Origin of the sequence: Proteus sp. CD3, assembly GCF_008808075.1 — a bacterium.
In the GTDB taxonomy this organism is placed as follows: Bacteria; Pseudomonadota; Gammaproteobacteria; order Enterobacterales; family Enterobacteriaceae; genus Proteus; species Proteus appendicitidis.
In genome coordinates, this window is the sequence record NZ_CP019686.1 from 519,043 (window position 1) to 634,385 (window position 115,343).

95 protein-coding genes, 1 other RNA gene and 1 pseudogene (2 of these 97 only partly in view) are annotated in these 115,343 nt (G+C 37.7%); 45 read left to right on the forward strand and 52 right to left on the reverse strand.

Annotation, left to right across the window (positions count from 1 at the left end):
• The 4 genes from BTA34_RS02295 to amtB form a co-directional block, all read left to right on the forward strand.
• Positions 1-1,009: the 3' portion of a SmdA family multidrug ABC transporter permease/ATP-binding protein gene (locus BTA34_RS02295; protein ID WP_151434328.1), read on the forward strand. Its footprint begins 737 nt before the window's first position; 1,009 of the gene's 1,746 nt are visible here — the last part of the coding sequence; the start codon falls outside the window, past its left edge; its stop codon occupies positions 1,007-1,009.
• Positions 996-2,783, forward strand: a complete 1,788-nt coding sequence (locus BTA34_RS02300; RefSeq protein ID WP_151434329.1) for a SmdB family multidrug efflux ABC transporter permease/ATP-binding protein — start codon at positions 996-998, stop codon at positions 2,781-2,783. Before BTA34_RS02295 ends, BTA34_RS02300 begins: the two co-directional genes overlap by 14 nt.
• Positions 2,784-3,026: 243 nt before the next feature.
• Positions 3,027-3,365 (forward strand): P-II family nitrogen regulator, encoded by a 339-nt coding sequence (gene glnK, locus BTA34_RS02305; protein WP_151434330.1) that lies wholly within the window; start codon positions 3,027-3,029, stop codon positions 3,363-3,365.
• A gap of 12 nt (positions 3,366-3,377) precedes the next feature.
• Entirely contained in the window at positions 3,378-4,670 is a 1,293-nt protein-coding gene (gene amtB, locus BTA34_RS02310; RefSeq protein ID WP_151434331.1) for an ammonium transporter AmtB, read from the forward strand.
• 42 nt (positions 4,671-4,712) lie between these two features.
• Here the strand turns inward: amtB and tesB are convergent, their stop codons facing one another.
• Positions 4,713-5,588: an acyl-CoA thioesterase II gene (gene tesB / locus BTA34_RS02315; protein ID WP_151434332.1), complete on the reverse strand. Its 876-nt coding sequence runs from the start codon at positions 5,586-5,588 to the stop codon at positions 4,713-4,715.
• 323 nt (positions 5,589-5,911) lie between these two features.
• Between tesB and ffs the strand changes: the two genes are divergently transcribed.
• Positions 5,912-6,008, forward strand: an RNA gene (gene ffs, locus BTA34_RS02320) — signal recognition particle sRNA small type.
• 407 nt (positions 6,009-6,415) lie between these two features.
• On the opposite strand, the gene BTA34_RS02325 is transcribed toward ffs, so the two are convergent.
• From BTA34_RS02325 to BTA34_RS02340, 4 genes are all read right to left on the reverse strand, one after another.
• Entirely contained in the window at positions 6,416-6,619 is a 204-nt protein-coding gene (locus tag BTA34_RS02325) for an HHA domain-containing protein (RefSeq protein ID WP_006535062.1), read from the reverse strand.
• Between the two features lie 45 nt (positions 6,620-6,664).
• On the reverse strand, positions 6,665-7,027 hold the full coding sequence (gene tomB / locus BTA34_RS02330) for an Hha toxicity modulator TomB (protein WP_151434333.1): 363 nt from the start codon (positions 7,025-7,027) through the stop codon (positions 6,665-6,667).
• Between the two features lie 641 nt (positions 7,028-7,668).
• A complete protein-coding gene (locus BTA34_RS02335) occupies positions 7,669-10,818 on the reverse strand; it encodes an efflux RND transporter permease subunit (RefSeq protein ID WP_151434334.1) in 3,150 nt (1,049 codons plus the stop codon).
• Positions 10,819-10,832: 14 nt separating this feature from the next.
• Positions 10,833-12,026: an efflux RND transporter periplasmic adaptor subunit gene (locus tag BTA34_RS02340; protein ID WP_151434335.1), complete on the reverse strand. Its 1,194-nt coding sequence runs from the start codon at positions 12,024-12,026 to the stop codon at positions 10,833-10,835.
• Between the two features lie 124 nt (positions 12,027-12,150).
• Here BTA34_RS02340 and acrR point away from each other — a divergent pair, with 124 nt between their 5' ends.
• The 3 genes from acrR (at position 12,151) to mscK (ending at position 16,726) form a co-directional block, all read left to right on the forward strand.
• Positions 12,151-12,795 (forward strand): multidrug efflux transporter transcriptional repressor AcrR, encoded by a 645-nt coding sequence (gene acrR, locus BTA34_RS02345; protein ID WP_151434336.1) that lies wholly within the window; start codon positions 12,151-12,153, stop codon positions 12,793-12,795.
• Positions 12,796-12,823: 28 nt separating this feature from the next.
• Positions 12,824-13,177 (forward strand): DsrE/DsrF/TusD sulfur relay family protein, encoded by a 354-nt coding sequence (locus BTA34_RS02350; RefSeq protein ID WP_023580846.1) that lies wholly within the window; start codon positions 12,824-12,826, stop codon positions 13,175-13,177.
• Between the two features lie 126 nt (positions 13,178-13,303).
• Entirely contained in the window at positions 13,304-16,726 is a 3,423-nt protein-coding gene (gene mscK, locus BTA34_RS02355; protein WP_151434337.1) for a mechanosensitive channel MscK, read from the forward strand.
• Here mscK and rsmS read toward each other — a convergent pair whose 3' ends face one another.
• Together rsmS and priC are read right to left on the reverse strand one after the other, a co-directional pair.
• Positions 16,727-16,891 carry a pleiotropic regulatory protein RsmS gene (gene rsmS, locus BTA34_RS02360; protein ID WP_102949409.1) on the reverse strand — a complete coding sequence of 55 codons (165 nt, stop codon included), beginning with the start codon at positions 16,889-16,891 and terminating at the stop codon, positions 16,727-16,729. It lies immediately after the preceding gene.
• An 11-nt stretch (positions 16,892-16,902) separates the two neighbouring features.
• Complete coding sequence (gene priC, locus BTA34_RS02365; RefSeq protein WP_151434338.1) at positions 16,903-17,445, reverse strand: primosomal replication protein PriC; 543 nt, start codon at positions 17,443-17,445, stop codon at positions 16,903-16,905.
• Positions 17,446-17,582: 137 nt separating this feature from the next.
• On the opposite strand from priC, the gene apt reads away from it, so the two are divergent.
• The 11 genes from apt to yjiA all read left to right on the forward strand — a co-directional run bounded on the left by apt (position 17,583) and on the right by yjiA (position 30,786).
• Complete coding sequence (apt, locus tag BTA34_RS02370) at positions 17,583-18,134, forward strand: adenine phosphoribosyltransferase (protein WP_036932856.1); 552 nt, start codon at positions 17,583-17,585, stop codon at positions 18,132-18,134.
• Positions 18,135-18,391: 257 nt separating this feature from the next.
• Positions 18,392-20,365 (forward strand): DNA polymerase III subunit gamma/tau, encoded by a 1,974-nt coding sequence (dnaX, locus tag BTA34_RS02375; protein WP_151434339.1) that lies wholly within the window; start codon positions 18,392-18,394, stop codon positions 20,363-20,365.
• Between the two features lie 54 nt (positions 20,366-20,419).
• A complete protein-coding gene (locus BTA34_RS02380) occupies positions 20,420-20,749 on the forward strand; it encodes a YbaB/EbfC family nucleoid-associated protein (protein WP_023580840.1) in 330 nt (109 codons plus the stop codon).
• Positions 20,749-21,354, forward strand: a complete 606-nt coding sequence (recR, locus tag BTA34_RS02385) for a recombination mediator RecR (RefSeq protein ID WP_109371667.1) — start codon at positions 20,749-20,751, stop codon at positions 21,352-21,354. The genes BTA34_RS02380 and recR overlap by 1 nt, the downstream gene beginning before the upstream one ends.
• 245 nt (positions 21,355-21,599) lie before the next feature.
• Positions 21,600-22,268, forward strand: coding sequence for a vWA domain-containing protein (locus BTA34_RS02390; protein ID WP_265576159.1), 669 nt, complete (start codon positions 21,600-21,602; stop codon positions 22,266-22,268).
• Positions 22,268-23,023 (forward strand): PP2C family serine/threonine-protein phosphatase, encoded by a 756-nt coding sequence (locus BTA34_RS02395; protein ID WP_151434341.1) that lies wholly within the window; start codon positions 22,268-22,270, stop codon positions 23,021-23,023. The genes BTA34_RS02390 and BTA34_RS02395 overlap by 1 nt, the downstream gene beginning before the upstream one ends.
• Positions 23,017-24,507, forward strand: a complete 1,491-nt coding sequence (locus tag BTA34_RS02400) for a DNA-binding protein (protein ID WP_151434342.1) — start codon at positions 23,017-23,019, stop codon at positions 24,505-24,507. Before BTA34_RS02395 ends, BTA34_RS02400 begins: the two co-directional genes overlap by 7 nt.
• A 14-nt stretch (positions 24,508-24,521) precedes the next feature.
• Positions 24,522-27,029, forward strand: coding sequence for an energy transducer TonB family protein (locus tag BTA34_RS02405; protein WP_151434343.1), 2,508 nt, complete (start codon positions 24,522-24,524; stop codon positions 27,027-27,029).
• A gap of 336 nt (positions 27,030-27,365) precedes the next feature.
• Positions 27,366-29,516 carry a carbon starvation CstA family protein gene (locus BTA34_RS02410; RefSeq protein WP_151434344.1) on the forward strand — a complete coding sequence of 717 codons (2,151 nt, stop codon included), beginning with the start codon at positions 27,366-27,368 and terminating at the stop codon, positions 29,514-29,516.
• Between the two features lie 60 nt (positions 29,517-29,576).
• Entirely contained in the window at positions 29,577-29,783 is a 207-nt protein-coding gene (locus BTA34_RS02415) for a YbdD/YjiX family protein (RefSeq protein WP_004245057.1), read from the forward strand.
• A 22-nt stretch (positions 29,784-29,805) separates the two neighbouring features.
• Positions 29,806-30,786, forward strand: coding sequence for a GTPase (yjiA, locus tag BTA34_RS02420; protein WP_151434345.1), 981 nt, complete (start codon positions 29,806-29,808; stop codon positions 30,784-30,786).
• A gap of 245 nt (positions 30,787-31,031) precedes the next feature.
• Here yjiA and BTA34_RS02425 read toward each other — a convergent pair whose 3' ends face one another.
• The 3 genes from BTA34_RS02425 to pepT form a co-directional block, all read right to left on the reverse strand.
• Complete coding sequence (locus tag BTA34_RS02425) at positions 31,032-32,354, reverse strand: serine dehydratase subunit alpha family protein (RefSeq protein WP_151434346.1); 1,323 nt, start codon at positions 32,352-32,354, stop codon at positions 31,032-31,034.
• 676 nt (positions 32,355-33,030) lie between these two features.
• Positions 33,031-34,398 carry a C4-dicarboxylate transporter DcuC gene (gene dcuC / locus BTA34_RS02430; RefSeq protein ID WP_151434347.1) on the reverse strand — a complete coding sequence of 456 codons (1,368 nt, stop codon included), beginning with the start codon at positions 34,396-34,398 and terminating at the stop codon, positions 33,031-33,033.
• Positions 34,395-35,648, reverse strand: a complete 1,254-nt coding sequence (gene pepT / locus BTA34_RS02435) for a peptidase T (RefSeq protein WP_151434348.1) — start codon at positions 35,646-35,648, stop codon at positions 34,395-34,397. Before pepT ends, dcuC begins: the two co-directional genes overlap by 4 nt.
• A 463-nt stretch (positions 35,649-36,111) precedes the next feature.
• Between pepT and BTA34_RS02440 the strand changes: the two genes are divergently transcribed.
• Complete coding sequence (locus BTA34_RS02440) at positions 36,112-36,723, forward strand: hypothetical protein (protein ID WP_151434349.1); 612 nt, start codon at positions 36,112-36,114, stop codon at positions 36,721-36,723.
• Between the two features lie 106 nt (positions 36,724-36,829).
• The gene (locus BTA34_RS02445) at positions 36,830-37,648 is read left to right on the forward strand and encodes a hypothetical protein (protein WP_265576160.1); all 819 of its coding nucleotides are present in this window, start codon (positions 36,830-36,832) and stop codon (positions 37,646-37,648) included.
• 47 nt (positions 37,649-37,695) lie between these two features.
• On the opposite strand, the gene BTA34_RS02450 is transcribed toward BTA34_RS02445, so the two are convergent.
• Positions 37,696-39,036: an MATE family efflux transporter gene (locus BTA34_RS02450; RefSeq protein WP_151434351.1), complete on the reverse strand. Its 1,341-nt coding sequence runs from the start codon at positions 39,034-39,036 to the stop codon at positions 37,696-37,698.
• A 200-nt stretch (positions 39,037-39,236) separates the two neighbouring features.
• Between BTA34_RS02450 and BTA34_RS02455 the strand changes: the two genes are divergently transcribed.
• Complete coding sequence (locus tag BTA34_RS02455; RefSeq protein WP_151434352.1) at positions 39,237-40,136, forward strand: diaminopimelate dehydrogenase; 900 nt, start codon at positions 39,237-39,239, stop codon at positions 40,134-40,136.
• Between the two features lie 85 nt (positions 40,137-40,221).
• Here the strand turns inward: BTA34_RS02455 and BTA34_RS02460 are convergent, their stop codons facing one another.
• Positions 40,222-41,049, reverse strand: a complete 828-nt coding sequence (locus BTA34_RS02460) for a phosphoenolpyruvate hydrolase family protein (RefSeq protein WP_088493647.1) — start codon at positions 41,047-41,049, stop codon at positions 40,222-40,224.
• 15 nt (positions 41,050-41,064) lie between these two features.
• On the reverse strand, positions 41,065-42,276 hold the full coding sequence (locus tag BTA34_RS02465) for a Tm-1-like ATP-binding domain-containing protein (protein WP_151434353.1): 1,212 nt from the start codon (positions 42,274-42,276) through the stop codon (positions 41,065-41,067).
• Between the two features lie 230 nt (positions 42,277-42,506).
• Here BTA34_RS02465 and BTA34_RS02470 point away from each other — a divergent pair, with 230 nt between their 5' ends.
• From BTA34_RS02470 to BTA34_RS02485, 4 genes are all read left to right on the forward strand, one after another.
• Positions 42,507-43,139: a TetR/AcrR family transcriptional regulator gene (locus BTA34_RS02470; RefSeq protein ID WP_151434354.1), complete on the forward strand. Its 633-nt coding sequence runs from the start codon at positions 42,507-42,509 to the stop codon at positions 43,137-43,139.
• 64 nt (positions 43,140-43,203) lie between these two features.
• Entirely contained in the window at positions 43,204-43,836 is a 633-nt protein-coding gene (locus tag BTA34_RS02475) for a helix-turn-helix transcriptional regulator (protein WP_006535016.1), read from the forward strand.
• A gap of 220 nt (positions 43,837-44,056) precedes the next feature.
• Positions 44,057-45,691 carry a hypothetical protein gene (locus BTA34_RS02480; RefSeq protein ID WP_151434355.1) on the forward strand — a complete coding sequence of 545 codons (1,635 nt, stop codon included), beginning with the start codon at positions 44,057-44,059 and terminating at the stop codon, positions 45,689-45,691.
• A gap of 68 nt (positions 45,692-45,759) precedes the next feature.
• The gene (locus BTA34_RS02485) at positions 45,760-48,489 is read left to right on the forward strand and encodes a hypothetical protein (protein ID WP_151434356.1); all 2,730 of its coding nucleotides are present in this window, start codon (positions 45,760-45,762) and stop codon (positions 48,487-48,489) included.
• On the opposite strand, the gene BTA34_RS02490 is transcribed toward BTA34_RS02485, so the two are convergent.
• The gene (locus BTA34_RS02490; protein ID WP_151434357.1) at positions 48,490-48,900 is read right to left on the reverse strand and encodes a GNAT family N-acetyltransferase; all 411 of its coding nucleotides are present in this window, start codon (positions 48,898-48,900) and stop codon (positions 48,490-48,492) included.
• Positions 48,901-49,013: 113 nt separating this feature from the next.
• Between BTA34_RS02490 and BTA34_RS02495 the strand changes: the two genes are divergently transcribed.
• Positions 49,014-50,051, forward strand: a complete 1,038-nt coding sequence (locus BTA34_RS02495) for an AbrB family transcriptional regulator (RefSeq protein WP_151434358.1) — start codon at positions 49,014-49,016, stop codon at positions 50,049-50,051.
• Between the two features lie 114 nt (positions 50,052-50,165).
• Here the strand turns inward: BTA34_RS02495 and BTA34_RS02500 are convergent, their stop codons facing one another.
• Positions 50,166-50,516: a YacC family pilotin-like protein gene (locus BTA34_RS02500; protein WP_151434359.1), complete on the reverse strand. Its 351-nt coding sequence runs from the start codon at positions 50,514-50,516 to the stop codon at positions 50,166-50,168.
• A 212-nt stretch (positions 50,517-50,728) separates the two neighbouring features.
• Between BTA34_RS02500 and cueO the strand changes: the two genes are divergently transcribed.
• A complete protein-coding gene (cueO, locus tag BTA34_RS02505; protein WP_151434360.1) occupies positions 50,729-52,309 on the forward strand; it encodes a multicopper oxidase CueO in 1,581 nt (526 codons plus the stop codon).
• A gap of 159 nt (positions 52,310-52,468) precedes the next feature.
• Positions 52,469-53,011, forward strand: a complete 543-nt coding sequence (hpt, locus tag BTA34_RS02510) for a hypoxanthine phosphoribosyltransferase (protein WP_151434361.1) — start codon at positions 52,469-52,471, stop codon at positions 53,009-53,011.
• Between the two features lie 69 nt (positions 53,012-53,080).
• On the opposite strand, the gene can is transcribed toward hpt, so the two are convergent.
• Positions 53,081-53,734, reverse strand: a complete 654-nt coding sequence (gene can / locus BTA34_RS02515) for a carbonate dehydratase (RefSeq protein ID WP_036932822.1) — start codon at positions 53,732-53,734, stop codon at positions 53,081-53,083.
• Between the two features lie 848 nt (positions 53,735-54,582).
• On the opposite strand from can, the gene BTA34_RS02520 reads away from it, so the two are divergent.
• From BTA34_RS02520 to BTA34_RS02535, 4 genes are all read left to right on the forward strand, one after another.
• Entirely contained in the window at positions 54,583-55,518 is a 936-nt protein-coding gene (locus BTA34_RS02520; protein ID WP_109371621.1) for an ABC transporter ATP-binding protein, read from the forward strand.
• On the forward strand, positions 55,515-56,285 hold the full coding sequence (locus BTA34_RS02525) for an ABC transporter permease (protein ID WP_151434362.1): 771 nt from the start codon (positions 55,515-55,517) through the stop codon (positions 56,283-56,285). The genes BTA34_RS02520 and BTA34_RS02525 overlap by 4 nt, the downstream gene beginning before the upstream one ends.
• 185 nt (positions 56,286-56,470) lie before the next feature.
• Entirely contained in the window at positions 56,471-57,703 is a 1,233-nt protein-coding gene (locus BTA34_RS02530; RefSeq protein ID WP_151434363.1) for an MFS transporter, read from the forward strand.
• Between the two features lie 87 nt (positions 57,704-57,790).
• The gene (locus tag BTA34_RS02535; RefSeq protein ID WP_151434364.1) at positions 57,791-57,973 is read left to right on the forward strand and encodes a DUF2526 family protein; all 183 of its coding nucleotides are present in this window, start codon (positions 57,791-57,793) and stop codon (positions 57,971-57,973) included.
• A 117-nt stretch (positions 57,974-58,090) separates the two neighbouring features.
• Here the strand turns inward: BTA34_RS02535 and htpX are convergent, their stop codons facing one another.
• The 5 genes from htpX to BTA34_RS02560 all read right to left on the reverse strand — a co-directional run bounded on the left by htpX (position 58,091) and on the right by BTA34_RS02560 (position 63,691).
• On the reverse strand, positions 58,091-59,056 hold the full coding sequence (gene htpX, locus BTA34_RS02540; protein WP_151434365.1) for a zinc metalloprotease HtpX: 966 nt from the start codon (positions 59,054-59,056) through the stop codon (positions 58,091-58,093).
• A 76-nt stretch (positions 59,057-59,132) separates the two neighbouring features.
• Positions 59,133-59,693: a LemA family protein gene (locus BTA34_RS02545; RefSeq protein WP_151434366.1), complete on the reverse strand. Its 561-nt coding sequence runs from the start codon at positions 59,691-59,693 to the stop codon at positions 59,133-59,135.
• A 286-nt stretch (positions 59,694-59,979) separates the two neighbouring features.
• Positions 59,980-60,798, reverse strand: coding sequence for a dimethyl sulfoxide reductase anchor subunit family protein (locus tag BTA34_RS02550; RefSeq protein ID WP_151434367.1), 819 nt, complete (start codon positions 60,796-60,798; stop codon positions 59,980-59,982).
• A 2-nt stretch (positions 60,799-60,800) separates the two neighbouring features.
• Positions 60,801-61,352 (reverse strand): 4Fe-4S dicluster domain-containing protein, encoded by a 552-nt coding sequence (locus BTA34_RS02555; RefSeq protein ID WP_151434368.1) that lies wholly within the window; start codon positions 61,350-61,352, stop codon positions 60,801-60,803.
• Between the two features lie 2 nt (positions 61,353-61,354).
• A complete protein-coding gene (locus tag BTA34_RS02560; protein WP_151434369.1) occupies positions 61,355-63,691 on the reverse strand; it encodes a molybdopterin-containing oxidoreductase family protein in 2,337 nt (778 codons plus the stop codon).
• Positions 63,692-63,922: 231 nt separating this feature from the next.
• Here BTA34_RS02560 and BTA34_RS02565 point away from each other — a divergent pair, with 231 nt between their 5' ends.
• Complete coding sequence (locus BTA34_RS02565) at positions 63,923-64,612, forward strand: IclR family transcriptional regulator (protein ID WP_151434370.1); 690 nt, start codon at positions 63,923-63,925, stop codon at positions 64,610-64,612.
• A gap of 64 nt (positions 64,613-64,676) precedes the next feature.
• On the opposite strand, the gene efeB is transcribed toward BTA34_RS02565, so the two are convergent.
• The 6 genes from efeB to BTA34_RS02595 form a co-directional block, all read right to left on the reverse strand.
• Positions 64,677-65,942: an iron uptake transporter deferrochelatase/peroxidase subunit gene (gene efeB / locus BTA34_RS02570; protein WP_151434371.1), complete on the reverse strand. Its 1,266-nt coding sequence runs from the start codon at positions 65,940-65,942 to the stop codon at positions 64,677-64,679.
• Positions 65,932-66,855: an EfeM/EfeO family lipoprotein gene (locus tag BTA34_RS02575; protein WP_151434372.1), complete on the reverse strand. Its 924-nt coding sequence runs from the start codon at positions 66,853-66,855 to the stop codon at positions 65,932-65,934. Before BTA34_RS02575 ends, efeB begins: the two co-directional genes overlap by 11 nt.
• Positions 66,845-67,681 carry an FTR1 family iron permease gene (locus BTA34_RS02580; RefSeq protein ID WP_151434373.1) on the reverse strand — a complete coding sequence of 279 codons (837 nt, stop codon included), beginning with the start codon at positions 67,679-67,681 and terminating at the stop codon, positions 66,845-66,847. Before BTA34_RS02580 ends, BTA34_RS02575 begins: the two co-directional genes overlap by 11 nt.
• A gap of 2 nt (positions 67,682-67,683) precedes the next feature.
• A complete protein-coding gene (locus BTA34_RS02585; protein ID WP_088493623.1) occupies positions 67,684-68,031 on the reverse strand; it encodes a cupredoxin domain-containing protein in 348 nt (115 codons plus the stop codon).
• Between the two features lie 68 nt (positions 68,032-68,099).
• The gene (locus tag BTA34_RS02590; protein ID WP_151434374.1) at positions 68,100-68,657 is read right to left on the reverse strand and encodes an iron transporter; all 558 of its coding nucleotides are present in this window, start codon (positions 68,655-68,657) and stop codon (positions 68,100-68,102) included.
• Positions 68,658-68,960: 303 nt separating this feature from the next.
• Entirely contained in the window at positions 68,961-69,248 is a 288-nt protein-coding gene (locus BTA34_RS02595) for a helix-turn-helix domain-containing protein (RefSeq protein WP_151434375.1), read from the reverse strand.
• 601 nt (positions 69,249-69,849) lie between these two features.
• On the opposite strand from BTA34_RS02595, the gene gss reads away from it, so the two are divergent.
• Positions 69,850-71,727, forward strand: coding sequence for a bifunctional glutathionylspermidine amidase/synthase (gene gss, locus BTA34_RS02600; RefSeq protein WP_151434376.1), 1,878 nt, complete (start codon positions 69,850-69,852; stop codon positions 71,725-71,727).
• Between the two features lie 94 nt (positions 71,728-71,821).
• Complete coding sequence (locus BTA34_RS02605; protein ID WP_151434377.1) at positions 71,822-72,175, forward strand: hypothetical protein; 354 nt, start codon at positions 71,822-71,824, stop codon at positions 72,173-72,175.
• Here BTA34_RS02605 and BTA34_RS02610 read toward each other — a convergent pair.
• From BTA34_RS02610 to dsdC, 3 genes are all read right to left on the reverse strand, one after another.
• The gene (locus BTA34_RS02610) at positions 72,172-73,173 is read right to left on the reverse strand and encodes a nucleotidyl transferase AbiEii/AbiGii toxin family protein (RefSeq protein WP_265576161.1); all 1,002 of its coding nucleotides are present in this window, start codon (positions 73,171-73,173) and stop codon (positions 72,172-72,174) included. The genes BTA34_RS02605 and BTA34_RS02610 overlap by 4 nt on opposite strands.
• Positions 73,170-73,937 (reverse strand): hypothetical protein, encoded by a 768-nt coding sequence (locus BTA34_RS02615; RefSeq protein ID WP_265576162.1) that lies wholly within the window; start codon positions 73,935-73,937, stop codon positions 73,170-73,172. The genes BTA34_RS02610 and BTA34_RS02615 overlap by 4 nt, the downstream gene beginning before the upstream one ends.
• A gap of 205 nt (positions 73,938-74,142) precedes the next feature.
• Positions 74,143-75,087 (reverse strand): DNA-binding transcriptional regulator DsdC, encoded by a 945-nt coding sequence (gene dsdC / locus BTA34_RS02620; RefSeq protein ID WP_151434379.1) that lies wholly within the window; start codon positions 75,085-75,087, stop codon positions 74,143-74,145.
• A 223-nt stretch (positions 75,088-75,310) separates the two neighbouring features.
• Here dsdC and dsdX point away from each other — a divergent pair, with 223 nt between their 5' ends.
• Both dsdX and BTA34_RS02630 read left to right on the forward strand, forming a co-directional pair.
• Complete coding sequence (dsdX, locus tag BTA34_RS02625; protein ID WP_151434380.1) at positions 75,311-76,648, forward strand: D-serine transporter DsdX; 1,338 nt, start codon at positions 75,311-75,313, stop codon at positions 76,646-76,648.
• A gap of 12 nt (positions 76,649-76,660) precedes the next feature.
• Positions 76,661-77,989, forward strand: coding sequence for a D-serine ammonia-lyase (locus BTA34_RS02630; protein WP_151434381.1), 1,329 nt, complete (start codon positions 76,661-76,663; stop codon positions 77,987-77,989).
• 245 nt (positions 77,990-78,234) lie between these two features.
• Here BTA34_RS02630 and BTA34_RS02635 read toward each other — a convergent pair whose 3' ends face one another.
• From BTA34_RS02635 to sfsA, 16 genes are all read right to left on the reverse strand, one after another.
• Positions 78,235-80,604: a TonB-dependent receptor gene (locus BTA34_RS02635; RefSeq protein WP_151434382.1), complete on the reverse strand. Its 2,370-nt coding sequence runs from the start codon at positions 80,602-80,604 to the stop codon at positions 78,235-78,237.
• A gap of 16 nt (positions 80,605-80,620) precedes the next feature.
• Positions 80,621-82,696, reverse strand: coding sequence for a TonB-dependent receptor domain-containing protein (locus tag BTA34_RS02640; protein WP_151434383.1), 2,076 nt, complete (start codon positions 82,694-82,696; stop codon positions 80,621-80,623).
• A 207-nt stretch (positions 82,697-82,903) separates the two neighbouring features.
• Complete coding sequence (fbpC, locus tag BTA34_RS02645; RefSeq protein WP_151434384.1) at positions 82,904-83,944, reverse strand: ferric ABC transporter ATP-binding protein; 1,041 nt, start codon at positions 83,942-83,944, stop codon at positions 82,904-82,906.
• A 15-nt stretch (positions 83,945-83,959) separates the two neighbouring features.
• Positions 83,960-86,038 (reverse strand): ABC transporter permease, encoded by a 2,079-nt coding sequence (locus BTA34_RS02650; protein ID WP_151434385.1) that lies wholly within the window; start codon positions 86,036-86,038, stop codon positions 83,960-83,962.
• 74 nt (positions 86,039-86,112) lie between these two features.
• Entirely contained in the window at positions 86,113-87,144 is a 1,032-nt protein-coding gene (locus BTA34_RS02655; protein WP_069368510.1) for an ABC transporter substrate-binding protein, read from the reverse strand.
• 2 nt (positions 87,145-87,146) lie between these two features.
• The gene (uhpC, locus tag BTA34_RS02660; protein ID WP_416202676.1) at positions 87,147-88,499 is read right to left on the reverse strand and encodes an MFS transporter family glucose-6-phosphate receptor UhpC; all 1,353 of its coding nucleotides are present in this window, start codon (positions 88,497-88,499) and stop codon (positions 87,147-87,149) included.
• 67 nt (positions 88,500-88,566) lie between these two features.
• Positions 88,567-90,123 (reverse strand): MASE1 domain-containing protein, encoded by a 1,557-nt coding sequence (locus tag BTA34_RS02665; RefSeq protein WP_151434387.1) that lies wholly within the window; start codon positions 90,121-90,123, stop codon positions 88,567-88,569.
• A gap of 1 nt (position 90,124) precedes the next feature.
• Positions 90,125-90,757 carry a response regulator transcription factor gene (locus BTA34_RS02670; protein WP_151434388.1) on the reverse strand — a complete coding sequence of 211 codons (633 nt, stop codon included), beginning with the start codon at positions 90,755-90,757 and terminating at the stop codon, positions 90,125-90,127.
• Between the two features lie 233 nt (positions 90,758-90,990).
• A complete protein-coding gene (gene panD, locus BTA34_RS02675; protein WP_064719124.1) occupies positions 90,991-91,371 on the reverse strand; it encodes an aspartate 1-decarboxylase in 381 nt (126 codons plus the stop codon).
• A gap of 32 nt (positions 91,372-91,403) precedes the next feature.
• The gene (gene panC, locus BTA34_RS02680; RefSeq protein ID WP_151434389.1) at positions 91,404-92,255 is read right to left on the reverse strand and encodes a pantoate--beta-alanine ligase; all 852 of its coding nucleotides are present in this window, start codon (positions 92,253-92,255) and stop codon (positions 91,404-91,406) included.
• Between the two features lie 42 nt (positions 92,256-92,297).
• Positions 92,298-93,089 (reverse strand): 3-methyl-2-oxobutanoate hydroxymethyltransferase, encoded by a 792-nt coding sequence (panB, locus tag BTA34_RS02685; RefSeq protein WP_151434390.1) that lies wholly within the window; start codon positions 93,087-93,089, stop codon positions 92,298-92,300.
• Positions 93,090-93,447: 358 nt separating this feature from the next.
• Entirely contained in the window at positions 93,448-93,942 is a 495-nt protein-coding gene (folK, locus tag BTA34_RS02690; RefSeq protein WP_151434391.1) for a 2-amino-4-hydroxy-6-hydroxymethyldihydropteridine diphosphokinase, read from the reverse strand.
• A complete protein-coding gene (pcnB, locus tag BTA34_RS02695; RefSeq protein WP_416202677.1) occupies positions 93,935-95,488 on the reverse strand; it encodes a polynucleotide adenylyltransferase PcnB in 1,554 nt (517 codons plus the stop codon). Before pcnB ends, folK begins: the two co-directional genes overlap by 8 nt.
• A gap of 90 nt (positions 95,489-95,578) precedes the next feature.
• Complete coding sequence (gene gluQRS, locus BTA34_RS02700; protein WP_151434393.1) at positions 95,579-96,490, reverse strand: tRNA glutamyl-Q(34) synthetase GluQRS; 912 nt, start codon at positions 96,488-96,490, stop codon at positions 95,579-95,581.
• A gap of 53 nt (positions 96,491-96,543) precedes the next feature.
• Positions 96,544-96,999, reverse strand: coding sequence for an RNA polymerase-binding protein DksA (gene dksA / locus BTA34_RS02705; RefSeq protein WP_023580786.1), 456 nt, complete (start codon positions 96,997-96,999; stop codon positions 96,544-96,546).
• A gap of 207 nt (positions 97,000-97,206) precedes the next feature.
• The gene (gene sfsA, locus BTA34_RS02710; RefSeq protein ID WP_151434394.1) at positions 97,207-97,917 is read right to left on the reverse strand and encodes a DNA/RNA nuclease SfsA; all 711 of its coding nucleotides are present in this window, start codon (positions 97,915-97,917) and stop codon (positions 97,207-97,209) included.
• A gap of 85 nt (positions 97,918-98,002) precedes the next feature.
• Here sfsA and hrpB point away from each other — a divergent pair, with 85 nt between their 5' ends.
• Positions 98,003-100,435, forward strand: a complete 2,433-nt coding sequence (gene hrpB / locus BTA34_RS02715) for an ATP-dependent helicase HrpB (protein WP_151434395.1) — start codon at positions 98,003-98,005, stop codon at positions 100,433-100,435.
• A gap of 133 nt (positions 100,436-100,568) precedes the next feature.
• Positions 100,569-102,881: pseudogene (gene mrcB / locus BTA34_RS02720) on the forward strand (bifunctional glycosyl transferase/transpeptidase); the annotation flags it as partial.
• A 60-nt stretch (positions 102,882-102,941) separates the two neighbouring features.
• On the opposite strand, the gene BTA34_RS02725 reads toward mrcB, so the two are convergent.
• The 4 genes from BTA34_RS02725 to hemL form a co-directional block, all read right to left on the reverse strand.
• Entirely contained in the window at positions 102,942-103,964 is a 1,023-nt protein-coding gene (locus BTA34_RS02725) for a type II toxin-antitoxin system HipA family toxin (protein WP_151434397.1), read from the reverse strand.
• Entirely contained in the window at positions 103,961-104,272 is a 312-nt protein-coding gene (locus tag BTA34_RS02730) for a HipA N-terminal domain-containing protein (RefSeq protein WP_151434398.1), read from the reverse strand. The genes BTA34_RS02725 and BTA34_RS02730 overlap by 4 nt, the downstream gene beginning before the upstream one ends.
• The gene (locus tag BTA34_RS02735) at positions 104,257-104,607 is read right to left on the reverse strand and encodes an XRE family transcriptional regulator (RefSeq protein ID WP_151434399.1); all 351 of its coding nucleotides are present in this window, start codon (positions 104,605-104,607) and stop codon (positions 104,257-104,259) included. The genes BTA34_RS02730 and BTA34_RS02735 overlap by 16 nt, the downstream gene beginning before the upstream one ends.
• Before the next feature lie 310 nt (positions 104,608-104,917).
• Entirely contained in the window at positions 104,918-106,204 is a 1,287-nt protein-coding gene (gene hemL / locus BTA34_RS02740; protein WP_151434400.1) for a glutamate-1-semialdehyde 2,1-aminomutase, read from the reverse strand.
• 275 nt (positions 106,205-106,479) lie between these two features.
• Between hemL and erpA the strand changes: the two genes are divergently transcribed.
• Positions 106,480-106,824, forward strand: a complete 345-nt coding sequence (gene erpA, locus BTA34_RS02745) for an iron-sulfur cluster insertion protein ErpA (RefSeq protein WP_006534944.1) — start codon at positions 106,480-106,482, stop codon at positions 106,822-106,824.
• Positions 106,825-107,542: 718 nt separating this feature from the next.
• The gene (locus BTA34_RS02750; RefSeq protein WP_151434401.1) at positions 107,543-108,061 is read left to right on the forward strand and encodes an Hcp family type VI secretion system effector; all 519 of its coding nucleotides are present in this window, start codon (positions 107,543-107,545) and stop codon (positions 108,059-108,061) included.
• A gap of 289 nt (positions 108,062-108,350) precedes the next feature.
• Here the strand turns inward: BTA34_RS02750 and btuF are convergent, their stop codons facing one another.
• Both btuF and mtnN read right to left on the reverse strand, forming a co-directional pair.
• Entirely contained in the window at positions 108,351-109,178 is an 828-nt protein-coding gene (gene btuF, locus BTA34_RS02755; protein ID WP_151434402.1) for a vitamin B12 ABC transporter substrate-binding protein BtuF, read from the reverse strand.
• 104 nt (positions 109,179-109,282) lie between these two features.
• A complete protein-coding gene (gene mtnN / locus BTA34_RS02760) occupies positions 109,283-109,978 on the reverse strand; it encodes a 5'-methylthioadenosine/S-adenosylhomocysteine nucleosidase (protein ID WP_151434403.1) in 696 nt (231 codons plus the stop codon).
• 127 nt (positions 109,979-110,105) lie between these two features.
• Here mtnN and dgt point away from each other — a divergent pair, with 127 nt between their 5' ends.
• The 3 genes from dgt to relA all read left to right on the forward strand — a co-directional run.
• On the forward strand, positions 110,106-111,614 hold the full coding sequence (gene dgt / locus BTA34_RS02765) for a dGTPase (protein WP_151434404.1): 1,509 nt from the start codon (positions 110,106-110,108) through the stop codon (positions 111,612-111,614).
• A 389-nt stretch (positions 111,615-112,003) separates the two neighbouring features.
• The gene (rlmD, locus tag BTA34_RS02770; protein WP_151434405.1) at positions 112,004-113,329 is read left to right on the forward strand and encodes a 23S rRNA (uracil(1939)-C(5))-methyltransferase RlmD; all 1,326 of its coding nucleotides are present in this window, start codon (positions 112,004-112,006) and stop codon (positions 113,327-113,329) included.
• An 86-nt stretch (positions 113,330-113,415) separates the two neighbouring features.
• Positions 113,416-115,343: the 5' portion of a GTP diphosphokinase gene (gene relA, locus BTA34_RS02775; RefSeq protein WP_151434406.1), read on the forward strand. Its footprint extends 310 nt past the window's final position; the window shows 1,928 of its 2,238 coding nt (coding positions 1-1,928); it begins with the start codon at positions 113,416-113,418; its stop codon lies beyond the right edge, outside the window.

Consider the following 115,343-nt stretch of genomic DNA (forward strand, 5'->3'; position numbering starts at 1 on the left):
TACTATTTTTATGGCTATTGGTTTTGCTAATTTACTCGCTGTTGCTGGTGGCAGCTATTTTGTAATTAATGGCAGAATGACATTGGGTGAATTAACCAGTTTTGTGATGTATTTGGGGCAAATGATCTGGCCAATGCTGGCTTTAGCATGGATGTTTAATATTGTTGAGCGTGGCAGTGCTGCTTATAGTCGCATTAATAGTTTATTGGATGAAAAACTCGATATGGTTGATGGTGAGTTATCACCAAAGCCAGGTCGAGGAGTATTATCCGTTGATATCAAACATTTCCAATATCCCGAACAAACGACACAAACACTGAAAAACGTTCATTTCACATTATCACCCGGTGAAATGCTAGGTATTTGTGGTGTGACTGGCAGTGGTAAAAGTACATTACTTAGTGCTATTCAACGACTTTACGATATCACCGAAGGTGAAATTTGTTTTCAATCAGTTCCTATTTATCAATTGAAACTTGATGAATGGCGAGCGCGATTGGCTGTTGTTAACCAAACTCCCTTCCTATTTTCCGATACCATCGCGGGAAATATTGCTTTAGGTCGTCCTGATGCGACAAAAGAAGAAATAGAGTCTGTTGCGAAACTGGCAAATATTCACGAGGATATTTTGCGCTTACCGCAAGGGTATCAAACACAGGTAGGTGAAAAAGGTGTGATGTTATCTGGTGGACAAAAACAGCGTATTTCTATTGCCCGAGCGCTATTACTGGATGCCGAAATTCTATTATTAGATGACGCATTATCTGCAGTTGATGGACAAACAGAATATCAAATCCTGCAAAACTTGTCACAATGGCGAAAAGATAGAACCTTAATTATCAGCGCTCATCGCTTATCTGCATTGGTTGGTGCTACGAATATCTTAGTTTTGAAACAAGGTGAGATTATAGAGCAAGGTACACATCAGCAGTTAATTTCAATACCAGGTTGGTATCAAGATATGTACCATTATCAGCAATTAGAGGCCGCGCTGGATGACGATGAATAAAAATAAATCCGTTAAAGCGCTATTACCTGCATTAAAGCGCCTTTTGACTTATGGTAAAACCTATCGCAAACCCATGACATGGGGTGTCATTATGTTGTGGGTTGCTGCCGTTGCAGAAGTGGGGGGACCATTAATTGTTGGCTATTTTATTGATGCAAAAGTTGCCACGAATAATGTGGAATTAATGTCATCCTTAGGTCTCGCGTTGGCTTTTATTCTTTTGCAGGTGATTGCCGCGACACTTCACTATTATCAGGCAATTGTGTTTAATCATGCTGCTGTTGGGGTTGTACAACAATTACGTACTGATGTAATGAGTGCGGCTCTAAAACAGCCATTAAGTGCTTTTGATAATCAGCCCGTGGGACAGTTAATTTCTCGTGTAACAAATGATACCGAGACGATTAAAGATTTGTTCGTGAACGTGTTACCGACACTATTTCGAGCAATTGCTTTAGTGGTTGTTATGCTGATAGCGATGTTCTTATTGGAATGGCAAATGGCGCTTGTTGCAATGATGATATTTCCTGCGGTGATAGGTGTGATGATGCTTTATCAGCGATTGAGCACACCGATTGTACGTAATGTACGTCATTTTCTTGCCAATATTAATGATGGTTTCCACGAAGTTATCAATGGCATGTCAGTTATTCAGCAATTTAGGCAACAAGCTCGATTTGGTGAAAGAATATCAGATGACAGTTGGCAACATTACCAAGCACGTATGAAAGCGTTAAAACTGGATGGTCTATTATTACGTCCTTTATTAAGTATGCTCTCTGCGTTGGTTCTGTGTGGCTTATTAATGCTATTTGGGTATCAAGGCAGTGCAGTTATTGGTGTTGGGGTTATTTATGCGTTTATTAGTTATCTAGGTCGATTAAATGAACCCTTGATCACATTGACATCACAGCAATCAATTTTGCAACAGGCGGTTGTCTCTGGTGAGCGTGTTTTTGAACTGATGGATGCACCTTTACAACACTACGGTTCATCATCACATTCCATCACTCAAGGTAATATCGATGTTAACTCTCTTTGGTTTGCGTATCGCGATGAGCAATGGGTATTAAAAGATATCAATTTAACTATTCCTGCTCGTCATTTTATCGCATTTGTTGGGCACACAGGAAGTGGCAAGAGTACTTTAGCCAGCTTATTAATGGGGAATTATCCTTGGCAAAAAGGAAGTATCTCTTTAGATAAGCAACCATTAGGATCGTATTCTCATACAGCACTACGCAGTGGTATTGCGATGGTGCAGCAAGATCCCGTTTTATTATCGGGTTCACTGTATGACAATATTACGTTAGGGCGTAAATGTGATGAATCACATTTATGGCAGGTATTAGAAACGGTGCAACTTGATCAATGGGTTAAAGCCTTACCTGAAGGGCTACAAACAGAACTCGGTGAGCAAGGTAGTCGCTTATCCGCAGGGCAAAAACAGCTACTTGCATTGGCGCGTGTATTATTAATACCTCCTCGTATTCTTATTTTGGACGAGGCAACAGCAAATATTGACTCAGGAACAGAACAAGCCATACAGAAGGCGCTAAAAGTAGTTAGGGAAAAAACAACACTGATTGTTATTGCTCATCGACTTTCTACTATTATTGAGGCCAATGAAATTGTGGTGCTTCATCGTGGTGCAATTGTCGAACAGGGTGATCATGCTAAGTTACTTTCACAAAAAGGTCGATATTATAATATGTATCAATTACAGCAAGTCAGAGAATCTTTACAAGAACAAGTCCCTGTTGAAGTAGAATAATCACCTTAAATAAAAAAATATAATTCTAGAGGGCGCATCATCTTTATGTATGCGCCTTTTTTACTTCCCTATTATCTCGCTTTTATCAAAATAGCCATCGTATTTTTGCACCAACTCGGTGAGCCTTTTCATTTTTACTATTTCAATAATTTTATTTTTATTTAAATATCAATGCATTAAATAATGGCATGCCTTTTGCTTTTCTATATGGGCTTGGTTCTTTTAAATATCGACGAGGTTTATATGAAATATATCATCGCCATTATTAAGCCATTTAAATTAGAAGAAGTACGAGAGTCGCTTTCTGAGTTAGGTATAAAGGGAATGACAATCAGTGAAGTAAAGGGATATGGGCGACAAAAAGGTCATGCGGAGTTGTATAGAGGCGCAGAATACGAGGTTAATTTTCTCCCCAAAGTAAAAATAGAGCTAGCTATTTGCGATGATCAACTGGAGCCAGTTATGCAAGTGATTATGCAAGCGACTGATACAGGGAAGGTAGGAGATGGAAAAATTTTTGTTTTTGAATTATTGCAGGCTGTCCGTATTCGTACCGGTGAGTCTGGTGATGAAGCACTTTAAAGGAGATATTCGATGAAACGCTTACTTTCTTTGCTATTAATGTTAGTGCTTACACACTTTTCTTCATCCGTATTTGCGACTGAAACAGTGACGGTTGATAAAGCTGACAACGGTTTTATGTTGATATGTACTGCTTTGGTCTTTTTTATGACGATACCCGGTATCGCCCTGTTTTATGGCGGGTTATTGAGAGGAAAAAACGTACTTTCTTTGATCACGCAAGTGATGATGATTTTCAGTGTGGTTGTTATTCTTTGGGTTACATTTGGCTATAGTTTGGCATTTACCGCGGGTAATAAAATGTGGGGTGGGTGGTCACTTACTTTTTTGAATAACGTATCACTAGATTCACTCTCTGGTTCAATTAATCAATATATACATATTGCTTTTCAAGGCTCTTTTGCAGTGATAACCGTTGCATTAATTGTTGGTGCATTAGGTGAGCGAGTTCGTTTTTCTGCATTGCTTATTTTCACCGTTATTTGGTTCACATTTTCTTATATCCCGATTGCGCATATGGTATGGGGAGAAGGTGGTTGGTTAATCGATGATGGTGCATTAGATTTTGCTGGGGGAACCGTCGTACATATTAATGCAGCTATTGCAGCTCTTGTTGGTGCTTACTTACTTGGTAAGCGACGTGATAGTCAACATACCGCGCTTAAACCTCATAATTTGCCGATGGTCTTTACAGGTACAGCAGTGCTCTATATTGGTTGGTTTGGCTTTAATGCAGGCTCTGCTGGCAGTGCAAATGCGATCGCAGCTTTAGCATTTCTAAATACAGTAATTGCAACTGCAGGAGCGGTGCTTTCTTGGACTGCATCAGAATGGCTCACCAGAGGAAAACCTTCCATGCTAGGCAGTTGTTCAGGTTGTATTGCAGGATTAGTGGCAATTACACCTGCTGCTGGCACAGTCGGAGTGATGGGTGCTTTATTTATCGGTGTAGTAGGAGGGATCATCGGGCTTTGGGGCGTTGTTGTTTTAAAACGTTGGTTAAAAGCGGATGATGTTTGTGATGTTTTCGGCATTCACGGTACTTGTGGTATCGCAGGTTGCTTATTAACAGGGGTATTTACGGCTTCATTTTTAGGAGGCGTGGGATACAGCGATGGTATGACACTTAGTAAACAAGTTTTAATTCAATTAATAAGTGTTGTGATCACAGTGATTTGGTCTGGTGTTGTCGCTTATATAAGCTTTAAAATCGCAGATAAACTGGTTGGTTTACGTGTTTCAGAAGAGGAAGAGCATGATGGATTAGATTTAACCACGCATGGTGAAAGAGCTTATCAACAATAATTGTCTATTCCCCCTCGTTTGAGGGGGGAATATGCCAAAATATTATTTTGAATGTTTAGTCCGTTTTTGGCGAATAACCCCTTCTTGAACAGAAGATGCGACTAGTTGGCCATTTGTATTAAAGAATTTACCTCTAACAAATCCTCTACCGCCTGACGCTGAAGGGCTTTCAATCACATAAAGTAACCAATCATCCACACGGAATGGACGATGAAACCACATAGAATGGTCAATCGTAGCGACCTGCAAACTTGTATCCATAAAGCCTAAGCCATAAGGTTGGAGAGCGGTTGGTAAAAAATCAAAATCAGAAACATAACCAAGCAAGTATTGATGCAAGAAAGGATCTGATGGCATTTCACCACGACTACGATACCAAACATAGCGTTCAGCGGGCGCTTTAGAGTAGCCAAAAGGGCTAAAATATTGCACTGGACGTGCTTCAAAAGGTGTTTCTCGTAGTGCTAAAGATCTAATCGGTTCGGGTAATTTAGGTGCTAATTTCTTTAAAATTTCATGCTGTGGGATAAGTTCATTTGGAAAAGGAACATCAGGCATTATATCTTGATGTTCAAAGCCCTCTTCAAATTCTTGAAAAGAAACGGTCATATAAAAAATAGGTTTACCATGCTGAATAGCACTGACTCTACGAGTACTAAATGAACCGCCATCACGGATAAATTCCACATCATAAACGATAGGCTTGCGGCTATCGCCAGGACGTAAAAAGTAGCTATGAAATGAGTTGATGTAGCGGTTATCAGCAATTGTCTGTTTTGCAGCGTATAGTGCTTGTCCGACAACTTGCCCACCAAAAACTTGAGGTAATCCTATATCTTCGCTTTGACCTCTAAATAGACCTTCTTCTATTTTTTCAAGTGCCATCAAATTGATGAGATCTTTCAATGCTTGACTCATAGTGTACCTGTATCATTAGATCTGGTTATTTTTTATAACGCTGATTATATACAATCCTCAGAAGATAAAAAAATAATCTCCCTTTTTATCTTAGATAGCAATCTAATGATAAATAAACAGCGTTGATGAGATTATGATTTATCCACTTATTGAATACTTTCTGGTGAATTTATGAGGGACAAAAAGAGCGTTAAAGGCAATTGAATAATCAGCGAGAGAAAAATTGGGTAATTAATCATCACTTAGGCTCGCTTTCCTTGCTATTTGGGTCAGTTTAAAACATAATGCGTGACGTCTTAGCAATAAGACAATCTATGGGGTCTTGTTGGTTCTCCCGCAACGCTAACTTGTTAACTCGGTCAGGTCCGGAAGGAAGCAGCCATGACAGGTGTCGCGTGTGCCGGGATGTCGCTGGCAAGGCCCCACCCAATTTTTAGCCTTTCGTAATATCTAATCTCTCATAATGATTATCTTCTAGGATTTTTGTTTCCCCTTATGTTTTACTCTACACGCGTGTTTTTTTGAGCGCTGTTTTCTTTGAGTTTAAGAATCAATCGTATCGAATAGAAAATCGTATTGAATAAAAAATAGTATGCTTAATGTATCAATTTATTATTGGAACATTTACGGTCATATTTATAAATGAAAGAATATTTGAGCAAAGCAGTGCAGTCATGCCGTAATAAGTCAACGGCATGATGGTGTGTAATCATTCTACTGATAAGAAAACGCGAATAAAACGATATCTAAATTAAGAACTAATAACCCTAATACTATAAAAAATAAAAATAGCAAAAATAAAACTAAGGTAATTAAATAGAACTAGATTATCTTACAAATTTCCAAACAGACGCTGGAATTTTATCATATAGCTTATTCATTGTGAGTTCTGCTAAACGGTGGTCGGCTGCTGAATAAAACAGCTCCAGTTCATCATCAGAAAGCTCATATTTGTTTTTTTCAATCACACGTTCTAATGTTTCGATTGAAGTACATTTTCTTAAACGCATTAGATAGTCTGTCTTAGTCATGTTGTCTTTTCTCTATTATTAAAATAAAACTAAAGATAATTAAAATTATTTAATATAATTTGTTGGGTTTTTGGCAATGAGAGTTAAAAGTGACTGGTTTAACTCTTTCCAATTATTGATATCTGAGTAAGAAATTGATGTATTACCAAATAAACGATAAGTCTCTTCAAGGTACTCTTCTATAAGCGTATTAATTACATGTTTATCTGGGTGCTTAATCTTAAATTTCCAACTAAAGTCCATAATGTGTTCAATTAGAACATTAAGGTCAACGCTTTTTGTGCTACTCAGATCGTTGTGCCAAACTGTGCTTCCTTTATCTAAGGAGCCTAAAGCTTGCTGTAATAGCTCTTCGCACAAAAACGACAATTCGGCTAAATCTACTTTTTCTGGTGAATATTCGTCCATAACATATCGTAATTGAATTAATAGAAAATATTCATTAATAATGATAAATACTTAAAGTTGAGCTTATTAACGAGATACATCACATAATTCATTAATGGATTAATAAAAAACATAAACTGGAAAATGAGCGTTTATATTTACTCGCATGCTAAAAGAGTTTAATAATTATATTTATTATTTCTAACAAAGTAATAGCATATCGAAAGACAATACTAAACATTCAATTGCACATGAATGAGTTTAAAATTTATACATTAAGTATTTCTTTGCTTAATATAGCACTATTATTGCATAAGTCACTATCTGAACAACAGAATTTTGTCTATTTTCGTAAAAATTAATAAATCCCGATTAAAGTGATTTTATCTTAACATAATGATTTTATTTGTTTTTATTATATTTCAAATGTTTAAGCGTGTAAATGAGGCATAATTATCGTTGTTATTTATAAATAACAGAACAGCTTAATTTTGACAAAAAGTCACATATAAGAAAAAAAATAAAATGAATTTATTGATTAAAGAGATATTTCCTAAAAATAATATAATGAGATAAGTTTTCATTTAAAACAGTGCATCAATAGATAAAGAAAAAGGTCGCTTTCGCGACCTTTTTGGCATTATCACTCAAATTCATTCAAACTAGTGAGAATGATTTGGATGCTCTAAATCTTCATTTTTCTTCGCAAATCGTCTACGGATCACAACGAAGAAAATAGGAACAAAGTAGATAGCAAGGGAGGTTGCGGCAATCATACCACCGAATACACCTGTACCTACTGAGTTCTGAGCGCCAGAACCCGCACCATTACTTAATACTAGAGGAATAACCCCTAACATAAAGGCTAGTGAAGTCATTAGAATTGGACGTAGACGCATTCTAACAGAGTCTAACGTTGCTTCTATGAGTCCTTTACCTTCTTTCTCCATCAAGTCTTTGGCGAATTCAACAATCAAGATTGCGTTTTTCGCCGATAACCCAATGGTTGTTAGTAGCCCAACCTTAAAGTAAACGTCGTTTTCAAGCCCTCTTATTGATGTTAATGCAAGCGCACCAATAACACCCAGTGGAACGACTAACATAACGGAGAATGGTACTGACCAGCTTTCATAAAGAGCAGCAAGACAAAGGAATACCACTATCAAGGAAATGGTATACAGCGCAGGCGCTTGGTTACCCGATAAACGTTCTTGATATGACATTCCTGTCCATTCATAACCGATACCGCTTGGTAGTTTACTCGCGAGATCTTCCATCATAAGCATTGCATCACCACTACTTTGACCCGGTGTTGCACTACCTTGAATTTGAACTGCTGGTAAACCGTTATAGCGTTCTAAACGAGGAGAGCCGTATAACCAAGGATCTTTACTTGTATCAATGAACGATGAGAATGGAACCATCTGACCGACATTGTTACGAACATAAAGATTACCAATATCTTGTGGCAACATACGGAATTGTGATTCAGCTTGAACGTAAACTTTCTTAACACGACCACGGTCGATAAAGTCGTTTACATAGCTACCACCAAACATCGTACCCAATGTTGAATAGATATCACTAATTGCAACACCTTGAGCTTGTGCTTTTTCTAGGTCGATAAACAGACGATACTGTGACGTATCTTCCTGACCATTAGGACGCACACCCATTAACATTTGAGGTTGTTGCGCTGCCATTCCGAGTAATTGATTTCGAGCTTCCATGAGTTTATCGTGACCGAGGTTAGCTTTATCCACTAACTCGAATTCGAAACCACCCGCAGAGCCTAACTCAACAATTGCTGGAATGTTAAATGAGTAAACAAAGGCTTCCTTAATTTGGGATAATGCCACGTTGGCACGTCCTACAATAGCAGGCACTTTGTCTTCTTCTGCTTTACGTTCATCCCAATCATTCAATACAACGAAAACCAGACCCATATTTTGTCCTTGACCACCGAAGCCGAAGCCACTTACGGTAAAGACAGATTTAACGAGTTCTTTCTCATCGGTATTGAAGTAGTCGTTTACTCTTTCTAATACGTCTTGTGTTTGTTCTTGTGTAGAGCCAGCAGGCAACTGAACCATTGTCAGTAATACCCCTTGGTCTTCTTCAGGTAAGAACGATGCGGGTAAGCGAATAAACATTAACGCCATACCTGCGACTAATAAAACGTAAATCAGTAAGTAACGACCAGTACCACGAAGAGTACGGGATACGCTGTCAGTATAGTGGTGGCTGCTTTTTTCAAAGGTACGGTTAAACCAACCAAAGAAACCTGTTTGCACACCATGGCTGCCTTTCGGTATAGGTTTTAACATCGTTGCACAAAGTGCGGGTGTTAAAATCAATGCAACGAAAACAGACAGAACCATTGCTGATACGATGGTGATAGAGAACTGGCGATAAATTGCACCTGTTGAACCACCAAAGAATGCCATTGGAATAAATACCGCAGAAAGCACTAAGGCGATACCGACCAGCGCACTTTGGATTTGTCCCATGGATTTACGTGTTGCTTCTTTAGGCGATAAACCTTCTTCTTGCATTACACGTTCGACGTTTTCTACCACAACGATGGCATCATCCACCAGAAGCCCGATAGCAAGTACCATCGCGAACATCGTCAAGGTATTTATCGAATAACCAAACGCCGAGAGTATGGCGAAGGTTCCTAACAATACAACAGGCACTGCAATTGTTGGAATTAACGTAGCACGGAAGTTCTGTAAGAACAGATACATAACTACGAATACCAGCATGATTGCTTCAACCAGCGTTTTTACCACTTCGAAAATAGAGATCTTAACGAATGGCGTTGTATCGTAAGGATAAACAACCTCTAATCCCGCAGGGAAGAACGGCTCCATTTCAGCCAATGCAGCACGTACAGCGGTTGCTGTATCTAATGCGTTAGCACCTGTTGCTAATTTAATACCGATACCAGAAGCGGGTAAGCCATTAAAGCGAGCAATAGTACTGTAGCTTTCAGCCCCCATTTCAACTACACCGAGATCTTTTAACTTAACCTGTGAACCGTCAGTATTGACCTTCATCAGAATATCGCCAAATTGTTCTGCGGTATTGAGTCGAGTTTGAGCAATGATTGATACGTTTAAACGCTGACCAGGAATAGGCGGTGTTCCCCCTAATTGACCTGCTGCCACTTGGTTATTTTGTGCTTTAATCGCACCAATAACATCAAGTGTTGTCATGTTGTATTTCACCAGTTTATCGGGATCTAACCAAATACGCATCGCATATTGAGTACCAAATAACTGGGTTTCACCCACACCGGTAACACGGCTTAATGGGTCTTTAATCGTTGCACCTACATAGTCTGCGATATCATCTTGCGACATTGAACCGTCATTTGAGATGAAACCTGCAACCATCAAGAATGAACTTGAGGATTTATCAACACTAATCCCTTGTTGTTGCACTTCCTGAGGTAATAACGGCATGGCAAGTTGCAGTTTGTTCTGCACCTGTACTTGCGCGATATCAGGGTCAGTACCTGCTTCAAAGGTCAGAGTGATATTCATCATACCCGCTGAGTCACTGGTCGCAGACATATACACCATGTTATCGATACCATTCATATTCTGTTCGATAACTTGGGTAACGGTGTTCTGCACAGTGGTGGCGTCAGCACCAGGATAAACCGCAGAGATAGAAATCGCTGGCGGTGCAATCGTTGGATACTGGGCGACAGGCAGTTTGATGAGTGCCAGAAGACCTGCGAGCATGGTAATTATCGCAATTACCCACGCAAATATCGGTCTATCTATAAAAAACTTAGGCATGGATCACCGACTCCTTATTGAGGATTCTTAGCTGGCTCAGTTTGTTCAGGTGATGGCTTCGCATCTAAATTCTCTTCTTGAGCTGTTACTGTCATTTTTGGTTTTGCTTTTTGCAATCCAGAAACGATAACGCGCTCACCAGCCTGAACACCACTATTAACGAGCCATTTATTACCAACAGCTTGTGACACTTCAATGGTACGAACTTCAACAACATTATCTTTATTAACAACCATTGTTGTTGCATCACCACGAGCTGTACGAATAACGGCTTGTTGTGGGATCAAAACTGCATTTTGACGAATACCATTTTCTAACTTGGTGCGAACAAACATACCGGGTAATAATTCCCCATTTGGGTTAGGTACGATTGCACGCATCGTAATAGAGCCTGTTGTTTCATCAACAGTCACATCAGAAAACTCTAAATGACCTTTCTGCGCGTAAGCTTGCCCATTAGTCAATGTTAAATGAACAACAGGTTTACCTTGCTCTTGACGAATAACGCCACTTTCAATTTCATTTTTAAGTTTCAGGTAGTCTTCACTCGATTGCGTCACGTTGACGTAAATCGGATCAATTTGCTGAACAGTGGTAAGTGCCACTTGCTGACCTGGAGCAACTAGCGCGCCTTCAGTCACAGTAGATTTACCTGAACGACCTGAAATAGGTGCTGTTACTTTTGTATATTCAAGATTAATTTTTGCAGTCGTTACAGCAGCTTCACCTGCTTTAACAGCGGCAACCGCTTGTGCGTACTGAGACGTTGCAGTATCAAAATCTTGCTTACTGACATAGTTTGTACCAAGTAGAGGTTTATAACGCTCCACGGTGAGACGAGCTATTTCAGCATTCGCTTTAGCTTTCGCTAATTCAGCTTGCGCACTATTTAAAGTTGCTTCAAAAATAGCTGGGTCGATTTGGTACAAAGATGTACCCGCTTCTACATAGCTACCTTCTGTATAATTACGTTTTAAAATAATGCCGCCAACTTGAGGGCGAACTTCAGCAATACGGAAGGCTGATGTACGACCTGGTAAATCAGTGGTGATTGTCAGAGCTTCAGCTCCTAAAGTCACAACACCGACAGCTGGTGCAGGAGGTGGACCTCCAGCAGACTGTTTAGCTTTGTCGTCACATCCAGCAAGAACCAAGCTGCCTGATAGCACTAACAGAGCCAGAGGCAAAACCCCTCTGTTTTTTCGCATAAGAAAACCTCTATTCAAACGTTGTTTCCCGGGATAAAAATAATTAAGTTGATGATTGATTGCGATGTATAGTACAAACATACATGAATGTATGTAAATTAACTTCAGTCAAAATCGAGGATTAATGGCACGAAAAACTAAACGACAGGCACAAGAAACAAAACAGCAGATTATTGATGCTGCACTTAGGCTGTTTACTGTGCAAGGCGTTTCTGCCACATCACTTTCAGATATTGCAACAGCGGCAGGCGTGACCCGTGGCGCAATATATTGGCACTTTAAAAATAAAGTGGATTTATTTACTGAAGCGTGCGAACTCACCGACTTAAAAATAGAATCTTTAGAAATAGAGTATCAATCAAAATACCCAGATGATCCACTATTTGTATTAAGAGAATTACTTATTTACATATTGACATCAATTGTCGAAGATCCCAAACATAATGCACTTTTAGAAATATATTTCCATAAATGCGAATTTGTCGGTGAAATGACACCAATTGTTGAAATTCGCAGAGAATTGTGTGCAGCGGATCACTCTAGAATAGAACAGTCTTTATCTCGTTGTATTGAAAAAAAACAGCTTCCTGCCGATCTTAATTTAAGAAGGGCCGCTATTATGTTAAGAGCCATGATGACGGGTCTTGCCGAGAATTGGTTATTTTCACCAGAAAGTTTTTCTATCAAAGATGAAAGTCAATATTTGGTTGATAGCTTTATTGATATGATAAAGCATAGCGCAAATATGAGAATATCAGCGCCATCTTAATTTATTATTAAACTTGAGGAAGATGTTTATGAGTAAGGTATTAGTTATTGCTAATGGTGCAGCTTATGGCAATGAATCATTATTTAACGCACTGCGTTTATCGATTACATTAAAAGAACAGCATCCAGAAACCGAATTAAATATTTTTTTAATGTCTGATGCTGTAACTGGGGCTTTAGCTCGTCAACAACCTAAAGAAGGTTATAACTTACAGCAAATGCTGGAAATTCTCACGGCGCAAAATGTGCCTGTTAAACTCTGTAAAACATGTACAGATACGCGTGGTATCAGTGATTTACCACTTGTTGATGGTGCAGAATTAGGTACATTAGTCGATTTAGCGCAGTGGACGCTCGATGCGGATAAAATCCTGACTTTCTGATCACTATTTCGTTTTCTCAGGCGAGAAACAAACCAAGCAACTTGCTCTGTTTACACTGCCAATTTAAAGCAATTGGATTATACTAATAAACAGTTTTTCAATATTAATTGAACAAGTTGCTTAACCATGTGTACACAAACTCTTTTTTCTCAATTTAATAGTCAAATAAAGACGGTTATTACAGCCACGATTATTGTCTTTATTCTTTGGGGTATCTCCATTACCGCCGTTTTAGCCGCGGTACCGAGTAATTTACCGACTCAAGAAAGCATTCAAAACCAGCTTAATTTATTAAATAAGCGCAGTGAATTAAGTGCAGAAGATAAATTAACTATCACAGATCTCGAACAATCGCTTTTATTGCTTGATGATATTCAACAATTAGAGAAAAAATCGACAAGCTACAATAAAACAGTCGATCAATTACCGGAAAAATTACGTAGTACACAATATCAACTTGAACAATTAAAACAAAAAATCGCTAATAAAGAAGCCGACGATTATAAAAAATCATTAGAGGCTTTACCGCTTACAACATTAGAATCTCAACTTGAAACGGTTTTACAGTCATTACAAAAGTCTCAAGATGATTTAGCTAACTACAGTAATGAGCTTATTGTATTACAAACACAACCTGAAAGGGCGCAATCTGTTTTATTCGGCAATTCAGAAAGACTGCAACAAATAAGAACCTTGTTGAATAAAAGCAGTGCTGATAAAGCACAAATGCGCACTTCAGCAGTGCAATTGTTGCAATTAGAACAATATTATCTTCAACAACAAAATAATTTTCAAAAGCGAACTCTCCAATCAAATGTACAACTGCAAAGCTTATTGCAACTACAGCGAGATTATAGTTCTGCTTATATCGACCTTTCACAAGAGCATGCTCAACTACTTCAAGATGCTATCAATGATAAACGCTTAGATAGCTCGGAAGAAACTGCCAAAGAAGCCCAAAGTACAGGGCTTGAGAATCAGATCATTAATAACGATCCATTTTATTTGGTACAAACAGAAATCAATAAACAGCTTAGTGATAAGTTGATTGTTACCACACAAAACAACAACGATTTAAATCGCCATAGCTTACTCGTAAAGAATCGTTTAGATAGAGCCATTCAATCTGAACGCAATTTAAAAGAACAAATTGATGTGCTTAAAGGCAGTTTATTACTGTCACGTATTCTGTTTGAAGAACAAGTTGATTTACCCGATGGTATATTTATTAATAACTTGCCGGATAAAATTGCTGATTTACGATTAGAACAATTTGAAATAAACAAGCAACGTGATCAAATCATTCAACCTAATGTTTATATTGATCAGTTGATGAAAGAGTATCAATCAACACATCCTGAAACTACAGATGCCAATGCGCAAAAAGAGTTACGCAATGCTTTAGAACTCTTAATTGATGCCCGTAGAGAATTGCTCGATAAACTGAATAACCAATTAGGTAATCAAATATCGGGTTCGATTAATCTCCAAATGGATCAGCAACAATTACGCAGTGTGGTCAGTTCACTGGAAAACACATTGGCTCAGCAAATTTTCTGGGTAAGCAGTAATAAGCCGATTAATCTTAATTGGTTTGCAGTATTTCCGACTCAAGCGGTTGCCGAATTTCAAGGTTTTAAACTTAACTGGTCAAATGAAAATCTGTTGATCGGGGCTAAGAAATCACTTCCTGTACTTATTGCACTTATTTCGTTCAGTTTGTTGATTATTTGGCAACGTAAAAAGCTAGATATGCAATTTGAAAAACTGAATGCGGATATTAATAAGCTTAATAAAGATTCACAGCTGCATACACCATTAGCATTAGGGATTGTATTTATAAAAACATTACCCCTTTCTTGTATTGTATTAGCAATAGGGTATTGGCTAATTAATAGCTTTAATGTGCAGCAAGAATTTATTTGGTCTTTTGCATGGCAATTTGCGGTATTTTGGCTGATGTTTGAATGGTCTTATCGCTTAATGTCTGACAATGGTGTTGCCGTAAAACATTTTAAAATTCCTCTCGAACGTGTTCAGCAAAATCGTAAACGTTTATTACGCTTATCACTGCCAATGTTGCCAATTATTCTGCTTTCAGCTTATGGCATTAATAATCCATTGCTGTTAGTGGGGGATGTTATTGGGCAATTAGTTGCGATTATTTCATTATTTGGTATTAGCCTGTGTGCGCTGCCATTTTGCCGTGAAATATGGCAAGAAAAGGGTAATCATGTTGTTAGAACGGTCGTCATTACCTTATTAACGTTTTCGCCGCTTATTTTAATGGGATTAGTTATTTTTGGTTATTACTACACAGCATTGCGTTTAGCAAATCGCTGGATTGACAGCTTATATCTGCTCATGCTGTGGTTTATTGCTTATCATGCAAGCTTACGTGGCTTAACTGTTGCGGCTCGACGTCTCGCCTATCGTCGCGCTCTTGAACGTAGACAAGCTATGTTAAAAGAGAAAAAAGAGGGCGAAGATAACAGCCTAGAGCCTATTCAAGAACCACCAATGGATATGGATCAAATCAATCAGCAATCATTAAGACTGACAACGATGATTTTATTTATCATCTTTGCGTCTAGTTTCTATGGTATTTGGTCTGATTTTATTACGGTCTTTACCTATTTAGATGGAATAACGCTCTGGAGTTACACTTTGCCGACAGAGCTTGGTAATGTCGTTAAAGCGGTTACTGTTGCCGACCTATTATTGTCTGTTTCTATTATGGCAATTTCTTGGTTTATGACCCGAAATTTACCGGGTTTATTAGAGGTATTAATTTTATCTCGTATAAAACTGCAACAAGGGGCTTCTTACGCGATCACAACCATTTTAACCTACATTATTATTGCTATCGGAACCATCGTATCACTGGGAATATTAGGTGTCGCCTGGGAAAAACTGCAATGGTTAGCGGCCGCTTTAACGGTTGGTTTAGGGTTTGGTTTACAAGAAATATTCGCAAACTTTGTGTCTGGTCTAATTATTTTGTTCGAAAGACCCGTCAGAATTGGCGATACGGTTACTATTGGTACTTATTCCGGTACGGTTAGCCGAATTCGTATTCGGGCGACGACAGTGACTGATTTTGATCGTAAAGAAGTGATTATTCCAAATAAAGCGTTTGTGACCGAACGACTTATTAACTGGACATTATCTGATACGGTGACACGTATTATTATTCAAGTTGGTGTCGCTTATGGCTCTGATCTCGATAAGGTCAAAGAGATTTTAATGAAGGCGGCTAAAGATAATGTCAGAGTGATGACGGAGCCAGAACCGGTGGTATTATTTACTGAGTTTGGGGCAAGTACGCTGAATCATGACTTGCGTTTTTATGTCAGAACATTAGGTGATAGAAGTATTGCAATAGATGAAGTTAACCGTGCTATTGATAAGTTATGTAATGAAAATAATATCAATATTGCGTTTAACCAACTTGATGTCTATTTACATAATAAACAAGGTGATGAAGTACAAGAGATAAAACGTCCTCTTGATGGTTCAACACCTGAAGCCAATACACCTTTTGCTTAATTAAAGGGATGAATGAGTAGATTGTGCTGCTAATTTTTTTTCATAATCTTGGCGCACAATCTCAAGGGCTTCTAGTGCAGTTTTAGGATCAATATGGTGGCTTTCAAGTAAATAGATAAGATCGACTGCCAATTGAACAGACTCTGGTGCTTCTTTTAAACTCATTATCACCTCCTTTAAAATTTATCTTCTTGTTTCTCAATGCTCTTTTCGATAGAGAACAGGGCGTTTTTGCAGCGAGCAAGGCGATTTTCAAGAGCGGCAATCTCTTTTTGCAACTCTTGTTGCTTCATAAAGCTTTGTGCTTGCGTTAATGAAAGTTCTCTATCTTGGATCATGGCTTGTAATCGACGCTCATAATCCTGATGTTGGGCAAGCTTTTGGTATAAATCGACACTTTTTTTTCGTTGAGTAAGCTGGTTCTCTTGCTTTCTTAGTGTTTGTGTCGATAATTCACGAGTTAATGCTTCAATTTGTTGTAGGATTTGTGTGGCCAGAAATTTAACCTGCTGGCTTCGTTGTGCCTCAACACAAGCGATTAACTGGATAAAATTATCGCGGATCTGTTGCATATAGCCACCAAGGGAATCACTTCGGCGGTGGAATAGTGCTGTGTCGAAGCAAGGTGCTGCAATTTTTTTGTTTGCAATAGGCGCCACTGTTTCGGCTAGATTGTCTATCTGTTTTTTAAACAAGCTTAAAGGATCGGGTTTATTCATCTGGTTCTTGTCCCTGTTTTGATAAAAACATGAATTGACTTAAAGCAACAAAAAAGAGTTGTTAATTGGCTTTCTGTTGCATTTTAACGGCATATTGCATAGATTCTATCGTTTCGTTTTTTATTATGGCACTGATTATGACTGCTAACGCGCAACAACTGCAATTTATTAAAGACAGTATTGAAACCATTCCTGATTATCCAAAAGAAGGGATATTATTCCGTGATATCACTACATTATTAGATAATCCTGCTGCATATCAGGCAACCATTGATTTATTGGTAGAACACTATCAAGGTCAGGGTATCACTAAAGTCGTGGGTACCGAAGCGCGTGGCTTCCTATTTGGTGCTCCTGTCGCTTTACGCCTAGGTGTTGGTTTTGTTCCTGTTCGTAAAAAAGGTAAATTGCCTCGCGAAACGCTCAGTGAAACTTATGATCTGGAATACGGCACAGATACTTTAGAGATCCACAAAGATAGCATTACGGATAAAGATAAAGTATTAATGGTTGATGACTTACTGGCAACAGGTGGCACCATTGAAGCAACTGCTCGTCTGATCCGCCGTTTAGGTGGTACTGTGACAGAAGCTGCATTTATTATCTGCTTACCTGATTTAGGCGGTATCGAACGCTTAGAAAAACAAGGTGTTCACAGCTTTACACTGGTTGATTTCCCAGGACATTAATATCTTCACTGTTTAGAGAAGAACGCATTAAGTTCTTATCGTAAACACAAGTAAGAGTGCGGGTGTTTATATCTCATTTATAAATATTTCTATTTTTATAAATATATATTGTTGCCCGCACAATTGTTACCTCTTACTTTATCTTAAATTTCTGCTGGTTCTTTCATCAATATCTCATTTGTTTCTTACAGATCTCGCTCAATAGGTCGCCCCTGTGTTAGCATAGAGATAAATCTCGTTCAAATTTAGCGGAATCAATGAGCTATCAGGTACTTGCCCGTAAGTGGCGCCCACAAACTTTTAACGATGTTGTTGGTCAACGTCATGTGTTGACTGCTTTAGCTAATGGTCTAGATCATCAGCGACTTCATCACGCCTATCTTTTTTCTGGCACAAGAGGTGTCGGAAAAACCACTATTGCCCGATTATTTGCCAAAGGGTTGAATTGTGAAACAGGTATTACGAGTAAACCTTGTGGCCAATGTGCAAATTGCCTTGAAATAGAACAAGGGCGTTTTGTCGATTTAATTGAAATCGATGCGGCATCTCGTACTAAGGTAGAAGATACTCGTGAACTGCTGGATAATGTGCAGTACGCGCCAGCAAGAGGACGCTTTAAGGTCTACTTGATTGATGAAGTTCACATGCTTTCTCGTCACAGTTTTAATGCGCTACTAAAAACATTAGAAGAACCACCAGAGCACGTTAAATTCTTATTAGCGACGACTGATCCACAAAAACTACCGGTGACGATTTTATCGCGTTGTTTGCAATTTCATCTGCGAGCATTAGATATTGACCAAATTGCGACACAGCTCGAAAAAGTGCTATCAGCAGAGCATATTGAAAATGATGTAAGAGCGCGTCAACTTATTGCACGCGCTGCCGATGGCAGTATGCGAGATGCATTAAGCTTAACAGACCAAGCTATCGCAAGTGGCGAAGGTGTTGTCAGTGCGGAAGTGGTTAGCCAAATGCTTGGCACGATTGATGACGCTCAGCCTTTAGCATTGATTGAAGCGCTAGTAAAAGCGGATGGCCAACAGGTCATGTCGCTTGTTAATGAAGTCGCTTCAAGAGGTACTGACTGGGAAAATTTCTTGGTGGAAACACTCTCATTACTGCATCAAATTGCGATGTTGCAGTTATTGCCTAGTGAAGAAAATCCTCAAGAGCAATTTACTCAAGAACGCCTACGCTTATTGGCTAAATCTGTTTCTCCACAAGATTTACAGCTCTATTATCAAACCTTATTAGTAGGACGAAAAGAACTGGCTTATGCGCCAGACAGACGCATGGGCGTTGAAATGACGCTGTTACGTGCGCTGGCTTTTCATCCTAAAACAGTGATTGATGAAATACCTTCTGCGCCATTAGCACAGACGTTACCTTCAGCATCATTGCCTACAAATAGAAAGTCTGAACATTATGCTCCACAAACGGCGCAGACTCATTCGCCTCAAATGGCTCATTCATCTTCTTCACCAATAGAAAATAGTGCTTCGCTCAGCAATAGCCCCGCAGCACAACTTCTAAGGGCAAGGCAGGCAATAAAGGGGACGGAACAACTAACCCCGCCAAAAAAGTCTGAACCGGCGACGCCTAATCGGGCTAAGCCGGCTGCTAGTGCATTAGAGCGGCTAGCAGCCGTGAGTGAAAAACGCCAGCAAGCAGCGAAGCGTCAGACTAATGCGCCTGAAAAAAAGAAAAAAGAAGAGTATCAGTGGCGTCCGCAAAACCCAGAGCTAATGTCAACGCAAGAGGTTGTTTCTTCACCAAAAGAGATCAAAGAAGTTCTCGAATATGAAAAAACGCCTGAATTAGCAGCAAAAATTGCGAAAGAGTCACAAGAAAGAGATGCGTGGGCTGCTGAAATTGACAAAATGCCGCTCCCTAAATTGGTACAACAACTGGCATTAAATGCGTATAAAGAGACGGTAAGCGAAGAAAACGTTATTTTGCATTTACGAACTAAACAGAAACATTTAAATTCAGCAAATACGTTACGCACGCTTACTAATGCGTTAAGTGAATTGCATGGAAAAGCAATTTCACTCACAATTATAGAAGATGATGATCCAGCGGTAAAAACACCGTTGGAGTGGCGACAAGCCATTTATGATGAAAAATTGGCGTTATCGCGTCAATCGATTATTACGGATAAAACGATTCAAACATTACAGCAATATTTTGATGCTGAATTGGATGAAGAGAGTATCCGACCTGTTTAATCGCAACATGTTGTATGACTTCATACTGTGTGGCTTTTACAAAGAGAGACAATTATGTTCGGAAAAGGTGGTTTGGGTAATCTGATGAAGCAAGCCCAACAAATGCAAGAAAAAATGCAACAAATGCAAGAAGAGATCGCTAACTTAGAAGTGACAGGTGAATCTGGCGCTGGCTTAGTTAAGATCACTATCAATGGTGCTCATAATTGCCGTCGTGTTGAAATCGATCCTAGCCTGCTAGAAGATGACAAAGAGATGCTGGAAGATCTGATTGCTGCTGCCTTTAATGATGCTGCGCGTCGTATTGATGAAACACAAAAAGAAAGAATGGCCTCTGTTTCTAACGGTATGCAATTGCCACCAGGCTTTAAGATGCCATTCTAATGCAAACCAGCCCACTTCTTGAATCATTAATGGAAGCGTTGCGTTGTTTACCCGGTGTCGGGCCTAAGTCAGCGCAACGAATGGCTTTCCAACTACTTCAACGCGATAGAAGCGGTGGTATGCGACTTGCACAAGCACTCACGCGTGCAATGTCTGAAATTGGTCATTGCTGTGATTGCCGAACTTTTACTGAAGAAGAGCGTTGCACCATCTGTGCGAATGTTCGCCGTCAGCAAAATGGGCAAATTTGTGTTGTTGAAAGTCCTGCGGATATTCATGCTATCGAGCAGACAGGGCAGTTTGCGGGTCGATACTTTGTTTTAATGGGGCATTTATCCCCTTTAGATGGTATTGGACCTATGGATATTGGTTTAGATAGACTTGAAGAGCGCTTAAGCCAAGAGACTATTTCAGAAGTGATCTTGGCGACAAACCCGACCGTTGAAGGTGAGGCAACAGCCAATTATATTGCTGAAATTTGTGCTCAGTATGATATTTCGGCTAGCCGAATTGCCCATGGGGTTCCTGTGGGAGGTGAACTTGAAATGGTCGATGGTACAACGCTTTCGCACTCTATTGCTGGACGCCAAAAAATCCACTATTAACATCATAAATAGTTTATTAAAAAGCACCTTTTACAAGATGTAATAAGGTGTTTTTTTTTCATCTGAAATCATGAAAACACTCTCAAATTTAATTTAAAACATCGAGTTTTAAACCTTAAAGCTTATTTTTTATCAGAAATATCTTTATCTTCACTTTATTGCTTTTTTCTTTCTGATGAATTTTGCGTCTTTATGTTACATTAATTACTATCATGAAAAATAATAACTGAATGATGGAGCATCTTATGATCCCAGACGTAGCCTTGGTTGATAATAGTGAACAAAGAACCCCTCTGATCTTAGTACTAGATAGCTCTGGCAGTATGTATGGTCAACCTATTCAACAACTAAATGAAGGGCTTAAATTACTCGAACAAGAGCTTAAAAACGATGTAATTGCGGCTAAACGTGTACGTATTCTGGTTATTGAATATGGCGGATATGACCAATGTACGGTTCATGGTGATTGGAAAGATGCGATGGACTTTACAGCGCCTGTTTTAGAAGCTAATGGCACAACGCCGATGGGGCAAGCCATTACGCTCGCACTTGAAGAAATAGAAGCTGAAAAACAGCGGTTTAAACAGGCGGGTGTTGCTTATACTCGTCCTTGGCTATTTTTAATGTCTGATGGTGTTCCGACAGACCAATGGGAACAGGCTGCACAGCTTTGTCGTCAAGCAGAAGAAAACCAAAAAACAGCGGTATTTCCTATTATGGTTGATGGTGCATCAGCAGAAGTCATGGGAAGCTTTAGCCGTAATGGTGTTAATGGTGTGAAAATGCTTAAAGGGCTGCAATTTAAAGAACTGTTCTTGTGGCTAAGCGCCAGTATGCAGGTGGTTTCTCAATCAACACCGGGTGGCACAGCACAATTACCTTCAACTGATTCTTGGGCGAGTGTACCTGTTTGATGAATGATTGGTTAGCTTATGGGGCATCTGTGACAGGTATTGCCCATCAAGAACGTAAAATTCCCTGTCAGGATGCTTATTTTATTCGTCGTAAAGGTGAATATCTTATCGCTGCTGTTTGTGATGGCGCTGGCTCTTCTCGTTATAGTGAACAAGGCGCTCAGCTCGTTGCCCGGTTATTTACGCTACGTATTACAGAGTGGCCAAACATTGATTTGTTAACCGAAAAACAGATAACCCAAGGGGCTAAACAACTTATTGAAGATATTCGCCTCCAACTGGCTGAATATGCAGAAATAAAGCAGTGTGCGCTTAATGAATATGCATCAACACTGGTTGCATGTTGGGTTGGTGATGATAGTGGCTATTTATTCCATTTAGGCGATGGTATTGCCGTGGTGGAGTATTGCGATGGTACAAGTTATGTATCACAGCCTGAAAATGGAGAATATGCGAATCAAACTTGGTTTGTGACGTCAGAAAATTGGGAAGCGCACTTACGCGTTATTCCCCTAAATAAACCGGTAAAACAGGTTATTTTGATGTCTGATGGTGTACAGCCTTTTGCGATGAATAAAGCGTGTGATGCCCTTTATGAACCGTTTATTACTCCTGTGATCCGTTATTTAAAAACAGTATCAGAAGATAGCGGAAGTGAGGCATTAGCAGGGACTTTAGCTGATCCTCGAACACATTCAATCACCGGCGATGATAAAACCTTAGTTATTTGTATCAGGGATGAAGAGTTGTGGTAAAGGCAAAGAAACAGAAACCAAGCAAACCTATATCGACACAACTACTATCGACACAGCTACAAGATGAAAATGGTAAGATTTATCAAATAGGTACTTTGATAAAAAGCGGTGGTGCGGGCAGCGTTAGCCATATTAATAATGCACCTTTCCAAGTCTCAAAAGTTTACCATGATAAAATTGATAAAGCTTATTATCTGAAAAAGATCACGGCAATGCAGAAGTTAGAACCTGCATTAAAGCCCGTTTCTGTTAACGATACGCCTATTATCCAACTCGCATGGCCTCAAGCTCGTTTATACAATAGCCAAAAACAATTTGTTGGCTTTGTGATGCCTGAACTTGATGTCAAAAATACGATTGAGTTGGAGTATATTCTTCAAGAGCGCCAAGCCAAAGCTCATGGTTTACCCACGGGAATGGGTGCGAAAGTGAGTCTTGCATATAACCTTTGCTCGTTGATTGATGCTTTGCATCAGCAAGGGCACCGTATTATTGATATGAAACCGCTGAATTTGCGGTTTTATAAATCAAGTCTGTATATGTCTCTTCTCGATTGTGATGGATTTAGTATCCAAGGTGAGAATGCACGCTTTCCTGCTGGGCAATTTACCGTTGAATATCTTGCCCCTGAGTTTCAAGCAAAACAAACGGTTCCAGAATCTCAAGAAGAGTGGCAAGACCGATTTGCCTTAGCCGTTATTATTTTCCAGTTGCTTAATTTTGGTATTCATCCTTTTAGTGGTCGTCCTAAAAATGACACTGTACCTACAGATATTCCAAGGCGTATAGCAGGGCGTTTTTATGGTTATGGCGTAAAAGCGCATAATTTGATCACCCCTAATGTCGCCAGTGGACATAAACAATTACCCGATAAACTCAGAACACTCTTTGATAAAGCCTTTTCAGGCACACCTTCGCAAAGACCAAGTGCAAAAACATGGACGACAGCACTTTATGAATATGCACAGCCTGAAAAGCAACAATTAGTTATTTGTCAAAAAGATAAAAACCACCAGCATTTTGCAGGTAAAGCTTGCGCAGCTTGTGCAAGAGGGGCGAAGTTACAGCAAGTTGCAATTACTCAAAAACAAAACCAAACGCAACGCGAGCAAATTCGTCAAAAACGAGTACAAAATGCGAATATTCGACAAGCGCCAGCACAAGCTACGCCAGCGAAACCTATTCAGCCTCCAGCGATATTTATTGCAGTTAAAAATGCAATAAATAAAGTACCCAAAGTCGTATTACATACCGCTATTGCCATGATAGTCCCTGTGTTGTTGGGATTATTGCTGATGAATTTTATTCCACAAGGCGCCAGCGGTAGTTTAGGCTCTAGCTGGGTTACTGATTTAATTAAAGCTGATTATATTGAACAAATATTAATAACGATGCTGAGTGTGATGTTTTTAATGATTTCAGCCATTATTTTGTTAGTTATTTTTGTTTTTCCTTCCATGCATATTTTGAAAAGAAAGCCATAGGTTAGGGAAATAACATGAAAAAAAGAATAAAGCTGATCCTGATTATTATTGGCGTTATAACATTACTGTTTCCTTTTTGGTTGCCAGCTTTTTTAGTTTCAACCTTTAGTTTGATTGATAGTTTTAATAGCAAAATTCTCCCCTCATCTGTGCGCTTTGATGAGCGTAATTTCTTGCTGGGAGTATGGCTAGGCTCTCTTATTATGACGATTGTTATGTTATTGCAATCGTGGCGAGCTAAAAATATTTACTATTTATGTGGTGGTGGACTCGTGCTTTTAATGGCACTGGGTGTGTCATTATCGGTGATCCCAACAAATGAATTAGAAGATCGCCGTCGTTTTGTTTTACAAAATATCGAACAATCAGAATGGCAAAATTATCATTATCTTGTTGTTAATAGCGAAAATGAGATCCGTAACGTTATTCGGTCTAATCAACCGAAAGCGCTGGCATCGATTAGCGCTATTGAGAAAGCGCGAATTACTTTACCAGGATTGGATTATTTTAGCGATGATGTGACTGAAGCGATAAAAGCGAAAGAGGCTTATTTAGCTCATACCAAAGGAACGTCAGAACGTGCGGAAGCTGTAAAAACACTTAATTTTTATGGTGGCTGGCTATTAAATCAACCTGATATTATGGTTGCTCAGGCATTAGCTTCCCTTTCAACTAGTAATGATGCTCAATTAACGCAATCAGGTATTAATGTTATTGCTGTTGCGCCGTTATCGCCTGAGGCATGGCAAGTTTTAGCACTGACTTATATTGCTCATCGTTCTGTGGATGCACAAATTGAAAAAGCGATGTTAGCGTTAATGGTGGCAGATACGCTCAAACTGGCTAAGCAAGCTCATGATGATATTTCAGCGCAACAATTATTGAAAAAAGCAATTTCAGAGCTTACTGAAAATCAGCGTCAGATTTATCAGATATTACAAGCGCGTGTTATTGAAGATCGTTTTTATCGACAAAATAGCCTTCCGCCAGACGATGTTACAACGTTGGCAAATCAACGATTACCAGTGAGTAACGCAATTTATAATGATTCAACCACTTATATTGAAATGCAATCAATGATGGGAAAAGAGTATCCCGGAGAAGTTTTCGTTGAATCACCTAATGAAGTGAAAAACTTAACTGAGATCCGTTATCCAACAATCAGAAAATATATTCCTCATGCAGATGTTATTTTATCCGTTGATGTTGATCCTCAAGGGCGCATTTCAGGGCTTTGGGTACAAAACAGTAGTGGTGTTGATGCGTTCGATAATAAAGCAGTGAGCGCCGCTCGCCATTGGCGTTTTATGCCAAATAAAGACGGATATCGTCAACGTGTAACCGTTCGTTTTGAAAGTACCCGTCTTGGTTGGAAAGAGTATGCCGTTAAGCAACAATCAACATTAATAAAATTGGTTAAAGCTTACGCAAGACAAGATGCTAAAGAGATAACACTTACCGAAAATGTTTATTCAGAATTGAAAAAACAAGCGCCAGAATTAGAAAATGAAAGAGAAGCAACTCGTTCTAGCTATGATCCTTATGCTTCTTATTACCCTAGATTATCTCAACGACAGCAAGAAAAGCGTGCTGCGTTACAAGCCATCTTAAAAGAGTTACAGGCATTGCCTAATGGTAAAAATAACCATGAAAGCTGGGATAACAGTATTCGCTTTTTAAATGAAAAACTCGCTCTTCATCAAGATAATGTTGATATCGTGAGAACAGTGGCACGTTTTGAATTGCAATATTACAACGTAGGAACCAACAACTTAGCCAGTTCTCCTAAAATTTATCCGCAAGATAAAGAGTATTGGCAAACCTTATTATTGAAGGCGCGTACTCATTTTGAACAGGCTATTGCATTAGAGCCTGATCGTGAAGATGTCTGGTTAGGCTGGGGCATTACATGGCTTGATGAAGATCCCGAAATTGCAGCTGGTGCATTTGCTAAAGCATCACAGCAAAAATCAAAAGAAAGTGTTGGTGTGCTGATGCAAATGTTAGAAATGCGTATGGTAATGAATACACTTGAGGGCGCTCGCTTAGAACGCTATCAAACCTTACGTGCAAGAATGGATATGCGTTATTTACCTGAAGGTATTGAAGTTAAGCCTTCAGATGATTATCTCAGTGATGATTTAACTCAAATTCAATTGGCTCAGCGTGTAATACCCGCGTCAGATCCGAATAGTAAAGTGATACGTAAGCCGTTAAACAACAAAGTTGTTGAGCAATCAAACCGAGCATTTAGTATTGATTTTTCATCGGCGAATATTAACGTCAGTGATCAGGCATTACCGAAAGTGAATGCCCCTGATACAGCAGCTAAAACAGGGGAGATGATCTTACAACTTGATGTGGACCCTCAAGGCGTTCCTACTGTGGTGTTATTGAAATCTGGCAGTGGTGACATGAGCATAGATAATGCCGTTATTGATGCTGCATACCAATGGCGTTTTAATGGTTCACCTACCCGAAAAGGTAATGTGCTTTTAATATCAGTTCAATTTAGCCAATAATTACCATTCAATTAAATAATGTTATAAAAACCCTCCTTTTTTGTTAGTGAAAAGGAGGTTTTCTTCTATTTTGTGAGTTTCTAACTTATTGAAAGAAATAAAATTGTTACCTAGATCACAAAAAAATAGCCTTTTCAAAAAGACAGAACCACTCAACTCAGAAAACAGACCGCTTAATTCGTTATACAACCGCTAAGCGATTTTGTCACACTGTTCATATCTCATTCTTCTTATTATGTAGTAGCGGGCAGTTGTCTCTCATATTCGCTCAAATCATTCTCAGCTGTCCCGCATTACTCTTTGGCTGTTCGGTCTTGCCTGAAAAAAAGGTGTCTCATGAACAAAAATGCATTTTTAAAGCACGTACCTTGGGTGATCCTCGGGATTATCGGTGCTTTTTGTCTTTCAGTGGTTGCACTTCGCCGTGGTGAACACGTCAGTGCGCTATGGATAGTTGTTGCTTCTGTTGCCGTTTATTTAGTTGCTTATCGTTATTACAGTCTTTACATCGCTCAAAAAGTGATGAAGCTTGATCCAACTCGAGCAACACCTTCTGTTGTCAATAATGACGGTTTGAACTACGTTCCGACTAACCGTTATGTTTTATTTGGTCACCACTTTGCGGCTATCGCGGGTGCCGGTCCTTTAGTCGGACCTGTTCTTGCTGCGCAAATGGGGTATTTACCGGGGACGCTTTGGTTATTAGCCGGGGTTGTGCTTGCTGGTGCAGTACAAGACTTTATGGTGTTGTTTATTTCAACACGCCGTAATGGTAACTCACTTGGTGAGATGATAAAGAAAGAGATGGGTCCTATTCCGGGTACTATCGCTTTATTCGGCTGTTTCCTTATCATGATCATCATTCTTGCAGTGCTTGCGCTTATCGTTGTTAAAGCATTAGCAGAAAGCCCATGGGGAGTGTTCACTGTTTGTTCAACAGTACCCATTGCCCTGTTTATGGGTATCTACATGCGCTATATCCGTCCGGGCCGTGTCGGTGAAGTCTCTGTTATCGGTATTGTATTACTGATTGCTGCGATTTGGTTTGGTGGCGTTATTGCTCACGATCCATACTGGGGACCTGCACTAACCTTTAAAGATACAACCATCACCTTTGGTCTTATTGGTTATGCTTTTGTTTCTGCATTACTGCCAGTTTGGTTGATCCTTGCTCCTCGTGATTACTTAGCGACGTTCCTGAAAATTGGGGTTATCGTTGGGTTAGCGGTTGGTATTGTTATCCTAAACCCTGAACTGAAAATGCCAGCGGTTACTCAATATGTCGATGGTACAGGACCATTATGGAAAGGGGCTTTATTCCCATTCTTATTTATCACTATCGCTTGTGGTGCCGTTTCTGGTTTCCACGCACTGATTGCTTCAGGTACAACACCTAAGCTTATCGCTAATGAAATGGATGCGCGTTTTATCGGTTATGGTGCAATGTTAATGGAATCATTCGTTGCGATCATGGCATTAGTTGCTGCATCTATCATTGAACCCGGCCTGTATTTTGCAATGAATACACCACCAGCAGGTTTAGGTATTACTATGCCGAACCTTCATGAATTAGGTGGTGAAAATACAGCAGTTATTATGGAGCAGTTAAGAGAAGTTACTGTGCATACTGCTGCAACGGTGAGTTCATGGGGCTTTGTTATTTCGCCAGAAGAAATTCTACAAACAGCGAAAGATATTGGGGAGCCTTCTGTATTAAACCGTGCTGGTGGTGCGCCTACCTTAGCTGTTGGTATCGCGATGGTATTCCATAAAATCATTCCTGCTGCGGATATGGGCTTCTGGTATCACTTTGGGATCTTGTTCGAAGCGCTCTTTATTTTAACGGCGTTAGATGCGGGTACACGTTCTGGTCGCTTTATGTTCCAAGACTTGTTAGGTAACTTTATCCCTTACCTGAAGAAAACAAACTCGTTCATTCCGGGTGTGATTGGTACTGCGGGTTGCGTAGGATTATGGGGATATCTGTTATACCAAGGTGTTGTTGACCCATTAGGCGGTGTTAAGAGCTTATGGCCACTGTTTGGTATTTCAAACCAAATGTTAGCAGCAGTTGCTCTGGTATTAGGTACTGTTATCTTAATTAAGATGAAACGTACTAAATATATCTGGGTGACAGTGATCCCTGCAGTATGGTTATTAATTTGTACAACATGGGCATTAGGTCTGAAACTTCTCAGTGATGATCCACAAATGGAAGGTTTCTTCTACTTAGCAAATGAATACAAAGCGAAGATCTTAGCTGGTGGTGCTGACTTAACTGCGGCTGAAATTACCAATATGAATCATATTGTAATTAACAACTACACCAATGCTGGCTTAAGTATTCTGTTCTTAGTGGTTGTTTACAGCATCATTTTCTACGGTTTCCGTACCGCAATGAAAGCGCGTAAAAACCCAGAAGATACATCACAAGAAACACCGTATGTTCCTATGCCAAAAGATGTAAAAGTGTCCTCAGGTCACTAATTTAGGTAGATAGGTTAAACCCCCGTGCTGGCTTGCCAGTACGGGGCTTAGGAGAAACTTATGTTTGGTAATTTAGGACAAGCTGGAAAATATCTAGGACAAGCAGCACGTATGCTAATAGGTATTCCTGATTACGATAATTATGTGCAACACATGAAAGATAACCATCCAGATAAGCCTGTTATGACCTATAACGAGTTTTTCCGTGAACGTCAGGAAGCCCGTTATGGTGGTGGTGATGGTAAAGGCGGTTTTCGCTGTTGCTAATGATCCGAAAAGGAGATAAATGATGAAACCTATTGCAGTGACAATACTGACTGGTTTTTTAGGATCAGGAAAAACAACACTTTTACGTCATATGCTTAATGAAGAGCATGGCTATAAAATTGCCGTTATTGAAAATGAATTTGGTGAAGTACCTATTGATGACGAAATCATTGGTGATAGGGCGACTCAAATTAAAACACTGACCAATGGTTGTATTTGTTGCAGTAAATCGAATGAATTAGAAGATACGCTATTAGACTTATGTGACAGTCTAGATCGCGGTGAAATCGAATTTGATAGATTAGTTATTGAATGCACAGGCATGGCTGATCCGGGTCCTATTAGCCAAACATTCTTTTCTCATGAGATCATCTGCCAGCGCTACTTATTAGATGGCATTATCACGCTTGTTGATAATGTCCATGCTCAGCAACAACTGGATCAATTTACGATTGCACAATCACAAATTGGTTATGCTGACCGCATTCTGTTAACAAAAACAGATATCACACCAGCCTCTCCAGAATTAATGGCACGATTAAGACGCATTAATGCCAGAGCGCCTGTGCATACCGTGATACATGGACAAATTGATTTAGGATTACTGTTTAACGTAAAAGGTTTTATGTTGAACGATAATCTCGATGTAAAACAGCCTCTGTTTCGTTATCAGGCTGATAAGCAAGATGACATCAATTCGATTGTACTCAAATTTGATTATCCCGTTGAGCTACAAGAAGTTTCAGACGTAATGGAAAAATTATTATTAAGCTTTGCTGATAATCTATTGCGTTATAAAGGGATCTTAAATATTAAAGATCAACCTAATCGCTTGTTATTTCAAGGTGTACAACGTCTTTATAGTGCTGATTGGGATAGACCATGGAATGAAGATGAGACTCGCCAAAGCACATTAGTCTTTATTGGTATTCAATTACCAGAAGAAGAGATAAGAGCCAATTTTGATGCATTGATGCCTAGTACAGAAGAGAAGGCTCCTTAACCTAATACCCTGTAGTGAGTGTTAGAAAGCAGTAAGAAGCAAAGCAGTAAGAAGTAAAGTAGTTAAGTAACCGTAGTAGTTGAAACACAATAGTTGAAACAACTTAGTAGTTGAAATGTAGTAGCCGTAAATAGCAGTAACGAATATTGATAAGCTCCTGACTTGAGGAGGGTCCTGTTCCTAGGATCTTATGTTTCACCCCATAATAACCAACATTATGGGGTGCTTTTTTTTAAATGTTTAAATTAGCCATTAGCAACGGCTTTATATTCCATGATCTCAATAATTTGAACATCGGTATGTTGCATTGCACGGCTTGCGAGCGCACATAGATTTTCAATTGTAGAATCAACATCATGAGCGACAATACCGTCATTACCTGTCACATAAGTGTTGTCTAGAGCCATTAACACAGCTTTATAAGCTGCACTCGCTCCTGTTGAGACTTTCATCGCACAGCTATTTGAAGCGCCATCACAAATCACGCCGCTGATATCACCAATCATGCTACTAATTGCCATTGCCATAGATTCGTAACGTTCATCCATTAGCCATGCAATTGCACCAGCTGCACCCATTGATGCGGTTGTTGCTGCACATAACGCGGATAAAGCAGGGAATTTATGGTGAATATAAATAGCCAGCAAATGGGAAAGCATTAATGCTCTTGCCATTTTCTCTTCGCCAACTTGTAAATATTCAGCAACCACGACAACAGGCATCGTTGCGGCAATACCTTGGTTACCAGAGCCTGAGTTACTCATGGCGGGTAAAACAGCTCCACCCATACGCGCATCAGAGGCAGCAGAAGTACGGATCATAATCTCTGATAATAAATCTTTTGCTAATAAACCACGCTGTTGTTGGCGTTGTAAAGTTTGCCCAATATGTAAACCATAAGTATTGTTCAAACCTTCTTTTGATAGCGCATCATTTAAATGTGCTGACTCAAGGATAAAAGAAATTTCTTCTACGGGAATTTGGGTAACAAACTGGTAAATTTCTTGAGTATTGGTTTGGGTTAATGTTTCTTTTATTTCGCAAGGTGATGCAGATTGTTCTGCGCCAGCACAAGTGTTATCAAGAACAACATGACCGTTATGAATAATTTTAACAATATTAGTATGGTTACCCGCAATAATGACTGTTGCGCTGTTTTCACCATCTTCAACAGTCACTTCGCTATATAGAACTTCTTGGCATGCTTTTTTAATCGAAACATTTACAATGCCCGCGGCTAATAGTGCCTTACTTTGCTCAACATGCTCTGGTGTTGCATTCTTTAATACTTCAAGACCTGCTTTACAATCACCACCAACGGCACCTAAGCTTGCGGCAATGGATAATCCCACCATGCCTGTACCTGGTACGGTTACGCCCATACCGTTTTTCATTAAATTAGGAGAGACTTCAGCACTAATGCGGGTAATCGCGTGTTGTAAGTAACTTGCTGCTGTTGCAGCCGCTAATGCAAGCGAAATAGGTTCTGTACAACCTAAAGCGGGTTTTACTTGTTGCTTAACTGCCGCTATCAATATTTTCCAACGAGAAGATAATTGTTCTTTCATTGCATGCATCCAATAAACAGTATGAGAATTCAATGGGTTATTCTATTTTTAATACAAACATCATACTGAATTTATGGGAGAAAGTTTTTTCTGAATTTACTAAGATTGTATAAAATTTGAGAAAATATTACCTTTCTTAACTTTAAGATTGGTAATTTTTTCTATATCAAAGATAAAGCAACCGTTTTGGCTCTCTTGCAGTATTTATTGATAAAAAGAGGGGAGTTTTGTGTTTTTTTCTCAAAAAGAAGTGGTGAGAAATAAAAAAGAATGAGATGGTTTTAATATCTAATAATAAGATTAAATAAAAATGCAATAGAACGAATACACAGTTCTATTGCTAGTACAATTATTATACTTAATGTGGGCTAACTCAGAATAGTTAAAATAAATGGCAATGAGTGAGTGCATTTAATATCATGTCATCATTTTAACAAAACAAATAATAGGCGTTTTATTCTCTGATGTATAAGAATAATATCTTGTTATTTTGTTAATATTTTCATAAGTTTAATGATTTTATTTTTGTTTTTAAATGAGTGGGTAAATATATTTTTAATAAAATATAACTAATTTTTTATTTATGAAAATAACAATAAATTATCTGCATTTATTTTTAATATGTTTATTATTTGAAAATAGCCTGAAGCAACAGTTATTGCTTCAGGTATATTTATTAATAATAGAAGATAGCAATAATAGCACTATGGAATACAAAACCTACCATCAGCGGTATTGCTGTTCTCTTTACAACATCAAACGGCTGTAATTTTGCACCACTCGATACCGCAATGATAACACCGGCCACTGGAGACATACCTCGTCCCATATGTGACGCTTGTTGCATTGGTAAAATCATCGCGATTGGGTTTACACCCATGCTATGGGCAATTTGTGGAATAAGTTCAACGAAGGCAAGGAAAGGAGCATTACCTGAACCCATAATAATCGCGGCAGCTAATGTCACGATAGCGAAGACCAATGCCATTGCAAATGGCGGTAAGCCAACAGATTCTGCCATAACGATCAGGCTGTCTATTGCGCCACTGACTTTAATACCATGAGCAAAAACACCCGCTGCGACTAATAATCCCACAACATTACTAAATGCAGATCCCATCCCCTTTAAGAAATGCTGAAAGCCCGCACACACGGATTTAAAATCACGTAAGCGTAATGTTTCAATCAGCATACAAATCGCCATTGAAATCAATACAATTGTGACGACATCAAGGTGAATGCCTTCAACAAATAGGCTTGATGAACTCACTGCCATAATGATAGGTAACATTGGCAGTAAGGCATAAAAGCCGGGGACATTTTTATCACTTTTTGCTTCTTCAGACATTTTGCCTAATTGAGGCACAAACCCGGCTTTGCGATCACAATGGCGTTGCCAGAAGATATGTGTAATACCGACGGCTAATACGGTAGCAATTGCCGCAGGTCCTTGGTAATAAAGCACATATTCAACAACCCCTAAATCAACCGCTTTTGCACCACGAATGGCATCAATTGCTGTTGGGGTATAAGCAACACCCAATGAGGTTGCAATCACGCCTGCCGCGGAAGCAGGAGATAAGCCAAGCCCTATCATAATCGGGAACATCGTACCCATTAATAGAACGGCCAATCCTGTTGCTGAAGGAATAGCAAGTTGCAAAATACTCGCGAGTAAAAATGAGAAAAATAGCAACACATAAGGTGAGCGCATATTTTTCAATGGGCGAGTTGCAACACGGACAACGGCCTCATTGGCACCAATATGATCCATATAATGTGCAAATCCCATCAGCGCCATGATCATTAAACCAAGATCAGCTGCACGGCTACTAAAGAGATCACGCATTACTTCAAAAGGATCTAACCAGCCAATACCTGTTGTTTTGACATTTTTAGGAAGAATGTCTCCCCAACCAAATATCATTGTTAGCGCCATTAAGGCTAAACCAGCCACTAACAAAACAGGTTCGGCTTTATATCCTTTCAAGATCATTCTAGCGACAATAACAACGACAATTAAGACCGCAAGAATTTGGATCATGCTTTAGCTCCAGGTGCAAAGCGTTCAGCGGTGATCTTAACGACAGATTTTAAGACATCACTCGCCGCATAAAGCGACTTAACTGGCAGATATTCATAAATAGAGTGGAAGTTATGAGCGCCAGTAAAAATATTAGGACAAGGCAGACCATTTTGAGAGAGTGCAGCGCCATCATAACCACCGCGCATTGGGATTGGGCGAGGTGTAATACCATTCGCTTCATAAGCAGCCACTGCAATATCGATAGGATAGCGGTTATCACCTTGCAGGCTATTAAACACGTTGGCATAACGATCTGCTAGTTTACAAGTGACAGAGCCTTCACCCCATAAACTTTCACAATAATCTGAGAGTTGTTTTAAAAATGCCATGCGGTGCGCATAACCTTTTTCGGTGAAATCACGCACATCCATTTTTAATACAGTACGAGCGCTATTACCTGCTAATTGTTTTACCCAATAATAACCTTCACGGCCTTCGGTATATTCAGGTGCTTCACCGCCCGGTAACATAGCAACAAATTTATGTGCCATTAACAGTGAGTTTTTTAATTTCCCTTTGGCTGACATTGGATGCGCTGATGCGCCTGTAAAGGTGATTTCAACATCACCCGCATTCCAGTTTTCATATACTAATTCACCAATACCACAGCAATCTAAGGTATAGGCAAAATCAGCACCAAATTCTTTAGTATCAAAGGCTTTTGCACCACGTAAACCTTGTTCTTCATCTGGTACAAAACCAATTTTAACTGTACCGTGTTTAACTTCAGGATGTTGTTTAAAGTACTGCAGCATATCCATAATAGAGGCGATAGCGGCTTTGTCGTCAGCACCTAATAGGCTTGTGCCATCGGTCACGATAATATCGTCATCAATATAATTTTCTAATTCAGGAAACTCGCTTTGGCGCAGATAAATATCAAGTTCTTTGTTTAAGCAAAGGTCACCGCCTTTATAAGGTAGGATTTGCGCTTTGGTATCGTTTGTTTGTTCAGCGCTGGTATCTAGATGACCAAAAAAGGCAACCGTAGGAACATCATAATCAAGGTTTGAAGGAAGTGTCGCTGTGACAATCGCGGTATCGCGAATTTTAATATCTTCAACACCTAACGCTTTTAATTCTTCGACTAATTGCAGTGCAAGCACTCGCTGACCTTCCGATGAAGGCATGATACCAGCAGCGCCATTTTCCCTGTTAGTTGTGGTGTTAACTTTTGTATAAGAAATAAAACGTTCAACGAGATTCATGACAAGACTCCATTGTGTTTGATTTTTTGTATTCTCTCTATTAAAGCTTAGTTGTCTCATTTATTGGAAAGGGCAACACCTACTTGTTGTATCATAAAAAAACCAGCAGGGAATTAGAGGAAAATAATTTTTTTTACAGTAATTTTTTAATGTTAATTAATATTTAATTTTTGGTTTTTTCTTTATTAAAAAAAATCGTGTTTTGTATAGGTGAGGTTATTTAATTTAACTTATGGGCTGTTTTTCTGTGATCTTAATCATAAAAAAATAGACTCAGTCTTAAATATGTTAAAAATATAAAATTAATCATTATTTATTTTAATGTATTGTTTTATTTAACAATTATATTTAATTAACTTTTTTATGAAGATTTTTCGCTAATAATGATTAAAAAAACACAACTTATTGATAGAAAGTGATAATGAGATACAGTTTAATTCGCTTAACACGATTAGGGGGGTATATGTATATAAATAATATAATTAGAGACACATTTTTAGCGATAAGAAACATTGAAAAAAAAGAAGATAAAACTAAAAGAATTATAAATGGGATAATATTAAGTTGTTATAATACAATTGTTAGTTTTATAAAACCCAATTCTAATATAAAAAGTAATTTTTTAGGACTAAAAAACAGCATCTCTAATATTAAAAATAATCAGAGTGAGAATGATAATATAAAATTAGATAATAAAGAAATGAAAAATAAAAAAGATATTGATGAAGTTTTTGATAGGGATTTATCTAGAGCAAAAAGAAAAGTAAAAAGTGATGAAATAAAAGAAATAGTAATTAATGATATTATCTCTTCTTTGGAGGAAATACCTACATTAGAGAAAGAAAAAATTACAGAGTTTAAGAATGAGTTATATTTTAATTCTAAATGGATTTTGTTTTCTGGTGATACAACGTCTTTAACGAAAATTAAAGAAGATTTTATGGGTTCAATAGTTGATACTCTATTAAATTCAGATGATAAGATAAAGTATAATATTGGAAACATTGATGGTTATAAATATTTTTTACAAGATAGTATTAATAATACTGTCGATATTATTCTTTATAAAAATTAGTTTTATATATTTTTTGTAAAAATTATTTATATAGATGGTGGATAAATGGTAGATGGAGAAAAATCAAAATATATAATATCATCTATATTGAACTAATAGGATGATAATGATGTATCTTGAAAAGATAAACATAATGCCACAAGGAATGTATTCAACTTTAGCAAATCAGATATCAGATACTGATCTCTCTATTAATAGAGACTCAGTGTTATCAATGAAAAATTCATCGCATGAATTTATTGGTATTAAGTGTTTAGAAAGTAAAACAATGGAGGTGCTAGACGAACCAATTTATATGGACATGAGTAAAGATATCTCTTGTGTTTCTAATTCTTACGAAATTTTTTATGATAAAATCGCTGATGGCTATTTTTCTAATAAAAGTTTATTTATTAAGAATGAAAAAATAAAACCATTTTTTGATTTAGATAAAAAAGAACAAGAATCAATATTTAATGATTTAAAAAATAAAGGATTTGATACTAATAGATTGCTAAATAAAGAATTATTAGAAAGTCCTATCAATAAGTCCATTAATGGATTAGTTGAAGAAAATATTTATGAAGAAATGCATCAACATTGTCCTTTAAAAGAAAAGTTAGAGTTAGAAGAAAAGCTGGATTTTATCGATGGTTTATCTAAAATTATTTGTAAGAATAATAATATGAACGGTAAATTTAAAGATGAATTAATTAAATCCATGAATGAAGTTTCACTAAAGGCATTGTTTTCTTTATGTGAAAAATATAACGAATTGTATGAGATACAAGATGATTTTTCAATTAATAGATTTATTTATCGATTTATAGACAGTTTTAATAAATCAAATAATCATAAAATTGAAGTAAATGAAGATTTAAAAAGATGTTTGAATGCTTTTGTTCTTCTTGAGAGTTTAAGGTTGAAAAATAATAACATTATTTAATAGAGTTTCCCCGATAAAATATCGGGGAAAAAAGTAGTGTATTAGTACTAAATATCCAAGCGCTTAGTTTGCCATTTACGAGAGCGCCAACGCCATGCGTTAGTTAAGCCACGCAGCCATTCATCACAAAGGAAGCCAATCCAGATACCAATCAAGCCCATTTCCATTTTTATACCAAGGAAATAGCCCACCGGAATAGCAATACCCCACATAAAGCAAATTGCTGTCATCAGCGGAAATTTAGCATCGCCGGCTGCACGCAAAGCATTCACCATCACGATATTAAAAGTACGGCCGGGTTCTAAAAAGACGGATAAAATAAATAGAGGGATCAATTGGTTAATGATGCGTTTGTCTTCAGTGATTGAATACAAAATAGGATCACGCATAAACCAATAAATAATCACAACCCCAATGGTAAATATTACTCCCGTTTTTAAGCTTTTCCAGCCTCTAGCAAAAGCATCATCAAAGCGTTTAGCGCCAACTAAGTGACCCACTAGTATTTCATTACCAATACTAATCGCAATACCAAAAAGCATTAAAAATAATGATAGTTGGAAATAAAGGGTCTGCGCAGCAAGAGGGACTTCGCCCATTAAGCCAATAAAGGCTGATGCAGTCATATAATGTAAAATCCAAACCAAGTTCTCACCTGCAGCAGGTAAACCGATATGTAGGATTTTCCCTAACATATTTTTAGACCATACGACGAGTTGCTTGGCTTCGAATTTAATACGCAAACCGTAGAACAGTAATCCACATAATAAAATAACTGCAATAATACGACCAACAACCGTTGACCACGCAACACCCACTAATCCGTATTGTGGTAAACCAAAAAAGCCATAAAGCACAATCATATTACCAATAACAGTAACAATATTGGCGATCAGTGTGACATACATCGCTGCTTTAGATTTACCATAAACTCTCAGACAAGCTGCAAGAATAATCGAAATTGCCTCAGGAATAAGGCAAATACCAATAATATGCAGGTAGTTATAGCCATCTTGCACCAAGTGTTCAGGCGTATTCATTATGTTAAGAATATTGTAGCCAAAGAAAAGAATGATCAAGGCACTACTAATACCTAACAAAGAGTTAAAAGCGATAGAAATATGAATGGCTTGGCTGGCTTTTTCTTTTTTACCCGCGCCTAAGTATTGGGCAATAACAACGCTACATCCCACACTAATAAAGCTAAAAATAGTGATAAAAAGATCAAAGACTTGGTTACCGACGCCCATAGCGGCTAAGTAAGCCGTAGAAACGTGGCTTACCATGTAAGTATTAATTAACAGTGTGGCTAGATGTAGGAAAATATCTATAAATATTGGCCAACTAAGGGAAAAAAGCGAGCGATCCGCTACATCAGACTGATGCATTGAAAACCTTCTTAAAAACAGAGTGAAATCGATATTATTAATATAACGCGTAGGAAGATAATGGATTCTACAAGGTTTATTTATAAGGTAATAGCGCAAATAATGTTTATCTGGCAAAAAAGATGTTTATATGGTTTATTCATTGATAACTAATCACTATTATCATTAAGAGATGATTAACGTTAAAGTCAGGGGAATGAATGAATACTAAAATAAAAGTGGCTATTGTCGGTTATGGCAATATTGGTCGATTTGCATTAGAAGCAGTTCAAGCTGCTCAAGATTTTGAATTAATGGGTGTTGTTCGTCGTGATATCAATAATGTTCCAGAAGAACTGCAAAATATTACCGTGACTAACGATATTAAAACATTAGGTAATGTTGATGTTGCTCTCTTATGTTCACCGACTCGCGCAATTAAAGAATTAGCTAAATCTATTTTAAGCTTAGGTATTAATACAGTAGATAGTTTTGATGTTCACAGTGAAATTGTGTCATTAAAAACAGAATTAGACGAAGTTGCCAAAAAACATGACCGTGTAGCGGTTATTTCTGCGGGTTGGGACCCAGGTTCAGACTCTATTATTCGTACGCTAATGTTAGCCATGTCGCCAAAAGGGATCACTTATACTAACTTTGGTCCCGGTATGAGCATGGGGCATAGTGTAGCGGCTAAAGCAATTGAAGGTGTAAAAGATGCGCTTTCAATGACTATTCCATTAGGGACGGGTGTCCATCGTCGTATGGTTTATGTGGAATTAGAAGCAGGAGCCAATTTTAATCAAGTAGAGCAAGCGATTAAAGCAGATAGCTATTTCTCTTCTGATGAAACTCATATTAAGCAAGTTGATAGTGTTGATAGCTTAAAAGATGTGGGACATGGAGTAAAAATGACTCATAAAGGGGTTTCGGGTAAAACACATAATCAATTATTTGAATATTCGATGCGTATAAATAATCCTGCATTAACCTCTCAATTTATGGTTTCTGCCGCAAGAGCAAGTATGAAACAACGTGCAGGTGCTTATACGGTAATTGAAATTCCACCGGTTGATTTCTTAGCGGGTGATTTAAATACATTAATCGCAAAACTTGTCTAATTCGATTAAGAGTATCTGCATAAAATATTGCCCACATAAAGTGGGCAATATGGATTAACGCTTAGGCAAACTTGATGATTTTGAATTAGCGTTTAATACTTTTAAATTCTTTAGTCGTTGCGGTTAATGCCACTTCTGTTGGTAAGCGTTCCATTGAACTTGCACCATAGAAGCCGTGACAATCTGGGCAATTATCAAGGATATATTGTGCATCTTCTGGCGTTGCAATTGGGCCACCATGACAAAGCACAATAACATCAGAACGCACTGCTTTTGCTGCTTTTGCCCAATCATTAATTAAAGGCACACAGTCCGCTAATGTTAATGCGGTTTCAGCGCCAATATTGCCGCCAGTTGTTAATCCCATATGAGGTACGATAATATCTGCGCCAGCCTCCGCCATTGCAATCGCATCTTCACGGCTAAAGACATAAGGCGTGGTTAATAAACCTTTCTCATGAGCCTTGCGGATCATATCCACTTCAAGACCATAACCCATGCCTGTTTCTTCTAAATTAGCGCGAAAATTACCATCAATCAGACCTACTGTTGGAAAATTCTGTACGCCAGCAAAGCCTGTTGCTTTAACTTCATCTAAGAATTTATCAAAGTTACAGAAAGGGTCTGTACCATTAACGCCAGCAAGCACCGGTGTATGTTTAACAACAGGTAATACTTCTTTTGCCATATCCATCACGATTTCATTAGCATTACCATAAGCTAATAAACCCGCTAAAGAGCCACGGCCAGCCATACGATAACGACCTGAGTTATAAATAACGATAAGGTCAATACCACCTGCTTCTTCACACTTAGCTGAAAGCCCTGTACCTGCACCACCGCCAATAATGGGTTCATGGCGAGCGATCATTTCATTGAATTTTTTTAGTAACGTTTCACGTGAATGAGTCATTCTTCTTCTCCGTGGTTAACAAATAAGTTCCTGGTGTAAATCATAAATTTGCTGAGTAAACTCGGCAGAGTTTATGTGATAAGGACTGATGACTAACTTACGCGTCTCGGTCTCTTTAAATGTTGTAATAAATGCATCAAAAAAAGCTTGGTTTGCTTGAGGGTCCCAGAAAGCGGCTCCCTCAATATCCAGAGCTGAAAAACCGCCCTGTGGTAATACAAACCGCAATGGACCTTCACACTGATTGAGTTTCTCAGCGATCCAGATACCTAATTGACGGTTTTCCTCTGGTGTTGTACGCATTAAGGTGACTTGCGCATTGTGATGATAAAATTGACGCCCTTGATATTTCTCAGGAACACTCGATGGACGACCAAAGTTCACCATATCTAATGCGCCACAAGAGCCTATATAAGGGGTTTTGGTACGGGCGATTGCACCAAAACGGTCTTCATCACAAGCAAGTACACCGTCAAACAAGTAATCACAGACTTCTGTTGTTGTAAGATCGAGCACGCTATGAAGTAAGTGACTGTCTACCAGTTTTTCCATGGCTTTACCGCCACTTCCTGTTGCATGAAAAACAAGGCAGTCATAATTATTTTCAAGTTTTTGTGTTAGTTGTTGTACACACGGCGTCGTGACGCCAAACATCGTTAATGCGACAGCCGGTTTATCAACAACGTGTTCTTCTTGGTAAAAATAAACAGCGCCGGCTATTTGGTTTGCTGCATTTCTTAACACTTTACGAGAAATGCGATTTAAGCCGGATACATCTGTGACGGAGTACATCATTGAAATATCACTTGCACCGATATAGCCTGAAATATCGCCAGACGCCATCGTTGATACCATCAATTTAGGTACACCAATTGGCAGAGATTGCATTGCTGGTGTAATCAGTGCCGTTCCCCCTGATCCGCCTAGCCCAAGAATGGCTAAGACATCATCTTGGTGAGTTAAATAGTGTTCAAATGCGATTGACATCGCTTCTATTGCTTTCCCTCTATCGCCACAAAACACTGCTTCTTGGCCATTTGGGTGAAAACGTGCAACTTCTGTTGCACTGACATCAGCGTCTCTTTCGAGTGCCGTGGGTTTGGTTGTCAAATCGACGGTTTTAACAGGAAGGCCTGCTTTTTTAATTAAATCACTGACATAAAAAATCTCAGCACTTTTAGTATCAAGCGTTGTGGCAACATATATTGAACCAGAATACTGTTTCATAAGCCTTCCCTTACCTTTTATGATTATTGACGAATAGATTATAACCATAATGAGACTTGAGTTTCATTTATCATAGCATCGTTTTGAGACGCTTGTCTCATTATTTTTATTTTTATACTCTAAAGGTCGATAAGGTGAAATTAATCACCTAAAGTAAACATTAATCATTGTGAGTATTTGGCTTAAAATAAATTAGACACATAAAGTGTAGAAATAACGAAGGATTTTCTATGAGTTACAGTGACGAAACGGATGCGATGTCCGGTACACGAAAAAGAACCCATCAACTATTGGTGTCAACAGCGTTGGGGCTTTTTGAGCAAGGAATGTTACCAACAGTGTCGGAATTAGCAGCACATGCAGGTGTTTCGAGAGCAACTGCATATCGTTATTTTCCCACACAAAGTGATTTAATTAGTGCCACAGTTGACGCAAGTTTAGCACCGATCATTGCATGGAACCCCACTCCTGAAGATAATACACAACAACGCATTACTGAGTTGCTCAATCTTGCCTATCCTCAAATGTTTAAACATGAAGGCGCACTGCGTGGCGCATTACAAGTTTCATTACAGCAGTGGGCGAAAGAGAGACAATCAAGTGAATATGCAGAAAAACGATTTATTCGTGGTCACCGTAAAGAGATTCTACTCAAAGTTATTGAGCCATTAAAAGCACACTATCCTGAAGAAATGTGGGATAAGGTGATTAAATCGTTCTCTTTAATTTACGGGTCTGAAGTCTTTTTGGTAATGAAAGATATCTGGAAAATGGATGATCAACAGGTCATTGATATGACTCAATGGATGGCAAAAGCTATTCTAAATCAGGCAAAATCTGATTATCCTGCAGATAACGATTAATTATTTGAATAAATCAGTTAAAATTGTATAAATCATTTACGTTTTAGCTATTGCAGGGATCGTTATGTCACACAAAACAGAAGACCAAGAGTGGCTGGTAGAACAACTACAATTTATTGCACAAGGCATTGGTAAAACATTATCGCCTTTTTGTGAAGTTGTACTTCATGATCTAACCGATAGTGAAAATACCATTATGGTCATTGAAAATAATCTATCAGGTAGAAAAGTAGGGGATAGAGCAACTGAGCTAGGAATGGCACGTATTGAATCGTCAGATTTCCCTCAGATTGTGGCGAATTACCCCAATCAATTTCCGGATGGAAGAACGGCAAAAAGTACGTCTATCGGTATTAAAGACAAACAAGGCAATTATGTTGCTGCGTTATGTTTGAATATTGATATTTCAATGATCAAAGGATTGCAAATGGTACTTAACCAATTTGCGACTCTTGAAGAAGGTAATGACATTATTGAAACCTTTAGTTCAGTGACGGAAGATTCGCTGAAAAAACGTATTGATGAGTTTTCTGCGACTTATTCAGTCACACCAAGAGCATTAAAACCGCATCAACGGCGCGAGTTGTTACTCTGTTTACAAGATGAAGGTTATCTTTCCTTACGTAAGGCGATGGAAATTACTGCCCAATACCTTGGTGTTTCAAGAGCAACGGTATATAACGATTTAAAAGAATGATTAAGATATACATTATATTTTAAACTCCAGCGGAATATTATTTAAAACTAAAAAAAGATATCAATTATTGATATCTTTTTTTATTTCTATTATTTGTTTTAATAAAATATCGTTTTTTTATTGAAATTGATTAACTAATTACTTGTGTTTGATTTTTATAAACATAAAAAAATAAAAGGAATAGACTGTCTATAATAATTTTTAATTGATAGGTGTTAAAATGAAAGTTTCAGGAATGCAAACAACTTTATTTTCATATGTAGATAAGGTTAAAAATAAAACAAGTAAAGGATTTTATTTTATAAAAAATATAAGTTCTATCGGTAATTCTAATGTTTCTTTTGATAAAGGAAAAAGAGAAAAAGTATCTGGAAAAACACCTACAGAATATATTAAAGAATGTCAGAATATATTAAATAAAACAAAATATAATAGTCATCCTGTCAGTTCTGAAAATGCGGGTGAACTTGAAATAGAGAAATTTTTTAATCAAGTAATGGGAAATGCGAATTCAATTATTGACTTAGGTAATGATGCTGAGGATACCATAGATTCTGGGAGTAATTTGAAAAAAGAAGATGTTAATATAAGAGAAGATATTAACATAAAAGAAGATGTTGAAAAAAAAGAAACGATAGATAAACTTCCAGATTCGATTACTAATTCAGGAAAGAAGGAATTAAATACAGAACAGAAACTTTATTTTAGAAGCGAGAAAAAAAGGAGCTTTAAAAATCTAATTATAAATTTAATTTCACCATTTAAATTTATAAATAGAACATTATTACCTATAAAAATAAACTTTGAGAATAAAAATATAAATAAATCGTTAAATACATTTAAGTTTGATAATATATCAATTGATAATGATGCGTTTAATAATTTCTCAAATAAGTTAAATCAACTTAATAAAACATTTACTGATAATGTTAATAAGGTAATATCTAAAAAAGTAAATAGTAATAACAAAATAGATATTATGATCAAATATCATACATTAGAAAAAGCTTTGGAGTGTAAGCTTGTTAATGATATTAAACTGATAAATGATGAATTTAAAACTGATTTAGCTAAAAATAAATTCCAGAATAATTATTCTGATTTGCCCAGTAAAATAATGAATGAATTAAACGTTATTTTAAATGAAAATATAGATAAATTATCCTCTTCTAAGATAACCGATAAGTTAAAAAATTTAATAAAAGAAAAAATCAATAGTCAGGATAAGGATGTAAATATTGAGAATTTTATTGATAAAACTATTGGTTCTATTTTTAATAAAGAGAATATATTAGAAATTGAAAAAGATTTTAATGGTAATTTCGAAGAAATAAAACAAGAAACATCTTTACGTTTAACAAAAGAATTATTTAACCAGTTATCAAAAGATGAAAATTTTATTGGCGAGAAAGACTCTATTGCTAAAGTAGACAACTTAATAAGGATGGTGAGAAAAGATATTTATAAGAATATGGGAGAACCAACGGATAAAGAAGTAACTTTACTTAATAATAGTTTTTATGAAAATATAAAGAAAGATGATAATGGATATAATTTTCTTACTCGGTTATTTAAAAATTCAAGTAATAATATTAATTATAAATGGGCGCAAGATGCTGTTGTTTTATTAATTAACTATAGTTATTTTGAAAGTAAAAATAATGAAACAACTGAATACTTTAGTGATGGTAAAGTGACAGATGGCGGTAATGGTACTAGTAGTACACAAAAAACAGCAGTGGAAAATAACTTAAAAGGTATTTTTAGCCGGCTAGGGTTAAGTATTGATAATTTAGATAAATCTAAAGATGAAGTACTAAGAAAGTATTTTGCTAATTATTTTGAGCATATCTAATAATTTTATCAAGTTATTTATATGTTTAATGATTTAATTATATTTATTGATATATAGGTGGATGATTTATGATTGGCAAAACAAATCTATTTAACCCCAGCGTGTTATTTGTACATAAAAAACATTATCTTCCCAAAAATGAAGATTATATTTTTACAAAAAAAATAACTGAAATAAGAAACACACCAGTTTCACCTTCTTTTGGTAAGAGAATTATTCATGTATTGACTTCTTTATTTCATAAACTAGAGATTGGTTTTCTTATAAAAGATATAAAAAATAATAAATTGTTTGATATTATTGATACAAAAAAACATAGTAATATTTTTAATAAAATAGATGAAGTAAATGTTGAAGTAAAAAATAAAAATTTAAATGCTATAAATAACATAATTTCTCATGCAAATGATAAGTTTGATTTTTACAGTTTCTGTGATTATTTAACTGAAGTGAAAAGAGCTAAAGATTTTTTCTCAGGACTAGATGATATAGAGAATGAAGGCTCTAACAGTAATTTAATTGTAGAGTGTTTAAATGAAATTGTTAAACTTAGAATAAGCTCCATAGATGATAAAAGTATTAAAAATATTTTCAAGTTAATAAATTCAAAGTTTAATTTTGAAAATATTCACTTAAATAAAAAATATGATTTTATGAGTAATTTTTCAACAGGTAAAGAAAGAGATAATTTTATAAAATCAATGAACATTTTACTTATTGGTATTGAAGAAGCCCAAGTGCTTAATAAGTTTGATGATACTATAAAAAATAAAATAGAAAATAAATTATCTACTATTATGATGATAGCACTTAATAAAAATACGAGCAGTGAATATTCCTTTAATGACTTAATGCAAGAATGGATAGGGAAATATATTAGTGATAACCATAATGCGATAAAAAGAAATACGATAGTAGATACAGGTACACAAGTAGATACAGATATAATTAATGATGTAGAGAAAGAAACAATAACAAATTTATCCAAATATGAATCTAAAGAAGAGGAAATGGAAATAGTTAATGAAATAACTAGGGAAAGTGAAAATGAAGATTTGAATGCATTATTGAATTATGAGTCCATTTTTAAAATGGACGAAGAAGAGGAAATAAAAGAGGAAGTAAAAGAGGAAGTAGAAGAAGAAATAGACGAAGAAGTAGAAAAAGAAATAAAAAATAGAAACAGAAAAAAGGCAGAGGAAGAAGTAGATGAAATAATTAGAGAAATAAAAGTAAATGCAGAAAAGGAATCAAAGTTAATAATTAATGATTTAGAAGGTGAATCTAATAAAGAAAATATTATTAATTTATTAAGTGAATATTACAATGATTCGGCAAATAAACTTTCAAATATTATTTCATCTATGGATGAAATAATGAAAAAAAACAATGAAATTAATTTGATAGATGAGGGCATTAAGGAGATTTTATCTGGTGATGATAAGAAAGTAAACACGGATTTTAATATTCATGTAAATGAAGAACAAAAAATAATGACCTCTATTCATGATATTTTAGCTTCTATAAACCAGTTAAAAGAGAGAGGTAATGCAGAAGCTGATGAAAGTGATTCTTATCATGAAATAAAAGATCTTTTAATTAAATTAAAAGAAAATATAAATATAAAAAATGAAATTGATGAAAACTATAAATTGCCAATAAAAAATAATATAAAAGAGCTAATGAATGAATTTGAAACTTCCATTTCAAAGATGGAGGAGTTGCTTTTAGATGATGATCTAATTAAATTAGATAATACATCGAAAAGTGAGAATGTGTTAAAAAATAATATCTCTGAGTTAAATAAATTAGAACCGATGAAAGAAAAGATTAATGAATCTGTTCCAGAAGAATCAATGTCAATAATTTTTGACGAAAGTTATTCTAAAATAGATGATTCAGTTTCATCATTGATGAAAAATATAAATAAAGAAATTAATAGAAAAGTGTTAGATAAAAAAGACACCTATAGTTATAGTGTTAGTTCAGGCTCTAAATTTGTAACCAAAGTAAGAGAGAAAATGGAGGAAAATAGAAAATCAAGAAGTACGAGAAATAATCCTATAAAAAATAAATTATTAGGTAAAATTATAAATAATTTTCTTGAAAAAAGCAGTGGCAAAGAGGATGAATTTCACTTTTTGAAAAGTGAAATTGAAAGGGTTAATAAAATAAGTAAAGAAAATAAAGAAAATAAAGAAAATAAAGAAAAAAAAGAGTTATTAGACAATGAAATAAAAATACCGATAATAGAAAGTAAAATAGAGAACGCTCAGGATTTAAAATTCAATGAAAATAAATCAAAAGCTAAAATATCTTCAAGTGGTGGACCAGCAATAAATTTAAATATAGATGAAAACTCAAATGAAACTAATATCGATAATGGAGGGGGTTTTCAATCTAATATTATTTTTGAAAGTAATCTAGATGACATCTACTTTGATGATTATAAAGAGATGAAACATTTTAAAATAGAAAGCCCCTTTATAATTTTTGAGTTTAATAAAAGTAAAAATAATAATGCAAAAATTAAATTTAACTATTCTAATAGTAAGATTTTCTATTCTGGGTTAAATTTAAAAAGTAAAGAAATAAAAAGTAATAATTTTTTAATTGAAAATTATATAAATAGCGAGGTTAGGGAAAATATAAATATGTTTATTAATGCTAAAATAACGGGAAGTGAAACACTAGTAGATGAAAAAAAATCCGATAACTTTAAGATGGCAATAAATAGCATAGTAATTGCGATTAATAGAGATCTAAAAAATAAGAGTAAGGAAAAAAATAAAAAATAATTATAAATCTTTTCTTAAGTAATATTTTTTATCACTAATTGGATAGTTTTCTAATATGCCAAATATCTCAAATCCCTGCTTTTGATAAAAAGGCAGGGCTTGAAAGCTAAAAGTATCCACTTCAGCATATTTGGCTCCTTTTTCTTTTGCTGTGTTTCCCATCGTTTGCAACAATTCTGTACCTATGTTTTGTCCACGATAGGCTTTATCTACCCACAAATAACGAATGCGTAGCCAATTTCCTAAAATATCCCCTGTGATCCCACCTATTTTTTTACCATTCACCTCCTTAAAAACAGCAAGTGGTGTGTATTGTTCCATCTGAATATAGTTGAGGTTATGTGTTAACAGCCCTTCATAAATTTCATTGATCTCATTCGACGTTGGGTTTGTGGTGATTTTTAACGACATAATTGGCTCTTAATATTAAGAAAAATAATAATTATATTATCACTATTTGGTTATTAAATATTTATACAAATGCTAGGATGGAAACAATAATTAAAAAAGCTGGATAACACAACATGTCGTTTTTAAAAACTCTGCCAGGTATTCTATTTTGTGCATTAATCGGTGGTGTTCTTACCCTTTCAGGTTTGCCTATGGCTCTGATGTTTGGACCAATTCTCGTTGTCATTATTGCTTATCGTTTTAAATGGGAGCTTGCGGTTCCTAAACATACATTAACGTTTATTCAGCTCACGTTAGGTACATCGGTTGGCTTAATGTTTAACCAAGTTCATTTAGGCAATGCTGATAATTTAATCATTTTATTACTGACGTTGGTCGTTTGTTTAGCCATTCAATTTTTTGTAAGCTATTTTTGGTTCCATCGCCATATTGGTTGGACGAAAGAAGAATCAATGTTAGGTGCTGTACCCGGTGCGATGGCAGCTATTTTGGCGCTCACTGATCACACTAAAACACCACCACAAAAAATTGTTATTTCTCATACTATTCGTTTAATGGTGTTGATTATTATGGCGGGCTTTATCGTTGGTGCTGATAAAGCGAATATGCCTGAATTTTCTATACCTCAAATGACCCTTATCTCATTGTTGTGGTTATTATTAATTGTTGCTTTAGGGTTGGGTTCAGGGCTTTTATTGCAGAAAATCCGATTTCCAGCGCCTTTTATGCTGACGTCATTAGGCAGTGCAATACTGGTTCAATCTTTTGTCAGTGAACCTATTGCTTTTCCAATGCTACTAAATGAATTGAGCATGGTTTTAATTGGTATGAATATCGGAGCGCACTTTGTTGTTTTCCCACTTTCATCACTGATTAAAAATGCTTTTTCTTCTGTGCAAGTGGTGATCATTAATGTGATTTTAACCGTGATTGTGGCGTATGGCGCAGCTTATCTAACGGGTGTACCGTGGGCAACGTTAGTATTAGCTTGGGCGCCTGGAAGTATGGAAGCCATGACATTTGCTGCGATAACCATGAATGTCGATGCCGCCTTTGTGATGTCGAATCATATTTTTAGGATGCTGATTATTCAAAGTATTCCATCTGTTGCTTTATATTGGAATGAATATAGGCAGAAGAAAAATAATTAGCATTAAAGAAAGGTAAAAAAATCTGTTGATAACCTCTATAAGTCACTTTATATGGCGACTGTATTTAAAGAGGTTATCTTGCTTTATTTCTTGAATAGTGAATGAACACAAGTTTTAATAATTTAACAAACTTAGTGATTTGTTCGCTAATAGTTGACATTTCTTACTGTGCGTCACTTCAATACCTTTTAAATCGTTGTAACTATCTTCATTTAATTGGCTCATCGGCAACGTTGAGTAATTACTGACATCCCATTGTTGTGAGCGAGAAAATACCATTAGTGCTCTTTCAATTTTAGATTTTGATATTTGCTCATAACCACAATCTTTATTTAGGAAAAGGTAGATAGCAGTTAAATCGGCCAAGTCTTCTGCTTGCGTGTAGGTTAACGCTTTTGCACCCGAAGAAAAGAACATAGAAAAAGAAAGCGTTAGCGAGAAAAACAAGGCGAACATTTTGTTCATTGGTTGTGATGTTCCTCAGTGTGATGATTTAGCAAGTTTTGTTATTTGGCTTAATAAAGTTAAAAGTTTTGCAAAGACCCGTTGTTTTGTTGGGGTTTAAATTGACCTTCCAGTAAGGGGAAACTTTAGCATCGGTAATAGTTAACAAAACTTCTTTATTCATCTTATTTCGATAAATACATAATAACTTGTTTTTATTCAAAGGATACATTATGCAACGTCGCGAATTTTTAAAATTAGGCGCAACACTAAGTGCTGTCACATTATTACCGAGCTGGAGTCGTTTTGCGTTTGCCCAAAGTAACACGCCTTCATTGGCTATTCCACCTCAAATTACCCCAGATGCCCAACAAAAGATTGTTCTTAATATTCAACAAGGTGTTTCTCAATTTATTCCGACGGCAAGCACAACAACTTGGGGTTATAACGGCAGTTTATTAGGACCCGCATTAAAATTGAAACGTGGTCAATCTGTTACTATCAATATCAATAACCAACTCCCCGAAACGACAACTGTTCACTGGCATGGGCTTGAAATTAGTGGCGAAGAAGATGGCGGCCCTCAAGCAACGATTGCACCAGGCAAATCTCGCACGGTGACTTTTACACCAAACCAAGTTGAATCAACGTGTTGGTTTCACCCTCATACGCATGGTGTAACAGGTCAGCAAGTGGCTATGGGGCTAGGCGGATTAGTGATTATTGAAGATGATGAAACCGCAAGCCGTAAATTACCTAATCGCTGGGGCGTTGATGATTTACCGATTATTTTGCAAGATAAACGTTTAGACAGTGATGGACAAATCGATTATCAACTCGATGTAATGAGTGCGGCAATTGGTTGGTTTGGCGATATGATGTTAACCAATGGTGCGATCCAACCACAACATATTGTGCCCAAAGGCTGGGTAAGATTACGTTTCTTAAATGGGTGTAATGCACGCAGCTTAAATCTTGCCACTAGTGATGGCAGACCGATGTATGTGATTGCCAGTGATGGTGGATTATTAGCGGAACCCGTAAAAGTAACAGAGCTTCCTATTTTAATGGGAGAGCGTTTTGAGGTTTTAGTGGATACCTCGGATGGTCGAGATTTTGATATTGTCACTTTACCTGTACGCCAAATGGGTATGGTGTTAGCACCGTTTGATAATGTATTACCTGTGTTACGTTTATTGCCATCAGCAGAAAAAGCACAAGGTACTTTACCTGATCAATTAGCATTAATTCCGGCATTACCAACACTCAGTAACATTGCGACTCGTACATTACATTTGCGTATGGATATGCGTTTAGATATGCAAGGCATGATGCTATTAACAGAGCGTTATGGTGATAAAGCTTTAGCGGGTATTCATCATGGAATGAGCCATATGCGCCAAGGTAACGGCAGTGGCATGATGGGAGGGGGAATGAATTGTGGGCATGGTAATGGTGATTTAGATATTTATAATGCCAATAATATCAATGGAATACCATTCTCAATGACTGAACCCGCATTTGATGTGAAGCAGGGCATTTATGAGCGTTGGGTTGTTTCTGGTCGTGGTGACATGATGTTGCATCCATTCCATGTGCATGGTACGCAATTTCGTATTTTATCTGAAAATGGTCGCGAGCCAGAAAAACATCGCCAAGGTTGGAAAGATATCGTGAAAGTTGAAGGTCAATTTAGCGAAATTTTGCTGAAATTCGATCATTTAGCCACAAAAGCACATCCGTTTATGGCGCACTGTCATTTATTAGAACATGAAGATACCGGAATGATGGCGGGTTTTACCGTTAGCAAATAATCAAACACTGTAAAAATCATTAATATCAGTAAGATAAATTAATAAATGGCATGAAATTGATATTTTGTGCCTTTATTTTCATTAAATCAGATCATCGCATGATGAAGGAAGTTCTGGTACAATCGTTTGCTTTCCCCGTTAACCCAATCGAAATAAATCATGAAACATATTGTTGATGTCATGATCTCTGAAGAAGAGATCAAACAGCGTATTGCTGAGCTAGGTCGTGAAATCACAGAACATTACCGCCCACGTCAAGAACAACACGATCTTGTTTTAATCGGCTTGTTAAAAGGTTCTTTTATTTTTATGGCAGATTTATGTCGTGAAATTAATGTAAACCATGAAGTCGATTTTATGACTGTATCAAGTTACGGTAATGGTATGACGTCAACGCGTGACGTTAAAATCATTAAAGATCTCGATGAAGATATTCGTGGTAAAGATGTGCTGATTGTTGAAGATATTATTGACTCAGGTAATACTTTAAATCGTGTTAAAGAGATTTTAAGTTTACGGGAGCCAGCTTCTATTTCTATCTGTACTTTATTGGATAAACCCTCTCGTCGTGAAGTTGATGTGCCAGTTGAGTGGATTGGTTACTCCATTGAAGATAAATTTGTTATCGGTTACGGCATCGATTATGCACAGCGTTATCGCCATCTGCCTTATATTGGGCATGTAACGTTATTAGATGAGTAATCAATTGACTTCAAATAGAAGTGAAAAAACCCGCTGAAAAGCGGGTTTTTTGTTGGTGTGCGGAGTGTATTAACGTGGATGGCTTAATTTTGCCATCGCTTGACGATAAGAAAGTTCAAGTTTTTCACGACTATCCGAAGTGACATCAAGGTCGTGTAGCTCACCGTTATTTAAACCGTAAACCCAACCGTGGATCATCACTTTTTGTCCACGTTTCCACGCGGCTTGCATAATCGTTGAGTGCCCCAAGTTGTATACTTGCTCGATAACGTTTAGCTCACAAAGTAGGTTTAATCTATCTTGTGGTGCAAGTTCACCTAGCATTGAACTGTGTTTGTACCAGATATCACGGATATGCAGTAACCAGTTATTGATAAGCCCTAACTCAGTGCCTTCAATTGCGGCTTCAATACCACCACAACCGTAGTGACCACATACAATAATATGCTCAACTTGTAATACATCAACCGCATACTGGATCACAGAAAGGCAGTTTAAGTCAGTGTGAATGACTAAGTTTGCCACATTACGGTGAACAAATAAGTCACCCGGTGCTGCGTTGATTAGTTTTTCTGCTGGAACGCGGCTGTCAGAGCAACCAATCCATAAAAAGTGAGGTTTTTGACCTTTACAGAGATCTTTAAAAAACTGAGGATTTTCTTCAGTAACAGATTCTGACCATTGCTTGTTATTGGCTAACAGCTCTTCAATTTTTCTCATCATGACGTGACTGCCTGTAAATTCGGTTTCCCACCATTTGCGCTGACAGTACGCCAACACGAAATAGCTCTTGTGTTATTGTTGGATGCGAGAGATCCATTAAGAAAGGGTATTTTTATACCATTACTTTTGAATTAATCAGAGGGCTTTTTAAGGCCAAATGACAGATAATTACTTGTAATTTTTCGCTTTCAAATAAGATAGATCTTTTTATAGCATTTGTTTAATGAATTTATCAATACATTCCTTGATGTAAATCAAATGTATAAAAAGATAACTGGTTGTTAAACCTGCTGTTGTATTATTCAAAAATAGACACTTATAAATATTATATAAATAAATCTAATGTTCATGATTATTGGTTTTATTTTTACACTGAAAGCCAAAATGATAAAAAATAATCAGCATTATTGATTGGGGCGATAAATGGCAAGGTAATATCTATCAGTAAGATTGAGAAACAAGGGCAATAATTTTATTGGTATCAATTAGGCTACATGATTGCACTGAGGGATAAATTTATAAAAACATCAGAATATCAGTAAGAAATAAAACAACCTAGAGCCTTGATGGCTAATTTATTTTCTCTGCAGCTCTTATTCTTTATTATTACAATAGTTAAGAAAAATTTATTTATTCGTTTGTGTCATAAACCCTAAAACGGTTTATTTACGACTTTATTTTCTCTAGAATATCCTTATTCCATTTTGATCCTATTGAACTAAGCTTATTTTCTAATTCAAAGCGTGTGAGCAATACGTAGCATTAGCAAGGTTTAGTTGAATAGCTATTTTCTGATTTCAGCTCAGTCAATGCTGAATAATGCAGTTGATAAAAGGTAATTCCCACTTATGACGTATGCATTGGAGTTAACGGAGTTAACGAAAACTTATCACAATGGCGTAAAAGCGCTAAAAGGTATTAACCTCACCGTTGAGGCTGGCGATTTCTATGCTTTATTAGGTCCTAATGGTGCGGGTAAATCGACCACGATTGGTATTATTAGCTCGTTAGTCAATAAGAGTAGCGGCAAAGTAAAAGTGTTTGGTTATGACACCGATACCGATATGGTCAATGCAAAACGCCAGTTAGGATTAGTGCCACAAGAGTTCAATTTCAACCCTTTTGAAACCGTATTACAAATTGTTCTCAACCAAGCGGGTTATTATGGTGTACCTCGTAAATTAGCGCTAGAACGTGCCGAAATTTACTTAACTCAGTTAGATTTGTGGGAAAAACGTGATGATAGAGCGCGTTTTTTATCTGGAGGAATGAAGCGCCGTTTAATGATTGCGCGTGCGTTAATGCACCAACCTAAATTGCTTATTCTTGATGAACCAACAGCAGGTGTTGATATTGAATTACGTCGCTCAATGTGGACGTTTTTAAAACAATTAAATGCTGAAGGTACCACCATTATTTTAACGACTCACTATTTAGAAGAAGCAGAAATGCTGTGTCGGAATATTGGTATTATTCAACGTGGCGAGCTGGTTGAAAATACCAGTATGAAAGGTTTATTAAGTAAATTAGAGTCTGAAACATTTATTTTAGACTTAGCACCTAAAAGCCCATTGCCTGAATTACAAAATTATCAATATCGCTTGGTTGATACATCGACTTTAGAAGTCGATGTTAAAAGAGAACAAGGATTAAACAGTGTTTTTGCTCAACTTAATGCACAAGGTATTCAAGTATTAAGTATGAGAAATAAAGCCAATCGTCTTGAAGAATTATTTGTTCATTTAGTGAATGAAGATCATACCGTAGAAGGAGAGAGGGAATGATTCAGCTGTATTGGGTAGCCCTCAAAACAATTTGGATTAAAGAAGTCACCCGTTTTGGGCGTATTTGGGTGCAAACATTAATTCCACCAGTGATAACAATGTCTCTCTATTTCGTTATTTTCGGGAACCTCATTGGTAAACGAATTGGCGATATGGGGGGCGTAGATTATATGCAGTTTATTGTTCCTGGCCTGATTATGATGGCAGTAATAACAAACTCTTATGCCAATGTTTCCTCTTCCTTTTTTGGTGCTAAATTCCAACGTAGCATTGAAGAATTATTAGTTTCACCTGTTCCAACGCATGTTGTTATTGCGGGTTTTGTTGGTGGGGGTGTTGCTCGTGGTATTTGTGTCGGAGTATTAGTGACGGTAATTTCACTGTTTTTTGTGCCATTGGAAATACATTCTTGGACAATGGTCGTTGTGACATTACTGATGACCTCCATTGTGTTTTCTCTCGCAGGATTATTAAATGCGATTTTTGCGAAAACCTTTGATGATATTAGTATTATTCCAACGTTTGTTTTAACACCATTAACCTATTTAGGTGGCGTGTTCTACTCACTGTCACTCTTACCTGAATTCTGGCAAGGGGTATCTAAATTAAACCCGATTGTTTATATGATAAGCGGTTTCCGTTATGGTTTTCTGGGAATTACCGATGTCTCTTTAACAGTGACGATTAGCGTACTGTGTCTTTTTATTGCTGCGTTTTATGTGATTGCATGGTATTTAATTGAAAAAGGTCGCGGTTTAAGAAGCTAATCAAAAAAACAAAAGAAAAAGTGATAAAAGTTGAAATCGGTACCTTAACTAGAGGTACCGATTTTTTTTAGCTATTTTTTCAGCATAAATGTTAATTTTTATTTAAAAAATGACTTCTCTATTAACAAAATGATTTTTCTTGTTTAGTATACTAAACACTTTAATCGGGATGGAAAGGAAATGTAATGACAACGGCAAGCCAAACAGGCAAAGCGCCTGAGGCAATCTCTCGTAATAAGCTTTTATGTATCGCAGGTATGGGATGGACTTTTGATGCCATGGATGTGGGATTATTGGCTTTTTTACTCACAGCATTAAAAGAAGATTGGGGATTAACGGCATCACAATTGGGTTGGATTGGTAGTGTAAACTCAATTGGAATGGCTGTTGGTGCATTTGTGTTTGGCATTATGGCAGATAGAAAAGGGCGCAAACCTGTTTTTATCTTTACTTTATTGCTGTTTAGCTTAGGTTGTGGATTAACAGCATTAGCAAGCTCTTTGATGGTGATACTTGTTTTACGCTTTTTTATCGGAATGGGATTAGGTGGAGAATTACCTGTTGCTTCCACACTTGTTAGTGAAAGCGTTGAAACCCATGAACGAGGTCGTATTGTTGTTTTATTAGAGAGTTTTTGGGCGGTCGGTTGGCTAATTGCTGCGTTGATTGCTTATTTTATTATTCCTGATTATGGCTGGCGTATGGCTATGCTATTAAGCGCATTACCTGCGGTATATGCCCTCTATTTACGCTCAAAATTACCCGAACCTACCTCATCGTCTATTTCACAGAAAAAAACACGTTTATCCATTCGCCAATCAATGGCATTAATTTGGTCACCACAATATCGACGCTCAACGTTAATGTTGTGGATCTTATGGTTTTGTGTGGTTTTCTCTTATTACGGTATTTTCTTGTGGTTGCCTAGTGTTGCGATGTTAAAAGGTTTTAGTTTAATTAAGAGCTTCCAATACGTGCTTATTATGACATTAGCGCAGTTGCCTGGTTATTTTACGGCAGCTTGGTTAATTGAGCGCTATGGGCGAAAGTTTGTTTTAGTGACTTATTTAGCTGGAACCGCCATTAGTGCTTATTATTTCAGTGTGGCTGACTCTACTGCAACATTGCTTATTTTCGGTATGTTGTTATCGTTCTTTAATTTGGGCGCGTGGGGGGCTTTATATGCTTATACACCAGAACAATACCCCGATGGAATTCGGACAACTGGTGCCGGAACAGCAACCGCAATAGGGCGTATTGGTGGAATATTAGGACCTTTAATGGTGGGATATTTGGTTCAATATCAATTTGAAATAAGCTCTATATTTCTGATTTTCAGTTTTTCGATAGTGATTGGAATATTAGCGGTGATGTTATTGGGTCAAGAGACAAAAAATAAACCACTTAACTCAATTTAGTCATGCTTTGTGCGACTAAAAATATAGAATTTCTCCTTCTTGTAATATGATAGCAGTTAAGATTTTTATGAGAAAAAGGAGATAACGATGTCTCATTATGATGAAGTGGTTAAACAGGTTGATGATGCTATTGCGACAACCAGTATTCAAACCATGAACGAACTTTTAGTGGAATTAGGTAAAGATAAAACAATTGAATTTCCACTGCGTTATGAGCAACAAGAGCGTTTGCGTACGGCTATTTTCCATCACGGTGAAAAACAACGTTAATTGGATTGTCGCTAAGAAAATTGCTAAGAAAGCTAAGAAATAAGAAAAAGCGTTTTCACCTGTTTATTAATAGGGTGCAAACGCTTTTTTCTTTTTACAGCATTGTATCAATATGAATTAAAACGTTTTTCGACCTTCTAACACTGCGATCCTATTTTCAATAGAGGGATGCGTTGAGAAAAACGAATCTCCTTTATTAAAAATAAAGGCCGCTTTACGATAAGCACGTCCCGTCGAACCATCTTCAAAATTTTCAGTGTCATGTTGTGCTGAAATTTTCTTTAATGCATTAATCATCGCTTGATTATCTTGGGTTAAATCAACCGCAGCAGCATCTGCCATATATTCACGGGTGCGAGATAAATAGAAATAGAGCACCTGTGTAATGATCGGTAAAACCAAGTTGAGAATAATTAAAATGAGTCGCGCTTTGCTTGCTGCATCATTACTTTTACCACCGCGGTTACCAGAGGCAATATATAAGCGACTACCAAAGATATTAGTTACTGTCAGAATAACGTTAGCTAATATGCCAACATATAACGTCAGTCGTGAATCACCATGAATAATATGCCCGGTTTCATGCGCTAATACTGCTTGTACTTCTTGGCGATTAAGACGATTTAATAAGCCTGTTGTTACACCAATAAAGGCATTTTTCTCAGACCAGCCAGCTGCAAAGGCATTCGCTTCTGGTGTATCAAGAAGATAGAGTTTAGGAATGTAGCCAAGAGTTGCACTTAAACTAAGCTCTTCAACAATATTAAGGAGCTGGCGCTCTTGTGCATTTAAAGTGTCATCAGGGCTAATTAATCGCGCATTCATTCCCGTGAGCATAATTTTATGCCCTTTAAAATGAATAAAGATAAGCAATAAAATCGAGATAGCGAGAATAATTAATGAAGCAATGGGAAGAGATTGAAACGTCAGAAATGCCAACATATTATCGGTAAGATCTAAATAAGGATTGGCACCAATAGCCGTATCCACCAGTAAACCGATCATAAGCATTAACAGTAAATATGTTGCTATAACAAAACGAGTTCGAATAGCATTTTTTCGTAGAACATTTCTGAAATCCATTAGTGACTCCAAACAGCACCGCTAAGTGCTGTTTTTATCAATCTAGTAGTAATAAATCTCTCTTACCACCAGCAAATTAATCGAAATTAATGCGGCGCGCTTCTTCCGCTTTAATGGTTCCTTCATCAAGACGCCAGTACTCTTTATCAATAACAAGGCTTGGGAAAATTTTGACGATAAATACCGCAGGAATAGAAGCGATGAAAGCACGGTATTGCTCTAAAGTACGGTTGTAACCACGCTTTGCAAAAGAGAGTTTATTTTCTGTTGAAACAATCTCTTCTTGTAAATTTGCCATGATAGTGTCGGATTTTAATTCAGGGTAATTTTCAACCGCCACATTAATGGCACCACTTGAGACAATTTTTGATAATTCATCTTCAGCCGCTTTGGCTTCTTTAGTATTTGTGCTTTGAGCTTGTGTTCTTAATTCAGTGATTTTAGTAAATACTTCAGACTCATGGCTAAGGTATTTTTTAACAGTGGCTAATAAACTATCGAACACTTTGCCACGACGATCTAATTGTACTGAAATTTCAGTTTCACTGGAGATAACCGCTTCACGCATAGAGATAATACGGTTGTAATAATAAAAAATAAGACCCAGTAACGCGATGGTAATAATTAATCCAGTCATGCGAAGCGCTCTCTTTTTTAATAGTAAACAGGGAATTGTGCTAAATGATTAATGTTAATTTTGCCTATTATTGATAAAGATAGCTAGATGATTATTTCATCAAAGATAAAAAAATACCCCAAATAAATTCGGGGCAAATTAAAGGTAATGTTAAGGTAAATAAAAATATCAAGTGAAACATCGGGGATGAAAACAAGGTTAAATAAGCAAGCTAACTAATTGATTTACTTCAGTGATTTAAACCCTGTCATTTAACCATGCAATTTAACTTAGAGAGATAACACACTTAGAACCAAGGAGCTTGCGCCATTACATTGCCATAGAACAACATCCTGCCTGCAATTTCGCCACTAAAAAGCATCAAAATAGCGATAATAGAGAGTGATGTTTTGCTAAATAACGCACTGTGAGACAACGTAATAATACAAATACCCATCATCAGACTAGCAATGACTTGCCACCATAATAATAGGCTTGCTACATCTGCACCGGCTACTTGCGCTCTTATAACGACTCCCACAAGTACTAATAATGCGCCGATTAATGTTCCTATTTTTAATGCATTGCTAATGGTTTTACCTTGTAAACGTAACCAAGGGATCATCGATCCAAAACCCAGTAACAACGCTGTACCAATAAAGCTAATTTGTGTTGCTGGCGTATGCCATAACGGGTGTGCCTGCATTTGGTAATAGATTTGTGCCGTAACCAAAATCACAGGCAAACCAATCACACCACAAAATAATCCAATCAAACTATTACGGTGAATAGCATGGGGCTGTACCCAACTCGCTAATGCCCATAATGAAATCAATCCATTTAGCATCACAAAGGCAATGGCTTCGCGACTTAACCAAGAATGGGCAATACCTAAAACAGAACGATAAGCACCCAGCGGATCACCTAAGTGCCCCATCGACATTGAGGAGCCAACAACTTCAATTAACCAAATTAACGCAACGGTTGTTCGTAATGCTTTAGTACTTAGCATTGCAACGTTTTGAGTCTGGTTTTGCCATAGATACAGTGAAAGCGCTAATACCGCGCCAATACCCCATTGGCTCATCACCGTAAACAGGACTAACGGCAGTTGATAATCATGCATAATTAATCCTCCATACCAATAATGACAATATTAGGATGACTGATGGTGTGATCAGGAACGCCATAGCGTTTTTCCAATAAAGCCCAATTTGTTGTATGTTTTTTACGTAGATCTTCAATTTCACCAAACTCAATGGCGCTAGTAGGGCAAGATTCAACACAACGCGGTTTCAAGCCTTCATCCAGTCTATCTGCACACATATTGCATTTACTGGTTTTACCTTCAACGGGATCATAAACCGGTGCATTATAGGGACAGGCCATAATACACATTTGGCAACCAATACATTTGTCATGATCTTGCACAACAATACCATCTTCACGTTTGGTATAAGTGTCAGCAGGACAGACTTTCAGGCATTGTGGATCATCACAATGGTTACAAGACATAGTAATGAAAGCTTGGGCATTAGGTTGGTCTTCGTTGAATTCACGAACACGACGCCATAGTACTCCGGGTGGTGTGGCGTTTTCAGATTTACATGCCATAGAGCAGGTGCGACAACCGTAGCAATCTTTGGTGTTTATCAGAAAACCATACTGTTTCTTCGCCATGATCATGCCTCCCGTCTTACGTTAACTAAGGTGCTATTACAGCAATGACCATTACCTAAAGGCTCTACGTGATCGTTGGTAACATGGCTACTACTTCCGCCTTGTTGCTCCCACCATCCATTGTCTAATGAGATAACACCTTGCTTAATATGAGTGGTCACAACGGCAATCGCGCGGTGTTCGCCTCGATCATTAAACGCGATAGCCCATTCACCATCTTTAATGCCACGAGCTAAGGCATCATTAGGATGGATAAGAATATTAGGCTGATTGCGCTGTACTTCTAAGATCCATTCATTCATACCATGACTGGAGTGAACACTACGGGCAAGTTTGCGTTGTACCGCCATAAGTGGATATTTTTTGGCAAGTTCAGGGGAACCTTTTGTCGATTCTTTTACTGGGTAATAGGTGACAATAGGGGAGAAATTTTTGCTCTGCCACTCTTCAATAAAGAAGTGCGCTTTTTTCGTTGAAGTACGGAAAATGCCATCTTTAAAGGGAACCCAATCACCTTCAACTGGGCGTACTGGTCCTTTTTCAAGCATTTCACGAGTAATGCCAGAACCTTTAAGACAAGCATCAATGTAATGTTCGATGGGCTGATTAAAGACTTCACCAAAGCCAAAGCGCTCAGCAAGACGAGCAAAGATCCAATAATCAGGTTTTGCTTCTCCAGGTGGCTCCACCGCTTTTTCCATTAATTGTACATATTGACTACGAACACCCGCCATTAAACTGGTATCTTCAAAAATCGTGGTAACAGGAAGTACAAGATCGGCATAAAGTGCCGTGGATGACATCAAGTTATCTGCGACAACAACAAAAGGAACTTTTTTCAGTGCATTACGCACCATATTGGTGTTAGGAAGCTGCGTCATCACCCCCATTGTCATGATCCACCAAAAATTAATAGGGTGTGGTCTTTCATTGACAATCCAATCACCGACTTTGGCAACTGGGATTGGTTTAATGGGTTTGGCATTCGGTGCTGGTGGAATAATCGGGCTAAATTTCGCCATTTGACGAGCGCCGCCCGCATCACAAATTCCGGCACCTTTTTTACCGATGTTGCCTGTTAATAACGCAAGATAAAACTGGCTGGCTGCGACATAAGCACCGAACTCTGTTCGTTGAGCGCCTGACATATTTTGTACAATCATTGCTGGTTTAGTGGTGGCATAATCGCGAGCTAAACGAATGATCGTTTCTTTTGGAATATCCGTTTCTTGGCTGGTTTTATCAACAGTCCAAGGTTGTGCCTGTTGATAAATTTGCTCAAAGACAGTCATATACTCAGCATTAGCGGGCAGTTCATCATGAGTTAACGCAGGAACAATATTTGGTGTTTCATGGTGAACAAGTTGCTGACTTAAGGTATCAAAAACCAGATAACTATCTTGATCATCATCAGATTGGCGTAATAGCTTTTGCTGTGAGTTAACAAGATAAACAGCACCTGTATGCGCCCGTAAAAAAGGCTTATCAGTGAGATTTTCTTCAATGATAATTTTGATCATCCCTAATGCGAGCGCGGTATCTGTACCGGGTACAATTGGGATCCATTCATCGGCTTTAGCGGCAGTTTCATTAAAGCGAGGATCAATAACTACCATTCTGGCGCCATTGCGGCGAGCTTGGTTGTAATTTTTAAAATAGGCTTGCATAGTGACGGCTGGGTTATTACCCCAACAAAGAATATAGCGACTATCTTTTACCGTATCTCGAGTATCTGCATAGCGTAGACCGACCATTGGGATCATCGCTGCTGTTACCGCGGAACAGCATAGCGAGCCAGCTTGCTTTGTGGAGCCTCCTAAATAATCGAAAAACGCCTTACCCATATCATTTTTAATCGAGTCCATATTGCCCGCATGAGTGGAGATAAATAGCCCCTCATTACCAAACTTATCAATGGTTTCTCTGATATTCTTTTCAATAAGATCAAGCGCTTCATTCCAACTGATTGGCTTAAACTCCGCTTTCCCTTTTTCACCAACGCGTAATAAAGGTGTGGTTAAACGATCTTTATGGTATACCCACTTAGTTCGGCTCATACCACGCAAACAACATTTCACATTAAAGCCTTCAGTGGCTTCAACTTTGATAAGTTGCCCATTATGCGTAAAAGCTGTTAGGTTACAGTGCAAACATTCCATCGCACAGGTTGAACGAAAGGTTTTATATTCTGATAATTTGATCCGAATTTTTTGGTTATATATGGGTTTATTTTCATTAACTAGACTGAACGCGTTAGGAGAAAGAGCTGCCACGCCAATGGCGCCCATTCCTTTTAACAACATTCTTCTATTTAATTCCCATGTTTGATTTTTAGACATAGACATTCTCACGCACAAGAAAAGTTAACTATATATAAACTCAATTCATATATGGTTAACCTTGAGTTAGATCATCTAAAAATAGACAAAGAAAATAATCGATAGAAAATGATTAAAAAGCCCTATTTAAAATAAGGTTTTAGTGAAATAAACTAGTAAAAATGACAAAAAAAGAATAATGGGATATCGTCATAAAACAAAGTAAATAACGAATAGGTGTAAAGAAAATAAATGCAGAATTCTCAAGGAGTTAACTCGGTTGATATCGCTATTACCATTCTCGAATTTATTGCGTCGAATGGAGGTATTGCCCGATCGTCAGATATTGCAAAAGCCTGTTCGCTTTCAAAAAGTCGCTTACATAAGTATTTAGTTTCACTTTGTCGCTCAGAAATGCTGTATCAAGAGAGTGAAGGAAGCCAGTATTGTTTGGGGAGTAAAATTCTTTTTTTAGCACAGGCAACGCCAAAACCACAATCCTTTGTGGATGAGATTAATCAGCTATTATGTGAGTTTAGAGATGAACATAATATGTCTACGGGATTGGTGATACCTCAAGGTAATCAATTGTTTTTAACACGTTACAACCGTAGTTTTAAACATGTTGATATCGATTTTTTGCCTGATACTCCTGTTCCTCATAAAATTAGTGCCGCAGGTGCTGTTTTTGCTACCTTTAGTGATTTGAGGATTGAAGCAGATTTATCACAAAATCAGCAAAATACTATTCGCCAACAAGGTTTTGCTATTCGTCAGGAGCCTGCTGATGGTATTCCAGGCGCGCAATCTATTTCATGCCCTGTGTTTAATAAAAAAGGGGAAATGGTAGCGGCAGTATTGACGATGGGATTTATTGAACCTGAAAGGCAAGTGGAGCTAGGCAATGCATTAAAAGCAAAAATGGCGCATTTCTCCCGCTAATTTGCTAAAGAACGTATTTAGGCACTTTTGCATTAAAAGCAAAGTGCCTAAAATTATGTGTTGATTAATCGAATAGCCCTTTCGCCAGAATGTCACCTTCTTGAGATATACCGGGTAACACAAAGTAATATCCGCCACCAAAAGGTTTGATATAACGCTCTAAGGGTTCACCGTCTAAACGTTTTTGGGTATCAATAAAACCTTTTTTAAGGTTATTTTGAAACGAGATAAAGATCAGCCCCATATCGAGCTGCCCCGAAGGCGTTAATCCTAATGAGTAGCTATAACTGCGTCGGCGTAATTTGGCACTATAACGCTCTGGGTTTCTGGGTTCAGCCCGTCGCATATGAGAATCAAATAGCACTCTGTCACCGTGTGGATCTTTTTCAAATTGCGGATCGTCCATCTCTTGCTTCATGCCTATTGGTGCTCCAGTTGAGCGATGGCGACCAAAGTTATTTTCTTGATCTTCAAGCGGTGTTCTATCCCAAAACTCCAAAGCAAAACGAATAAGGCGAACAGCTTGATAACTCCCGCCTAAACACCATTGTGGCTCTTTTTGTTTCTCGGTGATCCAAACAAGAGAGTCCATCAAGCTATTGTCTGAAGAGGGCGCGTTGCCAGAGCCATCTTTAAAACCAAAAAGATTAATCGGTGTTTGTCGATTATCGATATCACGGGCAGGAAGAAAACCATCGATTTTCCATACAGCATAAACCTTTCCTGACAGGTGTTTTAAAATATCCCTTAGCGCATAAATCACGCTTTCTGGGCTATTTGCACAAAGTTGCAGTAATACATCACCCCCACACCATTTAGGATCGAGCCGGTCATTAGGAAAGGGTTTCATTGGTTCTAAGCGCTTAGGTTTTTTAGCTTGAAAACCAAAACGACTATCAAAAAAACTATCACCTAAAGCGACTGTGACGGTTAATTCATCGGGGTGTAATTGTGTTCCTAAAATGCCGGATTCAGCAGGAGGAAGATGTGGATTAGCCCGTTGTTGAAGTTCTCTGGGTTGAGTTAAAAATGCAATTCGTTGTGTCAGTGTTGTGAATATTCTTTTTACATCATCAGCGTTTGTTACTGTCAGATTAAGTGCAATCAATGAAGCATGCTTTTGTTCTGGTGTAATAACACCCGCTTGATGTTGACCTAAATAGGCAATAGCCCGTTGATAGCGAGGAGTAGATAAAGACTCTTGTTTTTCTACTGCTTTCGCTCCCATACTGGCGAGTAATAGACTCCCTCCTAACCACTTTAACGTTGTACGTTTATTGAGATTAACAGGGTTTTTTGATAGCGATTTAAAGAGCGTTTTATTTTTCATCACTTGTTTCTTTATAGTGATAGTAAACATCAATATTGAGCGTGCTACGTAAGTTTGCCACTTGCTCTGCCAATTGTGTTACTTGAGAAAAAAGCCAACTTTTTTCTGTTTCAGGAAGCGCTGTTAAAGGCTGGAATAGACCTTCATCGCGCTGATATTTTAAAAGCAAAGCCCCTATATCGTCATATTGTTTGATAAGCTGTTGATATTCTGTTGTTGGAATATGATTAGATAAGATCTCTACGATTAAGCGCGATCCAGATAAATTGGCATAACTATCACCCAGATCGCTGTTTGAATATTGATTTTCAATACCAGCGAGTTTGTCAGTTAAAATAAACTCTAAGCTATCACCCGCAGACTGAACCAATTTAGGGATAGGAATATCTTCAATCGCGACACGTTTTTTTAAGTCACTAATGCCTCTTAAAAGGGCTTTTGCCGATTCGGTGGCTTTTTGAAGATCTTTTAATTTAAACAGTTGATATTCAACTAAATGAAATCCTGAAAAACGAGGTGAATTTTCTCTTTCAAGAAAGAAATCGGCTCGATTATTCAATAAACGTTCGCTTGTACCAAAAAGGGCAATAATAGGGCGGATCACTTCATAATGATAATGCGCTTGTTGATAAGCATTTTGTGCATTAATAAGCTGATTTTTTTCGCTGCTTTCGATTAATTTATCGAGCGATTTTTCAACTAGCGTTAATTGTTCAACCGCCTTTTCTCGGTAATTTAAAATATCGCTTTCAAACTTTTTAGGAGTGGGGATATCCCCTTTGGCAATAACGATATTGTCGCTATCTTGAATAATACCCTGAATAATTTTTTCCGCATAAATAGGAAAAGAAAACAACAAGATAAATAGAAAAACGGTGATCTTTTTACTTAGCAACTTTACATTATTTAGCATGGCGAGCGCCTCGCTTAAATAACAGTGCTACAACCACCCAATACACAATAAATGTCACCACGCTTAAACCAATGGGTTGAGAGCGATAAGCAAAAAACGAGACTAAAAAGTTACCAAAGACACTGGAATCATCAAGAATATGGCTAATATCCCAAAGTGGATAAATAAAGAAATCAGGTAATTCAAAATCCATTTCAATCAATAGATTGGCAATTTCTTCTACGGCTTTTAATAACAGAGAAACGGCAAGGAATAGTAATAAAAATCCTGTTACGGTAAAGAAATAGCGCCATGAAATAACTTTTGAAGTCAGCAAAAATAGCCACAGTGTGAACGCAGCGACAAGTAAGCCAATAAAGACCTCAATAAAGAAAGGCAGTGCTGTTTGTGCATTGAGGGCCATAATATGGCTAGAGAGGAAGACCACTACTTCGCTGCCTTCTCTGGCAATCGCAATGGCAATAATTAATAAAATACCCCATGCACTTTGTTGCTGTGTTTTTTGGGTGAGTTCATTTTCTATATTTGCTTTTAATGATTTTCCTTGCCCATTCATCCAATAAACCATCTGTACAATAAGTACGCAAGCGAGGATCTCCATTGCGATCATAAATAGAGATTGCCACATATCTTCGAGTGAGCTAAATACGCCATAAATACTTAGCGCTAGAATAATGGCAAGAAATAACCCAAATGCCACACCACCCCATAAATATTTCATACCTTGTTGTGGTGTTGGTGAGCGTTTTATCCACGCATAAATAATGCCTACCACTAATAGCGCTTCAAAACTTTCTCGCCAAACAACAAACAGAACTTGTCCCATAATTACTCTGCCTTTTCAGTTGCAACAATTTCACCTTGAGGATGAGAAAGGTGAAAATCATCAAAGAAGGTGTAACGGCCTGGTTTTAGTGGTGCGATTACAACGACAGAATTGGCGCCCGGTGCTAATACTTTTTCTTTACGTAGTTGTGTACTTTCAAATTCAACAGGGCTAGTGCCTGTATTACGAATTTTTATTCGTATGGGTGTTTTAGCAGGGACTTCAAGTACTTGGGGAATAAGCTCGCCATCTTTCATTTCTAATTCAACGGTGTATTTCTCTGCTGCAAAAACAGAGGATGTCACCATTAAGAGTAGTAATAATGTATATTTAGAGAGAGTTTTGATCATCAGCGTTTCACTTAAAAAAGAGAAAAAGGATAAATCCAAATGGTTGGATTTATCCGTTATGAAGCTAATTAGTAACTACCTTTACGACCTGTACCGCTATAGGTGAAATCCCAAGATACTTCAAACGGTTCAAACCAAGGTGATACACCCGTTTCTTTATCGATATGACGACCAAAAGCGATATCTTTGTTGTATGAAGGCGGGTAAATCTTATAGGTCACGTTATATTGACCATTTCCGTCCAGTTTAAGGTTTTCACCATAGTGAGGGCCATCATTGGCAACCATCGCCATAAATGTACCTTGCTGTTTTTTTGCAGGAGCATCGGATTTTGTTACGGTGTATTCAATGGTGAGGTAAGGGATCCAATCACCTTCAGCAAATCCATTTGGATTATCTTCTGTGGCATGAATATCTGCTTCTAAATGGATATCTGCTTTATCAGCAGCCAAGTGATTCATCGCATGATGACTTTCTTCGATATCCATGGTGATAGGTTGCAGATAAACCCCTTGAATTTCCATACCATTTTTAAGAATAGGATGACCAACGGGATACTCAACAGCAAGAGCGGACGCAGAAAAAAATGAGAGAGCAGTGAGAGAGAGCGCATAGCGATATTTCATGTTTAACCCCTATTATTGAATGATAATTGTTATTATTCTTAATAAGGTTAACATAATTTGTATTAGAAATAGGAGATAATCTATACGAAAAATATCGCTTAAGCTGGCCGGAAAATCAGTAAAAATAGTGATAACATTTTCTTTTATAAAAGAAAAAAATTTGTTGTTCTGAAATAAATATATGAATGGAATTGATAATTATAGGTAATAACACCCAGTGAGATTATCTAATTAAGAATGATATATGGAAATCTTATTTATCATAATAAGAAGATAAAAGAGAAGATTTCCATACTAAGAAGATTAAATCTGACTTTGAGCGCTCCAAAACTGTTTGGATTGTGTCAGTGCCACGGCAGAAACTTGCTCTTCATTTTGCGGTAGGAAAAATGCAGGGGTGACTTTTAGCTCTTGTGCAATATGAAAGAGCATATCAACATCAATCTTACATAGCCCATTCTCATAACGTGAAAATTGTTGCTGGCTAATACCGACTCGTTCAGCGACAACCTTTGCTGACAAGCGAAGTTGCTGGCGTTGTTTACGAATTTTATGCCCAATAATTTGAGAAATGGGATAAATTTTTGACATTAGTGACCTCATTCTTCCTATCAACCACCAATAATACTCAATAAATTGAATATCAAGTTTCCGTGTGGATCTTCAAAATAAACAAGCGCTCCGGCTTGAATGAGTAAAATCCATACTACTGTGTTATCGGTTAATTGGATGAATTATTTATACCCATCACGTTATAAGATGATATTAATTTTCATTAAACTATTTTGATATCCTGCTTTTTCCTAGCAGGATAGTCGAGATTTTTTTGATAAACAGTGCTATATATTGCCTAAACACCATTTTATCTGTTATTTGCGCTCGCATTTATGATTAATAAAGAGTAAATAATGCAGTTACAACAAAAAAGATAAAACCCTCTTTGACTGTGTTTATGCTCGAAAATACCTTTTATAGGCTTTTTATAATGGGTTATTTTTGAGTTTTTTTTTATCTCATCGCGATTTCCCTTCTTAAACGAGTATCAAACTCAAACAACAATTTTCATTTTGTTGTCATTTATAAAATTACATTCACTTCTGATGGTCTACAGCGTTAAGATTGTTATCTATAATACTTATACAGATTATAAGTATTGCAGGGTAGTTATCTATTTATCGTCAAGGTCGAGATTATGAATGTAAAAGATATCATTCGTCATGAACCATTTGGAACATTGCTAGGCTATGCGCCTGGTGGTGTCGCGATTTACTCTTCAGATTACAGCAGTATTGATAAAGAAGACTATGCCGCTAATGATTCATTCCGTAGTTATATTGGTAATGAATATATGGGGCACAAGTGGCAGTGTGTTGAGTTTGCTCGCCGTTTTCTCTATTTGCATTATGGCGCTGTATTTACTGATGTGGGAATGGCTTATGAGATCTTCTCACTGCGTTTTTTACGTAAAACCATCGATGACGATATATTGCCATTACAAGCCTTTGCAAATGGTAGTAAACAACCACCAGCAGTGGGTGCTTTATTGATTTGGCAAGAAGGTGGCGAATTTAAAGTAACAGGGCATGTTGCTGTTATTACTGAAGTGCTTGAAGATAAAATTCGTATTGCAGAGCAAAATGTTATCCATACTCGATTACCCGCAGGGCAACAATGGACTCGAGAATTACCGCTTAAAGTGACGGATAACGGTTACTTTATTCAAGATACTTTTGATAATACAACGCTATTAGGTTGGATGATCCAAACAGAGCCTAATGCTTATAGCCTTCCTCAACCTAAAATTACACCAGAACTATTAAATATTCATGCCGAACAGCTTGATAATAAAGGTCAATTAGATGGCAAATGGTTAGATGAAAGCTCGCCACTAGAAAAAGCTTATGTCCTTGCGCAACATGGTCATATTATCAATCAAGATAGCTATGAATATTTCACCATTTCAGAAAGTGCAGAACAGGAACTTATTCGCGCAAGTAATGAAATGCATTTGATGTATTTGCATGCAACTGAAAAAGTCTTGAAAGACGATAAGCTACTGCGTTTATTCGATATCCCTGAAGTGTTGTGGCCTCGTATTCGTTTGTCATGGCAAAACAGACGCCATCAAATGATCACGGGACGATTAGATTTTTGTATGGATGAAAGAGGTGTCAAAGTTTATGAATATAATGCTGACTCAGCCTCTTGCCATACAGAAGCTGGTTTAATTATCGAAAAATGGGCGCAAAAAGGTGGAATTAAAGAGGGCTTTAACCCCGGCGAACGCTTACTTGATGCATTAGCGGATGCTTGGAAGCACTGTGACGCAAAACCTTTTGTGCATATTCTTCAAGATGATGATAGTGAAGAAGATTATCACGCTCTCTTTATGCAACAGTCACTGACCCAAGCAGGTTATAACAGTAAAATTCTGCGTGGGTTAAATGAACTTCATTGGAATAGTCGTGGGCAATTGATTGATGCAGACAAGCGTGTTGTTGAATGTGTTTGGAAAACATGGGCTTGGGAAACGGCGTTAGACCAACTAAGAGAAGAGAGTGAGCAACAAGCACTGATCCCTATTCGTACGGGGCATCCTGAAGGCGAAGTCCGTTTGGTCGATGTGCTTTTACGTCCTGAAATTACCGTTTTTGAGCCTCTTTGGACTCTTATTCCTAGTAATAAAGCGATTCTACCTATTTTATGGCAATTGTTCCCTGATAACCCTTATTTGTTAGATACGGATTTCACAGTGACACCTCGTCTTACACAAAGTGGTTATGCGGTTAAACCGATAGCGGGGCGTTGTGGTAATAACATTGGTTTAGTCGATCATAAAGATAACGTGTTAGATGAAACCAGTGGTCAATTTGATCATCAAGAAAATATTTATCAAGAATTATGGTGTTTACCAAAAGTAGCAAATCGTTATATCCAAGTTTGCACCTTTACAGTGGGTGGGCATTATGGCGGTTGTTGTTTACGTTCAGACCCTACTCTAGTTATTAAAAAAGAGAGTGATATTGAACCTTTAATTGTGATTGAAGATAAACACTTTTTGGCTAAATAAGATCATAGACGTTTAGAATTAATAATTAATAATTAATAAACCCGCTAATTGCGGGTTTATTTTAAATAAAAGTAGCATTTGAGGGGAAAAGTAAATGATAAAAAAATTTCAAACCCTGAGTGAATTGCTTGCATCACTTTCAATGCTTGAATCAAATGAATGGATTTATACTGAGATTGCAACTTGGAATAGTCATCCTAAGCAGACCATTTTTTATTATATTCCTTGGGATTACATCCAAGAATTACCTGATGATGAGATTTACCTTGATGACGATGATATGGAAATGCCAAAGGCAGTTGAAGATAAAAATTTACACGGCTGGATGGTGGTTTGTGATTTAGCATTATTTTATCAAACACAACAAGCACAACAAAAAACGTTGCAGTGGGTTATTGAAGAAATTAACTATTACCGAGAATATGATGCTTATCGATGTTTGAGTTAGGATTTTGCTATTAAGTTGAGATAAGAAGATGATTGAGAATAAGAGTAGAGCCTTGATTTTATTAACATAAAGGTATCTTCTATTTCATTTTTAGTTGGCATATTTTCTTTATAAATGATCATTTTTTGAAAATCTCCATAGTAAGAGGATTTTATTGCATCCCAAATCTGACTAAAATTTAAAAAGAGTTCATTCTTACTGAGATCTTCTGTGATCCACGATAGTTTTTCTTTTTCAAAATGAGTCATATCATTTTCAATTGAAATTGAGAGCAAATCAAAGAATGTATTGTCACAATTGATAAAACGTTTTATTTCTTGGACTCTGTTTAGCTGTGTTAAATCATAAAAATGTCTTACTTTATCTTTAAGTAAACCTTTTGAAGATGCTGTAAGTAATCCTAGAATTTTCTCACAAAATGTTCTTTTCCAACAAAGTACTAAGAATGGAAAATCATTTAACTGATAGGTATTAATTAAGTGATTTTGCTCAGATGCTATTGCCCATTCAGCTATTAATGAACGAATATTTCTTTTTATTATTGGGGAAGGTGTTGTGTAAGCATTACATTCAAAGAGTAATGTATCTTTAACCTCGCCTAATAATTCAGAACTATCAATTCTGGGGTATTTGTAGCGTTTTTTTCTAAACCTTGAGCCATTATTAAATTTTTCTCCAGAATCTTCTAAGTCTATTGTTGCAAGATGAATAATTTCTTTGATGATTTTTTTTATCTTTGCATCTTTCCAATTTGTATTAGGTAAGATGGCAAGATCAATATCTTCTGAAAATCTATCAATTGCTTTATAGATTTTTGATAGAGATGTTCCACCTTTAAAAATAACATTATTACAATAAATAGATTTTGATATTCTCAATAACGCATTTGTTAAGTAATAGTCTTTTTCTACATAAGATGATGGAATGTTGAATTCTTCGGATGTCTTTTTTATTGTTTCAATAAATAGAGAACGGTGTTCATTTTTATGTAGTATCAAAATACAATATTCCAGTTTTTTCTATAGGTGATATAATTAGAAATATTATTAAAGTGATATTTACTCTTTTGGTTTAAGTCATTTTTTACTTTCCAAATTAAATTTTCTATGTCTACATCATAAGTTTTTAGATATTCTTCCATTAGTGCGCCCAATAATGCTTTTGTTTTTTTATAATTCAATTTTTTATAAAGTAGATCAAATTTTTTATAATCAGATGAAATTAGATGAATATATTCTTTAATCGAATGTATAATAATTTCACTCTCTATATCTTGAATTTTTTCTATATTATTTAATATGTATGCGAATTCATTTATCTTTATATTTTCATTTTTGATCTCTTTTTGTTTTATTATCTCTATTTTAATTCCTCGGAGATTAATAAAAGAAGGTGTTTTTTTAGATGTAATTATTGTAGTGACTGTAGGTATTTGTGTTGATAAACCTTTTTGATTAAAAAGGGCATGCCCTGCAATAAACCCGACTTGCTGTTTTTTTGAAATAAGAAGTGCAGATAAAACAGCGTGATATGAAGGTGGTAATTTTCCTAATATACCTTTTTCTTCTTTATAATATAAACCTTTAGCTAATCGATATAAATACCCAAACTGCCTTTTTAGCTCGTCGTTTTTGATATAATTTGCAATAGCTTTTAATGTGGCATTTTTAGCTTTTTTATAAAAATAAAATTCGTTTACTAAGAATACAGTTCCTGGTGTCATTCGACTTATTTTTATTCTTACTTTTTTTGCAATAGACATAAGAAAACCTCCTCAACGTTAGAAGGTATTATGTTTTTCTGATTTTAAAAATCAATACTCATACAGTTAATTAAATATAATTTTTATAATTTATTTCTGCTAAAGTAAAATTATTCAATTTATATTATTATCTCAATTTATTAATATATCAAAATATAATTATAGTTGCTAAGTCATCTCTTTCATCAGATTTTCCTTAAAAAAATCACATACTTTCCTTGATTTGTTTTTTCAGCCACTGAATGAAAAGCTGTACTTTTGCATTATTCTTTTCATTTCGAGTGACAAGATAATAACGCTGAGCACAAAACAGCTCGCTATTATCAAAAGGAATAATCAATTCTTTACTAGCCAGTTGTTTTTGCACTAAACGTTTTCTTCCCATAGCCACGCCTGAGTGGTTAGCCGCAGCAATAACGGCAAGATCAGAGCGATCAAAACAGATATTACTACGATTAGGAAAAAGAGAAAGCCCCATATATTCGTTCCAAGCTCGCCACTCGTCGAAATCAGAGTTATTACTCCAAGCTTGCCTATCATGTAGCAAAGTACAATTAGAAAGATGGTGAATATTGCCAATAAGCTCATGCTTTTTTGCGTATTCTGGGCTACATACAGGAATAATAGATTCTGAAATTAAATCTTCGCAATAAAGGTTTTGCAGTTGCTTATCATCAAAATAGATTGCGAGATCAATACCATAACCTCGAAAGTTAATATCATCATTTCCTGTGAGTAAATTTAATTCAATCGATGGGTAACGGTCAGTAAAATCTGAAATACGAGGAACTAACCAACATTGGGCGATAGAAGGTCGTGAATAAACGGTGAGAATGCCTGAGACTTCTTGGTTATGAATATCTAAAATTTCTTGGTTAATATCTTCTAGCGTTTTTTTAAGCGCCCAATAAATTCGTTCACCTTCTTCTGTTAGTTCTATTCGGCGATGAAAGCGGTTAAATAGCTTAATACTCAACTCTTCTTCTAATGTATTAATACGGTGGCTAATGGCGCTGGGTGTTAATGACAGTTCCTCTGCCGCTAAAGCGAATGAAAGATGGCGACCTGTTGCTTCAAAAGTGTGAAGTCTTGCTAATTGATAACTGGATAATCGTTTATTTCTTAAAATCACGCTAGAAGATTCAAACATTCTTTTATTCTCGTTTTGTTATTAATAGTAACGTGAGTTAACAATCAAGGTAATGTTAAGATGAAATACCATGCTGCTATTCATCATAATGTGATTATTTGTGTTGTTGATCACTTATTTGAATTAACTGGTTTCATCTTAGTGTAAATTTTCATCATTTGTAAGTCAGGAATGATTAATATTCAATATGAATAACAATAAATAAAATATTTGGGATGGATATATGGATTCAACATTATGGGTGCTAGGTACTCTTATAATTAGTATCTTGCTCATTGTTTTTACTATAATAAAACTTAAGTTTCATCCGTTTTTAGCCTTACTATTGGCAAGCTTCTTTGTGGGTACTGCAATGAAGATGAATCCTTTAGAAATGGTAAATGCGATTGAAAACGGTATTGGTGGTACATTAGGATTTTTAGCAGCAATTATCGGTTTAGGAACGATCCTTGGTAAGATGATGGAAATATCAGGTGCCGCAGAACGCATCGGTATTACATTACAAAAATGCCGTTGGTTATCTCCAGACGTTATTATGGTATTGGTTGGTCTTATTTGTGGTATTACACTCTTTGTTGAAGTGGGTGTGGTATTACTTATTCCCCTTGCTTTCTCTATTGCGAAAAAAACAAATACTTCATTATTAAAATTAGCTATTCCATTATGTACAGCATTAATGGCTGTTCACTGTATTGTTCCTCCTCATCCTGCGGCTCTATTCGTGACTAATGAATTAGGGGCAGATATGGGAACCGTTATTGTTGCGGGTCTTGCCGTTGGTTTAGTTGCATCTTTAGTTGGTGGCCCTTTATTCTTAAAAATGTTAGGCGAACGCTTACCATTTAAAACAGTGCCTGAAGAATTTTCTGATATGGAAATTCGTGAAGAAAAAGATTTGCCTTCATTAGGTGCCACACTATTTACTGTCTTATTACCTATTGTTCTGATGCTGATAAAAACAGCCGCAGAATTAAATATGACTAAAGGCACATCGATTTATACTGCATTACAGTTTATTGGTAATCCAATTACTGCGATGTTCATTGCTGCCTTTGTTGCTTATTATATATTAGGTATTCGCCGTAATATGGGCATGAATACGTTATTGAAGAAAACAGAAGATAGCTTTAGCTCTATTGCCAACATCTTATTAATTATTGGTGCGGGTGGTGCTTTTAACGGCATTTTAAAAGGCAGTGGTTTAAGTGAATCTTTAGCGTTAATTCTTTCTAACTTAGATATGCATCCTATTTTATTGGCTTGGTTAGTTGCCATTATCCTTCATGCTGCTGTTGGCTCTGCAACTGTTGCAATGATGGGGGCTACTGCAATTGTTGCACCATTAATGCCTTTATACCCAGACATTAGCCCTGAAATTATTACATTAGCAATTGGTTCAGGTGCTATTGGTTGTACCATCGTCACAGACTCACTGTTTTGGTTAGTGAAACAGTATTGTAATGCAACTTTAAGTGAAACTTTTCGTTTTTACAGTGTCGCGACCTTTATTGCCTCCTTTGTCGCATTAGGCGGTACATTTATGCTTTCTTTTGTCATATAAAAGAGAACGACTATGAACCATATAGATATAAATAAATTAATAAGTAATTTTCCACTAGTTCGTGACTTAGTGGACTTAAAAGAAGTGGTTTGGTTTAACCCAAAAGTGACCACCACTGACCAGGGACTTCCATATGTTGGTTTAACGCAAGATGACGTAATTGACGCACAAGCACGACTACAACGTTTTGCGCCTTATTTAGCGAAAGCATTTCCAGAAACAGCGGTTACTCAAGGAATTATCGAATCAGAAGTCGTTGATATTCCTAAGATGAAAGTTGCTCTTGAAAAGCGTTATAACACACCTATTAGCGGTCAATTGCGCTTGAAAAAGGATAGTCATCTTCCTATTTCAGGTTCAATTAAAGCGCGTGGTGGGATTTATGAAGTACTGACTCATGCTGAAAAATTGGCGATCAACGCGGGATTATTAAGTACAGAGGATAATTATGAAAAATTATTTTCTGACAAATTCCGTGAATTCTTTAGCCAATATAGTATCGCTGTAGGCTCCACAGGCAACTTAGGTATGTCTATTGGGATCATGAGTGCGAAATTAGGCTTTAGCGTGAGTGTTCATATGTCTGCTGATGCACGTCAGTGGAAGAAAGATAAATTACGTTCTCATGGCGTTAATGTTGTTGAATATGAACAAGATTACAGCATTGCGGTAGAAGAAGGTCGTAAAGAAGCAGAGAAAGATCCTAACTGTTTCTTTATCGATGATGAAAACTCAAAAACATTATTCTTGGGTTATGCGGTAGCTGGATTACGTTTAAAACGCCAATTTGAAGAACAAGGTGTTCGTGTTGATAGTGAACATCCTCTGTTTGTTTATCTGCCTTGTGGTGTTGGTGGTGGTCCTGGTGGTGTTGCTTTTGGGCTAAAACTGGCATTTGGAGATGCAGTACACTGCTTATTTGCAGAGCCAACACACTCACCTTGTATGTTATTGGGTGTTTATACCCAATTACACGAAGGCATCTCTGTACAAGAGATTGGTATTGATAACATAACGGCTGCTGATGGTCTTGCTGTTGGTCGTGCATCAGGCTTTGTTGGGCGAGCAATGGAGCGCTTAATTGATGGTTATTACACTATTGATGACCAAGAGCTTTATGACTTACTCAGTTTATTAAATAAAGAAGAAGGAATTAAATTAGAACCTTCGGCTTTAGCTGGAATGAAGGGGGCGGTACATGTCGCTCAAGCTAAAGATTATCTGCAAGGTTTATCACTAGACAGTCAAAAAATGCAAAATGCAACGCATTTAGTATGGGCGACGGGTGGCGGTATGGTTCCAGCAGATGAAATGCAAAAATATCTCGCTCAAGGAAAATAGAGCGTAGAGCAGGGGCGATAAGGTTTATCTTTATCGTTCCCTATAAAATAAAAGGGAGCAGTACGAGTATCCAGTAATTATTATATAAAACAATAATATAGTAACAATGGATTAAACCAAGTGTTACATCAAACGTTCACACCAGGATGTCACACCAGGGGAAAATGTCGTAGTATTATAATCATAAAAAAAGAGGCACCCATTGGGTGCCTCGCTTACTTTATATCTTGCTAAATTAGAAGGTATTAAAAATCAATTTTGACATTTACCCCATAGTTTCGACCCGGTAATGGGGCTAAATATTTTAATTGAGAAGATGCCGGTCTTGCTTCTGTATTGGTGAGATTATTAATAATAAAATCAACAGAAACATCTAATTTATCAAGATGATATTTTTTACCAATACCGGCATCAACTAATGTGTAAGAAGGGAAGGTAATATCCCCGCCATACATTAATCCACCACTTTCTTTTTGTTTTTTATAGTAAGTCGCAGTGCTAAATGCAGTTAATTCACCATGCTGGTAATTAAGGCTAATACCATGTTTTTCATTGGGAAGATTAGGCAAATAATTACCTGCAATAAAGAGCTTTCTTTTACTTTTGTTTTCAACAAAATCACCAAATAGTGTAAATGTAAGATTATGCTCGTGAGGCATTTCATATAAATACTTAAATTCGTATTCTAATCCTTTTGTTTCGAGATCCGTTTCATCCCATTCCATAACGGTAACCCCACCACGGCTAACTCCTGTTAATCGTCTAAATTTAAAATCACTGTAGTCTGTTTTATACAAATTAATCTTATTAGAGAAATTACCTATCTCAATAACAGATGATAATTCAATACTTTTACTTTTTTCGGTATTAAATTCACTCTTTCCCTGTTCTTCAATTAAATAAGCATAATGCGGACCATGTGTATAAAGCTCATTAATTTCTGGCGCTCGATAAGCAATATTTTGTTGTAGTTTTAATGTCCATTCATCAACTGGGGTAAAAGATAAGGCTAGTGTATTTGCACTTGTATCAAAATGACGATTTTGCAGATTGGAGCCTTGTCCTCGACCGCTATTATAATTATCGGAAATATTTAAATGATGATGGGTATAGCCTTTACGGTATCCCGCAGTAATTTCAAAAGGAGATAAATTTAGCGACTCAACCCAATAGATCCCGTATTCTTTGGTTAATACACTGGGTAAATAAGCATCATAGCCAGACGTTTTCAGATCACGATAATTACCGTTAATTCCAACAGCACCATTTACTCGATTAAAGAGCGGGGTGTGTGCAGTTTCCAAGGCTAATTGGTGGCTTTTTGTCTCAAATATCGATGATGCAATTTGCCCCACCAATTCTTCATCTTTCGATTCAGAATAAGAGTAATAAAAAGCACTGTCCCTTAAAAAAGGCGTTAAGTGATAATGTTTTCCTTGTATATCTATTCGTCGATTATGGTTTGAAACCGAAATAGGTTTGTACATTTCTCGTGTCGTTTTCGACGTGAGATAGGCATATCCCGGTACACCATAAGATGTTTGAAAATCAGTAACAGATAGACCTAAATAACTATCATCTCCAATATAAGAGAGTGATGCATTACCACTTTGACTTTTTAAAAAGCTATTAGGAATTTCTTTATTATCATTATCAACATAATGTTTGGGTGGTGTCACATGTTCAATGGATGTGGGGCTACCGGGTTTATATTGTGAGTTAGCTTCATTATCAACATAGCCAATACCTGAAAAATAATCTTTATCTTTAAAAGTATATTTATCATCTTCGCTTAATTCATATTCAACTTTGTATTTTTTCCAAAACTCACTAATGTAAGGGTAAGCTTCAGGATTGCGGCTGGTAAATACTTTCATATCAACTTGGCATTGATCACGTAACGCAAAGTGACTTTTTAGTTGCTGATAGCTATAACAAGGTGCTGCTTTAGAATGTGTTGGAATTTTATATCTAGTAACACGTTTAGTGGCCCCCGAAATATTAAACACCCAGTTTTCTTCATTACTGAATTTAATATTTGCTGATCCACCATTACCGTTATTGGTACTTCCATTAAATGTCACGGAACCTGAAATCGCTTTTTCAGGCAACTGTGTCATTATCCTATCATCCCACAAATGAATTGCACCACCACTGCTACTACCGCCATAAAGCAGTGCTTCAGAGTTTTTACTGATCGATATTTCATTAATTCTATTCATATCAATGGGAATAGGCATATTCCCGCTAATAAATGAAATATCATTAATAGGAAGGTTATTGACTAAAATACCCACTCTATTTCCAGACATGCTACGAATAACAGGTCTTGCGGCATTAGGGCCAAAACCTTCTGCTTGTACTCCTGCGACTTTTGAAACGGTATTGCCAATTGTATTGGACTTTATTTGTTCAAGTTGTTTTCCTTTTATCTCTTCCCGATTATTCAGTAACAATGAAGAGAATGTCTCTTTGTTTTTTATTGATGCTGCTTTAACAGTAATAACATCGTTTGGTAGTTCTTTTTCTTTGCTTTTATCTTTATTATTCTCTTTTCCATATAAAGGAGACGACAAAAGCATAAGTAAAATAATAGAGAATTTACTTTTTTTCATAATTATTGTTTTATACTTAGAATGTAAGAGTTGCGCCTAAGATAATATTACGACCCGGTAAATACATTTCATCTTTAATATAAGAAGTACTGTCTTTTCCTTTTGCATCAAAGATATTATTAATTTTGGCATATAAGGTATAATGGGTTTGATCTAAATAACCAATGTATTCACTACCTAAACTAACCGTATTATAAGCATCTGTTGGTGTTTCATAGTCTGCCGTTTTATTTTGTTTTCCAAAATGGTCAACACGGATTTGTCCAGTTAAATTATCTGTAATACTATGTTTAATATAAGTACTTAAACGATAAGCCGGTATTCTTGGTATATTTCCCTTATTATGCAGTAAATTTGCTCTAACATAATCACCAGAAATTCCAATTAAGCTATCTTGGTTATAGTAATAATCAATATTGCCTTCTATACCTTTAAATTGTGCATCATTTTGAACATATTGTAATGAACGATAGCCATTATTTAATTCAGTGCCAGTAAACTGACCGTAAATATAATTATTAATACGGTTATAATAGGAGCTAATATTGAATTGAATATCACCTGTAACTTTAGTTATTCCAATATCAATATTATTTGCTGCCTCTGCGGTTAAATTAGGATCGCCTTTTTCAATAGTTCGACTTGCAGCATGAACACCATTCGCGTAAAGCTCTTCTGCTACCGGTAATCTTTTCGTGTGTGATAGTGATAAATTTAAAAAATAGTCTTGTGTAAAATTCCACGCTAATCCAGCAGAAATAGAAGATGCATTCTGCTTATTGTTTTTTTGCGTTTCTCTATTTAACAGTGATTGCCACTCTTGGCGAAAGCCTAATTCATAGCGAAAATCACCTAATTGGTATTCTTCTAATAAAAAGAGGGCGTGATTTTTGGTTTTTGTTGATGGTACATAAGCTTCTTCTCCATAAGCACTAAAATCACGTTGATTAAATTGCCCACCAATAACACCACGCCAGCCTAAAATAGGTTGATGTGTGAAAGAAAATCTTAATTCATCTCCTTTGTTTTTAAATTGGGTACTAACTTCATGACCTTCTTTTTCATCATGATGATAATGGGTTCTGGCCGCACTGAAACGTACCGATTCAACACCGGCAAATGGATTACTTTTTTCACCACGTAGATCCCATCGTTTACTCTCCATAATAATATAGGGAATGCCATGTTCATGTTGTTCATCAGGGTATTCATGATTGTGATCATGATGATGACCGGTTACAGGAGGGCGAGTAGAAACGTGATGATGCTCCTCCTCATGATCATGAAAATGAGTATGGCCAGGTAATCCATATCGGCGATGTTGTTCACCATAACCAATCCCAATATAACCATCATCAAAGATCCACGATGCACCGATATTTGCAGATTGGTTATCTTGATAAGAGCCAGCTAAACGGCGAGACTCTCCTTGATGCAAAGGTGCTGGTTGGTTGTAATTACTTTGATAACGTTTAGTGCCTTCAATACGCAGAGCTAAATTATCTTGTCCTAATGTTAATCCGGCTGCCCCTATATTTCCCTTAGAAACGGAATCGTATTGATACTGTAATTCGCCGTCGTAGCCTTTTTCAGGCACTGACATAGGAATTTTGCTATCAATAACATTAATGGCGCCACCTATCGTACCTCCGCCATAAAGTAATGTTGCAGATCCTTTTAATACTTCAATACGTTGGCTTAAAAAAGGTTCACTGGTGATCGCGTGATCTGCACCAATAGATGAAACATCCATAAGATCACTACCACTGTGTAATACTTTGACTCGATTTCCTGACATTCCCCGAATAACCGGATGTACTGAACCTCCACCAAAAAAGCTGGCATGAAAACCAGGTAGAGATGTCAATGTTTCTGCAATAGATGCACTACGATTAGCTCGTAGATCTTCTTGTGTAAAAACCGCAACAGGTGTTGCCATTTTTTCTGCTGATGTTTGTAAAGGCGTTGAATAAACCTTTAATATCTCACTTTGTGGTTTTTCCTCTGTTTTTATTGCGGTGTTTGCATTCGCAAATAAAGAATAACTTATTGAAATAAAAAGTATTGTATAACTTAAAACCGATTTTTTCATTTTGATAACCTCCTTTATTTTAAAATGTTATAACATAACATTTTGTAAATATTGTAAGTAAATATAATTATCATTAGCAAGTGATGATTTTTTCAAAAAGACAAAATTTTTATAACTTATTGTAATTTTTAAATAAAAATATTTTTTATGGGAGGGTGAAGCAGAAATGAAAAAGGCACCTGAAAGGTGCCTTTAAGATAAATATGCTTATTCTAGAATAAACATGCCATAAGGATGGATTTGCAGATAGTAACTGTCGCCTACACTAGGCTGAAGCTGAGTCGCATTGACTTGTAAGAGCAAAGTTTGATTTTGCCATTCTACGGTCACTTCATATTGAGGTCCCATATAAGCGACATGGACGATTTTGCATTGCTGACAAGCATCGCCTTGTTGAGATAAGGTGATCGCTTCTGGTCTAACTCCCACTCTAACTTCGGTTTTCGTGGTGTTAAACGTGTCTGGTTTTGGTAGGCGATAGTGGAAGATCTCAACATAATCAGCGCCTAATGTGGCAGGGAATAAGTTTGCATCTCCCATAAAACTTGCCATAAATTCAGACGCGGGTTGACGATAAAGATTTTGCGGTGAACCTAATTGCATTATCTTCCCTTTATTCATTACTAAAACCATATCAGAAACCGCAAATGCTTCACTTTGATCATGGGTTACGTAAAGAGAGGTGATATTAAACTGTTGTTGTAACTCACGAATTTTCTCTCTCATACTACGACGTAAATTGGCATCAAGGTTACTTAATGGTTCATCAAAAAGCAGCACTTTAGGTTTTAAAATTAAGGCGCGAGCTAAAGCGACACGTTGTTGCTGTCCTCCTGAAATTTGGTCAACAAAACGGTCTTCAAAGCCCGCTAAATCCACCAGCTCTAAGGCTTCGGAAACACGTTGTTTAATTTCAGCCTTCGGACGTCCTAGCATTTTTAAACCATAGCCAATGTTTTCTCCTAATGACATATGAGGGAAAAGGGCATAAGACTGAAACACCATACAGATATCGCGTTGCTGAATTGAGCGATCGGTAACATCTTCACCATCAATGAAAATTTTCCCTTCTGTCGGTTTTTCTAATCCCGCGACTAAACGTAATACCGTGGTTTTACCGCAACCTGAAGGCCCTAATAATGAAACCATTTTGCCTTGTGGAATAGACAAACTGAGATCTTCAATCACCGTGTTAGTGCCAAAACGCTTAATTACATTTTTCAGTTCAACGAAATGTTGTTGTGTCATGATTTATACTCCGTATTACTGTGCATTTTTGGCTTTAGAGCGTGAAACACGGGCTTCGCCAATCAAATAATCAAATAAGAAAATAATTGCCAACATAACGACGATTAAAATCGAGCCGTAGGCAATTGCGACACCGTATTCACCATCTTCAACGCGGTTTAAAATATAAGCAGTTGCCACGCGTGTATCTGGTGTAACAAGGAAGACAATGGCACTAACTGTAGTGATTGCACGCACAAAGCTATAAATCAGCGCAGACAAAATAGCAGGGCGCAATAGCGGTAATAACACATAGAAAATGGTTCTCATGGAATTCGCTCTTAAACTTAAAGAAGCTTCATCAAGCGATTTATCAATTTGCCCTAGCCCCGCAATACCCGCACGTATTCCTACAGGCACGTTACGCATTGTCATCGAAATAATGACAATTGCCGCCGTTCCCGTTAAATAGAAAGGCGAATCATTAAACGCAAGAATATAAGAGACACCGGCGACGGTTCCTGGTACGGCAAAACAAAGCATGGTTGTGAACTCGATACTTTTTTTACCTTTAAAGTCTTGGCGCACCACGATATAGGCAATTAATAGTCCAAGAATAGCGGTAATTGGCGCTGCAATACCTGCATATAACAAGGTATCTAACAACGAAGGCCATGCACCGTCGCTCATTCCTTGACCAAATAGTTTGATAAAATTATCAAGTGTTAAGGTGTAATCAACGCCCCAGTTAACGGTGAAACTGCCGTAGAAAATACTGCCATAGAGCAGAATATTAAAGACAACCCAAATACCGAGAACGGTTGTGACAAACGCAATCAGTGACGATGGTAGAGGCTGAACATCACCACGATAAGATTTACCTGATACCGTGACGTAAGAACGTTTACCAATCCACATATATTGCACACAGAACACCAATAGTGAGAAAACTAACAGTGATGCACCTAATGTACTGGCTGATTGATAATCAAGCTGAGAGCCGGTGATATAGAAATAAATTTGTGTCGCAATAACGTCAAAGTTACCGCCTAAAACGAGTGGGTTACTAAAGTCAGCAAGAGATTGCACAATCACGATTAAAAACGCATTGGCTAAAGCCGGCTTAAGTAACGGCATAAAGACGTTAAAGAACGTTTGGTAACGGTTGGCTCTTAAGGTGTAAGAGGCTTCTTCTAATGAAGGGTGAATGGTTTTAATCGCACCATCTAAAATCATAAAAGACATAGGCGTAAACGCGAGCACTTGCGCCAACCAAATCCCCGTAAAACCATATAACCAGTTGGTATTTTCAAGCCCTGCGTAAGTGGCGAGAAACTCTGTTACATAACCAGAGCGTCCCATCATTAACGTCACCCCTAAACCGACAACAAAAGGGGGAGTAACGATAGGTAATATAGAAAATACACGACCAATAATGGCAGAGCGTACCGCTATACGAGACGTATAAATTGCCAGAATTAAGCCAAAGAAAGTACAGCCTATCCCTACGGCAATAGAAAGCACAATAGAGTTGAGCATCACTTGCACAATATGAGCTTGGCTTAAAATCGCGATAAACTCAAAAGGTGCAAAATTGCCTGCGCTATCTTTAAACATTGGAATAAAAATAGCGATACTAGGGAAGATAATAAAAGCACCGATGAGAGCAACAACGGCTATCAAAGAGCCAATAACAAAGCTATCACCACCTAGCCATTCAAGGCGTGTTAAGGCGGTTTTCATGATCATTCCCAGAGAAATAAAGAGGATGATCGCCGAATAACCTAATCCACGTCCTTCAAGTGTGGCGCTGACTATCGTAATAAATGCACAAAATAGGGCAAAACCCGCGTCAAAATAGTGGCGAGTGCGATTTTCACGCTTAGGTGCAGTTAATGGACGAAAGATCAGCAAGCTTGGTAATAAAAACCAGAGCCAACTAATATTAACGCTACTCCAGCCGTAAGAGGTGAGCAATTCATCTGCTGTAGAATCTAAAAGACCGTAATCAAGGCTCCATGATGGCAGTAAAGCAAATGCCATCCATGCAATTAGGATCCATAAAAATATGGGATCCCGCCTCTTTTTTTCAGGTAAAGCGAGTGTGTGAGACATAAATCCCCCGAGAGTAACTGTATTTATTATTATGAGAAAAAGAGAGCGAGAGGTTATCTCGCTCTGTTAATGGGCTATTTACCCATTTTTACTTCGGTAACCCACTTATTAATCAGTTCCTTACGTACTTCACTATCGCCATATTTATCCATGTCGTAGTTAATGAGTTTTAAGTCTGATAATTTCAGTGCCATTGGTGAAGATTCAGCCGAGGTATTGGTTAGAATTTGGTAAGATTTACCTTCTTTCCAGCTAATTTCCTGAGCTTCTTTTGAGAGTGTCCAATCTACGAATAATTTTGCGTTATCCATATTGCGGGCATTTTTAATGATACTGACACCACCGATTTCATAGCCTGTACCTTCACAAGGTGAAATCAATTCAAGTGGAGCGCCATTTTCAACTTCTAATGAGTAATCATGTAGGAAGCCAATACCAATGGCTGCTTCACCACGGGCTGCATTTCGTGCGGGAGCAATACCTGATTTGGTGTATTGAGAGATATTTGTATTGATTTTCTTTAGATAATCAAAGGCTTGTTCAGTGCCCCATAATTGGTCAAAGGTTGCCAGTGCCGTGTAAGCGGTTCCCGAACTTTGTGGATCGGCAATTTGAATTTCACCTTTATATTCAGGTTTAATTAAATCTTTCCAGCACGTTGGAATGGCGATGCCTTTTTCTTTTAAGCGATCTTTATTGACGCCAAAACCTAAAATACCGACATAAACTGCAGAAGAGTAGTTACCTTTGCGTTTAGCCGGATCACGAAATTGTGGCATGATCTGATCAAGATTAGGCGAAACGTAAGGCTCTAGCAGATCCATTTCACCCGCTTGTGAGTGAGGATCCATTGTACCGCCATACCAAACGTCAGCTTGTGGATTACGTTTTTCAGCTTCGATTTTAGCTAAAGTACTTCCTGAACCATTACGAACGAAGGTTGTTTTAACATCATACTTTTCGGCAAAGGCTTTTGTTTCAGCTTCACACATTGCATTTGTCGCACTACAGTAAACCACTAAGCGACCAGCCGCATTTGTTGATAAGCTAACCGCAGACAGAGCCAGACCAGCAGCAACGAGTGTAGAGAGGGTTTTCAATTTCATGTTCAGAACCTTTTAAATGTGTCGTCATCGGAAAATGAAAGTGGGCCAACTAAATGCTCTTGTTTGCTAACATCAGCAATTAACAACGGCATCAGTAAGAGTCCCATTAAGGCCGCAGCACTGGTTAATAATGCAAACATCCCAGTCCAACCATAATGCGCCATGACCTGACTTAATGGCCAACCTGCCATTGCCGCCCCTAAATAGGCAAACAATCCCAAGTAGCCAGTTACCGTGCCTGCTGCGTTTTTATGGCAATATTCTGTTGCAGCAAGCCCGATTAACATCTGTGGTCCGAACACAAAAAAACCGATACTAAAAAAACAGGCTGCGAGCAAAGCATAATGATGAATTGGAATTAACCAAAGTGCTGTTACTGCGGTAAAAAGCCCGAGTGAAAACAGCAATATCATTGGCGCTCGTTGACCACGGAATAATAAATCCGAACCCCAGCCTGAACACAAAGCCCCGAGTAAGCCACCGGCTTCAAACAAAGAGAGAATGGCATTAGCACTCAATAAGTTGGCACCATGTGTTTCTGATAACCAGATATTTCCCCAATCGTTAATCGCCATACGTATGAGATAAACCAAAATATAGGAAAAACCCAGCAACCAAATCATTCGGTTAAATAAAATGCTCTCTTTCAAAATAGTTAGCATAGGTTTAGGGGGAGATGCTTGTTCTTGACGTAATTCAAAAACATCGCGCCGCCACACACCCACAGTAGGAAGCCCTTCCTCTGCGGGTGTTCCTTTTAATCGTACACACAACCATAGCCCGACGATGATGCCGATAGTACCGGGAACAAGCAGTGCGACTTGCCAACTATAATGCGTCGCTAGCCACGCAGTTAAAATGGGAAGACTCATCCCGCCAAGGTTGATTGAGATATTCCATAATCCCCACCAGAAGCCGCGCTCATTGCGTGAATACCAGTGTGTTAACAACCTTGCACAAGGCGGCCAGCCAAAGCCTTGAAAGAAACCATTTAGCGCCCAAACCAAAAGCAGTGCAGGAAATGAAAGACAATAGGCAAAGATAATATTCATAATGCCTGTCATCACTAATCCCACACCCATAAACCAGCGGTATCCCCATTTATCATGGAAAACACCAGAAACAAATTTAGATAAACCGTAAGTGAGATAAAACAAGCTGGCAATCCAACCGATATCCCCTTTATCTAAATTTAATTCCACTTGCATAACGGGCATCACAAAGTTGACGCTTTTACGTGTGAGATAGAAAGTGGCATAACCAATAATCATCGACAGCATTAAATTTTTGCGCCAAAAGTTATAGGTCTTATTAATTGATGCCGAATTTTTACCTGACATAACATCCTCTTTGATGTTGCAAATGTAAAAAAAATGTCGCGAAAAAGAATGAGATAAGGTTGTAGATGACTAAGACTTATTCTTAGTTTTCACTGTTTTCTTTTGAATTTGTGGGTAAGTTAACAATTATTTTCGTGCCGTGATGGTTTACCACTTCCCATTCTCCACCTAAAGCGCGAATGCGTTCTTCTATGCCGCGCAATCCAAAGCCACTACTTTGTTGTGTTGATAATGATGTGGGTAACATACCAATGCCATTATCGCTAATCATCAGCCGTAATCGGTTTTGGTTTTGAGTCAGTGAGATTTGGATATAGGTTGCATTAGCATGTTTACTAATGTTGTTTAACAGCTCTTGAACTAAACGGTAGAGGGTAAAAATAATGGTTTCGTTTTCAGGCTCTTTATCTAACGAGTAATTAAAATGACAGGTAATGCCGTTGTCATCAAAAGCAAATTCATTGATTAAATGATGAAGGGCTTTTTCAAGCGACATTTCCTCTAAAACAGGAGGACGTAATTGTCGGAGTAGTTGACGTGTAGATTGATGGATTTGCAGCGCGAGCCGTTCAATTTGTTCCCCTGTTTGACGAGTCTTATCATTATCAGCCATCTTTTTCACTAACATGGATTGAATTTGGATAGCGGTAATATTTTGTCCAATTTCATCATGTAATTCACGGGCAATGGCTTTTTTTACATCCTCTTCTGTATGAACAAGTTGCTCCATGAGTTCGCGTCTGGCTTGAAGTTCTTGCTCTAAGCGTAGCCGATAATGACGTAAATTATGTGCTAATTGTTGTTGGCGACTTATCGCTATTCCTAAGCCAATACCAATAATAGCTTGTGTGGTTAAGAACATTTCTAATTCACGTAAGTCATTAAACGCGCCATTAACTTGGCGAGCAAACGTAATGATCAAACTGCCTAAAATTGCGGATAATACACCGCCTTGCCAGCCATAACGATACGCCATAAATACATTAGGGATAAAAACAAGAATAACTAATAAGCGTTCTATTTCGGGGGTTAAGAAAAACTGTGCGCTTAGCCCGATAAGGCAAAATAGAAATCCCCACATTAATAATGATGTTCTTAATGGTGGTTCGAGTGTACCGTCAGAGACTAAAGCGCGACTTTGTAATTCGCGTAGATATTCATAAAGTAAAAAAACAAAAGGGGCGAGTAATATGCCACCAGTAACGGATGTCAGGAAAATACCGCTGGTGGTATTAATCACAAAACCAAGAATAAAGGCTTGTAGCAGGCTATTAAAGCCAACAGCACCAATTAATAGGGTTAAGCGTTGCCAATAAAGAGGATATCGCCACCAAATACGCTGAACTTCTAGCGCGACAACAAGGCTTAGTATTGGTGAGAGATAAATAATGAAGTGGGTAATTAATTGCTCTTGCGCTAACCAGTAATAAAGCCCCCATTCTGCAAATAGCATCGGTAGCCAAAAGCGACGCCAGAGTAAAATTATTAGGGCTAATCGCAGACCTTGAGGTAAGAAAAGAGCTGCTTGTTGCCCGTTTTGACTTAAATAGAAACCAATCACCCAAAGTGATAGCCAAAGTAAAGAGTAGGTGAGTAATAAAAAGAGGGATTGAAGGAGAAAACGCAGCCCTCTTTTCATTTTACAACGAGCCTGTGATCAACTGATTTTTTAAGGCGAAATGGACTAAATCGATAGTGGTTTCACAGCTTAATTTGCCAAGCACATTGGCACGATGAACGTGAACGGTTTTGTGGCTAAGGTTAAGTTGTACCGCAATCGTTTTGACGTTAACGCCTTGAACTAAAAGATTGAAAATCTCTCTTTCGCGTGGTGTTAACGTATATAGCGCATCTTCTTTTTCAGGTGTTTGTCGTAACGCTTTCATGGCATCAGAGCAGAGATAACAGCCACCTTGATGTACAGCACGTACAGCTTGTACTAATTCTTCAGGGCCACAACGTTTGGTTAAATAGCCGCGAGCGCCAGAGTCTAGCGCGCTTTGAACAAAAGCGGGCGTATCGTAAATACTTAAAATAATGGTGCGAAAATCAGGACGTTTTTGTTTTAAACGACTTTGCAGTTGTAGACCACTTTCGCCGGGCATAGAGAGATCCATGACGGCAATATCAATATCATCACGGACTAAATAAGGCCATGCTTCTTGCCCATTAGAATATTCACCAACAATATGAATATCGGGTTCTAGCATTAAAAGCTGTGCAAATCCAGAACGCACAACAATGTGATCATCTACTAAAGCAACTTTTATCATAATTTTTTATTAGTCAGAGAGTAGTCAGACAATACTTATATGATTTATAACAAGCTACAGAAAGATAAGCGAGGAAAAATGGAGAAGAAACTCAGTTTTGAATCTGATATCTCGTTTTTATCAAGGTGAATCGTGACAAGCAAATAATAACAATGGGTTATTTATTGTTCTTGTTAATTATTTCCCATAAGCAGGGAACCTCTGCTTATGGGAAGTGGGCAATATTTTATTGATTACGCAACTTGCACGGGCACCGCTTTAGCAATGCGCTTCATTTCATTGTTATCTTCAAAATAAGCAATATTAGGTTTATGGCTACGCGCATCACTATCAGGAATTTGTACATAAGAGCAAATAATTAAGCGATCGCCAACGGCAGCACGACGAGCGGCAGCACCATTAACAGAAATAATTCGTGAACCTCTTTCTGCACAAATGGCATAGGTTGAAAAACGTTCACCATTATCAACGTTATAAATATCAATCGCTTCATTTTCAAGAATGCCTGCGGCATCCATAAAATCCTGATCAATCGCGCAAGAGCCTTCATAATGAAGATCGGCTTGTGTCACTTTTACGCGATGGAGTTTGCCTTGTAACATTGTGCGTAGCATTGTTGTATTTCCTATTGTTTTAATAATGAAGATTAAACCAGGTCAACTTGTTGGTTATCAATTAAGCGTGTATTACCCAGCCATGCCGCCATTAGAATGACAGCACGTCGGCTATCTTCATTTAGAGGGCTTAGAGTATCCGCGTCACAAATAAAGCATTCATCTGCACGAAAACCTTGCTGCTCTAAGGTGCTTTTTGCATTTTGCAGTAGCTGATTAACATCATGATTACCTGACTTTAATTGCTCTGCGATTTCTTGCATCGTTTGATAAAGCGCAGGGGCTTGTTGTTTTTCGTTGTCGGATAATAGGCGATTGCGCGAACTGAGCGCTAAACCATTGTTGTCACGTACGATAGCAACAGGAACGATGCTAATATCCATACATAAATCGCTTACCATCTTTTTGATAATTTGCAGTTGTTGGAAGTCTTTTTCACCAAACATCGCAATATCAGGTTGCACAAGGTTAAAAAGCTTACTGACCACTGTCGTGACACCACGGAAATGACCTGGACGGCTTGCACCTTCTAATACGGTAGATAATACAGGTACATCAACCGTTGTTTGATTTTCCATACCATGTGGGTACATCTCTTTCGCTGAAGGTGCAAAGATAATATCGACATGTTTATCACGCAATAATTCGCAATCTTCTTGTAAAGTGCGAGGGTAGTTTGCTAAATCTGCTTCTCTATCAAATTGAAGCGGGTTAACAAAAATAGAAGCTATCACAACATCTGCATGAATACGGGCTTCTTCAAATAATTTTAGGTGACCTTCATGCAGATTACCCATTGTTGGAACCAATGCAATGCGTTTACCTTCTTGCTTTAATCGCTTGATTTCTCTGCGTAAGATAAGCGTAGTTTCAATAATTAGCACAGCGTGACTCCTTTAAAAAATATTGATAATTAGGATAATAAATTAGTTAAATGAATGTTTTTCTTCGGGAAACAGACCTTGTTCAACTTGTTGAACATAAAGGCTAACAGCCCCTTTTAATGAACCTGCTTCTTGTAAAAAATCTTTTGAGAACTTAGGGGCTTGAGGGGTTAAGCCTAATAAGTCATGCATCACAAGAATTTGTCCATCTGTGACATTACCTGCCCCAATACCAATAACAGGCATCGTTAATACGTCTGTAATCGCCTTAGCCAGAGTTATAGGAACACATTCTAATACCGCCAGTTGAGCGCCTGCATTTTCAAGTGATATCGCATCTTGTTTTAATTGTTCTGCCGCTGCAAAGTCTCTACCTTGAACTTTATAACCACCAAAAACATTAACGGATTGTGGTGTTAATCCTAAATGAATACAGACCGGAACAGCTCGTTCAGTGAGCATTTTTACTGTTGGAATTAACCAGCTACCACCTTCAATTTTCACCATGTTAGCCCCAGCTTGCATCAGAATACTGGCATTAAGGCAAGCTTGCTCAGGTGTTGAATAAGACATAAAGGGCATATCAGCAATTAAGAAGGCATTAGGTGCGCCAGCTCTTACACAACGAGTGTGATAGGCAATTTGCTCAACAGTCACGGGTAACGTGCTGTTATGACCTTGTAGTGTCATTCCTAATGAATCACCAATCAACATGACTTGAATACCTTCTTGTGCAAAAAGGCGAGCAAAACTTGCATCATAAGCGGTGATTGTGGCGAATTTTTTCTTTTCTTGCTTATAGCTGTTCAGCGTTGAAAGCGTAGTGGGTTTCATTGCAACAAGCTCCATCATTGTCGTTTTTGTGTGTAGATAAAATTAATTACTTCACATAATTATTTGTTTATTAAAGGAAATAGTCGATTATCAAAATAAAGCCACTTTCGATTGTAGCATTTAAGGACTAAAAACGAAGAAAAAGTAATTAAATGAGTAATGAAAAATAACAAATGATAATTTTTATTTATATTTATCAATTGATTACATATGAAAAATAAATATAAAAAAGTTTGAAAATTGAGGCGCAGAGGTGGGTTTGAAAACTCGAAAGAAAGTAACAGTGAAGAGACAGGCTGATACTGTTTATGTTTTTTACAGTATCAACCTTTAGCATTAAGGGCGTATTAGTGTGAAATTACCACTTTTCCATGCCATTTTCAGGCACTAACGCCAATCTATCTGCTAATAACTCGCCATCAGGAAAGCGAAGATCGGGGGCTAATTCAGCTAATGGATAAAGCATAAATTCACGTACTTTAAGCCCGTAATGAGGTACGGTTAATCGCTCGGTTTGGATCACGTCATCACCAAATAACATAATATCAAGATCAAGCGTTCTTGGACCCCAACGGTTGCCTTCTTTCCTAACACGACCTTGCGCTAATTCAATCGCTTGTGTGTTATTTAGCAACTCTTCTGGTGCTAAGGTTGTATCAACCGCAACAGCAACATTGAGGTAATCAGGCTGATCTTGTGGTCCCATTGGGCGAGTACGATACCAAGATGATTGTGCAATCAATGTTGTTTGTGGGATCTCACTGATTGCCTTAATCGCTGAATTCACCTGATTTTCAGGTGAATCTAAATTACTTCCCAAAATGATATAAACACGTTTTTTCTGTTTATTCATTGGTGCTCTCTTGTCTAGATGCTGGTTTTGCACTTGGATGACGAGGGCGTTTACGTGGACGTGGACGTCTGCGAACCGGTGCTTGCCCTAATTCAGAGACCATTGAGCGTTGTTGCGTGTTGTTAGAGGCTTGGAAATCAGCCCACCAGCTTGCTAACGCTTGAAGCTCTGGATTGCGTTGTACATTGGCACGTAATTCCAGTAAATCGAATGCAGCACGGAATTTAGGGTGCTCAAGTAATTTATTCGCACGACGACCTTGGCGTTTAGGTAAACGTTGCTGTAATTGCCAGATATCACGCATTGTTGTGGTAATGCGTTTTGGTATCGCAATAGTACGGCATTGTTCATCTAAAATATCGTTCATCGCCATAGAGAAAGAGTCATAGTAAGAAAGACCACTTTCTTGAACTAATTTTTCAGCATGTTCAATTAATGGATACCACAACATCGCCGCAAATAAGAACGCTGGATTGACTCGCATCTCTTTATTGATACGGTAGTCCGTATTTTTGAGAACTTGATTTAACATTCTCTCCATTGGCGTATCATGTTGCTCTGTCATTTTAGATGCAATTAGCGGAAACAGCGGCTCCAGTAATTGATGACGGCACATTAACTTGTAAGTGTTGTATCCTTGCCCTGTTTGTAATAATTTCAGCGATTCTTCAAAAAGACGAGCCGATGGAATATTACGTAACAAAGGAGCAAGTCTGGCAATTGGCTCTGCGGTTTCTGGCGCTATTTGCATATCCAATTTACTTGCAAAGCGAATCGCTCTGAGCATTCTGACGGGATCTTCGCGATAGCGCGTTTCAGGATCGCCAATTAAGCGAATAATACCCGCTTTCAGATCCGCTAAACCGCCAACGTAATCACGTACAGCAAAATCATCAACACCGTAATAGAGGCTGTTTAATGTAAAGTCGCGACGGATGGCATCTTCTTCAATAGAGCCAAAAATATTGTCGCGCAGTAACATGCCGCTTTGTGCTTGCTGGGATTGGTTGTTGTCTGAAACTTCATGATCTTCATGAGAGCCACGGAAAGTCGCAACTTCAATCACTTCAGGGCCAAACATAATATGAGCAAGACGGAAACGACGACCGACTAAACGGCTGTTACGGAATAATCGACGTACATCTTCAGGTGTTGCATTAGTGGCAATATCAAAATCTTTTGGTTTTTTTCCCAGTAATAAGTCACGGACACCGCCACCAACTAAATAAGCCTGAAAGCCAGAGTTATTTAGGCGATAAAGCACTTTTAATGCATTATCACTGATGTCTTTACGTGAAATTGGGTGTTGATCTCTTGGGATCACAGTCATTGGCAAATCACTCCCGTTCGCCTTTTCTTTATTACTCTTTTTTTTACGGGGGCGGTCTGCGGATATAGCAGGACGCCGACGCACAGGTTTCTGTGTTTCTTGTATTGGTCGGTCAGAAGCAGTGACTGGCCTTTCACTCGCTACCGGTTGTGTGTCTGATGACGTTGTTTGTCGCCCTAGCAGATTACGGCAGAAATGTGCTACTCGATTAAAAATATGACACCTCGAATAATAAATTCTAATAATTAAAAAATTAAGCGGCTAATCATAGCCTACTGAACATTTTTTGAGAATGCTTTGTGTGGTTTATTCATACCCTTGTTGCTGATGATTTTGTTTTAAAATCTCAGAAGGTGACCACTGCGCTATCGCAATCTCCAACAATGATGCTAACGAATAATCTTGCCAACCCGCAATAATAGGCTGATTAAGAAAGCGTAAAGCATCGATAATGACGGGTCTTGGATCAGTATCTGGCAACGCATTTGCGTGATTTTGTTTTGATAATTTATTACCGTCATGATTTATTGCTAAGGGTAAATGAGCATAACGCGGAATAGGTAAATTCAGTTGTTTATGTAAACTGATCTGCCGCAACGTGGGATCAAGTAGATCGGCACCTCTAACAACTTCAGTTACACCCTGATAACTATCATCAATCACTGTCACTAGATTATACGCAAATAAGTTATTTTTTCTGTGAATAATCATATCTTCTAACACGATAGACGTACTCTTTGAATAATATGTACCTTGAATGACATCTTCAAAATGATAAACGGGATGCTGTTGGATCAGCCTCCATGCACTTTCTTTATCAAAAGGCGTAACATTATTTGTGAGCGGCTCGCGATGACGACAGTGGTTATCATACACGCCCCCTAAATCATGTAAACGATGACGGCTACAATGACAGTGATAGCAAACACCTTCTTTCCAAAGAGTGTGTAAAACTTCACGATAAGCATCATGGCGTTGCGATTGATAGAGGATCTCTTCATCCCAGAACAAACCATAATGTTCTAATGTGCGAATAATTTGGAATGCCGTGCCAGGAGGTTCTCTAAGAGGGTCGATATCATCGATGCGCAGAAGCCAACGCCCATGGTATGCGCGAGCTTGAAGATAACTGCCGAGTGCAGTAACCAAGGAGCCAAAATGAAGTTGACCCGTTGGCGATGGCGCAAAGCGCCCAATATAGTCTGTAATCTCGTGCATCGAAAGATTCAGATTAACGCCTCAACGTATTAGGCTGAGGCGTTTGCTCATTATTAGCCAGCCATCTGTTTTTCACGGATTTCAGCTAATGTCTTACAGTCGATACATAAATCGGCTGTAGGACGAGCTTCTAAACGGCGAATGCCGATTTCCACTCCACAAGATTCACAGAAACCAAAGTCATCATCTTCGACTTTTTTCAGTGTTTTCTCGATTTTCTTAATGAGTTTACGTTCACGATCACGGTTACGCAGCTCAAGACTGAATTCTTCTTCTTGTGCAGCACGGTCAACGGGATCTGGGAAGTTTGCCGCCTCATCTTGCATATGAGTAACGGTGCGGTTGACTTCATCCCTGAGCTGATTGCGCCAAGATTCAAGTATTAGCTTAAAATGCGCTAATTGGGCTTCGTTCATGTACTCTTCGCCCGCTTTTTCCTGATATGGCTCAACGCCAGCAATAGCGAGAATGCTCATGGACGATGTTTTACGCTTTTGCCCTTCTTGCATAATGCTTCTCCTACATACGCATTTCTGAATAATCCCCACCTTCAAAACAGGAAGGGGAAAAAATAGGGCGCTATAAATAGCAGATGCCCGCGAGGATAGCAATTATTCCTTTAATAAGTTTTCTCATGGTGTGAAGGCACGCAAGTAAATGTCCCTTTTTAGTTAAAAAATACTTAACTAATACTTAACTAAAGCCATGAAAATCAATTAACCATTTGAAATAAAAGGTAATTGCTGTCCAATTGTTAAATTGTATTCACTAATATTGATGCGATAACACAAGATTTCAACCCCTGCATCACTTGCATCTTTTAGCAGTGAAGCATAGTTAGGGTCAATCTCTTTAGCAACAGTCACTTCCGTAATCCCAGTATGGGGAACTGCGTAGAATAAGACAGCCCTTAAACCCAATTTTGCGATAGCGGTCAACTCTCGAAGATGTTTCTGACCTCGTTCTGTCTTTGCATCAGGGAAATAGCCCATACCGTTGTCGAGTAAGGTGACTGACTTCACTTCAATATAACAGTCAACTTTATGATTTGATTTAATTAAAATGTCAATACGACTGTTCTCACTACCGTATTTCACTTCTCGTTTTATCTCGTCATACTCAGATAATTCTGGAATATCACCCGCCTCAATAGCATCAGCTATAATCCCATTCGCTCTTAAGGTATTTACACAAATCCAATCACCGGTTTGAGTTTGAGTCAGTTCCCAACTGTGCGGGTATTTTCTTTTTGCGTTTGAAGAGGTGGAGTACCAAACTGTATCACCGGGCGTCGCACATCCCGTCATTGCTCCTGTGTTGGCGCAATGGAGCGTGAATTCTTCCCCATTTGGGGTGACAACGTCTGCTAAAAAACGCTTATATCGTTTTAGTAAAGTGGCGGATTGTAGCGGTTGCTCAAATTTCATAATGACTCCGATGAAAATACGACCTTTAATAAAGCGCTAATGCTACAATGCCTAGCCAAAAAAGTTAATGAGCCATGGAGCCTGTGTGCATTTATTGCCAATCTTTGATGTAACAGAAAATATCGTTACTGCGTTAAAACAATTCCCACAAGTTTTGCTTCATGCACCCACAGGTGCAGGTAAATCAACGGCGCTTCCCCTCTATTTACTTCAGCAGAACCTTTTTGATGGCAAAATTATTTTATTAGAGCCAAGACGAATTGCTGCCAAAAGTATTGCTTATCGTTTAGCCAATCAACTAAATGAAGAAGTTGGTAATACGGTGGGTTATCGAATGAAAGCGGAAAGCAAAGTTAGCTCAAAAACTCGACTTGAAGTGGTAACAGAAGGGGTATTAAACCGGATGTTACAGCAAGATCCTGAGTTGGCTGGCGTAAGCCTTGTGATTTTAGATGAATTTCATGAACGCAGTTTACAAGCGGACTTAGCGCTGGCGCTATTGCTCGATGTACAGATGGGATTACGTGATGATTTGCGTGTTTTGATTATGTCCGCAACATTGGATAATCAAAAGCTCACGGCATTATTGCCGGATGCACCTATGATCAGCGCCGAAGGTCGTAGTTATCCCGTCGAAAGAGCTTATTTTCCTATTAATACGCATCAACCCTTTGAACAAGAGATTGCCACTATGGCATTGCGATTATTGGCGCAAGAAGCTGGCTCTATGCTGATATTCTTGCCGGGTAGTGCCGAAATCGTGCGTGTTGCCGATATTCTAAAAGATAAAGTGGATGACAATGTTTTGTTATTTCCTCTTTATGGTGCGCTTTCATTGGCTGAGCAACAAAAAGCGATTGAACCGACAGAAAAAGGTTATCGGAAAGTCGTTCTTGCGACCAATATCGCAGAAACGAGTCTTACCATTGAAGGAATTCGTTTAGTCCTTGATAGTGCTATTGAAAAACGCGCTCAATTTGATTTGAAAAGTGGTGTCACTAGTTTATTGCGTCAAAGAATTAGCCAATCATCACAAACACAAAGAGCAGGGCGAGCAGGGCGTCTTGAGGCAGGCATTTGCTGGCATTTAATAAGCCAAGAACAGGCAGAGCGCGTTGCTTCTCACCAAATACCCGAAATTTTAGCTAGTGATTTATCGTCGTTGTGGCTTTCTGTTTTGCAGTGGGGATGTCGTGACATTAATCAATTGAGTTGGTTAGATACACCAACACCACAAGCATTACATGCCGCTAAAGATTTATTGCATCGTTTAGGTGCGATAGATAAACAAGGTGGATTAACACCACGAGGTTCACGCATGGCGCAATGGGGTATAGAGCCTCGATTAGCGGCAATTTTGGATTATGCAAGTGAGCAAAGTGAGGATCATCTTGCGACGGCTGCACGTTTATGTGCAATTTTAGAAGAGCCACCGCGAGGACAAGAAATTAATCTAGAGTGGATTGCTCAACAAAAAAACACCTTTTGGTCGCGACGTGAAAAACCGCTTTCTCAACATGGTAAAGGGATGTTCTGCCCTGAATTGCTAGGTTTATTATTAGCCGTTGGATTTCCTGATAGGATTGCTAAAAATCGTGATAATCAAGGGCGTTTTCGTTTAGCAAATGGGCAAGGTGCAATGATGGATGACAGGCACTCAATAAGTGATACACCGTGGATCTTAGCGCCATTATTACTACAAAATGCACATTATGCTGATGTGCGTATTTTATTGGCTCTACCTATTGATATTGATGAGATATCAGCTACTTTTCCTGAGCTAATTGAAAATAATACCACGGTTGAATGGGATGAAAAACGGGGTACATTGGTTGCATGGCAACAACGCCAATTAGGGCGATTAACCATAAGCCAGCGCCAATTAGACAAACCCAATAAACAGCAAATGCAACAAGCATTATTAAATTGGCTGAGAGATAACGGTTTAAATGCTTTAGCTCTGAGTGAAGAGACTCAACAGCTTTTTATTCGTTTGGCTTTAGCGAAAAAATGGTGTCCTGAGGTCTTATTACCTGATTTAGCCGAAGCTGTGTTACTTGAAACGTTAGAAACATGGCTTTTGCCTGAACTTGGAGAAGTCCAGACATTAAAAGCATTACAACAAATTGATATTAATACGATTATTAAAAATCAATTAACATGGCATGAAAATCAGTTGCTTCAAAGCTTATTTCCGACGCATTATTTGGCGCCGACAGGTACAAAAGTGATTATCAATTATGATTTGGCATTGCCACCTGTGATTGCTATTCGTATTCAAGAAGTTTATGGCGAACAACAAAGCCCTATTATTGCGAATGGTCAATTGCCTGTGATCATGGAATTATTGTCACCAGCCCATCGTCCTATCCAAAAAACGCAAGATTTGGCGACATTTTGGGCAGGAAGCTATAAAGAGGTACAAAAAGAGATGAAAGGGCGCTATCCCAAGCATTTATGGCCTGATGATCCAGCAAATACGGCACCGACTCGGCGAGTGAAAAAATATAGCCAATAAATATTCGTTTTACCCCAGATTGATATGCTCTAGTTTTATTCATATTTGAGAGCTTTCTTGTGGGATAACACAGAAAAATAGCGACAATGTTAGGCTTCTTTATCCCGTGATAAAGGGGTTTTAATGAGAGATACAGTTCATGAGTAGAAAGAAAAGACCAGCAAAACAAACCAAAAGAGGTCGTTCTTGGTTTTGGTTATTTGTCAAAATCGCCATTGTAGTTGCGGTTTTAATGGGTATTTATGGTGTTTATTTACATTCTCAAATCAAAGAGCGCCTTGATGGCAATGTTTGGGAATTGCCTGCTGCGGTTTACGGACGTACCGTTAACTTAGAACCGGGTATGAATTATAGCCAAAAAGAGATGGTGAGCTTACTTGAGGGTATGCAATACCGCAATGTTAACAAAATCACTCGTCCTGGCGAATTTGTGGTAAGAGGCAACGCAATTGAAATGTTGCGCAGACCTTTCGATTTCCCTGATGGTCGTGAAGAACAAATTTTAGCTAAATTGTCCTTTGAGCAGAATTCACTGGTTAGTATTACTAACATGGATAATCAGCGGCAGTTTGGTTTTTTCCGTCTTGATCCTAAGTTAATTACCATGATGCAATCCGCAAATGGTGAGCAACGTTTATTTTTAGCAAGAGATAAATTCCCTCAATTATTAGTGGATACATTAATTGCTACAGAAGATCGCCGTTTCTATGAGCACGACGGTATTAGCTTTTATTCAATTGGGCGGGCGGTATTAGCAAACTTTACTGCGGGTAAAGCAGTTCAAGGCGGGAGTACCTTAACGCAACAGTTAGTGAAAAACCTATTTTTGACTAACGAAAGAACGTTAAAAAGAAAGCTTAATGAAGCCTATATGGCAATCATTATGGATGCGAGTTATAGCAAAGATCGTATTTTGGAACTGTATCTTAATGAGGTTTTTTTAGGGCAAAGTGGTGATGAACAAATTCGGGGCTTCCCTTTAGCTAGCCTCTATTATTTTGGTCGTCCCGTTGATGAATTAAGCCTTGATCAGCAAGCGCTTTTAGTAGGTATGGTTAAAGGTGCATCAGCTTATAACCCATGGCGTAACCCTAAAGCTGCGTTAGAGCGTCGTAATGTCGTATTAAAACTGCTGCAAACCCAAGAGATAATCGACCAAGAGCTTTACAATGTGCTTAGTGCGCGTCCTTTAGGTGTGAAGCCCCGCAGTGAAGCGTTAACGCCTCAACCTGCGTTTATGCAATTGGTTCGCCAAGAGTTACAAACAACCCTAGGCGATAAAGTGAAAGATTTATCGGGTACGAAAATTTTCACCACATTAGATCCGGTTTCGCAAGATGCGGCTGAAAAAGCTGTTGAAGTGGGTGTTGCGGATATACGTAAAGTTCGCAAAATTGACGATCTTGAAGGGGCGATGGTTGTTGTAGATCGCTTAAGTGGTGAAGTGAGAGCATTAGTCGGTGGTTCTCAGCCACAATATGCGGGCTTTAACCGTGCATTATCGGCTCGTCGTTCTATCGGCTCTTTGGCAAAACCAGCCACATATTTAACGGCATTAAGTGAGCCTGATCGTTTTCGTTTAAATACTTGGCTTGCGGACGAACCTATTTCAGTGCCTATTCCGGGAGGCAAACCTTGGCAACCACGTAACTACGATCGCGGTTATAAAGGTAAATTAATGCTGGTGGATGCATTAGCAACATCACGTAATGTTCCTACCGTTAATCTTGGTTTAGAAGTCGGGTTAGATCGAGTCATCCAAACTTGGATTAACTTAGGCGCACCAGCGGAAAATTTAGAAAAAGTACCAGCGATGCTATTAGGCGCATTAAACTTAACGCCAATGGAAGTGGCTCAAACCTTCCAAACAATTGGTAGCTTAGGTAATCGTGCAAAACTATCATCATTGCGTTCTGTTATTGCCCAAGATGGTACGGTGCTTTATCAAAGCTATCCTCAAGCGGAGACCACAGTTTCACCTCAAGCGGCTTATATGACGCTATTTGGTATGCAACAAGTGGTGAATTCAGGAACAGCATGGCGTGTATTAAAACCGAAATTTGGTAATTACAACCTTGCAGGTAAAACGGGTACTACAAACGATCTCCGCGATAGTTGGTTTGCGGGGATTGATGGCAAGGAAGTGACGATTTCATGGATGGGACGCGATAATAATGGTCCAACGAACTTAACCGGTTCAACAGGGGCATTGTTGCTGTATCGTAACTATTTAGAGAATCAGGCACCGCTGAAATTAAACCCGCCAGCACCAGACGATATCGCTGAAATGTCAGTAGATGCACAAGGTAACTTTGCTTGTTATGGCGGTGGTGTTCGTACTCTACCTGTATGGACATCAAATCCAGATGGATTGTGTACACCAATTCAGCAAGATACTGATGAAAGTGGCGCACCAAAGTGGTTACAAGATCTGTTTTCTGAGTAAGTGATCACGTCAGTTAGATAAAATAAAAACGGCACGTAAGTGCCGTTTATTTTTTTGTTTTTATAGCGTAGTTATTTTGAGTAAGTTTATTCTTCTTGCTACATAAGCTAAGACTAATTCTCTTTGTTCTTTGGGCATATGACTTTCATTATATGTATCAATAATGAGTTGGTGACTATTTATAATATCGCCTAGCCATTTTTGAGCAAGCTTAAGGTTAATATCAATATTTTCCGCCAGTAGAATGAAATCAAACCCAATATACTCACCATATTTTGAATTTAATCCTGGGGCTGTGTCTGTATCGTTTTCTTCTAATGCAAGTAATGGGAGTGCAAGATATTCTGTAAATGCCGATGGATAAGGGACTACACTGACAAAATCATAAACTGGCGCTAGTGATGGAGACGCGTTATCAGGTAAAATGATACCCATATTTCTTAAGTGATAATCATTGTTTCCTAAAACATAGGCATAAACGATACGCAGAAAAATATCTCGTTTATTTTTAAGACTATTATCTATATTAGTAATTAAATATTTTGCAGCAGATTCATAGCTAACAGTCTTTTTCCCCTTAGAAAGCCCATATTTATCATTTATCCCCATCGCACCATCTAATTGTTCTTGATGTAACCGAACTGCATCAGAACCAATACGATCATATCGCTTAATAACAAAAGCAAATTCTTCTGGCTTTCCATCTTCTTGTTTAAAACGAAAAAGACCAAATGGTGGAATATCAAATTTTAGCCGTTGCATTACCATCATGGTCGCATGTTCATTTTCAGCGAGATAAGGATATTCTTCAGGTGAAGGTTTGAGGATATAAGTACCGTTATTATTAACGACTTTTAGAATGTTATCTTTTACACATAGTGAGAGTTTTGGCTGATAACCTGAAATACTCATCCCTTTTTGTTGTTCAGGTAATTCTTGAATGAATTGACTACGTGTAAAGGGTAAATTCAGGATTATGTCTATATTGTTAAAAAGAGATTTTATCCCGAGTAGAGAATAGCCTGAATCTAATTCTGATCTTTTTAGTTCTTTTAGATTTATTAAACAATTGTTTACATTCATAGGGTTATCTCTCTAAGGACAACTGCCCCTAGTAAGTCATTACCATTGTTCATCAATAGACCAAACAAATCTTTATCATCAATTTTCTGAATTTCAGAGTAACGTTTACGTAACCATCCTTCTGGTGCTAATCCTTTGAAAAAAGGATGTAATTCTTCACACCAATAATGCTCTTTTCTAACCGGCATACTTAAAGATATTGCTCTGCCCTTGTAGTTATCATAATAGTGAAAAATAAACCCATTTTCTTCTTCACTTAAAACACCAGCAGGTTGGTCATAAAGCCAAACTTCTATTTTTCGAGGCATAATTTAAATCCAAGTTCTTTCAATAAAGAATGAAGATTGATCGTTTTTGCCATTAACGGCTTGGCAACTATTCGTTTAAAAGTGGCTATAGATACATCAATTTGCATAGCCATTTCTTCATAGGCAATATCCTGTTTTTTTAGCTCTAATTTGATGATTCTTTTAAGTTCATACTCTTCTAGTGCAAATATATTAAGTGATTTTTCAGGGTTACATATCTCATTGAAATAAGGATAGTTATTTAATTTTTGCTTAGAATTTAATTCTAAGAATAGCCTTGTTTTTTCTTCAGCCGATAAATCATCGATTGTCTTCAAAATTTTATTAAGGCTCATTTTTGATACTTTTTCCTGTTTTTATTGTGACGAGAGCATATGTTTTCTCTAAAAAACAAATAAAGTATCAAATATGATACTTTAAGCCGTATTTTAAAGTCACTATGACAACAGATGATTAAATTTAACACAATAGTATCAAATATGATACTTTGTTTTGTACTTTAAAGTCATTATGGCAACAATGGGTTGAATTTAATTCAAAGATATCAAAAATGATATTTCTATTGATATTGGATAGAAAAAAGAAATAAAAAGCCAGTCAGTTCACAATTGTGAACTGACTGGCTTTTATAAAGGGATATTTAAACTAGCCTTTCATTTTTCCAAATGCATATTCTGCTGCATCAATAGTGCGTTGAATATCTTCTTTGGTATGAGCGATAGACATAAAGCCGGCTTCAAATGCAGAAGGTGCAAGGTAGACGCGTTTTTCTAACATTAAGTGGAAGAATTGCTTAAATCGCTCAACATCACAATTCATCACATCTTGATAGCAAGTCACTTCTTTTGCATCTGTAAAGAACAGACCAAACATACCACCAACATGGTTGATAACCATTGGAATACCAGCTTGTTGTGCTTTTTCAAGTAAACCATCAGCTAGCATTGTGGTTAGTTCATCTAATGTTTGATGAACACCTGGTTGTGAGACTTCGTGTAAGCAGGCTAGACCTGCAGCCATTGCAATAGGGTTACCCGATAAAGTACCAGCTTGATAAACTGGGCCAATTGGCGCGAGTTTAGACATCACTTCCATATGTCCACCAAATGCACCTACAGGCATACCGCCCCCGATGATTTTACCTAAACACGTTAAGTCAGGATCAACATCGTAATAAGCTTGTGCGCCGCCTAGTGCCACGCGAAAGCCGGTCATCACTTCATCAATAATGAGTAAAGCACCAAATTCATCACATAAGGCACGTAAGCCCGGTAAGAAATCCGCTTTTGGTGGAACGCAGTTCATATTGCCTGCAACAGGTTCAACAATGATACAAGCAACTTCATCTGGATAGTTTTCAAATGCTTGGCGTACAGAGTTTAAATCGTTGTAAGTACAAGTTAAGGTGTGTTTGACAAAATCAGCCGGTACGCCCGGTGAATTTGGTTGTCCCATAGTTAATGCACCAGAGCCTGCTTTTACTAATAGGCAGTCCGCATGACCGTGATAACACCCTTCAAATTTAATAATTTTGTCACGACCCGTATAACCACGAGCAAGGCGGATTGCACTCATTGTGGCTTCTGTGCCTGAGTTCACCATACGAACCATATCCATTGATGGCACTAATTCTGTCACTAGGTTTGCCATTTCAACTTCAGCGGCTGTTGGTGCGCCAAAACTTAGACCTTTTTGTACAGCATCAGTGACTGCATGACGAATGGAAGGGTGATTGTGACCTAAAACCATCGGTCCCCAGGAGCCGACATAGTCAAGGTAAGCTCGTCCATCAACATCATAAATATACGCACCATTAGCACGTTCAATAAAAAGAGGGGTTCCACCTACACCGTTAAATGCTCTAACAGGTGAGTTGACGCCGCCGGGGATCACTTGTTGTGCGAGATTATAAAGCGTTTCAGACTTGCTCATGTCAGACTCCTAATGATGGGTGAGCGTAAGATTAAGGCGTATTCTAAAGCACCGCGCAGATGAAGCCAAATACACGGCAACAAGATTTTGATTTCTCACTGTTATTGTGAGGTCGTGGTTTATCGTAAAAAGTGATAGGTAGCAAAAAGTGTATTTTGTCCACAACAAACTTGAAGGTTATGAGCAGGTATTAGATAATCATCACATTATATCAGCAAATAAGATAAATTTTTGCTGGCTGTTTTTTTGCTGGAATACCCAGTCTGGAGTGAACAATGAGTGATGATATGGCTCTGCCGTTACAATTTACTGACGCGGCTGCAAATAAAGTAAAAGATCTGATTGCAGATGAAGAAAATCCAAATCTGCGTTTACGTGTTTATATCACGGGTGGCGGTTGTAGCGGATTCCAGTATGGTTTTACCTTTGATGATGCAATGAATGAAGGTGATATGACCATAGAAAAACAAGGTGTTGCTTTAGTGGTTGATCCTATGAGCTTGCAGTATTTAGTAGGTGGCTGTGTGGATTATACTGAAGGGTTAGAGGGTTCGCGTTTTATCGTGACTAATCCTAATGCTAAGAGTACCTGTGGTTGCGGCTCTTCTTTCAGTATCTGATCATTCTTTGGCGTCGTGGCTGTGCAGTAGTGCCACGGCGTTAGAGCAGTGCTCGTAATGCTCACATACTAATGTATGCTCCGCTTACTGCGCGCTGTCTGCCTTGTTGCACTATTTGCTCGCTCACGACTTTTTTCTGTGAGAGGTTATTGGTTAACATCTTTTTCTTTTCTTTTCTTTTCTCTTCTCTTCTTTCTGAGCTTATTTTATAAAATCATTTTGTGAGTGATATTTTTGTTTTTATTTAAATGAATCTTCTGTGATGTGCGAAATTTTAGGTGCGGATTTTTTAATCGTTGTGGGTGAAAATCGTAGCTTGCTTATTATTTTGAAAAATAAGCTATTTTTTCCTTATAAATCAGTGTTGTTACAATTTGAAATAAAATACATATTTTGTTACATATTAAAAATCCATGTACATTAGAACTGACAGTCTTTAGCGAGATTTCAGACATTTTCGAAAGTGAATAATATAAATAAATACACTTGTTTTAAGAAGCGAAAGCAGTAAATATCGCAATGACAATTATTTTACGCTAAGTCACTTATCCTACGAGGATAAAATACTTGTTTTCTCTATCCCTTCCTTTACTTCTTATTAAAACTACTTAAGCTATTCTAATCGGATCGCAGTGCGCACTGGCTGATTTTTGAAAAGGACATCAACAATAATAGTTTTGTTGAGAAACAATTACTGACGATTAATTAAGGACTTGTCATGCCAACTCCATGCTATCTCTCTATTGAAGGAATAACCCAAGGCAACATTACTGCGGGGGCATTTACTGCTAAATCAGTAGGAAATATTTATGTTCAAGGTCATGAAAATGAAATGCTGGTGCAAGCATTTTCTCATGTTGTGACAGTACCGACTGATCCACAATCGGGTCAGCCTTCTGGTCAACGCGCTCATAAACCTTTCTGTTTTACTGTGGCGTTAAACAAAGCAGTTCCTCTGCTGTATAACGCCTTAGCTTCTGGCGAAATGCTGCCAAAAATCACCTTAAAATGGTTTCGTACTTCGGTTGAAGGAAAGCAAGAACATTTCTTCACCACCATGTTAACTGATGCGACCATCGTGAATATCGATTGCCAAATGCCTCACTGCCAAGATCCGACTAAATCTGATTTTACTCAACTGATCGAAGTGTCTATTTCTTATCGCAAAATTAATTGGGAACATACAGTTGCAGGGACTTCAGGCTCTGACGACTGGCGTGCGCCACTCGAAGGTTAATCTTTTACGCTTTATTTATAGGCTCTGTAGGAGCCTATAAATATCTGTATTTTTGGGTCTCCATTAGGAGATGATTGTAATACTGATAAGTATTATTTGAATTTAAATTTAAATAATAAAGAAAGTATTTTTTCTATTTTTAAATAATGAAAATTCAAAAATAATAATTTTATTATCCGATGTATCGCCAAACTCTGTTATTAGACAGGGAATATGAGGTACATCGGTTAAACAATATTCCTGTCGCGTTACAATGGGAAAGGGGGATTAGTGGTAATTAATAAATTGGCTAATTGTTTGTTGCTATCGCCTCACAAATTTGCTGTGCTGCATTAATAATACGTGGTGCAGGGCGACTAAAACTGTCTTCATCAATAGCAATAACTGGAACAGTAAGATGGGGTTGCCAAAACGCTTGTACAGTAGGTATTTGATCAGCTTTACCACTGAATATAATCAAATCAGGTTGCTTTGTAAGTACTTGCTCACGACTTACTTGAGGCCATGCTACTGGGCTGTTAGCAAAGATATTTTCTCCACCGCAAAGCGCGGTAATATGGCTCTGTAATGTGCTATTAGATGTGGTAAATAATGGTTGCATCCCAAATTGGATAAAGACTTTTTTCTTGGGTTGATTCGATATATTTGATACATATTTTTGCTGTAACGCTTGATATTGCTGGCGCAATTGTTGGGCGCTTTTTAATGCTATATCAGGATGATGGCTATAATTGGAAAGCGTAATAAGATCGTCTGCGATTTCTTCAATACTTTGTGGATCAGAATAAATGATAGAAATACCCAAAGCTTTTAACTGATCTAACGACCGTTGTGGATTACCGCCTTGCCATGCAATGACTAAATCAGGCTTTAATAATAGAATGCGCTCAATATTAATCCCCTGCCAATTGGCAACCTGTTCAATATTTTTGGCATCCTCTGGATAATCAGAGTAAGCACTAACTCCGACAATATTATCACCCATGCCCGCAGCATAAGCCATTTCAGTGGCTGATGGCGATAGTGTAATAACACGATCAGCAGGCGTGATAGCAATGGCAAAATTGAAGCAAAATAATGAACAGAGTAATAACCCAAGATTGATAAATAAACGCATTACTTTTCCAATAGCAAAAAATACCCACCTATTTTTTATCTTAGAATAAGTAAAAAATAAAGGCGGGGTATTGATAAAGCGATATTAGGATTATCTCGACTTAATTAGTCTTTTAATTTATCCAACATCGCTGTCACCATTAAGCTTGATTGCTCTGCGGCAACAGATAAAAACTCATCAAAACTTAAGTGTGATTCTTTATCGGCTACATCAGAAATAGCACGAACCACAACAAATGGTGTGCTGAACTGATGGCAAACATGACCAATTGCGGTTGATTCCATTTCTACGGCTGCAACCTCTGGGAATGTGCGACGGATACGGGCTAAAGGTTCCGCACCATTAATAAAGGCATCACCACTGCAAATTAAACCGCGAACAGCATTTAATTTTAGTGATTCAATACATTCTTCTGCTATTTGAACAAGTTTAGGCTCAGCAATAAAAGCAGGAGGGCATTGTGCCATTTGACCCGGTTCATAACCAAACGCAGTAACATCAGCATCGTGATAGCGAACTTCCGTTGAAACAACGATATCACCAACATTTAATCTTGAGTCTAAACCACCTGCTGAACCAGTATTGATAACAACATCAGGGCGAAAATGCTCAAGTAATAATGTTGTGCCAATTGCAGCCGCAACTTTACCAATACCTGATTTTAATAATGCAACATCAACACCGTTGATTGTGCCTGTATAGATTTCACAACCGCCACGAGATAAGATTTGGCAATCTTCAATTTTCTCACGCAGAAGTGTGACTTCTTGCTCCATTGCACCTATTACGCCAACTCTCATTGTGTCATACTCACTTGTAGGTTAATAATAAATGGAAATTTAAATAGAGTTTAACATCTATCGGAAAAACACGATATAACACAAAGAATAGAGAATTCGTTTCATCGAAACCAGAAAGAGGACAGAAATGATCGATTTTAAGCTGAAGTTAAATTATCAACGCAAATATAACAGCAGTGATATCGATATTAACGATGAAGTACAGGTTTCTCGTCAGTTTGAAAGTGATCGTGGGCGTATTATTAACTCAGCCGCCATTCGTCGTTTACAACAAAAAACACAAGTCTTTCCCCTAGAGCAAAATTCTGCTGTACGTAGCCGTCTTACTCATTCTCTTGAAGTTCAACAAATTGGGCGTTATATCGCTAAGCAAATTATTGGTGAATTAAAAAAACAAAATAAGCTTGAAGAATATGGTTTAAGTGATCGTATTGATAGTTTAGAAAGCTTAATTGAGATGGCGTGTTTAATGCACGATATTGGTAATCCACCGTTTGGTCATTTTGGTGAAGCCGCGATTAAGCATTGGTTTGAAAAAGTATTATCACCAGAGGCGACAGCCGAATTTGACAGTTGTCCTTTTATTCCTATGCAGTATTCAGCTAAAGTGCAATTAAATGAATTGCGACAAACTTTACGCCAAGATTTATGCCAGTTTGAAGGAAATGCTCAAGCTATTCGAATGGCGCACCATCTTCTTAAATTGAATTTAACCTATGCGCAAATTGGCTGTGTATTAAAATATACCCGACCTGCTTATTGGCAAGGTGAAGTCCCCAAAGAATATAGCTATTTAATGAAAAAACCAGGGTATTACTGGTCTGAATTAGCATTTGTAAAAGAAGTACAAGAAAAATTAGATATGGGCGAATTTTGTCGCTTTCCTCTTACTTATATTATGGAAGCTGCCGACGACATCTCATATTGTATTGCGGATTTAGATGATGCGGTAGAAAAGGGAATTTTTGATATCAACCGTCTTGTTCAGCTTTTACGTGATGCATGGCGTGAAAATGGTGATGTAGCCGAAGGTGATTTATTCGATATTACTGTGGGTCGTGCTTATAAAAAAGTCGATCAAAATGAAGCTAAACGCAGTATGCAAGATCAGTTTTTTATGTATTTACGAGTTTATATTACAGGAAAATTAGTTCCTTATACGGCGTACCGTTTTATAAAAAATTTACCACAAGTGTATGAAGGTAGCTTTAATCATGCCTTGCTTGAAGGAAACAGTGCGGAACATCGTTTATTAACGACATTAAAAAGTGTCGCTAAAAAATGGGTATTTAGCCATCCTGAAGTTGAAGAGCTTGAAATGAAAGGATATCGCGTGATCAGTGGATTACTTGATATCTATAAGCCCTTGCTTTTATTATCAACTGAAGATTTTTTAAGATTGCATAAATATAACGAACATCCTAAATATGTTATTGAGACGCGTTTATATCATAAGCTTTCTGTTAAACATAAACTGGCTTATAACGAGATGTTAGAAAAGCTAGATGATATAAATACTGAAAGAGGAAAAATTTTAGAGTTTTATTATCGAACAAGATTAATTCAAGATTATATCAGTGGAATGACTGATCATTATGCTTATGAAGAATATAGAAAATTAATGGTTTGTGATTAATTTGTAATCATTAAGAAAAGCGCTATCTAATTGATTGGTGATAAAATTTAGACTTTTCTTAGTGATAATAAAGATTTATTAAAATAACAGAAAATAGATGTTATTAATTGTAAATATATTCAATATAAAAGTTATATATAATATTTGTTAGTTATAGAACAATATAAAATCCATAAAGTGAGAGTCTTAGGTTGTTATCATTAAAAGTTTTCTCAATTTAACAAAAATATTGCTTATATCAGTTAAGTAAATAACTTGTTCGATGTTATACTCTCTCCATGTTTTCTTCTGAAATGCATAGTCATTCATGTAACGCTGAAAAACATACAGCGTATCCTAAAGCGATGTCATTTCACTGTTAATCCGTCATTGATACTTAATTTAATACTATGGTGCAGTTTTATTCCCCTAAAAAACGTCCTGTGAAAAAACAGGTAACAACTCTGGAAGTGACCGCCAGTGCATTGGATGCAAATGGTCAAGGTATTGCTCACGCTGAGGGCAAAACGATTTTTGTAAAAGGACTACTCCCACAAGAAACTGCTCGTATTCGTTTAACAGAAGAAAAGCGCCAGTTTGCTAAAGGCGAAGTTATTAAGCGTTTGACTACCAGTGAACAGCGTATAGCGCCTCATTGTGAATATTATGAGCGTTGTGGTGGGTGTCAGCAGCAGCATGTGCCCATTGCGCTACAGCGCACAACCAAAGCTGGTGTGCTATCGCACCTTATTAAGCGTGAAACGGGGGTGATTATTTCAGCCGAGCCTGTGATTGCGGGGGCTGAATATGGTTATCGTCGTAGAGCAAGATTGGGATTACGTTATCAACCTGAAAAAGGGTTGTTGATGGGGTTTCGTCAAGAGCGCTCTAATGATTTGGTCATGATAAAAAAATGTCCAGTATTAAAGCCACAGCTCAATGATTTATTGTCTCCGCTTTGGACATGCCTTAAAAATTTAATATCAGTACGTGATTTAGGGCATGTTGAAATGGTGCTCGCTGATAATGGACCACTGGTTATTTTACGCCATTTATCGCCATTGCCTGAGAGTGATAAACAGAGTTTGCGTGATTTCTCTCAAATTCATCAAGTTACGATGTATCTTGCAGGTGATAATAGCGAGATAGCACGATTAACTTCAATTGAGAAGGAACCCTTCTATCAAATAGAAGGTCTTAATTTACGTTTTGCACCCACTGATTTTATTCAAGTGAATGATGAAATAAATCCTAAGATGGTTGCTCAAGCCATTAAGTGGCTTGATTTATCGCCAGAAGATCGCGTATTAGATCTGTTTTGCGGTATGGGAAATTTTACCTTACCTATCGCAAAACGCGTGAGTGAAGTGGTGGGTATAGAAGGTGTACCCGCACTGGTTGAAATGGCGAAACAGAATGCAGAACTGAACCAATTAGGTAATGCGCATTTTTGGCATGCAGATTTATCGGCTGATTTTTCTGCGATGTCGTGGGCGAAAGAAGGGTTTAACAAAGTGTTGTTAGATCCTGCAAGGGCAGGAGCTTTGGAGGTAATGTCACATATTGTGAAGTTATCCGCAGAAAAAATCGTGTATGTCTCCTGTAATCCGACCACGTTAGCCAGAGATAGTAAGATATTATTAGATTCTGGATATCAGCTAACCAGTTTAAAAATGTTGGATATGTTTCCACAAACGGGTCATCTGGAATCAATGGCACTGTTTAGTCGAAAATAAGTTTAGTCGAAAATAAATTTGGTCGAAAATAAACAGTTAGCCAGTAATAAGTCGCAAATAAGATTTATACCGTGTAGGGAGAGAATATGGTTGCAGTAAGAAGTGCTCACTTAACACCTGCAGGAGAGTTTGCTGTTGATAAATGGGTCAACAGCTTGAACTTAACCCATGTCAATGCGGGTAGTGAAATCATGCAAACCTGGGAATACTGCCATCGTACTGTTCAAGGGCGTGAAGATGCCGAACTGCTATTGTGGCGTGGTGTTGAAATGGTGGAGCTTCTTTCGACATTAAGCATGGACAAAGACAGCATGAGGGCAGCGCTTCTTTTCCCACTTGCTGAAGAAAATCTTATTGATCAGGAAATCGTCACTGAACATTTTGGTGATGCGATTTGGAGCTTAGTACGTGGTGTAATGGAAATGGATGCCATACGCCAGTTAAAAGCAACACATACCAATGAAACAAGCTCTGTTCAGGTGGATAATGTTCGCCGAATGTTGTTATCTATGGTGGAAGATTTCCGTTGTGTGGTCATCAAACTTTCAGAGCGTATTGCCCATTTACGCGAAGTGAAAGATGCCACAGAAGATGAGCGCGTACTGGCTGCAAAAGAGTGTTTTAATATTTATGCACCATTAGCCAACCGATTGGGTATTGGTCAATTAAAATGGGAATTAGAAGATTTCTGCTTCCGTTATCTTCATCCTGATGAATACAAAAAAATAGCCAGCTTACTTCATGAGCGTCGTATCGACCGTGAACAGTATATTGATAATTTTGTCAGTACAGTGCGCAGTTATATGAAAGAAGAGAATGTTAATGTAGATATCTATGGGCGTCCCAAACATATCTATAGTATCTGGCGCAAAATGAAGAAAAAAAATCTCGCATTTGATGAGTTATTTGATGTGAGAGCGGTACGTATTGTTGTTGAGCGTCTTCAAGACTGTTATGCCGCATTAGGGATTGTGCATACTCATTTCCGTCATTTACCTGATGAATTCGATGATTACGTCGCAAACCCAAAACCCAATGGTTATCAATCTATTCATACCGTTGTGTTAGGACCTGAAGGTAAAACGGTTGAAATTCAAATACGTACTCGCCAAATGCATGAAGATGCAGAATTGGGTGTGGCTGCGCACTGGAAATATAAAGAAGGTGCAACAGGCGCTGCGACGAAAGGCGGTACAGGCAGTTATGAAAACCGTATTGCATGGTTACGTAAACTGATTGCATGGCAAGAAGAGATGGCGGATTCTGGCGAAATGCTGGATGAAGTTCGTAGCCAAGTCTTTGATGATAGGGTTTACGTCTTTACGCCAAAAGGTGATGTTGTTGATTTACCGGCAGGTTCAACACCGCTTGATTTTGCTTATCATATCCATAGTGATGTGGGGCACCGTTGTATTGGGGCAAAAATTGGTGGGCGTATTGTGCCATTTAGCTATCAATTACAGATGGGCGACCAAATTGAAGTTATTACACAAAAACATCCAAATCCAAGTCGCGATTGGTTAAATCCTAACTTAGGTTATGTCACGACAAGCCGTGGACGTGCGAAAATTCATAATTGGTTCCGTAAGCAAGATCGCGATAAAAATATTCTTGCGGGGCGTCAGATCTTAGATAACGAATTGGCGCATATGGATATCAACATGAAAGAAGCAGAAAAACTGCTGATCGCACGTTATAACGTTCATAGTGTTGATGAAGTATTAGCTGGTATTGGTGTCGGTGATATTCGAATCAACCAATTAGTAAACTTTATTCAAAGCAAATTGAATAAAGCCACTGCAGAAGATGAAGATAAAGAGGCACTGCGCACGCTCGAAAACAAAACGCCAGCACCAAGAACCACTGGGTCAGGCGGAAGCATTGTTGTCGAAGGTGTGGGTAACTTAATGCACCATATTGCGCGTTGTTGCCAGCCTATTCCGGGTGACAATATTGTCGGCTTTATTACTAAAGGTCGTGGTATTTCGATTCACCGTGCTGACTGTGAGCAACT

Bases quoted from the DNA above. Each gene is read 5' to 3' on its own strand.
- glnK (WP_151434330.1), top strand. From the start codon at position 3,027: ATGAAATATATCATCGCCATTATTAAGCCATTTAAATTAGAAGAAGTA.
- BTA34_RS02605 (WP_151434377.1), top strand. From the start codon at position 71,822: ATGATAAAAAAATTTCAAACCCTGAGTGAATTGCTTGCATCACTTTCA.
- BTA34_RS02525 (WP_151434362.1), top strand. From the start codon at position 55,515: ATGATTCAGCTGTATTGGGTAGCCCTCAAAACAATTTGGATTAAAGAA.
- amtB (WP_151434331.1), top strand. From the start codon at position 3,378: ATGAAACGCTTACTTTCTTTGCTATTAATGTTAGTGCTTACACACTTT.
- BTA34_RS02455 (WP_151434352.1), top strand. From the start codon at position 39,237: ATGAATACTAAAATAAAAGTGGCTATTGTCGGTTATGGCAATATTGGT.
- BTA34_RS02565 (WP_151434370.1), top strand. From the start codon at position 63,923: ATGCAGAATTCTCAAGGAGTTAACTCGGTTGATATCGCTATTACCATT.
- folK (WP_151434391.1), bottom strand. From the start codon at position 93,942: ATGAATAAACAGAAAAAACGTGTTTATATCATTTTGGGAAGTAATTTA.
- mtnN (WP_151434403.1), bottom strand. From the start codon at position 109,978: ATGAGAGTTGGCGTAATAGGTGCAATGGAGCAAGAAGTCACACTTCTG.
- dsdX (WP_151434380.1), top strand. From the start codon at position 75,311: ATGGATTCAACATTATGGGTGCTAGGTACTCTTATAATTAGTATCTTG.
- htpX (WP_151434365.1), bottom strand. From the start codon at position 59,056: ATGGATTTCAGAAATGTTCTACGAAAAAATGCTATTCGAACTCGTTTT.
- gluQRS (WP_151434393.1), bottom strand. From the start codon at position 96,490: ATGCACGAGATTACAGACTATATTGGGCGCTTTGCGCCATCGCCAACG.
- BTA34_RS02575 (WP_151434372.1), bottom strand. From the start codon at position 66,855: ATGCTAAATAATGTAAAGTTGCTAAGTAAAAAGATCACCGTTTTTCTA.
- rsmS (WP_102949409.1), bottom strand. From the start codon at position 16,891: ATGAGTTTAAAAGAAGCACCAGAGTCTGTTCAATTGGCAGTCGATCTT.
- BTA34_RS02750 (WP_151434401.1), top strand. From the start codon at position 107,543: ATGCCAACTCCATGCTATCTCTCTATTGAAGGAATAACCCAAGGCAAC.
- BTA34_RS02595 (WP_151434375.1), bottom strand. From the start codon at position 69,248: ATGTCAAAAATTTATCCCATTTCTCAAATTATTGGGCATAAAATTCGT.
- BTA34_RS02340 (WP_151434335.1), bottom strand. From the start codon at position 12,026: ATGCGAAAAAACAGAGGGGTTTTGCCTCTGGCTCTGTTAGTGCTATCA.
- erpA (WP_006534944.1), top strand. From the start codon at position 106,480: ATGAGTGATGATATGGCTCTGCCGTTACAATTTACTGACGCGGCTGCA.
- BTA34_RS02480 (WP_151434355.1), top strand. From the start codon at position 44,057: ATGAAAGTTTCAGGAATGCAAACAACTTTATTTTCATATGTAGATAAG.
- BTA34_RS02535 (WP_151434364.1), top strand. From the start codon at position 57,791: ATGTCTCATTATGATGAAGTGGTTAAACAGGTTGATGATGCTATTGCG.
- BTA34_RS02730 (WP_151434398.1), bottom strand. From the start codon at position 104,272: ATGCCTCGAAAAATAGAAGTTTGGCTTTATGACCAACCTGCTGGTGTT.
- BTA34_RS02350 (WP_023580846.1), top strand. From the start codon at position 12,824: ATGAGTAAGGTATTAGTTATTGCTAATGGTGCAGCTTATGGCAATGAA.
- gss (WP_151434376.1), top strand. From the start codon at position 69,850: ATGAATGTAAAAGATATCATTCGTCATGAACCATTTGGAACATTGCTA.
- sfsA (WP_151434394.1), bottom strand. From the start codon at position 97,917: ATGAAATTTGAGCAACCGCTACAATCCGCCACTTTACTAAAACGATAT.
- BTA34_RS02630 (WP_151434381.1), top strand. From the start codon at position 76,661: ATGAACCATATAGATATAAATAAATTAATAAGTAATTTTCCACTAGTT.
- pepT (WP_151434348.1), bottom strand. From the start codon at position 35,648: ATGAATCTCGTTGAACGTTTTATTTCTTATACAAAAGTTAACACCACA.
- BTA34_RS02655 (WP_069368510.1), bottom strand. From the start codon at position 87,144: ATGAAATTGAAAACCCTCTCTACACTCGTTGCTGCTGGTCTGGCTCTG.
- BTA34_RS02640 (WP_151434383.1), bottom strand. From the start codon at position 82,696: ATGAAAAAATCGGTTTTAAGTTATACAATACTTTTTATTTCAATAAGT.
- BTA34_RS02405 (WP_151434343.1), top strand. From the start codon at position 24,522: ATGAAAAAAAGAATAAAGCTGATCCTGATTATTATTGGCGTTATAACA.
- BTA34_RS02665 (WP_151434387.1), bottom strand. From the start codon at position 90,123: ATGAAAAGAGGGCTGCGTTTTCTCCTTCAATCCCTCTTTTTATTACTC.
- BTA34_RS02450 (WP_151434351.1), bottom strand. From the start codon at position 39,036: ATGCATCAGTCTGATGTAGCGGATCGCTCGCTTTTTTCCCTTAGTTGG.
- panB (WP_151434390.1), bottom strand. From the start codon at position 93,089: ATGAAACCCACTACGCTTTCAACGCTGAACAGCTATAAGCAAGAAAAG.
- BTA34_RS02475 (WP_006535016.1), top strand. From the start codon at position 43,204: ATGTCACACAAAACAGAAGACCAAGAGTGGCTGGTAGAACAACTACAA.
- BTA34_RS02520 (WP_109371621.1), top strand. From the start codon at position 54,583: ATGACGTATGCATTGGAGTTAACGGAGTTAACGAAAACTTATCACAAT.
- BTA34_RS02440 (WP_151434349.1), top strand. From the start codon at position 36,112: ATGTATATAAATAATATAATTAGAGACACATTTTTAGCGATAAGAAAC.
- BTA34_RS02465 (WP_151434353.1), bottom strand. From the start codon at position 42,276: ATGAAACAGTATTCTGGTTCAATATATGTTGCCACAACGCTTGATACT.
- BTA34_RS02490 (WP_151434357.1), bottom strand. From the start codon at position 48,900: ATGTCGTTAAAAATCACCACAAACCCAACGTCGAATGAGATCAATGAA.
- apt (WP_036932856.1), top strand. From the start codon at position 17,583: ATGACTGCTAACGCGCAACAACTGCAATTTATTAAAGACAGTATTGAA.
- BTA34_RS02735 (WP_151434399.1), bottom strand. From the start codon at position 104,607: ATGAGCCTTAATAAAATTTTGAAGACAATCGATGATTTATCGGCTGAA.
- BTA34_RS02545 (WP_151434366.1), bottom strand. From the start codon at position 59,693: ATGACTGGATTAATTATTACCATCGCGTTACTGGGTCTTATTTTTTAT.
- BTA34_RS02460 (WP_088493647.1), bottom strand. From the start codon at position 41,049: ATGACTCATTCACGTGAAACGTTACTAAAAAAATTCAATGAAATGATC.
- panD (WP_064719124.1), bottom strand. From the start codon at position 91,371: ATGCTACGCACAATGTTACAAGGCAAACTCCATCGCGTAAAAGTGACA.
- BTA34_RS02560 (WP_151434369.1), bottom strand. From the start codon at position 63,691: ATGTCTAAAAATCAAACATGGGAATTAAATAGAAGAATGTTGTTAAAA.
- dcuC (WP_151434347.1), bottom strand. From the start codon at position 34,398: ATGATCCAAATTCTTGCGGTCTTAATTGTCGTTGTTATTGTCGCTAGA.
- yjiA (WP_151434345.1), top strand. From the start codon at position 29,806: ATGAAACCTATTGCAGTGACAATACTGACTGGTTTTTTAGGATCAGGA.
- dgt (WP_151434404.1), top strand. From the start codon at position 110,106: ATGATCGATTTTAAGCTGAAGTTAAATTATCAACGCAAATATAACAGC.
- BTA34_RS02500 (WP_151434359.1), bottom strand. From the start codon at position 50,516: ATGAACAAAATGTTCGCCTTGTTTTTCTCGCTAACGCTTTCTTTTTCT.
- BTA34_RS02425 (WP_151434346.1), bottom strand. From the start codon at position 32,354: ATGAAAGAACAATTATCTTCTCGTTGGAAAATATTGATAGCGGCAGTT.
- BTA34_RS02670 (WP_151434388.1), bottom strand. From the start codon at position 90,757: ATGATAAAAGTTGCTTTAGTAGATGATCACATTGTTGTGCGTTCTGGA.
- BTA34_RS02580 (WP_151434373.1), bottom strand. From the start codon at position 67,681: ATGGGACAAGTTCTGTTTGTTGTTTGGCGAGAAAGTTTTGAAGCGCTA.
- BTA34_RS02495 (WP_151434358.1), top strand. From the start codon at position 49,014: ATGTCGTTTTTAAAAACTCTGCCAGGTATTCTATTTTGTGCATTAATC.
- BTA34_RS02550 (WP_151434367.1), bottom strand. From the start codon at position 60,798: ATGCATGATTATCAACTGCCGTTAGTCCTGTTTACGGTGATGAGCCAA.
- BTA34_RS02725 (WP_151434397.1), bottom strand. From the start codon at position 103,964: ATGAATGTAAACAATTGTTTAATAAATCTAAAAGAACTAAAAAGATCA.
- hpt (WP_151434361.1), top strand. From the start codon at position 52,469: ATGAAACATATTGTTGATGTCATGATCTCTGAAGAAGAGATCAAACAG.
- BTA34_RS02530 (WP_151434363.1), top strand. From the start codon at position 56,471: ATGACAACGGCAAGCCAAACAGGCAAAGCGCCTGAGGCAATCTCTCGT.
- tesB (WP_151434332.1), bottom strand. From the start codon at position 5,588: ATGAGTCAAGCATTGAAAGATCTCATCAATTTGATGGCACTTGAAAAA.
- fbpC (WP_151434384.1), bottom strand. From the start codon at position 83,944: ATGACACAACAACATTTCGTTGAACTGAAAAATGTAATTAAGCGTTTT.
- BTA34_RS02395 (WP_151434341.1), top strand. From the start codon at position 22,268: ATGAATGATTGGTTAGCTTATGGGGCATCTGTGACAGGTATTGCCCAT.
- BTA34_RS02325 (WP_006535062.1), bottom strand. From the start codon at position 6,619: ATGACTAAGACAGACTATCTAATGCGTTTAAGAAAATGTACTTCAATC.
- BTA34_RS02445 (WP_265576160.1), top strand. From the start codon at position 36,830: ATGATGTATCTTGAAAAGATAAACATAATGCCACAAGGAATGTATTCA.
- BTA34_RS02485 (WP_151434356.1), top strand. From the start codon at position 45,760: ATGATTGGCAAAACAAATCTATTTAACCCCAGCGTGTTATTTGTACAT.
- dnaX (WP_151434339.1), top strand. From the start codon at position 18,392: ATGAGCTATCAGGTACTTGCCCGTAAGTGGCGCCCACAAACTTTTAAC.
- BTA34_RS02590 (WP_151434374.1), bottom strand. From the start codon at position 68,657: ATGAAATATCGCTATGCGCTCTCTCTCACTGCTCTCTCATTTTTTTCT.
- cueO (WP_151434360.1), top strand. From the start codon at position 50,729: ATGCAACGTCGCGAATTTTTAAAATTAGGCGCAACACTAAGTGCTGTC.
- tomB (WP_151434333.1), bottom strand. From the start codon at position 7,027: ATGGACGAATATTCACCAGAAAAAGTAGATTTAGCCGAATTGTCGTTT.
- hemL (WP_151434400.1), bottom strand. From the start codon at position 106,204: ATGAGCAAGTCTGAAACGCTTTATAATCTCGCACAACAAGTGATCCCC.
- btuF (WP_151434402.1), bottom strand. From the start codon at position 109,178: ATGCGTTTATTTATCAATCTTGGGTTATTACTCTGTTCATTATTTTGC.
- BTA34_RS02415 (WP_004245057.1), top strand. From the start codon at position 29,577: ATGTTTGGTAATTTAGGACAAGCTGGAAAATATCTAGGACAAGCAGCA.
- BTA34_RS02650 (WP_151434385.1), bottom strand. From the start codon at position 86,038: ATGTCTCACACACTCGCTTTACCTGAAAAAAAGAGGCGGGATCCCATA.
- dksA (WP_023580786.1), bottom strand. From the start codon at position 96,999: ATGCAAGAAGGGCAAAAGCGTAAAACATCGTCCATGAGCATTCTCGCT.
- mscK (WP_151434337.1), top strand. From the start codon at position 13,304: ATGTGTACACAAACTCTTTTTTCTCAATTTAATAGTCAAATAAAGACG.
- BTA34_RS02380 (WP_023580840.1), top strand. From the start codon at position 20,420: ATGTTCGGAAAAGGTGGTTTGGGTAATCTGATGAAGCAAGCCCAACAA.
- BTA34_RS02335 (WP_151434334.1), bottom strand. From the start codon at position 10,818: ATGCCTAAGTTTTTTATAGATAGACCGATATTTGCGTGGGTAATTGCG.
- BTA34_RS02555 (WP_151434368.1), bottom strand. From the start codon at position 61,352: ATGGCGAAGAAACAGTATGGTTTTCTGATAAACACCAAAGATTGCTAC.
- BTA34_RS02300 (WP_151434329.1), top strand. From the start codon at position 996: ATGACGATGAATAAAAATAAATCCGTTAAAGCGCTATTACCTGCATTA.
- acrR (WP_151434336.1), top strand. From the start codon at position 12,151: ATGGCACGAAAAACTAAACGACAGGCACAAGAAACAAAACAGCAGATT.
- priC (WP_151434338.1), bottom strand. From the start codon at position 17,445: ATGAATAAACCCGATCCTTTAAGCTTGTTTAAAAAACAGATAGACAAT.
- rlmD (WP_151434405.1), top strand. From the start codon at position 112,004: ATGGTGCAGTTTTATTCCCCTAAAAAACGTCCTGTGAAAAAACAGGTA.
- BTA34_RS02635 (WP_151434382.1), bottom strand. From the start codon at position 80,604: ATGAAAAAAAGTAAATTCTCTATTATTTTACTTATGCTTTTGTCGTCT.
- recR (WP_109371667.1), top strand. From the start codon at position 20,749: ATGCAAACCAGCCCACTTCTTGAATCATTAATGGAAGCGTTGCGTTGT.
- dsdC (WP_151434379.1), bottom strand. From the start codon at position 75,087: ATGTTTGAATCTTCTAGCGTGATTTTAAGAAATAAACGATTATCCAGT.
- BTA34_RS02585 (WP_088493623.1), bottom strand. From the start codon at position 68,031: ATGATCAAAACTCTCTCTAAATATACATTATTACTACTCTTAATGGTG.
- BTA34_RS02390 (WP_265576159.1), top strand. From the start codon at position 21,600: ATGATCCCAGACGTAGCCTTGGTTGATAATAGTGAACAAAGAACCCCT.
- BTA34_RS02470 (WP_151434354.1), top strand. From the start codon at position 42,507: ATGAGTTACAGTGACGAAACGGATGCGATGTCCGGTACACGAAAAAGA.
- BTA34_RS02615 (WP_265576162.1), bottom strand. From the start codon at position 73,937: ATGTCTATTGCAAAAAAAGTAAGAATAAAAATAAGTCGAATGACACCA.
- BTA34_RS02410 (WP_151434344.1), top strand. From the start codon at position 27,366: ATGAACAAAAATGCATTTTTAAAGCACGTACCTTGGGTGATCCTCGGG.
- efeB (WP_151434371.1), bottom strand. From the start codon at position 65,942: ATGAAAAATAAAACGCTCTTTAAATCGCTATCAAAAAACCCTGTTAAT.
- can (WP_036932822.1), bottom strand. From the start codon at position 53,734: ATGATGAGAAAAATTGAAGAGCTGTTAGCCAATAACAAGCAATGGTCA.